Origin of the sequence: Aeromonas sp., from assembly GCF_051657805.1 — a bacterium.
GTDB lineage: Bacteria > Pseudomonadota > Gammaproteobacteria > Enterobacterales > Aeromonadaceae > Aeromonas.
This window is the reverse complement of record NZ_JBOFLJ010000019.1, coordinates 221622-334466: the sequence shown is the minus strand read 5'-3', so window position 1 is coordinate 334466 and position 112845 is coordinate 221622. Positions and strand designations below refer to the sequence as shown.

The 112845-nt window shown below is 62.2% G+C and carries 110 protein-coding genes, 4 tRNA genes, 1 other RNA gene and 1 riboswitch (2 of these 116 running past the window's edge); of the genes, 87 read left to right on the top strand and 28 right to left on the bottom strand.

The window, feature by feature from the left end; genetic code table 11:
* From petA to ACRCYW_RS07245, 5 genes are all read left to right on the top strand, one after another.
* Positions 1-351: the 3' portion of a ubiquinol-cytochrome c reductase iron-sulfur subunit gene (gene petA, locus ACRCYW_RS07265; RefSeq protein ID WP_438549443.1), read on the top strand. Its footprint begins 240 nt before the window's first position; only the last 351 of its 591 coding nucleotides appear in the window; the start codon falls outside the window, past its left edge; its stop codon occupies positions 349-351.
* Between the two features lie 2 nt (positions 352-353).
* Complete coding sequence (locus ACRCYW_RS07260; protein ID WP_438549442.1) at positions 354-1571, top strand: cytochrome b; 1218 nt, start codon at positions 354-356, stop codon at positions 1569-1571.
* Entirely contained in the window at positions 1568-2302 is a 735-nt protein-coding gene (locus ACRCYW_RS07255) for a cytochrome c1 (protein ID WP_438549441.1), read from the top strand. Before ACRCYW_RS07260 ends, ACRCYW_RS07255 begins: the two co-directional genes overlap by 4 nt.
* An 87-nt stretch (positions 2303-2389) precedes the next feature.
* On the top strand, positions 2390-3019 hold the full coding sequence (gene sspA, locus ACRCYW_RS07250; protein WP_438549440.1) for a stringent starvation protein SspA: 630 nt from the start codon (positions 2390-2392) through the stop codon (positions 3017-3019).
* Complete coding sequence (locus ACRCYW_RS07245) at positions 3016-3441, top strand: ClpXP protease specificity-enhancing factor (RefSeq protein WP_438549439.1); 426 nt, start codon at positions 3016-3018, stop codon at positions 3439-3441. The genes sspA and ACRCYW_RS07245 overlap by 4 nt, the downstream gene beginning before the upstream one ends.
* Before the next feature lie 51 nt (positions 3442-3492).
* On the opposite strand, the gene dolP is transcribed toward ACRCYW_RS07245, so the two are convergent.
* From dolP to ACRCYW_RS07225, 4 genes are read right to left on the bottom strand one after another with little or no spacing between them, the layout of a single operon-like run.
* Positions 3493-4071: a division/outer membrane stress-associated lipid-binding lipoprotein gene (dolP, locus tag ACRCYW_RS07240; protein WP_438549438.1), complete on the bottom strand. Its 579-nt coding sequence runs from the start codon at positions 4069-4071 to the stop codon at positions 3493-3495.
* A 4-nt stretch (positions 4072-4075) separates the two neighbouring features.
* Positions 4076-4666, bottom strand: coding sequence for a D-sedoheptulose-7-phosphate isomerase (locus ACRCYW_RS07235; protein ID WP_438549437.1), 591 nt, complete (start codon positions 4664-4666; stop codon positions 4076-4078).
* A 9-nt stretch (positions 4667-4675) separates the two neighbouring features.
* Complete coding sequence (locus ACRCYW_RS07230) at positions 4676-5068, bottom strand: YraN family protein (RefSeq protein WP_438549436.1); 393 nt, start codon at positions 5066-5068, stop codon at positions 4676-4678.
* Complete coding sequence (locus ACRCYW_RS07225; RefSeq protein ID WP_438549435.1) at positions 4989-6896, bottom strand: penicillin-binding protein activator; 1908 nt, start codon at positions 6894-6896, stop codon at positions 4989-4991. Before ACRCYW_RS07225 ends, ACRCYW_RS07230 begins: the two co-directional genes overlap by 80 nt.
* Before the next feature lie 79 nt (positions 6897-6975).
* Here ACRCYW_RS07225 and rsmI point away from each other — a divergent pair, with 79 nt between their 5' ends.
* From rsmI to lfiJ, 16 genes are all read left to right on the top strand, one after another.
* Positions 6976-7809: a 16S rRNA (cytidine(1402)-2'-O)-methyltransferase gene (gene rsmI, locus ACRCYW_RS07220; RefSeq protein WP_438549434.1), complete on the top strand. Its 834-nt coding sequence runs from the start codon at positions 6976-6978 to the stop codon at positions 7807-7809.
* Between the two features lie 130 nt (positions 7810-7939).
* An RNA gene (rnpB, locus tag ACRCYW_RS07215) (RNase P RNA component class A) lies at positions 7940-8325 on the top strand.
* A gap of 244 nt (positions 8326-8569) precedes the next feature.
* Positions 8570-9427: a lateral flagellar motor switch protein LfiM gene (lfiM, locus tag ACRCYW_RS07210; protein WP_438549433.1), complete on the top strand. Its 858-nt coding sequence runs from the start codon at positions 8570-8572 to the stop codon at positions 9425-9427.
* A 7-nt stretch (positions 9428-9434) separates the two neighbouring features.
* A complete protein-coding gene (lfiN, locus tag ACRCYW_RS07205) occupies positions 9435-9812 on the top strand; it encodes a lateral flagellar motor switch protein LfiN (RefSeq protein ID WP_438549432.1) in 378 nt (125 codons plus the stop codon).
* Positions 9812-10546, top strand: a complete 735-nt coding sequence (gene fliP, locus ACRCYW_RS07200) for a flagellar type III secretion system pore protein FliP (protein ID WP_438549431.1) — start codon at positions 9812-9814, stop codon at positions 10544-10546. Before lfiN ends, fliP begins: the two co-directional genes overlap by 1 nt.
* A 1-nt stretch (position 10547) precedes the next feature.
* Positions 10548-10817, top strand: a complete 270-nt coding sequence (gene fliQ / locus ACRCYW_RS07195; protein WP_438549430.1) for a flagellar biosynthesis protein FliQ — start codon at positions 10548-10550, stop codon at positions 10815-10817.
* Positions 10814-11596 (top strand): lateral flagellar biosynthetic protein LfiR, encoded by a 783-nt coding sequence (gene lfiR / locus ACRCYW_RS07190; RefSeq protein ID WP_438549429.1) that lies wholly within the window; start codon positions 10814-10816, stop codon positions 11594-11596. The genes fliQ and lfiR overlap by 4 nt, the downstream gene beginning before the upstream one ends.
* Positions 11593-12729, top strand: a complete 1137-nt coding sequence (flhB, locus tag ACRCYW_RS07185) for a flagellar biosynthesis protein FlhB (protein WP_438549428.1) — start codon at positions 11593-11595, stop codon at positions 12727-12729. The genes lfiR and flhB overlap by 4 nt, the downstream gene beginning before the upstream one ends.
* A gap of 3 nt (positions 12730-12732) precedes the next feature.
* Complete coding sequence (gene lfhA, locus ACRCYW_RS07180) at positions 12733-14808, top strand: lateral flagellar biosynthesis protein LfhA (protein ID WP_438549427.1); 2076 nt, start codon at positions 12733-12735, stop codon at positions 14806-14808.
* Positions 14809-15002: 194 nt separating this feature from the next.
* Positions 15003-15090, top strand: a riboswitch (cyclic di-GMP riboswitch).
* A gap of 253 nt (positions 15091-15343) precedes the next feature.
* A complete protein-coding gene (gene lafK, locus ACRCYW_RS07175) occupies positions 15344-16606 on the top strand; it encodes a lateral flagellar response regulator transcription factor LafK (protein WP_438549461.1) in 1263 nt (420 codons plus the stop codon).
* 11 nt (positions 16607-16617) lie between these two features.
* Positions 16618-16944 (top strand): lateral flagellar hook-basal body complex protein LfiE, encoded by a 327-nt coding sequence (gene lfiE, locus ACRCYW_RS07170; RefSeq protein ID WP_438549426.1) that lies wholly within the window; start codon positions 16618-16620, stop codon positions 16942-16944.
* A 17-nt stretch (positions 16945-16961) separates the two neighbouring features.
* Positions 16962-18701 (top strand): lateral flagellar M-ring protein FliFL, encoded by a 1740-nt coding sequence (fliFL, locus tag ACRCYW_RS07165; protein ID WP_438549460.1) that lies wholly within the window; start codon positions 16962-16964, stop codon positions 18699-18701.
* Positions 18688-19716 carry a lateral flagellar motor switch protein FliGL gene (gene fliGL / locus ACRCYW_RS07160; protein ID WP_438549425.1) on the top strand — a complete coding sequence of 343 codons (1029 nt, stop codon included), beginning with the start codon at positions 18688-18690 and terminating at the stop codon, positions 19714-19716. Before fliFL ends, fliGL begins: the two co-directional genes overlap by 14 nt.
* Positions 19717-19728: 12 nt before the next feature.
* Positions 19729-20421, top strand: coding sequence for a lateral flagellar assembly protein FliH (gene lfiH, locus ACRCYW_RS07155; RefSeq protein ID WP_438549424.1), 693 nt, complete (start codon positions 19729-19731; stop codon positions 20419-20421).
* Entirely contained in the window at positions 20414-21745 is a 1332-nt protein-coding gene (gene lfiI, locus ACRCYW_RS07150) for a lateral flagellar FliI-like assembly ATPase LfiI (RefSeq protein ID WP_438549423.1), read from the top strand. Before lfiH ends, lfiI begins: the two co-directional genes overlap by 8 nt.
* Before the next feature lie 9 nt (positions 21746-21754).
* Positions 21755-22171 carry a lateral flagellar protein LfiJ gene (gene lfiJ / locus ACRCYW_RS07145; protein WP_438549422.1) on the top strand — a complete coding sequence of 139 codons (417 nt, stop codon included), beginning with the start codon at positions 21755-21757 and terminating at the stop codon, positions 22169-22171.
* A 5-nt stretch (positions 22172-22176) separates the two neighbouring features.
* Here lfiJ and ACRCYW_RS07140 read toward each other — a convergent pair whose 3' ends face one another.
* The 3 genes from ACRCYW_RS07140 to flgA form a co-directional block, all read right to left on the bottom strand.
* Positions 22177-22620, bottom strand: a complete 444-nt coding sequence (locus tag ACRCYW_RS07140) for a flagellar protein FlgN (RefSeq protein WP_438549421.1) — start codon at positions 22618-22620, stop codon at positions 22177-22179.
* Positions 22617-22895, bottom strand: a complete 279-nt coding sequence (gene flgM, locus ACRCYW_RS07135) for a flagellar biosynthesis anti-sigma factor FlgM (protein WP_438549420.1) — start codon at positions 22893-22895, stop codon at positions 22617-22619. Before flgM ends, ACRCYW_RS07140 begins: the two co-directional genes overlap by 4 nt.
* A 76-nt stretch (positions 22896-22971) precedes the next feature.
* Complete coding sequence (flgA, locus tag ACRCYW_RS07130; protein ID WP_438549419.1) at positions 22972-23595, bottom strand: flagellar basal body P-ring formation chaperone FlgA; 624 nt, start codon at positions 23593-23595, stop codon at positions 22972-22974.
* Positions 23596-23824: 229 nt separating this feature from the next.
* On the opposite strand from flgA, the gene lfgB reads away from it, so the two are divergent.
* The 12 genes from lfgB (at position 23825) to ACRCYW_RS07070 (ending at position 33595) form a co-directional block, all read left to right on the top strand.
* Positions 23825-24214, top strand: a complete 390-nt coding sequence (gene lfgB / locus ACRCYW_RS07125; protein ID WP_438549418.1) for a lateral flagellar basal body rod protein LfgB — start codon at positions 23825-23827, stop codon at positions 24212-24214.
* 2 nt (positions 24215-24216) lie between these two features.
* Positions 24217-24642: a lateral flagellar basal body rod protein FlgCL gene (gene flgCL, locus ACRCYW_RS07120; RefSeq protein WP_438549417.1), complete on the top strand. Its 426-nt coding sequence runs from the start codon at positions 24217-24219 to the stop codon at positions 24640-24642.
* A complete protein-coding gene (locus tag ACRCYW_RS07115; RefSeq protein WP_438549416.1) occupies positions 24643-25326 on the top strand; it encodes a flagellar hook assembly protein FlgD in 684 nt (227 codons plus the stop codon). It begins immediately after the preceding gene.
* An 18-nt stretch (positions 25327-25344) separates the two neighbouring features.
* Positions 25345-26538 (top strand): lateral flagellar hook protein FlgEL, encoded by a 1194-nt coding sequence (gene flgEL / locus ACRCYW_RS07110; protein WP_438549415.1) that lies wholly within the window; start codon positions 25345-25347, stop codon positions 26536-26538.
* A gap of 10 nt (positions 26539-26548) precedes the next feature.
* Positions 26549-27283 (top strand): lateral flagellar basal-body rod protein LfgF, encoded by a 735-nt coding sequence (gene lfgF / locus ACRCYW_RS07105; RefSeq protein WP_438549414.1) that lies wholly within the window; start codon positions 26549-26551, stop codon positions 27281-27283.
* 87 nt (positions 27284-27370) lie between these two features.
* Complete coding sequence (gene lfgG, locus ACRCYW_RS07100; protein WP_438549413.1) at positions 27371-28156, top strand: lateral flagellar basal-body rod protein LfgG; 786 nt, start codon at positions 27371-27373, stop codon at positions 28154-28156.
* Positions 28157-28167: 11 nt separating this feature from the next.
* Positions 28168-28827 carry a flagellar basal body L-ring protein FlgH gene (flgH, locus tag ACRCYW_RS07095; protein WP_438549412.1) on the top strand — a complete coding sequence of 220 codons (660 nt, stop codon included), beginning with the start codon at positions 28168-28170 and terminating at the stop codon, positions 28825-28827.
* An 8-nt stretch (positions 28828-28835) separates the two neighbouring features.
* The gene (gene fgIL / locus ACRCYW_RS07090) at positions 28836-29939 is read left to right on the top strand and encodes a lateral flagellar basal body P-ring FlgIL (RefSeq protein ID WP_438549411.1); all 1104 of its coding nucleotides are present in this window, start codon (positions 28836-28838) and stop codon (positions 29937-29939) included.
* Between the two features lie 8 nt (positions 29940-29947).
* On the top strand, positions 29948-30346 hold the full coding sequence (locus ACRCYW_RS07085; protein WP_438549410.1) for a rod-binding protein: 399 nt from the start codon (positions 29948-29950) through the stop codon (positions 30344-30346).
* Positions 30346-31665, top strand: a complete 1320-nt coding sequence (gene lfgK, locus ACRCYW_RS07080) for a lateral flagellar hook-associated protein LfgK (RefSeq protein ID WP_438549409.1) — start codon at positions 30346-30348, stop codon at positions 31663-31665. The genes ACRCYW_RS07085 and lfgK overlap by 1 nt, the downstream gene beginning before the upstream one ends.
* Positions 31666-31675: 10 nt before the next feature.
* Positions 31676-32575, top strand: a complete 900-nt coding sequence (gene lfgL / locus ACRCYW_RS07075) for a lateral flagellar hook-associated protein LfgL (RefSeq protein WP_438549408.1) — start codon at positions 31676-31678, stop codon at positions 32573-32575.
* An 18-nt stretch (positions 32576-32593) separates the two neighbouring features.
* Positions 32594-33595: a hypothetical protein gene (locus tag ACRCYW_RS07070; protein ID WP_438549407.1), complete on the top strand. Its 1002-nt coding sequence runs from the start codon at positions 32594-32596 to the stop codon at positions 33593-33595.
* 57 nt (positions 33596-33652) lie between these two features.
* Here the strand turns inward: ACRCYW_RS07070 and fliB are convergent, their stop codons facing one another.
* Positions 33653-34816, bottom strand: coding sequence for a flagellin lysine-N-methylase (gene fliB, locus ACRCYW_RS07065; protein ID WP_438549406.1), 1164 nt, complete (start codon positions 34814-34816; stop codon positions 33653-33655).
* Positions 34817-35023: 207 nt separating this feature from the next.
* Here fliB and lafA (ACRCYW_RS07060) point away from each other — a divergent pair, with 207 nt between their 5' ends.
* The 11 genes from lafA (ACRCYW_RS07060) to ACRCYW_RS07010 all read left to right on the top strand — a co-directional run bounded on the left by lafA (ACRCYW_RS07060) (position 35024) and on the right by ACRCYW_RS07010 (position 43793).
* Positions 35024-35887, top strand: a complete 864-nt coding sequence (gene lafA, locus ACRCYW_RS07060; RefSeq protein WP_438549405.1) for a lateral flagellin LafA — start codon at positions 35024-35026, stop codon at positions 35885-35887.
* A 170-nt stretch (positions 35888-36057) separates the two neighbouring features.
* Positions 36058-36921 (top strand): lateral flagellin LafA, encoded by an 864-nt coding sequence (lafA, locus tag ACRCYW_RS07055; RefSeq protein ID WP_438549404.1) that lies wholly within the window; start codon positions 36058-36060, stop codon positions 36919-36921.
* 114 nt (positions 36922-37035) lie between these two features.
* Positions 37036-38319, top strand: coding sequence for a lateral flagellar capping protein LafB (lafB, locus tag ACRCYW_RS07050; protein WP_438549459.1), 1284 nt, complete (start codon positions 37036-37038; stop codon positions 38317-38319).
* Between the two features lie 39 nt (positions 38320-38358).
* Positions 38359-38751 (top strand): lateral flagellar export chaperone LafC, encoded by a 393-nt coding sequence (gene lafC, locus ACRCYW_RS07045; RefSeq protein ID WP_438549403.1) that lies wholly within the window; start codon positions 38359-38361, stop codon positions 38749-38751.
* A gap of 120 nt (positions 38752-38871) precedes the next feature.
* Positions 38872-39210 carry a LafX gene (locus ACRCYW_RS07040; protein WP_438549402.1) on the top strand — a complete coding sequence of 113 codons (339 nt, stop codon included), beginning with the start codon at positions 38872-38874 and terminating at the stop codon, positions 39208-39210.
* A complete protein-coding gene (locus tag ACRCYW_RS07035) occupies positions 39207-40280 on the top strand; it encodes a flagellar hook-length control protein FliK (protein WP_438549401.1) in 1074 nt (357 codons plus the stop codon). The genes ACRCYW_RS07040 and ACRCYW_RS07035 overlap by 4 nt, the downstream gene beginning before the upstream one ends.
* Positions 40281-40320: 40 nt before the next feature.
* Complete coding sequence (gene lafF / locus ACRCYW_RS07030; protein ID WP_438549400.1) at positions 40321-40779, top strand: lateral flagellar basal body-associated protein LafF; 459 nt, start codon at positions 40321-40323, stop codon at positions 40777-40779.
* A gap of 3 nt (positions 40780-40782) precedes the next feature.
* A complete protein-coding gene (lafS, locus tag ACRCYW_RS07025) occupies positions 40783-41493 on the top strand; it encodes a lateral flagellar system RNA polymerase sigma factor LafS (RefSeq protein WP_438549399.1) in 711 nt (236 codons plus the stop codon).
* Between the two features lie 50 nt (positions 41494-41543).
* On the top strand, positions 41544-42401 hold the full coding sequence (lafT, locus tag ACRCYW_RS07020) for a lateral flagellar motor stator protein LafT (protein WP_438549398.1): 858 nt from the start codon (positions 41544-41546) through the stop codon (positions 42399-42401).
* A complete protein-coding gene (gene lafU, locus ACRCYW_RS07015; protein WP_438549397.1) occupies positions 42401-43348 on the top strand; it encodes a lateral flagellar motor protein LafU in 948 nt (315 codons plus the stop codon). Before lafT ends, lafU begins: the two co-directional genes overlap by 1 nt.
* The gene (locus ACRCYW_RS07010) at positions 43335-43793 is read left to right on the top strand and encodes a hypothetical protein (RefSeq protein WP_438549396.1); all 459 of its coding nucleotides are present in this window, start codon (positions 43335-43337) and stop codon (positions 43791-43793) included. Before lafU ends, ACRCYW_RS07010 begins: the two co-directional genes overlap by 14 nt.
* On the opposite strand, the gene ACRCYW_RS07005 is transcribed toward ACRCYW_RS07010, so the two are convergent.
* Positions 43729-44583 (bottom strand): lytic transglycosylase domain-containing protein, encoded by an 855-nt coding sequence (locus tag ACRCYW_RS07005; RefSeq protein WP_438549458.1) that lies wholly within the window; start codon positions 44581-44583, stop codon positions 43729-43731. The two genes, ACRCYW_RS07010 and ACRCYW_RS07005, sit on opposite strands and share 65 nt — an antisense overlap.
* A gap of 357 nt (positions 44584-44940) precedes the next feature.
* Here ACRCYW_RS07005 and ACRCYW_RS07000 point away from each other — a divergent pair, with 357 nt between their 5' ends.
* From ACRCYW_RS07000 to mutT, 20 genes are all read left to right on the top strand, one after another.
* Entirely contained in the window at positions 44941-45135 is a 195-nt protein-coding gene (locus tag ACRCYW_RS07000; protein WP_438549395.1) for a hypothetical protein, read from the top strand.
* A gap of 239 nt (positions 45136-45374) precedes the next feature.
* A complete protein-coding gene (gene mraZ / locus ACRCYW_RS06995; protein WP_349920799.1) occupies positions 45375-45833 on the top strand; it encodes a division/cell wall cluster transcriptional repressor MraZ in 459 nt (152 codons plus the stop codon).
* Positions 45834-46772: a 16S rRNA (cytosine(1402)-N(4))-methyltransferase RsmH gene (gene rsmH, locus ACRCYW_RS06990; protein WP_318164269.1), complete on the top strand. Its 939-nt coding sequence runs from the start codon at positions 45834-45836 to the stop codon at positions 46770-46772. It begins immediately after the preceding gene.
* A gap of 3 nt (positions 46773-46775) precedes the next feature.
* Positions 46776-47090 carry a cell division protein FtsL gene (gene ftsL / locus ACRCYW_RS06985; RefSeq protein WP_318164268.1) on the top strand — a complete coding sequence of 105 codons (315 nt, stop codon included), beginning with the start codon at positions 46776-46778 and terminating at the stop codon, positions 47088-47090.
* Entirely contained in the window at positions 47087-48850 is a 1764-nt protein-coding gene (locus ACRCYW_RS06980; RefSeq protein ID WP_318164267.1) for a penicillin-binding transpeptidase domain-containing protein, read from the top strand. The genes ftsL and ACRCYW_RS06980 overlap by 4 nt, the downstream gene beginning before the upstream one ends.
* Entirely contained in the window at positions 48834-50315 is a 1482-nt protein-coding gene (gene murE / locus ACRCYW_RS06975; protein ID WP_438549394.1) for a UDP-N-acetylmuramoyl-L-alanyl-D-glutamate--2,6-diaminopimelate ligase, read from the top strand. Before ACRCYW_RS06980 ends, murE begins: the two co-directional genes overlap by 17 nt.
* Positions 50312-51667 (top strand): UDP-N-acetylmuramoyl-tripeptide--D-alanyl-D-alanine ligase, encoded by a 1356-nt coding sequence (locus ACRCYW_RS06970; protein WP_438549393.1) that lies wholly within the window; start codon positions 50312-50314, stop codon positions 51665-51667. The genes murE and ACRCYW_RS06970 overlap by 4 nt, the downstream gene beginning before the upstream one ends.
* Positions 51661-52743 carry a phospho-N-acetylmuramoyl-pentapeptide-transferase gene (gene mraY / locus ACRCYW_RS06965; protein WP_349920805.1) on the top strand — a complete coding sequence of 361 codons (1083 nt, stop codon included), beginning with the start codon at positions 51661-51663 and terminating at the stop codon, positions 52741-52743. The genes ACRCYW_RS06970 and mraY overlap by 7 nt, the downstream gene beginning before the upstream one ends.
* A 3-nt stretch (positions 52744-52746) precedes the next feature.
* The gene (gene murD, locus ACRCYW_RS06960) at positions 52747-54030 is read left to right on the top strand and encodes a UDP-N-acetylmuramoyl-L-alanine--D-glutamate ligase (RefSeq protein ID WP_438549392.1); all 1284 of its coding nucleotides are present in this window, start codon (positions 52747-52749) and stop codon (positions 54028-54030) included.
* On the top strand, positions 54027-55211 hold the full coding sequence (ftsW, locus tag ACRCYW_RS06955) for a cell division protein FtsW (RefSeq protein ID WP_438549391.1): 1185 nt from the start codon (positions 54027-54029) through the stop codon (positions 55209-55211). The genes murD and ftsW overlap by 4 nt, the downstream gene beginning before the upstream one ends.
* Positions 55208-56275 carry an undecaprenyldiphospho-muramoylpentapeptide beta-N-acetylglucosaminyltransferase gene (gene murG / locus ACRCYW_RS06950; protein ID WP_438549390.1) on the top strand — a complete coding sequence of 356 codons (1068 nt, stop codon included), beginning with the start codon at positions 55208-55210 and terminating at the stop codon, positions 56273-56275. The genes ftsW and murG overlap by 4 nt, the downstream gene beginning before the upstream one ends.
* Positions 56276-56375: 100 nt before the next feature.
* The gene (gene murC / locus ACRCYW_RS06945; protein WP_438549389.1) at positions 56376-57830 is read left to right on the top strand and encodes a UDP-N-acetylmuramate--L-alanine ligase; all 1455 of its coding nucleotides are present in this window, start codon (positions 56376-56378) and stop codon (positions 57828-57830) included.
* 97 nt (positions 57831-57927) lie between these two features.
* Entirely contained in the window at positions 57928-58680 is a 753-nt protein-coding gene (locus ACRCYW_RS06940; RefSeq protein ID WP_438549388.1) for a cell division protein FtsQ/DivIB, read from the top strand.
* The gene (gene ftsA, locus ACRCYW_RS06935; RefSeq protein WP_349920811.1) at positions 58661-59920 is read left to right on the top strand and encodes a cell division protein FtsA; all 1260 of its coding nucleotides are present in this window, start codon (positions 58661-58663) and stop codon (positions 59918-59920) included. The genes ACRCYW_RS06940 and ftsA overlap by 20 nt, the downstream gene beginning before the upstream one ends.
* A gap of 40 nt (positions 59921-59960) precedes the next feature.
* On the top strand, positions 59961-61112 hold the full coding sequence (gene ftsZ / locus ACRCYW_RS06930; protein ID WP_005336147.1) for a cell division protein FtsZ: 1152 nt from the start codon (positions 59961-59963) through the stop codon (positions 61110-61112).
* 101 nt (positions 61113-61213) lie between these two features.
* Positions 61214-62137, top strand: coding sequence for a UDP-3-O-acyl-N-acetylglucosamine deacetylase (lpxC, locus tag ACRCYW_RS06925; protein ID WP_438549387.1), 924 nt, complete (start codon positions 61214-61216; stop codon positions 62135-62137).
* 140 nt (positions 62138-62277) lie between these two features.
* The gene (locus tag ACRCYW_RS06920) at positions 62278-63183 is read left to right on the top strand and encodes a peptidoglycan DD-metalloendopeptidase family protein (RefSeq protein WP_438549386.1); all 906 of its coding nucleotides are present in this window, start codon (positions 62278-62280) and stop codon (positions 63181-63183) included.
* 57 nt (positions 63184-63240) lie between these two features.
* Positions 63241-65961, top strand: coding sequence for a preprotein translocase subunit SecA (gene secA, locus ACRCYW_RS06915; RefSeq protein ID WP_438549385.1), 2721 nt, complete (start codon positions 63241-63243; stop codon positions 65959-65961).
* A gap of 72 nt (positions 65962-66033) precedes the next feature.
* Complete coding sequence (locus ACRCYW_RS06910; RefSeq protein WP_438549384.1) at positions 66034-67218, top strand: tetratricopeptide repeat protein; 1185 nt, start codon at positions 66034-66036, stop codon at positions 67216-67218.
* 8 nt (positions 67219-67226) lie between these two features.
* Entirely contained in the window at positions 67227-67634 is a 408-nt protein-coding gene (mutT, locus tag ACRCYW_RS06905) for an 8-oxo-dGTP diphosphatase MutT (protein ID WP_438549383.1), read from the top strand.
* 95 nt (positions 67635-67729) lie between these two features.
* Here mutT and yacG read toward each other — a convergent pair whose 3' ends face one another.
* The 9 genes from yacG to ACRCYW_RS06860 all read right to left on the bottom strand — a co-directional run bounded on the left by yacG (position 67730) and on the right by ACRCYW_RS06860 (position 75424).
* The gene (gene yacG, locus ACRCYW_RS06900) at positions 67730-67924 is read right to left on the bottom strand and encodes a DNA gyrase inhibitor YacG (RefSeq protein WP_438549382.1); all 195 of its coding nucleotides are present in this window, start codon (positions 67922-67924) and stop codon (positions 67730-67732) included.
* 12 nt (positions 67925-67936) lie between these two features.
* Positions 67937-68659 (bottom strand): cell division protein ZapD, encoded by a 723-nt coding sequence (gene zapD, locus ACRCYW_RS06895; RefSeq protein ID WP_438549381.1) that lies wholly within the window; start codon positions 68657-68659, stop codon positions 67937-67939.
* Between the two features lie 37 nt (positions 68660-68696).
* The gene (coaE, locus tag ACRCYW_RS06890; RefSeq protein ID WP_438549380.1) at positions 68697-69311 is read right to left on the bottom strand and encodes a dephospho-CoA kinase; all 615 of its coding nucleotides are present in this window, start codon (positions 69309-69311) and stop codon (positions 68697-68699) included.
* A gap of 18 nt (positions 69312-69329) precedes the next feature.
* A complete protein-coding gene (locus ACRCYW_RS06885) occupies positions 69330-70202 on the bottom strand; it encodes a prepilin peptidase (RefSeq protein WP_438549457.1) in 873 nt (290 codons plus the stop codon).
* A 79-nt stretch (positions 70203-70281) separates the two neighbouring features.
* Positions 70282-71523: a type II secretion system F family protein gene (locus ACRCYW_RS06880; protein ID WP_438549379.1), complete on the bottom strand. Its 1242-nt coding sequence runs from the start codon at positions 71521-71523 to the stop codon at positions 70282-70284.
* 119 nt (positions 71524-71642) lie between these two features.
* Positions 71643-73349 (bottom strand): PilB family type IVa pilus assembly ATPase TapB, encoded by a 1707-nt coding sequence (gene tapB, locus ACRCYW_RS06875; protein WP_438549378.1) that lies wholly within the window; start codon positions 73347-73349, stop codon positions 71643-71645.
* A gap of 3 nt (positions 73350-73352) precedes the next feature.
* Positions 73353-73775 (bottom strand): type IVa pilus major pilin TapA, encoded by a 423-nt coding sequence (gene tapA / locus ACRCYW_RS06870; RefSeq protein ID WP_438549377.1) that lies wholly within the window; start codon positions 73773-73775, stop codon positions 73353-73355.
* A gap of 317 nt (positions 73776-74092) precedes the next feature.
* Positions 74093-74950, bottom strand: a complete 858-nt coding sequence (gene nadC, locus ACRCYW_RS06865; RefSeq protein WP_438549376.1) for a carboxylating nicotinate-nucleotide diphosphorylase — start codon at positions 74948-74950, stop codon at positions 74093-74095.
* Between the two features lie 3 nt (positions 74951-74953).
* Entirely contained in the window at positions 74954-75424 is a 471-nt protein-coding gene (locus tag ACRCYW_RS06860) for a retropepsin-like aspartic protease family protein (RefSeq protein WP_438549375.1), read from the bottom strand.
* 135 nt (positions 75425-75559) lie between these two features.
* Between ACRCYW_RS06860 and ampD the strand changes: the two genes are divergently transcribed.
* The 6 genes from ampD to ACRCYW_RS06830 all read left to right on the top strand — a co-directional run bounded on the left by ampD (position 75560) and on the right by ACRCYW_RS06830 (position 84600).
* Positions 75560-76129, top strand: coding sequence for a 1,6-anhydro-N-acetylmuramyl-L-alanine amidase AmpD (gene ampD, locus ACRCYW_RS06855; RefSeq protein ID WP_438549374.1), 570 nt, complete (start codon positions 75560-75562; stop codon positions 76127-76129).
* Positions 76130-76407: 278 nt separating this feature from the next.
* Entirely contained in the window at positions 76408-77172 is a 765-nt protein-coding gene (gene pdhR / locus ACRCYW_RS06850; RefSeq protein ID WP_438549373.1) for a pyruvate dehydrogenase complex transcriptional repressor PdhR, read from the top strand.
* A gap of 69 nt (positions 77173-77241) precedes the next feature.
* The gene (gene aceE / locus ACRCYW_RS06845) at positions 77242-79902 is read left to right on the top strand and encodes a pyruvate dehydrogenase (acetyl-transferring), homodimeric type (RefSeq protein ID WP_438549372.1); all 2661 of its coding nucleotides are present in this window, start codon (positions 77242-77244) and stop codon (positions 79900-79902) included.
* Positions 79903-80058: 156 nt separating this feature from the next.
* Positions 80059-81942 (top strand): pyruvate dehydrogenase complex dihydrolipoyllysine-residue acetyltransferase, encoded by a 1884-nt coding sequence (aceF, locus tag ACRCYW_RS06840; RefSeq protein WP_438549371.1) that lies wholly within the window; start codon positions 80059-80061, stop codon positions 81940-81942.
* Between the two features lie 148 nt (positions 81943-82090).
* On the top strand, positions 82091-83518 hold the full coding sequence (gene lpdA, locus ACRCYW_RS06835; protein ID WP_438549370.1) for a dihydrolipoyl dehydrogenase: 1428 nt from the start codon (positions 82091-82093) through the stop codon (positions 83516-83518).
* 125 nt (positions 83519-83643) lie between these two features.
* Positions 83644-84600, top strand: a complete 957-nt coding sequence (locus ACRCYW_RS06830; protein ID WP_438549369.1) for a diguanylate cyclase domain-containing protein — start codon at positions 83644-83646, stop codon at positions 84598-84600.
* Here ACRCYW_RS06830 and ACRCYW_RS06825 read toward each other — a convergent pair.
* From ACRCYW_RS06825 to ACRCYW_RS06815, 3 genes are all read right to left on the bottom strand, one after another.
* Positions 84597-84779 (bottom strand): hypothetical protein, encoded by a 183-nt coding sequence (locus tag ACRCYW_RS06825; RefSeq protein WP_100860585.1) that lies wholly within the window; start codon positions 84777-84779, stop codon positions 84597-84599. The genes ACRCYW_RS06830 and ACRCYW_RS06825 overlap by 4 nt on opposite strands.
* A gap of 132 nt (positions 84780-84911) precedes the next feature.
* The gene (locus ACRCYW_RS06820; protein WP_438549368.1) at positions 84912-86558 is read right to left on the bottom strand and encodes a methyl-accepting chemotaxis protein; all 1647 of its coding nucleotides are present in this window, start codon (positions 86556-86558) and stop codon (positions 84912-84914) included.
* A 123-nt stretch (positions 86559-86681) separates the two neighbouring features.
* Positions 86682-88592: a methyl-accepting chemotaxis protein gene (locus ACRCYW_RS06815; RefSeq protein WP_438549367.1), complete on the bottom strand. Its 1911-nt coding sequence runs from the start codon at positions 88590-88592 to the stop codon at positions 86682-86684.
* Between the two features lie 262 nt (positions 88593-88854).
* Between ACRCYW_RS06815 and ACRCYW_RS06810 the strand changes: the two genes are divergently transcribed.
* The 4 genes from ACRCYW_RS06810 (at position 88855) to ACRCYW_RS06795 (ending at position 97467) form a co-directional block, all read left to right on the top strand.
* Positions 88855-91149 (top strand): patatin-like phospholipase family protein, encoded by a 2295-nt coding sequence (locus ACRCYW_RS06810; RefSeq protein WP_438549366.1) that lies wholly within the window; start codon positions 88855-88857, stop codon positions 91147-91149.
* A 229-nt stretch (positions 91150-91378) separates the two neighbouring features.
* Positions 91379-93976, top strand: coding sequence for a bifunctional aconitate hydratase 2/2-methylisocitrate dehydratase (gene acnB, locus ACRCYW_RS06805; protein ID WP_438549365.1), 2598 nt, complete (start codon positions 91379-91381; stop codon positions 93974-93976).
* 240 nt (positions 93977-94216) lie between these two features.
* A complete protein-coding gene (locus ACRCYW_RS06800) occupies positions 94217-95767 on the top strand; it encodes an EAL domain-containing protein (RefSeq protein ID WP_438549364.1) in 1551 nt (516 codons plus the stop codon).
* A 119-nt stretch (positions 95768-95886) separates the two neighbouring features.
* Positions 95887-97467 carry an EAL domain-containing protein gene (locus ACRCYW_RS06795; RefSeq protein ID WP_438549363.1) on the top strand — a complete coding sequence of 527 codons (1581 nt, stop codon included), beginning with the start codon at positions 95887-95889 and terminating at the stop codon, positions 97465-97467.
* A gap of 26 nt (positions 97468-97493) precedes the next feature.
* Here ACRCYW_RS06795 and ACRCYW_RS06790 read toward each other — a convergent pair whose 3' ends face one another.
* On the bottom strand, positions 97494-98405 hold the full coding sequence (locus ACRCYW_RS06790; protein ID WP_438549362.1) for a LysR family transcriptional regulator: 912 nt from the start codon (positions 98403-98405) through the stop codon (positions 97494-97496).
* Positions 98406-98482: 77 nt separating this feature from the next.
* Here ACRCYW_RS06790 and ACRCYW_RS06785 point away from each other — a divergent pair, with 77 nt between their 5' ends.
* The 4 genes from ACRCYW_RS06785 to mdtD all read left to right on the top strand — a co-directional run bounded on the left by ACRCYW_RS06785 (position 98483) and on the right by mdtD (position 103308).
* Entirely contained in the window at positions 98483-99100 is a 618-nt protein-coding gene (locus ACRCYW_RS06785; RefSeq protein ID WP_438549361.1) for a LysE family transporter, read from the top strand.
* Positions 99101-99212: 112 nt separating this feature from the next.
* The gene (locus ACRCYW_RS06780; protein ID WP_438549360.1) at positions 99213-100607 is read left to right on the top strand and encodes a D-arabinono-1,4-lactone oxidase; all 1395 of its coding nucleotides are present in this window, start codon (positions 99213-99215) and stop codon (positions 100605-100607) included.
* A 71-nt stretch (positions 100608-100678) separates the two neighbouring features.
* Positions 100679-101806, top strand: coding sequence for a CobW family GTP-binding protein (locus ACRCYW_RS06775; protein WP_438549359.1), 1128 nt, complete (start codon positions 100679-100681; stop codon positions 101804-101806).
* 104 nt (positions 101807-101910) lie between these two features.
* Positions 101911-103308, top strand: coding sequence for a multidrug transporter subunit MdtD (mdtD, locus tag ACRCYW_RS06770; RefSeq protein WP_438549358.1), 1398 nt, complete (start codon positions 101911-101913; stop codon positions 103306-103308).
* Positions 103309-103386: 78 nt separating this feature from the next.
* On the opposite strand, the gene ACRCYW_RS06765 is transcribed toward mdtD, so the two are convergent.
* The 3 genes from ACRCYW_RS06765 to folB form a co-directional block, all read right to left on the bottom strand.
* The gene (locus ACRCYW_RS06765; protein WP_438549357.1) at positions 103387-103875 is read right to left on the bottom strand and encodes a YbaK/EbsC family protein; all 489 of its coding nucleotides are present in this window, start codon (positions 103873-103875) and stop codon (positions 103387-103389) included.
* Between the two features lie 120 nt (positions 103876-103995).
* The gene (folK, locus tag ACRCYW_RS06760; RefSeq protein WP_438549456.1) at positions 103996-104505 is read right to left on the bottom strand and encodes a 2-amino-4-hydroxy-6-hydroxymethyldihydropteridine diphosphokinase; all 510 of its coding nucleotides are present in this window, start codon (positions 104503-104505) and stop codon (positions 103996-103998) included.
* A 26-nt stretch (positions 104506-104531) separates the two neighbouring features.
* The gene (gene folB / locus ACRCYW_RS06755; RefSeq protein WP_438549356.1) at positions 104532-104903 is read right to left on the bottom strand and encodes a dihydroneopterin aldolase; all 372 of its coding nucleotides are present in this window, start codon (positions 104901-104903) and stop codon (positions 104532-104534) included.
* A gap of 159 nt (positions 104904-105062) precedes the next feature.
* Here folB and plsY point away from each other — a divergent pair, with 159 nt between their 5' ends.
* The 8 genes from plsY (at position 105063) to ACRCYW_RS06715 (ending at position 109553) form a co-directional block, all read left to right on the top strand.
* Positions 105063-105725 (top strand): glycerol-3-phosphate 1-O-acyltransferase PlsY, encoded by a 663-nt coding sequence (gene plsY, locus ACRCYW_RS06750; RefSeq protein ID WP_438549355.1) that lies wholly within the window; start codon positions 105063-105065, stop codon positions 105723-105725.
* Between the two features lie 47 nt (positions 105726-105772).
* Positions 105773-105848: transfer RNA gene (locus ACRCYW_RS06745), tRNA-Phe, on the top strand.
* A 52-nt stretch (positions 105849-105900) separates the two neighbouring features.
* Positions 105901-105976: transfer RNA gene (locus ACRCYW_RS06740), tRNA-Thr, on the top strand.
* 3 nt (positions 105977-105979) lie between these two features.
* Positions 105980-106055 (top strand) — tRNA-Phe (locus ACRCYW_RS06735).
* Between the two features lie 8 nt (positions 106056-106063).
* Positions 106064-106139 (top strand) — tRNA-Asn (locus tag ACRCYW_RS06730).
* Positions 106140-106259: 120 nt separating this feature from the next.
* A complete protein-coding gene (locus tag ACRCYW_RS06725; RefSeq protein WP_438549354.1) occupies positions 106260-106592 on the top strand; it encodes a YegP family protein in 333 nt (110 codons plus the stop codon).
* A gap of 276 nt (positions 106593-106868) precedes the next feature.
* Entirely contained in the window at positions 106869-107879 is a 1011-nt protein-coding gene (locus tag ACRCYW_RS06720; protein WP_438549353.1) for an OmpA family protein, read from the top strand.
* Between the two features lie 330 nt (positions 107880-108209).
* Positions 108210-109553, top strand: a complete 1344-nt coding sequence (locus ACRCYW_RS06715; RefSeq protein ID WP_438549352.1) for a potassium channel family protein — start codon at positions 108210-108212, stop codon at positions 109551-109553.
* Between the two features lie 21 nt (positions 109554-109574).
* On the opposite strand, the gene ACRCYW_RS06710 is transcribed toward ACRCYW_RS06715, so the two are convergent.
* Positions 109575-109907, bottom strand: coding sequence for a hypothetical protein (locus ACRCYW_RS06710; RefSeq protein ID WP_438549351.1), 333 nt, complete (start codon positions 109905-109907; stop codon positions 109575-109577).
* 385 nt (positions 109908-110292) lie between these two features.
* Here ACRCYW_RS06710 and ACRCYW_RS06705 point away from each other — a divergent pair, with 385 nt between their 5' ends.
* Positions 110293-110892: a Yip1 family protein gene (locus ACRCYW_RS06705; RefSeq protein WP_438549350.1), complete on the top strand. Its 600-nt coding sequence runs from the start codon at positions 110293-110295 to the stop codon at positions 110890-110892.
* A 72-nt stretch (positions 110893-110964) separates the two neighbouring features.
* On the opposite strand, the gene ACRCYW_RS06700 is transcribed toward ACRCYW_RS06705, so the two are convergent.
* On the bottom strand, positions 110965-111570 hold the full coding sequence (locus ACRCYW_RS06700; protein WP_438549455.1) for a sugar O-acetyltransferase: 606 nt from the start codon (positions 111568-111570) through the stop codon (positions 110965-110967).
* A gap of 27 nt (positions 111571-111597) precedes the next feature.
* Positions 111598-112845, bottom strand: partial view of an alpha,alpha-phosphotrehalase gene (gene treC / locus ACRCYW_RS06695; RefSeq protein WP_438549349.1) — the 3' portion only. The gene runs 414 nt beyond the window's last position; only the last 1248 of its 1662 coding nucleotides appear in the window; its start codon lies off the right edge, out of view; it ends in the stop codon at positions 111598-111600.

Here is a 112845-nt window from a genome sequence, read left to right as displayed (position 1 = left end):
ACGCTGGACGCCCTAGCGGCGCACGACGGCAAGCTGCGGGATCCTGCCTCCGATGAACCACAGCAACCGGACTACGCCCACAACGGCTACAGATCCATCAAGCCAGAGATCTTCGTCGCCGTCGGCATCTGTACCCACCTGGGGTGCTCCCCCTCTTACCTGCCGGACAGTTTCGGCGAGCAGGTGCAAGGGGTGACCTCCGGCTTCTTCTGTCCCTGTCATGGCTCCAAGTTTGACATGGCTGGTCGGGTATTCCAGGGCGTTCCCGCGCCGTTGAACCTGGTTATTCCGCCATATCAATTCCTCAGCGACACCACCATCCTGGTGGGCGCCGATGGCAAGGAGGCCTGATCATGTTGACCAAACTCATGGGCTGGATCGACGATCGTTTCCCGCTCACAGCCATGTACAACGATCACATGGCCAAGTACCCCGCGCCCAAGAACCTGAACTTCTGGTACTTCTTCGGCTCTCTCGCCATGCTAGTGCTGGTCAACCAGATCATCACGGGCATCTGGCTGACCATGAACTACAACCCTTCCGCCGAAGGTGCCTTCGCCTCGGTGGAGTACATCATGCGAGATGTGGACTACGGCTGGTTGCTGCGCTACATGCACTCCACCGGCGCGTCCGCCTTCTTCGTGGTGGTCTATCTGCACATGTTCCGCGGCATGATCTATGGCTCCTACCAGAAGCCACGCGAGCTGCTGTGGATCTTCGGCATGCTGATCTTCCTGGTGCTGATGGCGGAAGCCTTCATGGGCTACCTGCTGCCCTGGGGCCAGATGTCGTTCTGGGGGGCCCAGGTCATCATCTCGCTGTTTGGCGCCATCCCCGTCATCGGTGACGATCTGACCCTGTGGATCCGGGGGGACTACGTCATCTCGGGCGCTACCCTGAACCGCTTCTTCGCGCTGCACGTCATCGCCTTGCCGCTGGTGCTGGTGATGCTGGTGGCCATGCATATCCTGGCGTTGCACGAAGTGGGTTCCAACAACCCGGACGGCATCGACATCAAGAAACACAAGGATGAGAAAGGCTGGCCGCTGGATGCGGTGGCGTTCCACCCTTACTTCACCGTGAAGGACATGATAGGAGTGGCAGGCTTCCTGTTCCTGTTCTGCGCCATCATCTTCTTCAAGCCGGACATGTGGGGTTACTTCCTCGAGAAGCCGAACTTCGAGGTGGCGAACGGTCTGAAGACCCCGGAGCACATAGCCCCGGTATGGTACTTCACCCCCTTCTACGCCATCTTGCGGGCGGTGCCGGACAAGCTGCTGGGGGTCATCATGATGGGTCTGTCCATCGTCGTGCTGTTCCTGCTGCCCTGGCTGGACCGCTGCAAGGTGCGCTCGGTGCGCTATCGCAGCACGCTGCACAAGCTGAACATCGTCCAGTTCGTGGTCTGCTTCGTCATCCTGGGGGTGCTGGGCGTACTGCCGTCGACGCCGACCCTGACCCTGGTCGCACAGATCTGTTCACTGGGCTATTTCGGATTCTTCGTCCTGTTGTTCTTCTACAGCAAGAATGAGAGCACCAAGCCGCTGCCGGAGAGGGTGACATTCAAATGAAAAGAATAATTTTCGCGGTACTGGCCCTGTTGCCGAGTCTGGCACTGGCGGCCGGCAGCGGTTTCCCGCTCGACAAGGCCGATTACAACCTGAGTGACAAGGCGTCCCTGCAGCGTGGGGCCGCCACCTTCATGAACTACTGCGCAGGTTGTCACTCCACCCAGTACCAGCGTTACAACCGGGTGGCTGCCGACATCGGCATCCCGGAAGACCTGATGCGGGAGAACCTGGTCTTCACCGGCGCCAAGATCGGCGATCTGATGAAGAGCGCCATGTCCGAGAAGGATGCTGCGCGCTGGTTCGGGGCGCCACCGCCGGATCTGACCCTGGTGGCCCGGGTGCGCGGTGCGGACTGGATCTACACCTATCTGCGCTCCTTCTACGTGGATGAAACCCGTCCATTCGGGGTGAACAATGCGGTCTTCCCGTCCGTGGGCATGCCCCATGTGCTGGAGCCGCTGCAGGGGACACCCAGGGCCGAGTTCGGTACCCACGAGGTGGATGGCCAGCAGGTCCAGCAAGTCGTCAGCATCAAATCTGACGGCAACGGTGAAATGAATAACGAAGAATATGATCAGACGGTACTGGATCTGGTAAACTTCTTGGTCTACTCGGCTGAGCCGGTACAGCAGGAGCGCGAACGCATGGGCTTCTGGGTACTCGGTTTCATCGCTATCTTCTTCATCTTCACTGTGCTGTTGAAGAAGGAATTCTGGCGCGACGTTCACTAAGCGACCAGATCAGGGTAATATGACGCACGGCAATGGAGATAAAACACCTTCATTGCCGTTTCTGCTTTTTAATGACGGGAGGGTTCAATGGCTGTAGCTGCCAATAAGCGTTCGGTAATGACGCTGTTTTCCGGTGCCAACGATATGTTCAGCCATCAGGTGCGCATTGTCCTGGCGGAGAAGGGGGTGAGCGTGGATATCTGCCAGGTTGACCCGAGCAACCTGCCGGATGAGCTGGCCGAGCTGAACCCGTACAACAGTGTGCCGACCCTGGTGGATCGCGAGCTGGCGTTGTACACCTCGCGCATCATCATGGAATACCTGGACGAGCGCTTCCCGCACCCGCCCCTGATGCCTGTCTATCCGGTGGCTCGCGGCAACAGCCGTCTGATGATGCACCGCATCGAGCTGGACTGGTACTCCCTGGCCGACAAGATCATGGCGGGCACCGATGCCGACGCCGCCCGTGCCGAGCTGCGGGACAACCTGCTGGCCATCGCCCCGATCTTCGGCGAGATGCCCTACTTCATGAGCGAAGAGTTCGGTCTGGTGGACTGCTACATGGCTCCGCTGCTGTGGCGTCTGCCGAGCCTTGGCATCGACTTCACCGGTCGTGGTGCCAAAGAGCTGAAGGCCTACATGGTTCGCCTGTTCGAGCGTGAATCCTTCCAGGCCTCCCTGACCGAGGCAGAGCGCGAGATCCGCGCCGGCATATGAGTATGGAACCCACCATGACTCCCAGTCGCCCGTACCTGTTGCGGGCATTCTTTGACTGGCTGCTGGATAACGATCTGACCCCCCATCTGGTGGTCAATGCCAACATTCCCCATGTGATGGTGCCGATGCAGTTTGTACAGGATGGCCAGATCGTCCTGAACATAGCGCCACGGGCCGTGGGCCAATTCCACATGGATAATGATGCCGTCAGCTTCAGCGCCCGTTTCGGCGGCGTGTCGCAGCAGGTTTACATCCCCATGGCGGCCATCCTGGCCATCCATGCCCGGGAGAACGGCGTGGGTACCCTGTTCCCGCCCGAGCCGGGTTATGATCTCTGGCTGGAGCAGGCAGAGGCACCGGTGGAACCGGAGCCGGAGCCGCCACGCCCCAGTGGTCGCCCGACCCTGAAGGTCATCAAATAAAAAACGCAGCCAGTTGGCTGCGTTTTTTCATGCTCGCGTACCTGCCCGTGATCAGTTCTGGGCAAACTCGAAGGCCTTGATCACCTGCTTCACGCCGCTGACGTGACGGGCTATCTCCACCGCCTGATCCCCCTCCTGACGGGTTACCAGACCGATGAGGAAGACCTCGCTGTTTTCGGTCACCACCTTGACCTTGGTGCTGTCAAAGCCCTTGGTGCCCAGCATGTCGGCCCTCACCTTGGAGGTGATCCAGGTGTCGTTGCTGCGCACACCTATGCTCACCGGTTTGCCGAGGCGCAGCTCGTTGTAGACGTGGCGAACCCCTTCGATGCGGGCCACCACCTTGCCCGCCTCCTGCTTGTAGGCATCGGACGGAGTCTGGCCGACCAACAGCACGCGGCCATTGTTGCTGTAGACGCTGATCTTGCTGGCGGCACTCAGCTGCTTGTTGTCTGCCAGCAGGTTGGCCGCTTTCAGTTCTATGGTCTGATCGTCCCACTGGGCACCCAGGGTACGGCGATCGCCGGTGGCCTTGGTGGCTCCGGCGGCGCCCCCCACCACGACGGCGGCGCAGCCTTGCAGCAGCAGGGAGGTAGTCAGCAGGCCCAGGACCCATATCTTCTTGTTCATGGTTTCAATCTTCCTGTTGCGGGAAAAGCGTCTGGTCGATGAGATCACAGAGGCAGTGCAGGGTCAACAGGTTCACCTCCAGAATGCGGGGACGGCGGGCCGATGGCACCCGGATTTCGACGTCGTTGGGGCCGAGCAGGCCGGCGATCTCGCCGCCGTCGCCACCACCGAGCACTATGATGGTCATGTCGCGGGAGAGGGCCGCTTCCGCCGCCTTGATCAGGCTGCGGCTGTTGCCCGTGGTGGTGATGACCACCAGGATGTCCCCGGGTTGACCCAGGGCCCGGATCTGCTTGGAATAGACCTCTTCGAAGCCGTGGTCGGTGGCGATGGCGCTGATGGTCGCCATGTCCGGGGTCAGGGCCATGCCGGGCAGGGAGGGACGCTCGGTCTCGTAGCAGTTGACCAGCTCGGAGATGAACAGCTGGGCCAGGGCGGCGGAAGGACCGTTGCCGCATGCCATCACCTTGTGGCCATTGAGCAGGCAGATGGTCAGCATCTGGGCCGCGGTATGGATAGCCTCCGGCAGCGCCTCGGCGGCGGCTATCTTGGTCTGGATGCTCTCGGTGTAGTTCTCTTTGATGGGATCAGTCATGGGTTCCTCTTAAAATGCGTTCCGGATCCAGTGTGGCTGGTCGCCCTCGAACGCGATCACATCGAATCGGCAGGCCTGGCTGGCCTCGTTGATGGCATGTTGCTTGAAATAGTGGCGCGCGGCCAGCAGGATCTTGTGCTGCTTGCGCCGGGTGACCGAGCTGGCGGCACCGCCATGGCTGGCGCTCTCGCGATATCTGACTTCGACAAACACCAGGGTCTCCCCCTGGCGCATGACGAGATCGATCTCTCCCCCCCGGCAGCGATAGTTGCGGGTCACGGGTTGCAGGCCCTGGGCCTGCAACCAGCGTTCCGCTACTTGCTCAAAGTGCTGTCCCTTGCTCGTCGGTGACGGGAACAGGTTCTGCCACTGCCGGTTCACTCGTGCCAGTAGACCCTTCATGGGGGCTCCCTTCTATCTGGGGCAGGGCGCTGTCGCTCACCAGCTTGCCATTCTGGTAGATGGCCCAGTCCAGCATGCGCACTATGTTGCCCTGAGGATCCACGCTCAGCTGACCGCTCATGCCCGGCTGCTGCATGGCGTTGACCTTGCGCATCTGTGGCAGGTTGCCTGCCAGGCTGACCGCATCATAACCGAGGGCAAACAGACGCAGCAGGTCACCCTGGGTCTGGGGCCAGAGCGCGGCGATCTGCTCCCGCTCCTTCTCGTAGCCACCCAGCAGCAGCGGCATGTCGGAGATGTGCATGCCGTTGAGCTCGGAGGCTACTTCGGTCGTGCCGCTGTCATAGCCACGGGAGCTGCTGTAGATGGGCAGGCTGCCCATGGGGTTGACCGAGATGTCCACGTAGGGCTTGATCATCCGGGTCTCCAGGCTGTTGGCCACCACGTAGACGGCGTCTATGCTGCGGGGCGCGGTATCGGACAGCTGGACTATCTCGCCAGCGCGGGCGGTGGAGCGGCCGCTCAGGGCGTTCTTGACCATGCCCTGCACTTCGTTGCGCGCCCCGAAGGTGGCGACCACGGGTTTCTCCTGGCTCAGACCGGCCCAGGACTGCTCGAATGCCTTGATGCTGCTGTAACCGATCCGGCCCTGGGCCGCGATCAGCAGGGGCTTGCGATAACCCTGACCATAGAGGTACTGGGCGGCCTGGCCCGCATCGGCGGCGGCGGAGAGGGAGAAGTAGTAGGTGTTGTCATTGATGATGGGCTTGTCCAGCTCGTTCAGCGCCAGCACCGGCACGGTCGGATTGGCCTTGAGTAGCTCCTCGACTCTGTCCTTGAGCAGGGGGCCGATGATCATGTTCGCCCCTTCCTGGATCGCCTGCTTGTAGAGAGCCCCCATCGCCTTGCCTTGGGTGTCGTAGAAGTTCAGGGTGAACTGACCCTGATTCTCCTTGTAGGACATCAGCATGCCGTTGCGAATGGCGGCGCCCTGGGCTTCCAGGTTGCCGGAGAGCGGCAGGAAGACGGCGACCTGCTGCAGCGTCCCCGCATTGGTGGTGGCGAGATCGCCGAGGCCGGCGGGCATGTCGCTCTGGGCCGGGTGATCCGGGAAGCTCTGCTTCCAGCCTGCCAGTTGGCGGGAGAGCTGGCTGGGCTGGGCGCCGAACTCGTTCACCAGGGCAGCCAGTCGCAGCCAGCCTGTGGTCACGTCGGGGGCCGGCGCCTCCTCCAGGGCCTGCAGGGTGGAGGGGGTCATGCTTTTCAGCAGGGACCAGATCTGCTGGTGATTGGTGGAAAGCTCATTCTTGGCGAGATAGGGTTCCAGCAGGATCAATGACTTGGCGGCACCGAACTTGTTGTTGATGTCGAGCTGCAGCACCACTCGCTGGCGATACCAGTCCTTCTGGGTATCCGCATCCAGCGCCACCTCCGGTTTGCCCTCCAGCAGGATCAGCGCCTGGTTGGCATTGCCCTGGGCCAGGAGCAGATGGGCCTGCAACAGTTGCAACTGGGCCTTCTGCTCCTCGCTCTGGGCCTGTTTTTGCAGTTGCTGGTAGAGCGCCGAAGCGGGCTTGGCCTGGCCGAGGGCCAGGTAGCTGCGGGCCGCCATCACCTGCCAGGTGAAGGCCTCGGCCGGCTTGGCGGGATCCACCTGCTCCAGATACCACTGGGCATTCTTGGTGAGATCCGAGAAGGCCGACGGCATGCCGGGCTGGCCGGCGGATGGATTAGGCTCCGACGCACAGGCGGCGAGCAAGAGCGCCGCGAGTAGGATGCCGAAGAGTCGTGATACACTTAGCTGCTTTGTAACCCGGTTCAAGTTCATTCCCCGACCAGTGTTGAAGTTCTCCATAGTGTAAACGGGCCAATATGGCGACACAATTGTCGGGACGCTCGGAGATCCCATGAGTGACATCCCAACCCTGTATATAGTCCCCACCCCGATCGGCAATCTGGCGGATATCACCCAGCGTGCATTGGACATTCTACGCAGTGTCGATCTGGTGGCCGCCGAGGATACCCGTCACACCGGCATCCTGCTCGGTCACTACCAGATCTCGGTGCCGACCTTCGCCCTGCATGACCACAACGAGCAGCAAAAAGCCGACGTGCTCATCGGCCGCATCAAGGAGGGCAAGAGCGTGGCCTTGGTCTCCGATGCCGGCACCCCCCTCATCAGCGACCCCGGTTATCACTTGGTCACCCGCTGTCGCGAGGCCGGGGTCAAGGTGGTGCCGCTGCCGGGGCCTTGCGCCGCCATCACGGCGCTCTCTGCCGCCGGTCTGCCCACCGACCGCTTCGCCTTCGAGGGCTTCCTGCCGGCCAAGGCCAAGGGGCGAGACGACAGGCTGCAGGCGGTCATCGAAGACACCCGTTCCCTGGTGTTCTACGAGTCCCCGCGCCGGGTGCAGGAGACTGTAGAGGCCATCGCCCGCATCCTGGGGGAGCGTCAGGTGGTGGTGTGCCGCGAGTTGACCAAGACGTTCGAGTCCATCCATGGTCTGCCTGCCTCCGAGATGCTGGTCTGGCTCGGCGAGGATGAGAACCGCTGCCGCGGCGAAATCGTGCTAGTGGTGGCCGGTGCCAGCAAGCTGGATGAGGAGCTGCCTGCGGAGGCGATCCGCACCCTGGGGCTGCTGGTGGCCGAGTTGCCGCTGAAGAAGGCCGCCGCGCTCACCGCCGAGATCCACGGTGTAAAGAAGAACGCGCTCTACAAGTACGGTCTGGAACACTATTGAGCCAAGGTTGATGCTGCCACTGAATGCGCGCGGTAAATGCAGTCTCGCGCATCATTGGACCGCGTTGGATCGGCATAAAGCGCAATTGCAGGTTTACCCGGGACGATGGACAAGGCTATAATCCGCGCCCGGAGTTGGCTGGGCAATCGCTGCTTCGTCGTTGTGTCCCTCGGGACAGACGGGCGGAGGGGAGGAAAGTCCGGGCTTCATAGGGCAGGGTGCCAGGTAACGCCTGGGGGGCGTGAGCCTACGACCAGTGCAACAGAGAGCAAACCGCCGATGGCCCGCAAGGGATCAGGTAAGGGTGAAAGGGTGCGGTAAGAGCGCACCGCGCGACTGGCAACAGTTCGTGGCACGGTAAACTCCACCCGAAGCAAGACCAAATAGGCCCCTATTGGCGCGGCCCGCGTTGGGGGCGGGTAGGTTGCTTGAGCCAGCGAGCGATTGCTGGCCTAGAGGAATGATTGCTACCGGGGCAACCCGGAACAGAACCCGGCTTACAGGCCGACTCCGACCTATTCAGGTAAGCGATTACCTTAAAATCCCGGCCCTTAACAGGGGCCGGGATTTTTATTTTCAGCCTGCTGGATGGCGCATGGCGCCTTTTGGGGTTTTGTAATAAAGTTCTCGCCCATTTCGGTCGCTCTGTGTCGGCTGGACTATTTGTATCGATCACGCGGCTGGCCTGATGAGTGTCTCTATGGCAGTAGGGCGAGATGAAAATGGCTAAGGTGGTTTTGTAATGTCATCAAGCGGCGTAATGCTCACACCTTCTCGGCTGCTGTCCGCCGAGCGGGGCAGGGCCCTTCCCCATTATGATCTTCTGGGTGTCGACAGAGCCAATCAGGTTCGGCTCAAACAACTGAATGCCCAGCTGGGTGCCTTCTCGCTGCAGGCGTCGGGCTGCATGGCCCAGCTGTTCAACGCGGCGGATTGCGACCTGAATTACCAGGACTTCGCCTCCTCCCATCCCCAGGAGCAGGACGATCACCTGATCTGGGTCGAGGCCCGCACCCCCATAGACCCGCAGCGCGTTGCCTATTTCTCCATCGCCCCCTCGGTGATCTACCGCCTCGCCGTGCTCTTCTTCGGCGGATCCCTGCAACACAAGGATGCAGCCAGCAACCATGGCAAGGGGCTGACGGACACCGAGCAGCGCCTGCTGCTGCGGCTGTGCCAATACCAGGTGGACATCTGGTCGGCCTGCCAGGGTCAGGGGGATCTCGCCTGGCAGCTGGCGATCACCACCCGTGACACCCTGCCTGCCACCCGGCTCTGGGCGGCACAGGCCCGGCTGGTGGCGGGTGGCAGCACCCATGAGTGGCAAGTCTGGCTGGCGCCTCCCGAGGAGGCCGTCAGCATAGGATCCTCCCGCCAGGTGCCAGAGGGCCAGCTGGAGCAGGTGCTGACACAGGTGCCGGTTAGCCTGCGGGTCGTGATGGGACAGATGTCCATGACGCTGGCGGATCTGGAGTGCCTCAAGGTGGGGGATGTGCTCTCGCTGGATTTGCCCGAGGTGGTGCCGGCGCTGATCGGCAACCGCCCCTGTTTTAACGGACGCATCGCTGAACATAAAGGCAGCCTGGTGTACCAGGTTGCAACCGTGGTAGAGGAGTAGTCGAAGCATGAACGAGCACAATATGAATGACCCGCTGGACCTGGATGGGCTGGACCAACTGTTTGGTGACGACATCAGCATGCCGAGTGCCGCCGACTACATGGCGCCCACCAGCAGCACCAAGCAGCGCGATCTCTCCTTCTTCCATCAGATCCCGGTCAAGGTGACCCTGGAAGTGGCCAGCACCGAAGTCTCCCTCGGCGAGTTGATGCGGGTGGAGGAGGGGGCCGTCATCGAGCTGGACAAACTGGCGGGAGAACCCCTGGATGTGCGCGTCAATGGCCGCCTGCTGGCAAGGGGCGAGGTGGTGGTGGTCAACGGCAAATATGGCCTGCGCCTGGTGGATGTGGTGGATACCAAGCTGCTCGGTGGTATGAACGACTGATGCGTTTCCTGCCGGTTGCCCTGCTGCTGTGCTCTCTGCCTGGCTGGGGCGCAGACATGACGCTGTTCTCTGTCTCCCCGAGCGCGGCCGGGGGCGAGGATTACAGCATCAAGCTGCAGATCCTGTTCTTCATGACCCTGCTGGGTCTGTTGCCGACCCTGCTGCTGATGATGACCAGCTTCACCCGGATCATCATAGTGCTGGCGATTCTGCGCCAGGCCCTGGGGTTGCAGCAGAGCCCGCCGAACCGGGTGCTGATCGGCATCAGCCTGCTGCTGACCCTGGCCATCATGCGCCCGGTCTGGACCGAGATGTACCAGCATGCCTTCGTGCCCTATGACCAGAACGAGATCACCCTGACGGAGGGGTTGGCCCGCGCCGAGAAACCCCTGCGCCAGTTCATGCTGGCCCAGACCCGGGAACCGGATCTGGAGCAGATGCTGCGCATCTCGGGGGAATCCACCACGCTCGCCAAGAGCGAGGTGCCTTTCGGCGTGCTGCTGCCCGCCTTCGTGCTGAGCGAGCTGAACACCGCCTTCCAGATAGGTTTCATGCTGTTCATCCCCTTCCTGGTGATCGATCTGGTGGTGGCCAGCGTGCTGATGGCGATGGGGATGATGATGCTGTCGCCGCTGATCATCTCGCTGCCCTTCAAGCTGATGGTGTTCGTGCTGGTGGACGGCTGGTCCATGACGGTCGGCACCCTGGCCGCCAGTTTCGGCGGCGGAGGCTGACATGAGCCCGGAACAGAGCGTGGCCCTGGTCGGGGGGGCCGTGAACCTGGTGGTCATCATGGTCTCGGTGCTGATCGTGCCCGGTCTCATCGTCGGCCTGGTGGTCAGCATCTTCCAGGCCGCGACCCAGATCCAGGAGCAGACCCTCAGCTTCCTGCCCCGCTTCATCGTCACCCTGCTGACACTCATCTTCACGGGTAACTGGCTGCTGTCGCAGATCACCACCCTGTTTGCCGACCTGTTCCAGAAGATCCCCGGGCTCATCGGATGAACTCCCTGCTGTCGCTCAGCACGGCCGAGCTGACCGCCTGGCTGGGCCAGTGGTGGTGGCCCTTCGTGCGCATCGCGGCGGCCTTCTGGGTGATGCCGGTGTTTGGTGATGGCCGCATCCCGGCCCAGGTTCGCCTGCTGCTGGCCTTCGTCATCAGCCTGCTCATCGCCCCCATGCTGAAAGGCATGCCGCTGCTCGACCCTTTCAGCGTCGGGGCCCTGGTGCTGACCCTGGAGCAACTGCTGTTCGGGCTCTTGTTCGGGCTCTGCGTCCAGATGCTGTTCATGGTGATGACCATGGCCGGCCAGATCCTCTCCATGCAGATGGGCCTGGCGATGGCGGTGATGAATGACCCCTCCAACGGGGACACGGCCCCCATCGTCAGCCAGATCATGCTGATCTTCTGCTCCCTGCTGTTCCTCGGGCTCAACGGCCATCTGGTGACCCTGGATGTGCTGGTGCAGAGCATGCGCAGCTGGCCGCCGGGATCGTCCGTCTACTCCCTTGATGTGAAGGGGGTCATCGGCCTGTTCGGCTGGAGCATAGGTGCGTCCCTGATCCTGACCCTGCCCGCCGTGGTGGCCATGTTGATGGTCAACCTCACCTTCGGGGTGCTCAACCGCACGGCACCCTCACTGAATATCTTCTCCCTGGGCTTCCCCATGACGCTGTTGCTGGGGCTGTTGACCATGGCCATCTCCATCAGCGGTGTGCCGGCCCGCTATCTGGATCTGGTCGGCCATGTGCTGGCCCAGCTCAGGGCCCTGACGCCCCCATGAGCCAGAACAGCGCCCAGGACAAGACCGAAGAGGCCTCCTCCCAGAAACGGCGCAAGGCGAGGGAAGAGGGGCAGATAGCGCGCTCCAAGGAGCTGAGCTCCGCCGGTTTGCTGCTGCTCGGCGGCTTGGCCATGCAGTGGATGGTGCCGAGCTTCGGCCTGTTCTTCGCCGAGCTGATGAAGCAGCCCCAGCGTTTCAACTGGCAAGGGGCGCGGGATCCCCAGATGATGGTCCAGTGGACCGCGGACGCGCTGATCGGCATGTTGTGGGTGCTGCTGCCGCTGTTTGGCCTGCTGGCTCTGCTGCTGGTGCTGCTCAGCATAGTGCCGGGGGGCATGGTGCTGACCTGGAAGAAGCTGATGCCGAGCGGAGAGAAGATCAACCCGCTCAAGGGGCTCAAGCGAATGTTCTCCTCCCACAGCCTGATGGAGCTGCTCAAGTCCCTGCTCAAGGTGCTGCTGATAGGGGGCACGCTCGCCCTGATGCTGCAGCACCAGTGGCCCCTGCTGATGATGATGAACCGCATGCCCCCCCAGGCGGCCATGGAGCAGGCGCTGCGGATCCTCTCCCAGGCATTTATCTTGCTAGGCAGCGTGCAGATGCTGATCGCCGTGCTGGATGTGCCCTATCAACGCTGGTCATTGAACAAGCAGTTGAAGATGACCAAGCAGGAGGTCAAGGACGAGCACAAGAACAGCGAGGGTCGCCCCGAGATCAAGGCGAAGATCCGCCAGGTGCAGGGCATGCTGGCACGGGCCCGCATCGAACAGCGAGTGCCTCAGGCGGATGTGATCATCGTCAACCCGACCCATTATGCGGTGGCCATCAAGTATGATCCCGAGCGGGCCAACGCCCCCTTCGTGATCGCCAAGGGCATCGACAGCATGGCGGAGCGGATCCGCCAGGTGGCGAAGCAGCACGACAAGATGGTGATGAGCCTGCCCGAGCTGACCCGGGCCATCTATCACTCCACCCGGGTGGATCAGGAAGTGCCGGCGGGCCTGTATACCGCGGTCGCCTATGTATTGAATCACGTATTGCAGCTACGGGCCTATGAGGCAGGCAGGGGGGAGAAACCCAACCCCCTCGCTCCCCTGCATGTGCCGCCCGAGTTACGTCAACCTGAGAGGTAAGTTGTGAACTGGCGTGTATTGACCCAATCCTATACAGCTATCCCGCTGATGCTGTTGGCCATACTGGCGATGATGATCCTGCCTCTGCCGGGCTGGCTGCTGGATGCCCTGTTCACCTTCAACATAGTGCTGGCGGTGCTGGTGCTGCTGGTCTCCGTCTCGGCGCGCCGACCGCTGGACTTCTCCGTGTTCCCGACCGTGTTGCTGGTGGCGACCCTGATGCGGCTGTCCCTCAACGTCGCCTCTACCCGGGTCGTGCTGCTGCACGGCCACGAGGGGCACGAGGCCGCGGGCAAGGTGATCCAGGCCTTCGGTGAGGTGGTCATCGGCGGCAACTACGTGGTCGGTCTGGTGGTGTTCGTGATCCTGATGATCATCAACTTCGTGGTCATCACCAAGGGGGGAGAGCGGATCTCCGAGGTCTCCGCCCGCTTCACCCTGGACGCCATGCCGGGCAAGCAGATGGCCATCGATGCCGATCTCAACGCCGGCATCCTGGACCAGCATCAGGCCAAGACCCGCCGGGAGGAGATAGCCCGGGAGGCCGACTTCTACGGGGCCATGGACGGGGCTTCCAAGTTCGTGCGCGGCGACGCCATCGCCGGTCTGCTGGTGCTCATCATCAACCTGGTGGGTGGCCTGGCCATCGGTATCTTCCAGCACTCCCTGCCGGTCTCCGATGCGTTTCGCATCTATGCCCTGCTCACCATAGGTGATGGCCTGGTCGCCCAGATCCCCTCCCTGCTGATGTCCACCGCCGCGGCCATCATAGTGACCCGGGTCAGCGACGAGGGGGAGATGTCGGATCAGGTCGGCCAGCAGATCCTGGCCTCGCCCCGTGTGATCTACACGGCGGCGACCATCATGCTGATCCTGGGGCTGGTGCCGGGCATGCCCATGCTGGCCTTCCTCAGTTTCGCCGCCGTACTGGCCTGGACCGGCTGGAGCGTCAGCAAGCGCAGGGCCCAGGATCCGTCGCTGGATGCGGCCGAGGAGCTGACCCGGCAGATGGTGCAGCCCGAGCCACAGGGGCTGGACTGGCAGGATCTCGCCCCCGTGGACACGGTCGCCATCGAGCTCGGCTATCGGCTGGTGCCCCTGGCGGAGGTGGACAAGGGGGCCGAGCTGCTGGCCCGGGTGCGCGGTATTCGCAAGACCCTCTCCGAGCAATATGGCTTCCTGCTGCCCGAGATCCGGGTGCGGGACAACCTGCAATTGCAGCCGGACCAATATCGCATCAAGCTCTCCGGCATCGCCCTGGCCATGGGCAACGTGGATTGCCAGCGGCTGATGGCCATCAGCAGCGGGGAGACCTATGGCGCCCTGGATGGCGAGCTGACCCAGGATCCGGCCTACGGCATGAACGCGGTCTGGATCTCCCCGGACAACAAGGCCAAGGCGCTGAACCTGGGTTATTCAGTGGTGGATTCCGCCACCGTCATCGCCACCCATACCAGCAAGCTGCTGAGGGAGCAGCTGGATGTGCTGTTCGGCCATGACGAGGTGGGCAAGCTGGGCCAGTACCTGGCGGTCCAGTCCCCCCGGCTGGCGGAGGAGCTCAACCTGGCCCTGACCCAGATGCAGCAGTTGCGGGTGTTCCGCCAGCTGCTCAAGGAGCAGATCAGCCTCACCGACATCCGCACCATAGCCACCACTTTGCTGGATGCGAGCGAGCTGACCAAGGATCCCGTCCTGCTGGCCTCGGACGTGCGCTGCGCCCTGAGGCGGCAGATCGTCAGGCAGGCCATCGGCTCTAGGGACATCCTGGCGGCCTTCACCCTGGATGACAGGCTGGAGCAGACGCTGCTGAGCGCCATGAACCAGTCCCAACAGCAGGGCAAGATCCAGCTGGACAGCTTCCCGGTGGATCCCCAACTGCTGGCCCAGTTGCAGCAGAACATGCCGCTGGTGAAGGAGCAGTTGCAGCAGCAGGGCTATGCCCCCGTGCTGGTGGTCATGCCCCAGCTCAGACCCCTGATCGCCCGCTATGCCCGCTCCTTCTCAAAAGGTCTCAAAGTGCTCTCTTATAACGAGATCCCGGAAGACTTGCGGGTGGAGGTAATTGGCACCCTCGGCTGAAGTTGAATTGCCATGTCAACATCTTGATCAGGAAGTGGTTATTCCGCATATCTACTTGAATTGTCATATAAAGCCGTTATGATGTGACGGCTTTTGACGTGATGCACACTGGAATAAATAACAAAATACAAACAATCAGGTGTATCTCATGGCTTTAAGGATAACAAAGCCATGCCATCCTAATACGGGTCGTCGCATGATAAAGGCAAACTGAACTGAAAAGTCAGGACGCAAAGCCTCCGGTCTAACAGCATTGATGCTAACGATAGCGGGGTTACCAAGGCCATGATTCTCGCCTTGTTTTCATACCGCTATAAGGTAAACGCTCAATTAAGAAGCGTTATTCCTGTCGTGGTGCGTTTTTATTTGTCACGGTCAGTTCTGTTGATTGATTCATGTGCAATCACAGGTTCGGGTTAATATGTTTTCTGATTTATCTATCAAGGAAAATTCAATACCCGTCGGTGTTGAATCGCACGCACATTTATTATTTGTCTCCTCATCGTTATCAAATGGAAACGATATTGGGGAGATGTTGTTGAATTCCGGCTACCGGGTTTCCTGCCAGGATTCCATCTCCCGGGCCAAGCAATTCCTCTCCTGCCATTCGGTGGATCTCATCCTGCTCGACATGGCGGTCATGACCGAAGCCGGCCCTTCCAGGGTGCATGAGCTGACGGGGGCCGACTGCGTCATCCTGGTCAATGAGGATCAGGCCTACCTGGCGGCGGAAGCCATGCGGGCCGGCGCCATCGACTACATCATCAAACCCTTCAGCCAGCGCCAGATCCTCGATGTGGTGAGGGGGGCCTTGCGAGTGCGCCAGGCCATTCCCAACCTGGTCGCGACCTCTGCCCTGAGCCTGCAGGTGCTGCAACTCGCCAGGCGCGCCGCCAAGACCTCGGCCACCATCCTCATCGGGGGTGAGTCGGGGACGGGCAAGGAGCGGCTGGCCCGCTACATCCACGACATGTCCAACCGGGCGAACAAACCCTTCGTGGCCATCAACTGCGCCGCCATCCCCGAGGCCATGCTCGAGTCCATCCTGTTCGGTCACAGCAAGGGGGCCTTCACCGGCGCCACCGCCAGCCAGCAGGGCAAGTTCGAGCTGGCCCAGGGGGGCACCCTGCTGCTCGACGAGATCTCAGAGTTGCCCCTGGCGCTGCAGGCCAAGCTGCTGCGGGTATTGCAGGAGAAAGAGGTGGAGCGACTCGGCAGCCATCAGGTGATCCCGCTGGATGTGCGGATCATCGCCGCCAGCAACCGGGATCTGAGGACGCTGGTGGCACAGGGGGAATTTCGCGAAGACCTGTTCTATCGGCTCGATGTGCTGCCCATGAACTGGCCCGCCCTGCGGGAGCGGCCCGACGACATCCTGCCCCTGGCCGGCCACTTCATCGAACGCTACGCCTCCCAGCAGGGTTATCGGCTGAGCGAGGGGGCCAGCAGGCAGCTGCTCTCCTACGACTGGCCAGGCAATGTCCGTGAACTGGATAACGTCATCCAGCGGGCCTTAATTATGGCTCGCGGATTGCATATTCAGGCCGTCGATTTGATGCTGCCCCATTACGCAGCGGAGGCCGACAACCCGTTGTCGCAGGCCCTCGCGGCCCCCGAGGGGCTCAGCGAGACCAAGCGGCATGCGGAATTTCAATTCGTCCTGGAGACGTTGCGCCGTTTTCGTGGTCACCGCACCCGGACGGCGGAAGCCCTCGGGATGACGACCCGGGCACTTAGATACAAGCTGGCGGCCATGCGTGAGCAAGGCATCGATGTCGAGCAGCAGATTCAGAACTAAGGGATAACCGAGTGAAGATTGAGATGATGTCATCACAGGTGACACTCCTGCAGCAGATGCAGGAAATGCAGCGAGTCGCCAACCAAGCTCCTTCCATCGAACCAAACGAGGCATCGACTGTCTCGTTCAGCGATGCCATGAAAGATGTCGTCGGGCGGGTGAACGAACAGCAGAATATAGCGTCCAGGCTCATGACCGCAGTCGATGCGGGTCAGAGCGACGATCTGGTGGGGGCCATGGTGGCCAGCCAGAAGGCCGGTCTCAGCTTTTCCGCCCTGATGCAGGTGCGCAACAAGCTGATGACCGGCTTCGATGACATCATGCGCATGCCGCTCTGAGGTTGGTGATGACTGAATTGGTATCCTCCTCCCAGGGGGCATCTGTCTCCCTGATGGCACGGGTTCAGGAAGGGATGCGCAACTGGCGCACCCTCTCCCGGGACAACAAATCCATCCTGACCATAGCGCTGCTTGCCGCGATCGTGGCGGGCACCATAGTGGTCATACTGTGGACCTCCAGCAAGAACTACGTCCCCCTCTACGGCAAGCAGGAGCTCTACGACACCGCCAACATCATGGAGATGCTGGAAAAAGAGCAGGTGCCGTTCCGGTTGGAGAAGAGCACAGGCCAGATCCTGGTGCCCGAGAGCCAGCTCGCCCACGTCCGTATGGCCCTGGCGGCCCGCGGCGTCAGAGCCGCCATGCCGGCCGGCCTCGAGGGGCTGGACAACGTCACCGGCCTCGGCACCAGCGAATTCATGGAAGGGGCCCGCTATCGCCATGCCCTGGAAGGGGAGTTGGCCAGGACCATCATCTCCCTGGATGCGGTGCGCAGCGCCCGCGTACACCTCGCCATTCCCAAGCGAACCCTGTTTGTCGGTCGCGACGAAGAGAAACCCAGCGCCTCCGTGATGCTGGATCTGCAGCCTGGCCAGTCCATGGAACCCGGCCAGGTCGAGGCGATCGCGAACCTGGTGGCGGGCAGCATCTCCGGCATGAAGCCCGGGGCCGTGACCGTGGTGGATCAGGCCGGCCAGCTGCTGAGCGCCGAGATGGGCGACAAGGCGGGCTTTGGCAAGCAGAGCGTCCAGCAGATGGAGTATGTGCGCAAGCTGGAGCAGTACATCCGCCAGCGGGCCAACGACATGCTCTACCCCATGCTGGGCACCGGCAACTTCCGGGTGCAGATAGCCGCGGACGTGAACTTCAACGCTGTGGAGGAGACTCAGCAACAGCTGGATCCCAACGGCGTGGTGACCAAGGAATCCAACAAGTCTGACAAGACCATAGACGCGCTGGCTCTCGGCATCCCGGGGGCGCTCTCCAACCGGCCTCCCGAGACGGCACCTCAGGCCGATCAGGCCGCGCAGGAGGGGGCAGCGACCCCCGAGCCCCCCAAGAATGACACCCGCACCGAGCGCCAGGAAGTCAGCAAGCAGTATGAGAACAGCCGCACCATAGTGCACACCCGCTATCAGCAGGGTCGCCTCGAGCGGATGAACGTCTCCATTCTGCTGAACCAGCAGATAGGCCCTGAGGGGGGCTGGAGCGCCGCGCAGCTGGATCAGATCCGCCAGATGGTGGAGCGCTCGGTCGGCTTCGACAGCGCTCGCGGCGATCAGATCAGCCTGCAGGTATTCGATTTCACCGGCGCCGTGCCGGTCACGCCGCCCGAGTCCAGCTGGCTGGAGACCCCTTACTGGCAGGACTCCCTGCGCTACCTGGTGGGCGGTCTGCTGGGGCTGACCCTGGTCTTCTTCGGCATCCGCCCCCTGGTGAAGCACCTGGTGCGGACCCAGCAATACCCTGAAGCCGAGCCTGAACAGGAGCAGGATGAGGAGCTGGAACCCCAGGTCGGTCTCTCCATGCGCCGGGAAGGGGATGGGGAGCTCGAGGGATCGCCGCTTGGCAAGAGCCTGCTGCAGAACGAACACAGGGTGGATCCCCAGTTCTCCTCGCTGGATCTGGAGGCCCTGCCTGAACCCGGTTCCGAGCTGGAGGTTCAGCTCAAGCACCTGCAACTGCTGGTAGACAAAGACACGGCCCGGGTGGCGGAAGTGGTCAGACAATGGGTGAGTGGCAATGAACAACGTTAATCTGAACCAGAGTGCGGTCGACATCGATATCGACAACCTCGAGAAGGCCGCCATCCTGTTGCTGAGCATGGGCACAGAGGCGGCCGCCAAGGTGATGCAGAAACTCTCCCGGGATGAGGTGCAGCGCCTCATCTCCAAGATGGCGGGCCTCTCCGGGGTGAGCTCCATCGAGGCCAAATGGACCCTGCAGCAGTTCTTCAACCAGTACCGCGAGCAGAGCGGTATCGGCAGCGCCTCCCGGGAGTATCTGGAGCAGACCCTGGATCTGGCGTTGGGGCAGCGGCTCTCCCGCAGCCTGCTCGACAGCCTCTACGGGGATGTCATGAGCCAGGACATCCAGCGCCTGCAGTGGGTGCCCGCCGATGTACTGGCCCGCTTCTTCCGCAACGAACACCCGCAGATGCAGGCCGTGCTGCTCGCCTTCCTGCCCCCCCAGACGGCGTCGGCCGTGCTCGACGCCCTGCCGGGCTCGGTGCACGACGACCTGCTGGTGCGGGTCGCCAGCCTGAGTTCGGTCAGCGAACACGTGCTGGCGGAGCTGCGGCTGACGCTGGATCGCTGCCTCGCCTACGTGGCGGATCAGTCCGGCGCCAAGGTGAACGGGGTGCGCCAGGTCGCCGACATCCTGAACCGCTACCAGGGCAACAAGGAGCAGATGCTCTCCCTGCTGCGGGAGCATGACGGGGACATGGCCCTCGAGATCGAGAAGAACATGTTCGACTTCATGGCCCTGCGTCGTCAGAGCGACGACACCCTGCAGCGCCTGGTGCAGGAGTTGCCGGCAGATCTGCTGGCACTGGCCCTTAAAAACACCGAAGCCAGCTTCCGCAAGGTGGTGCTGGGCGCCATGCCGAAGCGGATGGCGCAGGCGCTGGAGGCCCAGATCCAGGATCAGGGCAGCGTCTCCCTGCGCAAGGTCGAGCAGGCGCGGGAAGAGGTGATGCAGATGGTGCGGGAGCTGGTGGAACAGGGCGAGCTCGAGTTCCAGCTGTTCGAAGAGCCTACCGTCAGCTAACAGGAGAGAGCCATGAGTCAGCAGGTTCGCAAACTGGCGGCAGGTGCCACCCGTCTCTACCGCTTCCCTGCCCTGGGACAGAGCGGGGAGGAGGCCCAGAGCCAGCAGGAAGAGTTCGAGTATGGCTATCAGCAGGGGCTGGAGCAGGGGCAGGCCGAAGGCTATCAGTCCGGCTACCAGCAGGGGTTGACCAGCGGTCTCATCGAAGGGGAGGCCAAGGGGCTGCAACAGGGTCAGGTCCGCGGCCTGGCCCAGGGCTTGGCCGAGGGGCGCGCCTCGTTCGATCAGGCCATGGTCCCCTTCGCCAAGTTGCAGCAGCAGTGGGAGTCCCTGACCCAGGCCCGCATGCTGGAGCAAAAGGAGCTGATCGCCCAGCTGGTCGCCCAGGTGGCCAAGCGGGTGATCCAGGCCGAATTCACCCTCAATCCCCAGCAGGTGTTGCAGCAGGTCGAGCAGGCCATGGCCACCCTGCCCAGCGAATCCGAGGATCTGGTCATCTATCTCAGCGAGGGTGATCGGCAGCGACTGGCGGAGCAGGGGGTGACCCGCTGCGAGAAGTGGCCGCTGCAGGTGGACGGGGCGCTGGGGGTCGGGGACGCCAGGATCGAGACCCGCGCGGCTGTGATCGAGATCAACACCAAGGAGCGCCTCGATCGCTGCATCGATCAGCTCAACCAGACCCTGGCCTTGCCCAAGGATGCATGAGTCCCTGCAGCGGGTCCTGAACTCGGCCCTGAGCGAGCTGGACGAGGTGCCGGCTTTTCGCCGTTATGGCCGCCTGGTGCGGGTCACCGGGCTGACCCTGGAGGTCGTGGGCTGCCAGCTGGTGATGGGGCAGCGCTGCCGGGTGGACTGTGCGACCGGGGAGCCCCTGCTGGCCGAGGTGGTCGGCTTCAACCGTGATATCTCCTATCTGATGCCGCTCCAGCCCATGAGCGGCCTCTATGCCGGTGCCCGGGTGCAGCCCATCGACGGCGAGGAGCGGATCCGGGTTGGCTCACACCTGCTCGGCCGGGTGCTCGACGGTCTGCTGCAACCCCTGGATGGCCGCCCCCTGAAGGAAGAGGGGGAAAGCGTTCCCCTGTTTGCCTCTCCCCCCAACCCCCTGCTGCGCACCCCGGTGCGGGAGCCGCTGGATGTAGGCATCCGGGCCATCAACGGCATGCTGACCGTGGGCAAGGGCCAGCGACTGGGGCTGTTCGCGGGATCCGGGGTCGGCAAGAGCATGCTGCTCGGCATGATGACCCGCAACACCAGCGCCCAGATAGTGGTGGTGGGCCTCATCGGTGAGCGGGGCCGGGAGGTGCGGGAGTTCATCGAGCACAGCCTGGGGGCCGAGGGGCTGGCCCGCTCCGTGGTCATAGCGGCGCCGGCGGATCAATCCCCCCTGATGCGGCTGCGGGCGGCCCAGCTGTGCCACCGCATCGCCGAGTATTTCCGTGAGCAGGGGCAGGACGTGCTGCTGCTGATGGACTCCCTGACCCGCTATGCCCAGGCCCAGCGCGAGATAGCGCTGGCGATCGGCGAGCCCCCCGCCACCCGTGGCTATCCCCCCTCTGTGTTCAGCATGCTGACCCAGCTGGTGGAGCGGGCGGGGAACGGCACCCGGGCCGACGGCAGTCTGAGCGCCTTCTACACGGTGCTGGCGGAGGGGGACGATCAGCAGGATCCCGTGGTGGATTCGGCCCGAGCCATCCTCGATGGTCACATAGTGCTGACACGCCGGCTGGCGGAGGAGGGGCACTACCCCGCCATCGACATCGGCGCCTCGGTGAGCCGGGTGATGCCCCAGGTGGTGCCGCCGGAATGGCAGGCCCTGGCGGTCACCCTGCGCCAGCTCTGGGGACGCTATCAGCAGGTGCGCGAACTCCTGCCCCTGGGTGGCTACCAACCCGGAGCCGATCCCCAGATGGATGAAGCGGTGCAGCGTTACCCCGCCATCGCCGGTTTCCTGCAGCAGGGCATCCATGAAGAGACCCCCATCACCCAGGTGGTGGGGGCCTTGAAACAAGTGCTCGGCAGAGCCTAAGGACGCGGCGTGCTGAAATCCTATCTCGGCCTGCAACAGGATGCGCTGGATGCTATGGGCAAGGAGCGGCAGCGACTGCGGGAGGTCGCCATGCGCGAAGAGCAGCGGGTGCTGAAGCTGCAGGAGGTGATCGCGACCCTGCAGCCGGGCTCGGCCAGCTTCCATCCCCTGCTGTGGCAGAACAAGCAGCAGATGCAGGGGCAGTTGCGCCACCTGCTGGATCATCAGTTGCAACAGTCATCCCTGGCCCGGCTGGATCTCTCCCGTCATGAGGGGCAGCTGCTCAAGCAGTTTGGCCGGGTCAAGGGGCTGGAACTGTTGTTGGACAGGCGAGCCCTGGAGGCGCGTCAGCGGCAGGAGTCAGGGGATCAGCGCCAGCTCGACGAACTCGCCAGCCTGCGCCATCGCGCCCTGCAGGGGCGCTGAAGGGATCAATCGGGGAAGCGTTCCTGCCGACCGTAGGCAGATTCCTGACCGAGCAGGCTGTTGATGGTCTCTATCTGACCGGCCAGCAGGCGGCCATTGTGTTCATTCTGGCGTCGGCACTGTTGCAGCAACAGCTCCAGCCGCTGCCACTCTCTCCCCACGCTCTGTTGCAGGGTATCGGGCAACTTGGCGATCAGCTTCGCCATCCCCTTCTCATCGGGCTTGAGCCCCAGCGCCAGCAGATGCTGACAGCGCTGCTGCGCCTCTTGCTGGATGTCGACCATCAGCCGGGTCTGCTGGTGGTTGTGGGTGGTCAGACCCTCGACGTCATGACTGGCCAGCAGACCGTGCTGGTTGAGCAGCAGTTGCTGCAACTGCGCATAGCGCCCGCAATCCTGCTGAATGCCGATGATCAACTGTTTGACCCTCAGCTTGGGTGCCATGGTCATCGGCGGTGCATGTCCAGAATGGCCTGACCCAGGGCATCCATGTCGAGTTCGAGCTTGCCCTCGCTGATGGCCTGACGGATCTGGTTGACCTTCTCCATGTCCACGTCCGGGGTCGAGGCGAGCTCGGCCCTTGCCTGATTGATGCTGTGTGCCCTGGTGCTGATCTGGGCGTCAGCCTGGGGGCTCCTGGACTGAGGCTGGGTCAGGGGGGCGGCATCCTGCTGGCGTTGCAGCTGGGCCTGGACATAGAGCGGATCGGTACGGGTGATTTTCATAACGTCAATTCCTGATGGTCTATCTATGACAGGCGACCCTTGGGCGCCCCAACTTGAATCAAACTCGCTTTCCGCCTCAAAAACGGGTTTCCACTTCCCCCTTTTCGATGACCCAGGCCTGGATCTCCTTGCCGGACTGGTTGTTGCGTACCCGGACTCCGTCGCCGATGGCCCCGCTCTCCAGCGCCCTGCCGCGGGTAGTGGCCGAGAAGTTCCCCTGACCGGCCCGGATCAGCACCCCTTCTCCCTCTCGCACGGCCCAGCTCTTCTGCAGATCCAGCTCGCTGATGAGCTGCCCCATCCTGAGGTGACGGTTGCTCTTGCTGCCCACCGGTGAATGGTTGCTGGGGATGAAGCCCCGCTGCAGCCGGCTGACATCCAGCTCCTTCTCCACCAGGTCGGCGGGCTGGATGGCCCTTCCTTTCTGAATTTCCCTGGCGGTAACCCAGACCGGCATCATCAGGCTGACCTCGACTCTGGCCCTCAGTTGCCAGGCGGGCTCGGTGCACTCTACCAGATAGGGGCGCCGCCCCCAGGGCTGACGATACTGGCCCCCCGCCTGCAGCCTGATCTCCTGCTGGCAGGGGGGGAGGTGAGCCACCGCAGGGGAGAGCCAGACCTGATATTCCGCCGGGGGGCTCGGCCAACCCTGCTGCTGCAGGTAGTCGCTGAGGGCCGCACTGGCATCAGCCTTCAACATGCTCTCCAACTGCTGCGGCAGTGGCGCGGGCTCGGCCAGGAGCTGCGGCGCCAGCAACGAGAGGCAGAGCAGACAGATCAGCTTCCATATGGGAAACGATGCTTCCCCTTTTGACCGGTTGGTCAATCGTCGGCGACTCCCTGATCGGCGGAAATAACGGATTTTCATGATTGGCATGAGTCTTGATAAAGGATGCACCGGTCTGACTGGTTCACAAGAAGGATGAAGCATGAGTATCTCATTTGACAGCGCGCTTGGGGTGCACCCCTATGCCCTCGATGTACGAGCGGATCGGGCACGTATTCTGGCAGGGAATCTGGCCAATGTGGATACCCCCGGTTATCTGGCGCGGGATGTGGACTACAAGAGCATACTCGGCCGGGTCGCCCAACAGGTCGCCGCCGGGGAGCAGGGGGCGGCCATCAACCAGGGCGCCATGAGCAACGACATGCAGCATCCCCTCTATCGCATTCCCTACCAGGTCTCCATGGATGGCAACACCGCCGAGCTCAGCGTGGAGCAGAGCAAGTTTGCCAGCAATGCCACCGACTTCCAGACCAGCCTCACCTTCCTGAATATGAAAATCACCGGGATCGCCAAGGCGATCGAGGGCCGTTAATCATGTCGTTCAACCGAATCTATGACATCGCCGGCAGCGCCATGCGGGCACAGACAGTCCGCCTGGACACCGTCGCCTCCAACCTGGCCAACGTCGACAGCGCCGCCGGCAGCGAAGCCGCTGCCTTCCGGGCCATCAAGCCCGTCTTCTCCACCCTCTATCAACGGGTGCAGGAGGCCGACGGACTGGGGGCCGCCCAGGTGCAGATCGCGGGCATAGTGCAGTCGGATCGCCAGGTCGAGAAGCGCCTGGAGCCGACCAACCCGCTGGCCGATGGCGAGGGTTTTGTCTACTACTCCAACGTCAACGCGGTGGAGGAGATGGCGGACATGATGAGCGCCTCCCGGGGGTTCGAGACCTCGGTCGAAGTGATCAACCGCATCAACAGCATGCAGCAGGGTCTGCTGCGACTGGGTCAGGGAGCGTAAATGAGCCTGCCACAAGTCAGCGGTCTGGACTCAGCCCGCAGCACCAGCCAGTACTCGGCGACTCCTGAGATCGCCAGCAACAACGCAGCCGCCGGCCAGGGCGTACAGCTGCGCAACGAATTCCTGCAGATGATGGTGGCCCAGATCCAGAACCAGGATCCGACCAATCCCCTTGACGGCGCCCAGTACGTCACCCAGCTGGCGCAGTTCAGCATGGTGGAGGGGGTCGAAGGGCTCAAGGTGCTGCAGCAGAAGTCCATCAACATGATGGATACCCAGCAGGTGCTGCAGAGCACGGACCTCATCGACAAGGAGGTGATGGTGCCGAGCCAGACCCTGAGCCAGAAAGAGGAGAAGGCGATCCGCGGCCAGGTGGAGCTGGGCGGTGCGGCCGATGCGGTCGAGCTGAAGGTCTATGACAAGAACGGCACCCTGGTGGCCAGCAAGAGCTGGGGCGAGAGCAAGGCGGGCGGGCTGGACTACGAGCTGCCGACCCTGCCGGCCGGCGAGTACAGCTTTGAGGTGAAGGCCTCCCTCGCGGGCGTCGCCACCACCACCAAGAACTATGTGGCGAGCCAGGTGGAGCGGGTCAACCTGCCCGGCACGGGCGAGATCATGTTGCAAGTGGCGGGCGTCGGGGAAGTTCCCCTGTTCAGCGCCGTCCAGTTTGGCAAGTCGGCGTAATCAAATAGGAGCGAAACTGTGTCTTTTAGTATCGGACTGAGCGGCCTGCGCGCCGTCAACCAGGAATTGAGTGTCATCAGCAACAACGTGGCCAACGCCAGCACCGCGGGCTTCAAGTCCAGCCGTGCCGAGTTCGCCGCCATCTACGGCGGTGGCCAGGCCGGCGGGGTGGAGATGAACAACGTCTCCCAGAACTTCGATCGCAACGGGGACGTGACCCGGACCGGGCGCGGCCTGGATCTGGCGATCTCCGGCAGCGGCTTCTTCGTCCTCAAGGACAGCAACGGCCAGACCTCCTACACCCGGGCCGGCATGTTCCAGCGCGATGCCAGTAACTACCTGACCACGGCGAGTGGCACCCGCTTGCAGGGCTACACCACCAACGAGGCGGGTGAACTGCAATCCGGCGTGGTGGGGGACATCCAGGTCAAGGCCGGCAGCCTGCCCGCCAAGCCGTCAGACAGCCTGGAGTTCGTGGCCAACCTCAAGGCAGATGCCAGCATCATCGATCAGACGGCGCATCCGTTCGACCCTGCGAAATCCGACAGCTTCAGCTACTCCCAGTCCAGTAAGGTCTATGACTCCCTCGGGGTCGAGCACACTGTCACCCAGTATTTCGTGAAGACGGGGGACAACACCTGGCAGGTCAACTACGCCTTCAACGGCGCCAAGACCGGCTCCCCGGTGACCATGGAGTTCAACACCAACGGCACCCTGAAGACGCCGACCACGGCCCCGGTACTGAACCTGGCTCCTCCTGGCGCCGATCCTATCACCCTCAAGGCGGATCTGGCCAAGGTCAGCCAGTATGCCTCCGACTTCAATGCCACCCGCAACCAGTCCAACGGCTATGCGGCCGGTGATCTGACCGGGGTCCGGGTCGATGCCGACGGCGGCGTCTACGCCACCTTCACCAACGGTCAGAGCCTGTTGCAGGGTCAGGTGGTGATGGCGAACTTCACCAACCCGAACGGTCTGGTACAGGCCAACAACACCACCTGGCAGCAGTCGTTCAGCTCGGGCCAGCCCGTGCTGGGGGCGCCGGGCACCGGCACCCTGGGCACCCTGACCGCGGGGGCCTATGAGGCATCCAACGTGGATCTGACCGGTGAGCTGGTCAGCCTGATGACCTCCCAGCGCAACTATCAGGCCAATGCCAAGACCATCAGCTCGGCCGACAAGATGACCCAGGTTCTCTTCAACTCCTTCTAAGGCGTGATGCGTGGAAAAGCTTATCTATACCGCCATGTCGGGGGCGCAACACAGCCTGATGGCCCAGCAGATCCGGGCGAACAACCTGGCCAACGTCAACACCGCCGGTTTTCGGGCCGATTTCGAGCGGGCGTCTGCTTATGCCCTGGCCGGTGACGGCTTCCAGAGCCGGGTCATGGCCCGGGAGGAGCAGGCGGGCACCGACTTCAAGCCGGGTGCCCTGATGCAGACCGGCCGCAAGCTGGATGTGGCGATCCGGGGTGATGGCTTCATCGCGGTACAGACCGCCGATGGCAAGGAGGCCTACACCCGCGCCGGCAACCTGGAGGTGGATGGGGAGGGTCTGCTGACCCTCAACGGCCGCCCCGTGCTGGGGGATGGCGGTGAGATGGTGTTGCCTGCCTATCGGGATCTCAGCTTCGGCAAGGATGGCTCCCTCAGCATCACCCCGCCGGGGGGCGGTGCCCGCCTGGATGTGGGTCGTCTCAAGCTGGTCAACCCGGATCCGGCGGAACTGGTGAAGGGGCAGGACGGCCTGTTCCGTCAGCGTCGGGGCGGCGATGCGGAGATCAGCGAACAGGTGGTGTTGGCGTCCGGCTTCCTCGAGGGGGCAAACGTGAACGCGGTGGACGAGCTGATCGGCAGCATGTCCCTGACCCGCAACTTCGAGTTGCAGGTCAAGCTGATGAAGACGGCGGATGAGCAGGCCAGGCAAGGGGCCAGGCTGATCTCCGGTCAGGGCTGACAGAATGACGCAGGGTCGGTGTGACCGGCCTGCAAGAGATTGATGAGGGTGCCAGGCGCCCTCCCATGAGATGGTGGAGAGACGAAGATGCACGCAGCACTTTGGGTAAGTAAAACGGGTCTGTCGGCACAGGATGCCAAGATGGCCAGCATTTCCAACAACCTGGCCAACGTCAACACGGTCGGTTTCAAGCGCGATCGGGTGGCGTTCGAGGATCTGTTCTATCAGGTCCAGCGCCAGCCGGGTGCCCAGCAGGATCAGCAGAACCTGTCCCCCATCGGCATCCAGATGGGTAATGGTGTGCGGGTGGTCGGTACCCAGAAGGTGTTCACCTCGGGCCAGTTCCAGAACACCAACCAGGAGCTGGACATCGCCGTGGTCGGTGCCGGTTTCTTCGGGGTCGAGCGCCCGGACGGTGAGACCGCCTATACCCGCAACGGCCAGTGGCATCGCAACGCCGAGGGGCTGCTGGTCAACTCCGATGGCCTGCCCATGCTGCCGCAGATCCAGATCCCCGACAACGCCACCAAGATTGCCATCGGCACAGACGGTACCGTGAGCGCGACCCTGCCGGGTCAGCAGGAGAACGTGGAGCTGGGTCGCATCACTCTGACCAACTTCTCCAACCCGGCCGGGCTGGAAGCCCTGGGGGGCAACCTCTACCGGGCGACCGGTGCCTCCGGCGAGGCCATCGAAGGGGTGCCGGGCGAAGAGGCCATGGGTGCCCTCAAGCAGTTCACCCTGGAGAGCTCCAACGTCAACGTGGTGGAGGAGATGGTGGACATGATCACCACCCAGCGTGCCTACGAGATGAACGCCAAGGTCGTCTCTTCCGCCGATCAGATGCTCAAGTTTGTCACCCAGGCGCTGTGATGATTAAGTCGATGTTGCGTTGCGTCGGATTGGCCCTGCTGCTGGGGGGCTGCTCCACCTATGAGTTGCAGGCCCCCGAGCCCGGTGACGAGAAGTGGGCTCCCTCCCGTACCCAGCTGACGAAGACGGGAATGGGGGAGGATGGCAGTCTCTACCGGAACGATTACATGATGACCCTGTTCCAGGATCGTCGTGCCTATCGTATCGGCGACATCCTCACCGTGATGCTGGAGGAGCGGACCCAGTCCAGCAAGAAAGCCAACACCAGCATGAACAAGAACAACAGCATCAATGTGCCCGCCCCCTCCATCGGTGGCGTGTCGCGCCCCGACTGGGGGGCCTCGATCAGCGCCGATCGCGACTTCGATGGCGGTGCCACCTCCAGCCAGCAGAACACCTTGGCGGGGGCCATCACGGTCACCGTGGCCGAGGTGATGCCGAACGGGGTACTGGGGATCCGCGGGGAGAAGTGGATCCGCCTCAACCAGGGGGATGAGTACATCCGTCTGGGGGGCATGGTGCGGGTCGAGGACATCGATCAGAGCAACCGCATCTCCTCCCAGCGCATCGCCGATGCCCGCATCACCTATGCAGGACGTGGCGCCCTCGCCGACAGCAACCAGATGGGCTGGCTGGCGCGCTTCTTCAGCTCCGCCTTCGCCCCCTTGTGAGGACTCCAATGAACAGATGGTGTATCGCTTTGCTCTGCTGCCTGCTGCCGGGCATTGCCGCCGCCGCGCCCGCCAAGCGGGCCCTGCTGGACATCGCCGATGTGCAGGGGATGCGAACCAACCAGCTGGTGGGTTACGGCCTGGTGGTCGGCCTCTCCGGCACCGGGGATCGCAGCCAGGTCAAGTTCACCGGCCAGTCCATGACCAACATGCTCAAGCAGTTCGGCGTGCAACTGCCCGATGACATCGACCCGAAGCTCAAGAACGTGGCCGCCGTGTCGGTGCAGGCGACCCTGCCGGCTCTGGCGGGCAAGGGGCAGCTGGTGGACGTGACCGTCACCTCCATCGGGGATGCCAAGAGCCTGCGGGGCGGCTCCTTGCTGCTGACCCCCATGCGCGGCATCGACGGCGAGGTCTATGCTGTCGCCCAGGGCAACCTGGTGGTGGCCGGTGTCAAGGCGGAGGGGCAGTCCGGTTCGTCCGTGACCATCAACGTGCCGACTGCGGGCATCATCCCGAACGGCGCCATCATAGAGCGGGAAGCCGCCAGCAGCTTCTCTGACAAACCCGAGGTCACCCTCAACCTGCATCAGCCGAACTTCAAGACGGCCCGCAATGTGGAGCGGGAGATCAATCGCCAGCTGGGACCCGTGGCCAAGGCGGTCAGCGCCGGTCGCATCCAGATTGCGGCCCCTCGCGACGAGAGTCAGCGGATCTCCTTCATGGCCCTGCTGCAGGATATCGAGATCGACATGGGCAAAGAGAGGCCCAGGGTGGTCTTCAACAGCCGCACCGGCACCGTCGTCATGGGGCAGGGGGTCAAGGTGCACAAGGCGGCCGTCAGCCACGGCAGCCTGACGGTGACGATCGGCGAGAGCCAGACGGTGAGTCAGCCCAACGCCTTCTCCAACGGCCGGACCACCACCACGCCGAACTCCCAGATCCAGGTTGACCGGGAGCGCAACAACATGTTTGTCTGGCCGGATGGCACTTCCCTCGAAGTGATCGTCAAGGCAGTGAATTCCCTGGGGGCGACCCCGGATGATGTCATGGCCATTCTGCAAGCCCTCGATGAGGCGGGAGCCCTCGAAGGCGAGCTGGTGGTCATCTAAGGAATGTTATGACCAGAATTACGTCCGAGCCTGGTTTCTATCAGGATCTCAATGAACTGCAGCAGATAAAGGGCAACCCGGATCAGCGGGCGGCCCTGGAGGCCGCCGCCGGCCAGTTCGAGGTGAGCTTCCTGCAGACTGTGCTCAAGCACATGCGTTCGGCCTCCGACGCCATGCAGGATGAGGATGACAAGCTCATCAAGGGGCAAGAGCTCTATCGCGACATGTACGACAGCCAGCTGGCCATGAGCCTGGTGAAGCGCGGCGGGCTGGGCCTCAAGGAGCAGATGGTCAATCAGCTGGCCCCCACATTAAAGAATGCCGAGCCTGTGGTCGCTTCAGAATCCCAGACCCTGGCTGCCTTCAGTCAGCCTCTGAATTCGGCAAAAATGAGGAAAGTTGACTGATGTCGCTGCTCAATATCGGTTTTAGCGGACTCAACGCGGCGCAGATCGCGCTGAACGTCACCGCCCAGAATATCGCCAACGTCAATACCGTCGGTTACAGCCGCCAGGAAGCCATGATGGGCAGCCTGTCCGGTTTTGGCCGGCTGGACAACGGCATGGGGGTGGAGGTGACCGGGGTTCGCAGGATCACCGATGACTACCTGGTGTCCCAGCACTGGCGCAGCCGCTCATCGACCGGCTCCTCCTACGCCTTTCATCAGTACATCAACACCACAGAGCAGCTGCTCGGCAGCGAGTCCATGAACATCACCAAGGGGCTGGACAGCTTCTTCGCCTCCCTGAACGCCGCCCTCGACAGCCCGGAGACCCCGGCCCAGCGCAGCCAGATCGTCAGCTCGGCGGGGGCACTGGCCAACCGCTTCAATCAGCTGAACGAGAGCCTGGTGACCCAGGAAAAGCAGATTCAGGATCAGCTGAACAGTACCGTCACTCAGGTCAACAGCTACCTGAAGCAGGTGGCGGAGCTCAACACCCAGATCGGCGAGCAGGCCTCCAAGGGGGTCAACACCTCGGCGCTGGAAGACAGCCGTGAGCAGATAGTACGTGAGCTGTCGACCTTCATGGAGGTGCGGGTCAATCGCCAGAGCGACGGCTCGTTTTCCCTGAGTTTGCCCCAGGGCCAGCCCCTGGTGCTGGCGGGCAGCAGCAGTACCCTCTCCCTCACCGGCGACACCCTGAGCCTGAGCTTCGGGCCCCAATCCTTCGAGGTGCCCAAGCTGCAGGGCGGAACCCTGGCGGGGGTGCTGGAGTATCGCACTACTGTACTGCGCCCCTTGCGCGACGAGCTGAACCAGATCGCGAAGAAGCTGGCTGATGACTTCAACGCCAAGCAGGGGGGCGGGATCGATCTGAACGGTGATCCGGGCAAACCCCTGTTCAGTTACGATCCCCTCAATCCGTCCGGCACCCTCAAGGTGGCGGACGGCTTCACCGGTGATCACCTGGCCTTCGCCAAGGCAGGGGGCGGCACCGGGGACAACCGCAACCTGCAGGAGCTACTGACCATCAAGGATGACCAGTATGACACCTACAGCACCCTGCTGGGCCGCATGGCGGTGCAGAGCGGTCAGGCCAAGGCGACCATGGAGGCAGACGCCAACATGGAGAAGCAGCTGGCCACCAAGCTGAGCAGCGTCAGCGGCGTCAACACCGACGAGGAGGGGGTCAAGATCATGGCCTACACCAAGGCCTATCAGGCCAACGCCAAGGTGATCAGCACTTCGGATCAACTCTTCAACTCCATCCTGAACATGTTCTGACGAGGCCAGCATGCGCATCAGTACCAACCAGATCCAGCTCAGCATGCTCGACAACCTGCAACATGGTTTCGGAGAGTATGCCAGGCTCGATCGCCAGATCTCGTCCAACAAGCGGATCCTGCAGCCCTCCGACGATCCCGTCGGCAGTGTGCAGCTGCTCGGCCTGAAGAAAGAGCAGGCGGCGATGGCCCAGTACCAGAAGAACATCGCCAATGCCAAGAGCCAGCTCTCCCAGGGTGAGATCCAGCTCGACACCATGACCAACATGCTGAGCCGTCTGCGGGATCTGACCCAGACCGCAGCCAACGGCTCCCTCTCCGAGGACGATCGCCGTGCCGTCTCCAGCGAGCTGGCCATCATCAAGGATGGCCTGCTGGATCTCGCCAACGCCCGCAACGAGAGTGGATCCAGTCTGTTCAGTGGCAGCCAGGTCGATAAAACCGCCATAGTGAAAGACCCAAGCGGTAATTACGTCTACCAGGGTGATAGCCTGGTGCGCGAGGTCGGTATCGCCAAGGGGGTGACGGTGGAGCTCAATCACACCGCCGACAAGCTGTTCATCCAGAACGGGGATTTCTTCAAGCAGCTCGACGACATGGTGGCCGCCTTCGACAGCGGTGCCGCGGACTCTGCCGATCAGGCCAGGGCCATGCTGGATCGTAGCCTGACCCTGCAAGATGACATCAGCCAGATGGTCAGCTCCATCGGTGCGCGGATCAACCTGCTGGATCAGGTCGACGAAGGGCACGAGGAGAAGAGCGTCTATAGCAAGGAAGTGAGCAATCAGATAGAGTCCCTCGATTATGCCAGTGCGGTGACCCAGCAGGCCCATGTGCTGATGGCGCTGCAGGTGCAGCAGCAGGCTTTCGCCAAGGTGAACGGCCTCAGCCTGTTCAACTACATGCCTTAAGCCTTTCAAGGAGCCAGGATGCAGATTCAACAAACCCGTCCGGGCGGTGTGGCCGAGACCCCGGCCCAGCCCAAACTGCACGGACGTCAGACTGCCCAGGCTACTTCTCCCCAGGTCACCCGCCACGAACGTCAGCCCAATGTCATCCGGCTCGACCGCTGGGCCCTGATCGGCACGGCACAGCAGCGCATCGCCCACGCCCAGGGCAGTGAACAGGCCCTGAGCCAGGTCTGGGGCGAGCTGAAACGCCTGGAGCAGCAGCTCGGCCAGAACCGGGCGGCGAGCGGTGATCTGGTCTCCCGTCTCAAGCTGCTGGAAGAGAAGCTGACCCAGCCCCAGGCGCCGCTGACCTCCGAACTCAAGCCTCGCCTGCTGGCATCGGCCAGCGACAGCCGGGTGCACTACAGCGCGGATCGCCTCGATCTGCTGAGCCCCAAGTCGAGTGCCGAGCGCCTCGTCTTCTCCTTCCCCCAGACCAGCAGCGCCGTCGAGGTGCTGCTGCCGGCCGGGGCCAATGAGGCGGAAGCTGCCACCAGGCTGGATCGGGCCCTGCGCAAGGAGCATATCCAGGCTCGTCTGAACGAGCTGGGCAAGCTGGAGCTGAGCGTGCCGGATCAGCACAGGCGCAAGCTGGACGAACCCGTGCTGCTGAGCGGGGAGGGGATCCGCATCCCCGCCGGCAACCCGGTCCCCGTGCAGTTCAAACCCAGGGCCGGTCAGCTGACCCAGCTAGGGGAAGGGCTCGACAAGGGGGAGCTCAGGCAGGAGCAGCAGCGCCTGAAGCGGTTGCTCGGCGAGATCGAGCAGTCGGTGCGGGAGCTGAAGCAGTTCCGCCAGAAGATGGTGAAGCAGCTCGATCGCGTGAAGGCCCGCAGCCAGAACCTGCAGCAGGAGGAGCTGGAGCAGTTGCAAGGCAAGCTCAGCCTTCAGCTCAAGGAGGGTGGCTTTATGGGGACCATGTCCGGCCTGCTGGCACAGGCCAATGTGTCGCGTCAGAACGTGGTGGCCCTGCTGACCTGAGGCCGGCAGAGAGAGTCGAACTAAAAAAACCGCCAGCACTTGCTGGCGGTTTTTGTTTCATGGCTTGAGCAGGGCGTAGAGGCTCAGATCTGATGCAAAACCAGACTCGCTCAATCCCTGTTCTATGGTCTTGATAAAGCCCGCATTGTGCTGGCGTATGGTGTGATAGCTGTAGAACAGGTTGATGACATCCTGCTCTTCCAGCTCCTTCTCCATGGCCATCAGACACAGATAGCTGCGCAGCAGGAAGTAGTCGATGACCAGCAACTGATAGGCCTGGGCCGGGGTGTTCTGCTGCTGCGGGAAGTTGTGGTGGTAGACGTAGTAGAGCAGGTAGTTGTCCATGATCTGGGGACGGGCCGCCAGGAAGGGCGAGACCTTGTCGTACCAGGCCTGCTGCAGCCGTGCGAGTTTCGCCTCATCATAGACCCCCTCCAGCAGTAGATTGATCTTGTCGAGGCAGCCTTGCATGGTCTGCCGCCCACGCCTTCCCTGCGAGTAGGCCAGCAGTTGATGGGTGATGGTTCGCAGCCCCCACCACTGCAACCGCGGCAAGACCGGCAGCTGGTCGAACATGGTGAGGAGCTCTCCCCGCTCGGCCAGCACGGCCACCTGATCCAGGAAGGCTTCGTGTGACAGCTGTGAGGGATCCCGGTGGACCAGCATGCCGATGAGCCACAGCCGTATTTCGACGGGCACCTCAGTTGCGGCCAGCACATGGATGCTCAGGCTGTGCAGGGTCGCCATGGCGGTAGAGGGGGGGGAGACGAACGGCAGGCGTTGATCCAGCTCGGTGACCTCGGTCTGCATCGCCATGGGATCGAGCAGCAACTGCCGGCTGACCTCGGGGCAGGAGAGCATCAGGGATTTCCTGACCTGGTTGCCGATGCGTGAATGGGATCTGGGGTAGGTCTTGCAGGTATGGCTCAGTGCCTCGGCCCCGGCCTTGCTGTGGATCTGGCACAGACGGTTCTCATCGAGGAAGGGGCAGGCCCCCTGCTCATCGAGCTGGATCTCTCCCCAATGCTCATTGCTCTGTTTGACCTTGCGGATATGCAATTTGCTGAGGGACTGGACTGTGGGGTCCGGGTGCTTCACATAGTTCCGGAAGGTCAGCTTGTCGATGCTGATGGTCCAGCTATGACAGCAGTTGTCCTCGCAGCGATCGCCTATGCACTGGAAATGTTTAACGAAGTGAGGGGTATAGAGAGAGGCTGCCATGTCGCTGTCCGGTGAGGGGAGGTGCCGCGATAAAAGCAATAACCATGCCGAATGCCCTGACTCTGTGGCAGTTTCATGGATTGTGATGGGCGCAGGAAGCGCAAAAAAATATGCGTCAAGCCGCCTACATTTCTGCAGGAAAGGGGTCGCCTATATCTGATGTCAACCTAACAGGCTGCAGTGCAGCGTCATATCGAGGAATACATCATGGGCTTGTCCATCCACACCAACTTCGCTTCTCTGACCACCCAGAGCCAGCTCAATACCACCAACAAGATGCTGGGCACCGCCATGCAGCGTCTGGGTACCGGTCTGCGCATCAACTCCGCCGCCGATGACGCCGCCGGTCTGCAGATGGCCACCCGTCTGCAATCCCAGTCCAGCGGCCAGAAAGTGGGCATGCGCAACTCCCAGGATGCCATCTCCATGATGCAGACCGGTGAAGGCGCCATGGACGAGATGAGCAACATCGTTCAGCGCATGAAGGATCTGGCTACCCAGTCTGCGAACGGCACCAGCACCACCGAAGACCGCAAGGCCATGGACGCCGAGTTCACCGAGCTGCGTGCCGAGCTGGACAACATCACCAACAACACCACCTTCGGTGGCCAAGAGCTGCTGAAGACCGGCAAGGGTTTCCAGGAAGATGTGACCTTCCAGATCGGCGGCACTGGTGCCGAGAAGCTGGAACTGAAAAAGACCGGCACCCTGGCCAAGGCGCTGGCAGAAGTCGTGGGTACCGGCAAGGGTACCGATGGTGCAGCCGTCAAGGCTGGTATCAGTGATCAGGCCAAGGCTACCGCCTCCATGGCCGAGCTGGATACCTTCTCCCAGAAGATCGGTGAGTCCCGTTCCGCCTTCGGTGCCAACATCAACCGTCTGGAACACACCGTCAACAACCTCTCCAACATGAAAGAGAACACCGATCTGGCGAACGGTCGCATCATGGATGCCGACTTCGCCCAGGAGAGCACCAACATGACCAAGAACCAGATGCTGATGCAGGCTGGCATGTCCGTGCTGTCCAACTCCAACCAGATGACCGGCATGGTGACTTCCCTGCTGCGTTAATCCCTGTGGCACTCATCCCCGGGATGAGTGCCCTCTTCCTCCCGTTCTTCTCCCCTCTTTCCGCTTTTCCGCATATTTTTCCGATCTCCATTCAAGTCTTGGCCGATACCTGTCGCTTCTCACTCCCATAGGGTTACCCGCTGCATCGCAGCTTTTTTGAGGAGTAAATCATGGGTTTGTCCATTCACACCAACTTCGCTTCCCTGACCACTCAGAGCCAGCTGAACACCACCAACAAGATGCTGGGCACCGCCATGCAACGCCTGGGCACCGGTCTGCGCATCAACTCCGCCGCCGATGACGCCGCCGGCCTGCAGATGGCCACCCGACTGCAATCCCAGTCCAGCGGCCAGAAAGTGGGCATGCGCAACGCCCAGGACGCCATCTCCATGATGCAGACCGGCGAAGGTGCCATGGACGAGATGAGCAACATCGTTCAGCGCATGAAGGATCTGGCTACCCAGTCTGCGAACGGCACCAGCACCGCCGACGATCGCAAGGCGATGAACGCCGAGTTCAGCGAGCTGCGCGCCGAGCTGGACAACATCACCACCAACACCACCTTCGGTGGTCAGACTCTGCTGGCCAAGGATCAAGGTTTCCAGAAGGCCGTGACCTTCCAGATCGGTGGCACCGCCGCCGAGAAGCTGGAGCTGAAAGACGATGGCGCCCTGGCCACCGCCCTCAAGGGTGTGATCGCCGATGACAAGGGCACCAAGGGTACTGCCGTCGCCGCCGGTATCGATGACCAGACCAAGGCCACCGCTGCCATGGCCGAGCTGGACACCTTCTCCAAGGGGATCGGCGAGGCGCGTTCCGCCTTCGGTGCCAACATCAACCGTCTGGAACACACCGTCAACAACCTCTCCAACATGAAAGAGAACACCGATCTGGCGAACGGCCGCATCATGGATGCCGACTTCGCCCAGGAGAGCACCAACATGACCAAGAACCAGATGCTGATGCAGGCTGGCATGTCCGTGCTGTCCAACTCCAACCAGATGACCGGCATGGTGACTTCCCTGTTGCGTTAATGAGTTGCCTGGCCACCTCGAGAGGGGTGGCCTTGTTATTGCTTGTGCGTTGGAAAGCACCGACCCGGTTTTTTCCAACGGGCATGCCACCGATAAGTTGATAAGGATGTGATGATGCAAGTAGATCCGGCCAGCATGGCGATGCAACTGGTAGCCATAGAGCGCCAGAACATGGACAAGCTGCTGAAGAAGCAGCTGGACAGCGTCAAGGGGCAACAGAGCGCCATCAGCACGCTCACCACCAAGTTGTCGACCTTCCAGACCATGCTGAAGGATTTGAACAAGGCGACCAACCTGCAGGCCCAGAAGGCCACCATGTCCCAGGACGGGGTCATGACGGTCACCAGCAACGGCAAGGCCAGCTCGGGTCAGTACAACTTCTTCGTGGAGCAGCTCGCCCAGTCCCATCAGGTGGGTCTGGAGCTCGACAGCGACACCACTCCGCTGCCGACCGATGGCGTCTTCTCCCTGACGGTGAAAGGCAAGACCATCGACATAGACCTGGCGACCCTGCCGGCCGGCGCCACCGCCAAGGACCTGGTCTCCCACATCAACAATGCCAAGGACAATCCGGGGGTAAAAGCGACCCTGGTGCGCACCGATGGCAAGGTGAGCATGGTGCTGACCAGCAAGGAGAGTGGTGTGGAGAACGCCATCACCCTGGGCTACAGCGGCGATGCCACCAATGGGCTGGGCACGGCCGTCGCCGGCAAGACGGACATCACCCAGGCACAGGATGCCAAGTTGCGCATGGGGGGGGACAACCCCCTGACCATCACCTCCTCCAGCAACAAGATAGAGAACGTGGTCGACGGCCTGACTTTCCAGCTGACCAAGGCCCAGAAGGTGGGGGATGCCCCCCTGATGGTGACCATAGATCAGGACAAGGAGGCGGTGACCGGCTCCCTCAAGAAGTTCGTCGACAGCTATAACGAGCTGATCGATGAGCTGGCTAAGATGACCTCCAGCGATCCCAAGGCGCCGGGGGCCCTCTCCTCCGACAGCGGGGTGCGCAGCCTCAAGAGTGCCCTGTCCCGCAGCGTGCGCGAGCTGCCCAATGATCTGACCCTGGGCAGCCTCGGCATCAAGACCGACAAGGCGGGCAAGCTCTCCTTCAACGAGACCGACTTCAACAAGGCGCTGGAGAAGGATCCCGAGCTGCTCGGCAAGGCGCTGATGGGGGATGATGGCCTGCTCAAGCGGATGAGCGATTCTCTCGATCCCTATACCAAACGGGATGGCGCCCTGAAGGGACGCAAGACCGGCCTGGAGGCGACCGAGAAGCGGGTGAACGAGCGGATGGAGGCACTGGATCGCCGTATGGAATCCGCGTATAAGCGCTACCTCAATCAGTTCACCACCATGAACCAGATGATGCAAACCATGGGCGCATTGTGAGTCGGTGAACACCTATTCTCCTGAATGAGTGAGTCTTTCATGTTTGAACCCCAAGATGGCTACGATGCCTATCAGTTCGCCGCCACCCAGGCCAAGGCGGCGAGTGCCGATCCGCACCAGCTGGTGCTGATGCTGATGGATGGATTGCTCGATGAAATGGCACGGGCCGAGGGCCACATCCTGGCCAAACAGTACGAGCGCAAGGGGCAGTCCATCAACAAGTGCCTGCAGATCCTGGGGGGGCTCGACAGCGCCCTCGACATGGACAAGGGCGGCGAGCTGGCCAGCAACCTGCACCGTCTCTACGACTACTGCGGGCAGCGGTTGTTCGAGATCAGCGTAGCCAACGATGTCGCCGGTTTCGCCGAGGTGCGCCGCATCCTGCTGGAGCTGAAAGAGGGCTGGGAAGCGATGGCTCGCCACCCGCGCTGAGGCGGAAGCCGTCTTTCCCCATAGTGTATAAACTGCCGTTAACTTGTTGAAATACAACAGCTACACATCTGGCCTGCTCCTTGCTAGTTGGCAGGGTCGTCTTATATCGGGGCCATCATCATGTCCATGACCGGGTCTGTGCATCCCAGCACGGAACAAGAGACGCGCCAGCGCCAGTTACTGGGGTTGGGGCGTCTGATACTACAGCAGGCCCGTGCCGGGCAGTGGGATGCGGTGCGCCTGGCGGATCAGCGCCTCGCCCAGTTCATCGGTCATCTGCGTCAACACCCCACCCTCTGGCAGGCGCTGGCACCGGCCCGCGATCAGGTTCGCGGCTGGCATCAGGAGGCCTTCTCGCTCTGCGAGCAGGAGACCAGGCTGCGCAAGCAAGAGTGGCAGTCCCTGTCCGACAAGCGGGAAGGGCTGCAAGCCTATGACGAGGCGCAAACATGGGCATGATCCCCTTTATCGCGGCCGAGCCGGTCGCGACTTCGTCATCGAGCGGCTTTACCCGTCTCTCCCGTCAGCCCGACGGGCAGGGGGAGGCTTATCAGCCACTGGATCTCCCGCTGGAGGCGAGCGCCCCCCCCGTCGTAGAGGAGATCGTCGTCAGAGAGACTGACGGCGAGACGACAGATCAGCCCCTGCCCGAGGTGGTGGAGCAACTGCACGCCTTTACCCATCTGCCCCCAGTGTTTATCCGCCATGAGGAGGCGTCGCGGCTGCTGGCCGCCCGTCAATCGGCGGATCCCGCGCCCCAAAGCGTCACCGTTCATGAGGTCGGGGACGGCTCCCCGTCCATCTCGGCGGCGCTGCGCGCCCTGTCACGTTTCGAGCGGCAGGAGGCCGAACGGACTCCGGTGGTGCTGCCTACCGAAATGAGCAAGGAGAGAGTCCCCCAGCTCACGGGAGAGGCCGCCAGGATGCTGAGCCAGTCGATGGGCCAGGACGGCAAGCCGCCACTCACCGACAAGCTGGTTGCCGGTTTGCCGCCTCTGCCGGGGGCGGAGGGGAGATCCGAACGGGATGGGTTGATCACCGACCTCAAGGCCATGGCCGGGCAGCCGATGCCCACCTCCTTGACCCGAGCGGCGGAATACCAGTGGGCGCCGGCCCGTCTGGCGGACAGCCCGGCCCAGTGGGGCCAGCAACTGGTCGAGGTGCTCAAAGACAAGGTCGAACTGCAGGTGAACCAGAGCATCAAGCAGGCTCACATCCGCCTCGACCCCCCTGAGCTGGGCCGCCTGGAGCTGACCGTCAGGATGGACGGCGATCGCCTCAACGTACAGCTCAACGTGACCAACCCGGCGGTGCGCGAGGCCCTGATCCAGTCGATGGAGCGGCTGCGCATGAGCCTGGCCCCCCATCATGCCGGTGGGGTCGAGGTGAATGTGGGCCAGGGGGGTGAGCAGGAGCGGGGAGAGCGCTGGCAGCAACAGGACGGGATCCTGGCTGGGCGGCGACAGTGGCAGGAAGAGCCCGGCTCGGCGGACGAGCTTGCCCGGGACTGGCTCAATACCTTGGTTTGATTTTTCCATTATCCAGCGATAGCGAGAGTGATTTCATAATATGCGGCGAGTCATGAAGTGGTTGATGATGGTGATAATGGCCCTGTGTCTGCTGGTGGCGCTGGCCTACGGCGCTTATCTCAAGCGGGATACCCTTGCGGTCTGGCTGGGGCTGGCGGAGGCCCAGCCCGAGCTGAGCAAGACCCCGCTGTTCAAGCCCATGGAGCGCTTCGTCATCAGCCTCGAGGGGGACAGCGAGCCCCACTATCTGGTGCTGGAGCTGGCGCTGGTCACCCATAACCCCGCCCAGCTCGAGACCCTCAATGAGCTGACCCCCCTGATCCGCAATGCCATGGTGCAGTACTTCAGCCACCGCTCCCACGATGCGGTGAAGAAGGAGCTGCAGAACATCTCGGCCCTGCAGTCGTCCTTGCTCAGCAAGCTGGTCACCACGCTGCAGGGGTATGGCTACAAGCCCTATCTGGATGAGGTGCTGGTCACCAAGGTGTTGGTGCAATAGGGCATGATGGACGCCGGCTGGGATACCCATGACGATCTCGCTGTCTCGCCCCCCCGTACCGGCGAGCAGGCGATCCTGACCCGTTACCTGTCACTGGTGAAGCGGGCCGCCAGCCACCTGCGCAGCCAGGTCTCGGCCAGCTTCGATCAGGAAGACATGGAGCAGGTCGGCATGATGGGTCTGCTGGAGGCCTGGCGTCGCTACGGCAGCGAGCCCGATGCCCAGTTCGAGAGCTATGCCTTCAAGCGGATCCGCGGAGCCATGCTGGACGAGCTGCGTCGCCTCGACTGGCGCCCCCGCCAGCTGCGTCAGCAGGTCCATGGCCACAATCAGGTGCAGCGTGAGCTGTTCAACCGCCTCGGTCGCAACCCGACCGAGCAGGAGCTGGCCGATGCGCTGGCGTGCTCCGTCGAGGAGGTGCGCCAGCTCGCCTACGCCAGCCAGGCCGAAGCCCTGCAGAGTCTGGAGGAGTGGCTGGAGAACGGCGGCAAGGCCCCGACCACGGAATCGGATGATGTGGACATGGCCATGACCCTCAGCAAGGTGCTTCGCTCCCTGGACAAGCGGGAGCAGCTGCTGCTCTCCCTCTACTACCAGCAGGAGCTGAACATGAAGGAGATCGCCCTGGTGCTCGGCCTGACCGAGTCGCGGGTGTGTCAGTTGCACAAGCAGTGCGTCCTTCAGCTCAAGCAGCGTTTGGTCGATTCCATATAAATAGCGCCTCTCCCCCGCGGTGAGGCTTGTTGAATTCTGCGGGAGCATCCATGCAAAAACAGATTGGTCTTGGTGTCATTTTCATTTGTGTGCTGGGGGGCTTCATGATGGCCGGTGGCCGCCCCATCGCCCTGTGGCAGCCAGCCGAACTCATCATCATCATAGGTGCCGCCGCCGGCTCCATGTTCCTCGGCAACTCCAAGGAGGTGATGCACGAGATGTGGCGCCAGGTAAAGCTCTGTTTCAAGTCCAACAAGGATGAGAAGGAGATCTACCGCGAGCTGCTGACCCTGATGCATCAACTGCTGGAAGAGACCCGCAGCAAGGGCATGAAGGCGCTGGACGAGCATGTGGAGAACCCGCAGCAGAGCTCCGTCTTCCTGATGTATCCCCAGGTCTCCGAGGATCCGCAGCTGCTCGGTTTCATCATCGACAACCTGCGCCTGCTCGGCATGGGCAAGATCACCCCCCACGAGCTGGATACCATACTGGAACAGGAGATCATGGCCATCGAGGAGGACATGCTCAAGCCTTCCCACGCCCTGCACAAGACAGGGGAAGCCTGCCCCGGCTTTGGCATCCTGGCCGCCGTCATGGGGATCATCATCACCATGCAGCAGCTCGATGGCCCCCTGAGCAACATAGGGGTCCATGTGGCCGCCGCCCTGGTGGGCACCTTCATCGGCATCTTCCTCTGTTACTGCCTGCTGGAGCCCATCAGCAACGCCATGGAGGAGATGGTCAAGCGTCGCATCGGCATGCTGATGTGCATCAAGTCGATCCTCATCGCCCAGCTGCGCGGCAAGACCCCGCTGCTCTCCGTCGATGCGGGCCGCAAGATGCTGGAGCCTGACGTGAAACCCAGCTTCCTCGAACTGGAAGACTGGGTGACGAACAGGGCCATGTGATGCGTAACCACGAGCAGATCATCATCAAGCGCCAGCAAAGGCGCAGCAGCGGGCCCAAGAGTGGCGGCGCATGGAAGGTCGCCTTCGCCGATTTCACCCTGGCGATGATGGCCTTCTTCATGGTGCTCTGGATCCTGGCGGTCTCCAGCCAGGAGGAGCGGGAGGTGGTGGCCAGCCGCCTGCGGGACTACAGCATCATGGACAGCGAAGCGAATCCGTTCGACATCAGAAACAGCCCCTATCCGGTGGATCTGGGGGGCAATCCGTCCGTGCTGGAGGAGCTGAGCCCCCAGTTCGTGGAGGAGGGGCAGCGCATGCCGAGGCACATGGAGCGCAATCGCAGCATCTTCAATGACGGTGCCGAGGGCGGCTACGAGAGCCTGCTGGTCGGGAAGATCGAGGGGGAGGCGCAGATGAAGCAGCTGGCAGGCTTCATCGGCTCCATGGCGGATCAGATGCAGGCAAAGAACAATCTGGAGCTGCAACTGGTGCCCCAGGGTCTGCGGATCCTCATTCGCGACGATGACGAGCGGGAAATGTACAGCCGCGGCAGTGCCCGCATCAGCCCCTTCTTCCGCCATCTGCTGATGGCGCTGGCCCCCGTCTTCCAGCGGGTGGAGAACCGGGTGATGATCTCTGGACACACCGACAGCACCCCCTTCGCCGGGGACAACTACAGCAACTGGGAGCTCTCCTCCGATCGGGCCATGATGGCAAGGCGGGTGCTGCTCGCCGGCGGTATGCCGCCGGAGCGGGTCGGCCAGGTGGTCGCCATGTCGGACACCATGCTGGAGAATACCGCCGATCCCAGGGGCAGTCAGAACCGCCGTATCGAGTTGCTGGTGATGACGACCCAGGCGGAGAAGAATCTGGAACAGCTATTCAGTACCCAAACCCAAGCCGCCACTCAGCAAGCCAAGGATGCCACTGCCCATGGGAACCCCTGATACCGAACTACCGGAATGGACCGAGTTCAACGATCCTAGACGCAAGGTTCCCCGCTGGTATCTGCACGACGGCTCCACCCCCCTGGAGTCCCAGAGCTGCGGCATCGCCGCCCGCCTCATGGTCTCCGGGCTGCTGTTCGACAAGAGTATCGGCCGGGCGGTGATCAAGGACATAGGCCCGGGCGGGGTCGGCTTCCTGACTCCCTCCCGCTTCACTCTGCCCGATGTGGTCAGCCTCTCCCTGTCACCCAAGATAGTGCTGGAGTGCCAGATCACCCACAGGCGCCCCATCGGCCAGTACCTCAGCTTCTATGGTGCACGCTGGGCCAATCCAGCATCCGTGGATCTCGCGCCCGTGCTCAGCCACTGGCGCCACTGTTTCATGGCGCCAGCAGAGGGCGGGCCTGCTTCAATCCCAGCGGATCCGGCAGCGGCGCAAGGCTGAGGCCGCCGCGCCCCATGTCCAGCCCCCTCGCCGGTTGCAGCAGCAGGGGGTCGTGCAGACTCTCGAGGGATACCGCCCTCACCAGCAGTGGCTTGTCACTCGGCCGGGTGCCGCCGGGCGCCTGACTGCGACCATAGACGATGGGGCAGTTGGTCACCCCCTGACCGTCCGGCAGTTGCCAGGCGGGGTTCCAGCGGCTGGCCTCGTTCATGGCGATCCCTTTGGCCAGCGCCCAGCCGAGCAGTGAGCAGTTGCCCGGCTGCCGCCATACCTGGATGTCACTCCCCTCCTGCCAGGATGGCAGGATGAACTGGTAGTGCGCCGCCCTGTCCAGCAACTGTGACAGGGCGATGAAGCGCGCCACATAGAGGCGCGTCTCGGTCGGCAGAGATAGTTCCCACAGATTGCGTGTTCCCGCGTTGATGACGGCCTTCAGCACCCGCCCTTCCCCTGCGTTATAGGCCGCCAGTGCCAGCAACCAGTCCTGACCGAAGAACTGATACAGCCAGCCGAGATAAGAGAGTGCGGCCTCGGTGGACAGGGGCAGGGAGTAGCGGCCGTCATAGCCAGGTGTCATGGGGACGGTGAAGCGGGCCGCGGTATCCGGCATCAGCTGCCAGGGGCCGGCGGCTCCCGCCGAGGAGACCACATCCAGCCGATAGCTGCTCTCGATCAGGGGGAGAAAGGCCAGCATGGAGGGGAGCTTGCGCGCGCTGACCTGTTGCTCCACCCAGCGGATCATGGGTTGGGACTGGGCGATCCTGCGCTGCAGATGGCCGCGTTGCTGCAACAGGTACTGGGTCTGCTGGCTGACCAGCTCTGCCCCAGTTCCTCCTATGGGGGTAGGAAAGCCGGCGCGCCAATGATAATTATCATAGGAGTAACAATGAGTGCTGATGAGCAGCGACAAGGGGGCGAGCAGTCGAAACGATAATTTAATCAGGAGAGAGACAGTCTGACGGGGTGATGATAAAAACATGATGAATCTCAACAGTTTTTGACAATTTCTGTCGACTGTTCATGTGGTATCCAGGACGTGATAAGCATGGTAACACGAGTAAAAAAGACCCCAAAGACGGGTAGGGCGATTCAGAAGTTTCTGCTTTATCTGATCCTTATTAATTTCGGTTTGATGTGGCTCTATGTCATGTATGCAGATGAGCTGACATTCGGCTCCAATCTTCTGCTGACTTTTCTGATCATCCTCTATAACCTGCTGCTCTGTCAGCTGGTGGTACTGCGCGCCCGGCGGGCGGGGGATGGCTATATCATCTATCCCGTGGTGGGGGTGAGCATCATACTCTGTGCCGTCGTGCTGTTTCGCTTCATTATTTCCCCCTGATGGCGGTTATTTGGCGCTGCTCCTTGCGGGGATGAATTAAATCCAGTCATGAATAACTCTTGAAAAATCAATTCATTTAATCGGCAGTGCCTCACTGCTGCGTCAATATGTTCCCCATGCCCGAGATCCTTGCTTGAAAAGCCCTCTGCTCGTCCTTAAACTTCATGGTGGAGAAAAGTGGATCAAAGTGGTTTTATCGGGCGATTTGCCTCCTTAAACTCACCTTCGGGGACTGCAATTTGTTGCGTGGCGCTCACGCCATCAGCCTGGACAGCAAAGGGCGATTGGCGATTCCGACCAAATATCGAGACTGGCTGCGCGACGAGTGCGACGGCCAGCTGGTCTGCACCATCGACATCGCTCACCCCTGTCTGCTGCTGTATCCCCTGAATGAATGGGAAGAGATCGAGCGCAAGCTCAAGACGCTTTCCAGCACCAACCCCGCGGAGCGCCGCCTGCAACGCCTGCTGCTTGGCAACGCCATCGAGTGCGAACTGGACGGCAATGGCCGTCTGCTGCTGAGCCAGCCGCTGCGCAATCACGCCGGGCTGGACAAGAAAATCATGCTGGTGGGCCAGCTCAACAAGTTTGAGCTGTGGGATGAAGCCCGCTGGCAGCAACAGATCAATGACGATATCCAGGGCTTGCCCGAGGACGATTGGGCAAGTTCACCACGACTACAGGATTTCTCTTTATAAATGACCCAAGCCGCTGAACACATCACAGTGCTGTTGCACGAAGCCGTCGAAGGGCTGGCCATCAAGCCGGACGGCGTCTATGTCGACGGTACCTTTGGCCGGGGTGGTCACTCTCGTCTCATTCTCGAAAAACTCGGCCCACAGGGCCGCTTGATCGCCATCGACCGGGATCCCCAGGCCATTGCCGAGGCGGCCAAGATCCAGGACCCACGCTTCGAAATCGTGCACGGCCCCTTCTCCGGCATCACCTCCTATCTAAGTGAGCGCGGCCTGCTCGGCAAGGTGGACGGTTTCCTGCTGGATCTCGGCGTTTCTTCCCCCCAGCTCGACGACGCCGAGCGCGGCTTCAGTTTCATGAAGGACGGTCCGCTGGACATGCGCATGGATCCCACCTCCGGCCAGAGCGCGGCCGAGTGGCTGGCTCGCGCCGATGTGGACGACATCGCCTGGGTGCTGAAGACCTTCGGTGAGGAGCGCTTCGCCAAGAAGATCGCCCGTGCCATCGTCCACGACCGGGTTACCGAGCCCTATGTGCGCACCCGCCAGCTGGCGGAGATGATTGCCCGGGTCAATCCGAGCAAGGAGAAGGGCAAGCACGCCGCGACCCGCAGCTTCCAGGCCATCCGCATCTACATCAACAGCGAGCTGGACGAGATCGAGACAGCGTTAAACGGTGCCCTGCAGGTGCTGGCCCCCGAGGGGCGCCTCTCCGTCATCAGTTTCCACTCCCTGGAAGACAGGCTGGTCAAGCACTTCATCCGCAAGCACGAGAAGGGACCCGAGGTGCCGCACGGCATCCCGCTGACCGAGGCTCAGCTGGCGGGTGGTCGCAAGTTGAAGTCGGTCGGCAAGGCGCTCAAGCCCTCCGATCATGAAGTCACCGAAAACACGCGCGCACGCAGCTCGGTGCTGCGGGTGGCCCAGCGTCTGGCGGATTGAGTCATGAGCGAGGTGCGCGTTCATCTGGCCAAGGAGATCATCGGGGATCTCTGGCGTCACAAGCTGCAGGTGGTGCTGGCCATCGCCGTGCTGGTCACCGCCTTCGCGGTGATCCTGGTGACCAACATGACCCGGGGCCTGACCGCCAAGCAGAATGATCTGATGGCGGAAGAGGACAGGCTCAACATCGAGTGGCGGCACCTGCTGCTGGAGCAGGGCACCCTGGCCGAGCACTCCAGAGTGGCGAGCCTTGCCATGGATAAATTGCAGATGGCTCGCCCCCTGGTGACCACCGAGAAGGTAATAACTCAACCATGAAACGCAAGGCCGCCACCAGGGCACCGGCAAAAGAAAAAGCCAAGGCCAAAGCACCGTCACTCTACCCGTGGCGCTTTCGCACGCTGGTATTTTTCATCGGCATCGCCTTTGCGGGTCTGATCCTGCGTCTGGCCTGGATCCAGGTGATCGATCCCGACCGCCTGCGTCAGGAAGGGGACATGCGTTCACTGCGTACCACCTCCACCCAGGCGGTGCGCGGCATGATCACCGATCGCAACGGTGAGCAGCTGGCGGTCTCCGTACCCGTCGAGGCGGTCTGGGCGGATCCCAAGACGGTGCACGAGACCGGCGCCATCCATAACGAGCGCGCCTGGCTGGCGCTCTCCGCCGTGCTCAAGCTCGACATCAATACCCTCAAGCACCGCATCTCCAACCCCAGCAAGCGGTTTGTCTACCTGCAGCGGCAGGTGACGCCGGCGGTGGCGGAATACATCAAGGGCCTCAAGCTCGGCGGCATCTACCTGCGTCCCGAGTCCCGCCGCTTCTATCCGACCGGCGAGATCAGCTCCCACCTGGTGGGGGTGACCAACATAGATGGCAGCGGGATCGAAGGGATAGAGCGCAGCTACAACGAGTGGCTGACCGCGACCCCGGGGGAGATGCGGGTGCGCAAGGACCGTCAGGGTCGCGTCATCGAGCGCCTCGGCCTGGTCAAGGAGGGCAAGAACGCCAACGATCTGCAGCTCAGCATCGATCAGCGGGTGCAGGCCCTGGCCTACCGGGCCCTCAAGCGTGCCACCGACGAGAACAAGGCGACCTCAGGCTCCATGGTGATGCTGGACGTGAAGACCGGCGAGGTGCTCGCCATGGTCAACACCCCCTCCTACAACCCGAACAACCGGGGCCAGTACCAGAGCTTCCGGGTGCGCAACCGGGTGGTGACCGATACCTATGAGCCGGGTTCCACCGTCAAGCCCCTGATCCTGCTGAGTGCCCTCCAGGCGGGCGTGACCAGCTGGAAGGACACCATTCAGGGCGGCCCCCTGTTTATCGGGGCCAAGCAGATCCGTGACGTGAGTATCCACAAGGCGACCAACCTGTACGACATACTGCGTTACTCCTCCAACATCGGCATGTCGCGCATCGCCCTGCGCATGCCGGCCCAGGAGATGATCAATACCCTCAGCATGGTCGGCTTCGGTATGGATACCGGCAGCGGTCTGATGGGGGAGAGCAGCGGCATGTTGCCCCAGCGTCGACGCTGGTCCGATATCGAGCGGGCGACCCTCTCCTTTGGCTATGGTCTGCGGGTCACCCCGCTGCAGCTGGCTTCTGCCTATGCCACTCTTGCCAACAAGGGCAAGCGGGTGCCGCTCTCCATCATCAAGGTGACCACACCGCCCAAGGGTGAACAGGTCATCGATCACAACAACGCCACCGCCATGCTGCAGGCGCTGGAGTACGTGGTGGACAATGCCATACCCAAGGCCAAGATCCCCGGCTACCGGGTCGGCGGCAAGAGTGGTACCGCCAAGGTCGCCGTCGCCGGCGGCTATGGCAAGGACTACATGGCCTGGTTCGCCGGCTTCGCTCCCGCCAGCAACCCCCGCTTCGTCATGGTGGTGGTGATCAACGAGCCCAAGGGCAACGCCTACTACGGCGGCGCAGTCGCGACTCCGCCCTTCGCCGAGGCCATGGGTGGCGTGTTGCAACTCTTCAATATTCGTCCCGACGCGGTCCCCACCGAGGTACCCGCCAAACTTGCCCGTACGGAGGCCTCTCTTGCACCGCGCACTTGATGATCTGCTGCGCCCCTTCGGCATTCATGCCCCGGCGCTCCCCCTCACCGACCTCCAGCTGGACAGTCGGCGGGTTGGGCCCGGTTCTCTGTTCGTGGCCGTGCGCGGCCACCAGGTGGATGGCAGAGGCTTTATCGAACAGGCGGTGGCTCGGGGAGCCGCCGCCGTGCTGTTTGAGGAGGACGGTGAATTCGTCCCCCCCGCGCTCTCTGTGCCCTGCTTCGGAGTCCCTGATCTGCCCGCCAGGCTCTCCGAGCTGGCCGGCCATTTCTACCGGCAACCCAGCGACAGGCTGCAACTGGTCGGCATCACGGGCACCAATGGCAAGAGCACCACGGCGCTACTGGTCGCAAACTGGCGCACCCTGCTGGGGGGCAAGGCCGGGGTGATGGGTACCATAGGCAACGGCCTGTTCGGCGAGCTGGTGGAGGCGCCGAACACCACGGGCAGCGCGGTGGAGGTGCAGGCCACCCTGGATGCCTTACGGCAAGAGGGGGCTAGCCTGGTGGCGATGGAGGTCTCCAGCCACGGTCTGGTGCAGCACAGGGTGGCTGCCCTGCACTTTGCGGCGGCGGCCTTCACGAACCTGAGCCGGGATCATCTGGATTATCACGGCACCATGGAGGCCTATGGCGCGGCCAAGGAAGAGCTGATCAAGCTGGTAGACGAGCCCTGCGCCGTCATCAATGCGGATGATGAGCTGGGCAGGCGCTGGTTGTCCCGCTACCCCGCTGCGGTAGCCTTCGGGGTGAATGGTCCCATCGCCAACCATAGCGGGCGACAGTTGACGGCGCAGGATCCCCAATTTCACCAACAAGGTTTTCACACGCAGATTAACTCCAGCTGGGGGAATGGTGTATTATCCGCCCCCTTGCTCGGCCGCTTCAACGTCAGCAATGTGCTGGCGGCCATGGGCGTGATGCTGGTGCTCGGCTACGACTTCGACGCCCTACTGGCGAGCGCCCCCAGGCTGCAACCCGTGACCGGTCGCATGGAGTGCTTCGGCGGTGGCGATGCGCCGCTGGCCGTGGTCGATTATGCCCATACCCCGGACGCGCTGGAGAAGGCACTGCAGGCCCTGCGGGTGCACTGTGAAGGCGAGCTCTGGTGCCTGGTGGGCTGCGGTGGCGACCGGGATCGCGGCAAGCGTCCCATGATGGCGGCCATGGCGGAGCAGTATGCGGATCGCGTGATCCTGACCGACGACAATCCCCGTACCGAGGAGCCGGCCCAGATCATGGCGGACATGGTGGCGGGTCTTCGCGATCCCGGCGCCGTGCAGATCGAGCACGACAGGGTCAAGGCGATCGCTCTGGCACTGTCTCAGGCGAGCAAACAGGACATCATCCTGGTGGCCGGTAAGGGCCACGAGGATTATCAGATCATTGGAACCGACAAGCGGCACTACAGCGACCGGGAAACCGTCGCCGCCGCCTTGCACACATTATTGGAGTCATTCAGATGATGACCCTCAGGCTTGCCGAGCTGGCGCAGGCGCTCGATGCCCGTCTGGTCGGCGATGACGCCGAGATCACCGCGGTCAGCACAGATACCCGCACCCTGGGCAACGGCGCCCTCTTCGTCGCCCTGCGCGGCGAGCGTTTCGACGCCCACGACTTCTGTGCTCAGGCGGTCGCGGCCGGCGCCTCCGCGCTGCTGGTGGAGCGTGAACTGCCGTTGGCTGTGCCTCAGCTGATCGTGGACGACAGCCTCAAGGGGTTGGGGCGTCTGGGCAGGCTGGTACGCGAGCGTATCGCCCCCAAGGTGCTGGCCATCACCGGCAGTTGTGGCAAGACCACGGTTAAGGAGATGGCGACCGCCATCCTGCGCCACGAGGGGGAGGTGCTGGCCACCGCCGGCAACTTCAACAACGAGGTGGGCGTCCCGCTCACCTTGCTGCGCCTAGAGCCGCAGCACCAGTTCGCCGTGATGGAGCTGGGGGCCAATCACCCCGGCGAGATCGCCTGGACGACGTCGCTGGCCAAGCCCGATGCCGCCATCATCAACAACGTGGCTGCTGCTCACCTGGAGGGCTTCGGCTCCCTGGAAGGGGTGTTCCACGCCAAGAGCGAGATCTTCGAAGGCCTGGGTGAAGGCGGTAGCGCCATCGTCAACGCCGACAACGAGTTCTGGCCTAAGTGGCAGGCGAAGGGCATCCATTGCGCCTTCTCCGTCGAGGATCAGAGCCAGCCGTTCCATGCCCGCGACATCAGCTTCAACACCGAGGGCTGTGCCCAGTGCACCCTGGTGACTCCGAACGGTGAAATAAGCCTGACTCTGGCCATTCCCGGTCGTCACAACGTGGCGAACGCCCTGGCGGCGACCGCCGGCTGTCTCGCGCTCGGCGCGTCGCTGGCCTCGGTCAAGGCGGGGCTGGAGCAGATGGCACCGGTCAAGGGCCGCTTCTGCGTGCAGCGCTGGGGTGGTCTCACCCTGGTGGACGACACCTACAACGCCAGCGTGGAATCCGTGCTGGCGGGCATCGACGCCCTGACCGCCATGGCAGGCTACAAGGTGCTGGTGTTCGGTGACATGAAAGAGTTGGGTGAGGAGTCCGCCGCGCAGCACGCCCGGGTCGGACGCCATGCCAGCGAGTGCGGCCTCGATGCCGTGCTGACCGTAGGGGAACAGAGTCGCCACACCGCAGATGCCGCGGCTGGCCGACATTTCGATAACAAGGCGTCGTTGTTTGAAGTGCTTGCGCAAATGATAAATACACACCCGGAAATCTCAATCTTGGTCAAGGGCGCCCGTGGCTCCCGCATGGAAGATATCGTCGAGATGGTCAAAGACCGTCAGGAGTCAGCCACATGCTAGTCTGGCTGGCGGAACTGCTGACCCCGCACTTCACCTTCTTCAACGTCTTCTCCTACCTGACGTTTCGCGCTATCCTGTCGATCATCACCGGCCTGGTGGTGGCGCTCTGGATGGGGCCGCGCCTCATCCGCCGTCTGCAGATCATGAAATTCGGCCAGGTGATCCGCAACGACGGCCCCGAGTCCCACCTCAGCAAGAAGGGCACCCCGACCATGGGGGGCCTGATGATCATCGCGGCCATCTTCACCTCTGTGCTGCTCTGGTGCCGCCTCGACAACCCCTATGTCTGGCTGGTGCTGTTCGTGCTCGGTGCCTACGGCGCCATCGGCTTCGCCGATGACTACCTCAAGGTGGTGCGCAAGAATACCGACGGCCTGATCGCCCGCTGGAAGTACTTCTGGCAGTCGGCGGTGGCGCTGGCGGTGGCCGTCTTCCTCTACGCCACGGCGACCCACGACGGTCAGACCCAGCTGGTAGTCCCCTTCCTCAAGGATGTGATGCCCCAGCTCGGCCTGATGTTCATCGTGCTGACCTACTTCGTCATCGTCGGCACCTCCAACGCGGTCAACCTGACCGACGGCCTGGATGGCCTCGCCATCATGCCGACCGTGATGGTGGCGGGGGGCTTCGCGCTGATCGCCTGGGCGACCGGCAACGTCAACTTCGCGAACTACCTGCACATCCCCTATGTGCCCTACACCTCTGAGCTGGTGATCGTCTGTACCGCCATCGTCGGGGCGGGTCTGGGTTTCCTCTGGTTCAACACCTACCCGGCTCAGGTCTTCATGGGCGATGTGGGTTCCCTGGCCCTCGGTGGGGCACTCGGCACCATCGCCGTGCTGGTACGCCAGGAGTTCCTGCTGGTGATCATGGGGGGCGTCTTCGTGATGGAGACCGTCTCGGTGATCCTGCAGGTGGGCTCCTACAAGCTGCGCGGCGTGCGCATCTTCCGCATGGCGCCCATTCATCACCACTATGAGAAGAAGGGCTGGCCGGAGCCGCGCGTCATCGTGCGTTTCTGGATCATCACCCTCATGCTGGTGCTGCTCGGCCTCGCCACCCTGAAGGTGAGGTAAGCCATGGTCATCATCATCGGACTCGGTAAAACCGGACTCTCCTGCGTCGACTACTTCCTCGGCCGAGGCATCACGCCGCTGGTGATGGACACCCGTGCCAATCCTCCGGGCAAGGATCAACTGCCCGCCGGGGTGGAGCTGGTTCAGGGGCTGGATGGGGAGCGCCTCAAGCAGGCCCACATGATAGTGGCAAGCCCGGGCATAGCGCTGTCGACCCCCGAGCTGAAGGCCGCGGCCGAGTTCGGGGTGCGCATCGTCGGCGACATCGAGCTGTTCGTGCGCGAGACCCAGGTGCCCGTCATCGCCATCACGGGCTCCAATGGCAAGAGCACGGTCACCACACTCGTGGGGGAGATGATCGCCGAGGCCGGCCTCAAGGTCGGTGTGGGTGGCAACATCGGCACCCCAGCGCTGGATCTGCTCAAGCAGCCGATGGATCTCTGCGTGCTGGAGCTCTCCAGCTTCCAGCTGGAGACCACCCACAGCCTGCGCGCCGCCGCCTCCGTGGTGTTGAACCTCAGTGAAGATCATATGGATCGCTACGCCGGCATGGCCGACTATCGCGCCGCCAAGCAGGAGATCCATCAGCACTCCCAACACATCCTGGTCAACCGGGACGATCCCCAGACCCTGCCCGACGTGGGCCAGGTGTGGCAGAGCTTCGGGCTGGACTGCAACGGCTATGGTCGTTGCGAGCTGGATGGACGCTTCTGGCTGACCCTGCACGGCGAGCCGCTGCTGGCGGTGGACGAGATGAAGATAGTCGGCGCCCACAATCAGGCCAACGCCCTGGCGGCCATGGCCCTGTGCGATGCGGTGGGGATCCCCCGCGAGCCACAGCTGCGGGTGCTGCGCCGCTTCGAAGGCCTGCCTCACCGCGCCCGCTTCGTGCGGGAGGTGAACGGGGTGCGCTGGATCAACGACTCCAAGGCCACCAACGTGGGGGCGACCCTGGCCGCCGTGGCCGGGGTGCGCGAGTCGGTCAAGGGTCGTCTGCTGCTGCTGGCCGGTGGCCAGGGCAAGGGCCAGGACTTCGGGCCGGTCCAGGCGCTGCTCGGCACGCAGATCGATCACATGTATTGCTTCGGCCAGGATGCGGACATACTGCTCGCCCTGGGTGAGCAGACCGAGCGAGTGGCCGATCTCGATGCCGCCATCGCCAAGGCCGCCGCCGACGCTCGCCCCGGCGACTGGGTGCTGCTGGCGCCGGCCTGCGCCAGCCTGGATCAGTTCAAGTCCTTCGAAGCGCGCGGTGATCGCTTCACCGAGCAGGTACACAAGTTATGAACGCCCTTCGCGTCATAGCAGGTTTCCTGCAACGCCTGTTGTTACCGGCGCGCCCCGCCGGTCTCTTCGATCGGCAGTTGGTGGTGCTGGCGCTGGCGTTGATGTCCGTGGGCCTGGTGATAGTGGCCTCCGCCTCCATTCCGGAGGGGATCGCCATCAACAACGATCCCTTCATGTTCGTCAAACGCCACGGCCTCTTCCTGGTGATGGCGCTCGGTATATCCTGGTTCGTGCTGCAGGTGCCCATGGCCCGCTGGCAGCAATACAACGGCCCCATGCTGCTGCTCGCCATCGTCATGCTGGTGCTGGTGCTGCTGGTGGGGCGCAGCGTCAACGGTTCTGTGCGCTGGCTGCCACTCGGTCCCTTCAACCTGCAGCCGGCTGAATTTGGCAAGCTGGCGCTCTTCGTTTATCTGGCGGGCTATCTGGTGCGCCGCCAGAGCGAGGTGCGCGAGCGCTTCATCGGCTTCATGAAGCCCATGGCGGTGCTGTTCGTGGTGGCCATCCTGCTGCTAGCCCAGCCCGATCTCGGCTCAGTGGTGGTGATGTTCGTGACCTCGCTCGGCATGCTGTTCCTGGCGGGGGCGCGGCTGGTGCAGTTCATCGGCCTCATCCTGGTGGGGGTGAGCGCAGTGGTGACCCTGATCATCGCCGAGCCGTACCGGATGCGGCGGGTGACCTCCTTCCTCGACCCCTGGGCCGATCCCTTCGGCAGCGGCTATCAGCTGACCCAGTCCCTGATGGCATTCGGCCGTGGCAGCTGGTTTGGCGAGGGGCTCGGCAACTCCATCCAGAAGATGGAGTACCTGCCGGAGGCGCACACCGACTTCGTGTTCGCCATCCTGGGGGAGGAGCTCGGCTACGTGGGGGTGCTGGGGGCGCTCTTCCTCATCTTCGCGCTGGCGATCAAGGCGCTCAAGCTGGGTCACCAGGCCTTGGTGGCCGAGCGACTGTATGAAGGCTATCTGGCCATCGGCATCGGCATCTGGTTCAGCTTCCAGACTTTCGTCAACGTGGGTGCGGCCAGCGGCATGATGCCCACCAAGGGGCTGACACTGCCCCTGGTCAGCTATGGTGGCTCCAGTCTCATCATCATGATGGTGGCGGTGAGCATGTTGATTCGTATCGATTTCGAGTTGCGCCAGGCCAGCGCCCAGGCGCGCGTGCGGGAGGTTTCGTGAGCAAGACGTTGCTGGTGATGGCGGGCGGTACCGGGGGCCATGTGTTCCCCGGCCTGGCCGTGGCCGATCGCCTCAAGACCCAGGGTTGGACCGTTCACTGGCTCGGCACCGCCGACCGGATGGAGGCCGAGCTGGTGCCCGCCCACGGTTACTCCATCTCCTTCATCGACATCCAGGGGGTGCGTGGCAACGGCATCAAGCGTCTGCTGGCGGCGCCCTATCGCATCGTGAAATCCGTGCTGCAGGCCCGTCAGGTGCTCAAGACCATCAAGCCCGATGTGGTGCTCGGCATGGGGGGCTTCGCCTCGGGTCCGGGCGGCGTCGCCGCCTGGCTCTCCGGCATCCCGCTGCTGCTGCATGAACAGAATGCGGCGGCCGGCATGACCAACAAGTTGCTGGCCCGCATCGCCAAGCGGGTGCTGATGGCCTTCCCCGGGGCCTTCGCTCCCAATGCCCGTACCGCCGTGGTCGGCAATCCGGTGCGCCCCGAAGTGGTGGCCCTGCCGGATCCCGTGCTTCGCAGCGCAGCCGAGCCATTGCGCCTGCTGATCGTCGGCGGCAGCCTGGGGGCCAAGGTGCTCAACGAGCAGGTGCCGCCCGCGGTCGCCGCAGCCGGTGTACCCATCCTGGTGCGCCATCAGACCGGCAAGGGCAACAGAGACGCTGTGGCTGCGGCCTACGCCCAGCACGGGGTCGATGCCGAGGTGAGCGACTTTATCAAGGACATGGCCGACGCCTATGCTTGGGCCGATCTGGTGGTGTGCCGCGCGGGGGCCCTGACGGTCTCCGAGGTGGCCGCCGCCGGTGTCGCCGCCATCTTCGTGCCGCTGCCCCACGCGGTGGACGATCACCAGACCCGCAACGCCCTGACTCTGGTCGACGGCGGTGCGGCCGAATTCCTGCCCCAATCCGAGCTGACGCCGGCCTCCCTGGCTGCCCGTCTCTCCTGGCTCGCCGGGCGCAGAGAAACCCTGTTGAACATGGCCCAGGCCGCCCGTCGCGTCGCCATTACCGATGCCGCCGAGCGGGTTGCCGATGAGTGCAAGCGGCTTGCGGCCCACTAAGAGAATGATGATCGAGACTGCACCGGCCGCGCCGTGCAGTCTGGTTCCCAAGATTGTTGATGTCGCCGAGCGGTTTGCGGTGGACTAAAGAGAGAAGACTATGACCAAGGTTGAACTGGCAAAACTGCGTACCGTGATCCCCGAAATGCGCCGCGTGCGTCGCATCCACTTTATCGGCATAGGTGGCGCCGGTATGGGCGGGATCGCCGAAGTGCTTGCCAACGAGGGGTATCAGATCTCCGGCTCCGATCTGGCGCGCAATGCCGTGACCGAGCGTCTGGCCTCCCTCGGTGCCCACATCTTCGTGGGCCACAGCGCCGAACACGTGAACGAGGCGAGCGTGGTCGTGGTCTCCACCGCCATCAAGCAGGACAACCCCGAGCTGCTGGCCGCCCGTGAGCTGCGCATCCCTGTGGTGCGCCGCGCCGAGATGCTGGCGGAGCTGATGCGCTTCCGCCACGGCATCGCCATCGCCGGCACCCACGGCAAGACCACCACCACCAGCCTAGTGGCGAGCATCTATGCCGAGGCGGACCGGGATCCGACCTTCGTCATCGGCGGCCTGCTCAACAGTGCTGGCACCAATGCCCGTCTGGGGAGCAGCCGTTACCTCATCGCCGAGGCGGACGAGAGCGACGCCTCCTTCCTGCATCTGCAACCCATGGTGTCCATCGTGACCAACATCGAAGCGGATCACATGGACACCTATGGCGGTGACTTCTCCAGGTTGAAGGCGACCTTCATCGACTTCCTGCACAACCTGCCCTTCTATGGCCTGGCGGTGGTCTGCGTGGATGACCCCGTGATCCGTGGCCTGCTGCCGGAGATCGCCCGTCCGACCCTGACCTATGGCCTTTCTGACGACGCGGATGTGCAGGTGCTGGACTTCGCCCAGACCAGCAACCGCAGCCGCTTCCGGGTGCGCCGCAAGGATGCCGGTGAGCTGCTGGTGACCCTGAACCTGCCCGGGGTGCACAACGCTCTCAACGCCGCCGCCGCCATCGCGGTCGCGACCGAAGACGGCATCGGCGATGACGCCATCATCCAGGCCCTGGCCAAGTTCGAGGGGGTGGGGCGCCGCTTCCAGCAATACGGCGAGTTCGAGACTGGTCGCGGCAAGGCCATGCTGGTGGATGACTACGGTCACCACCCGAGCGAGGTCAAGGTGACCATCAACGCCGCCCGCGCCGGCTGGCCTGAGAAGCGCCTGGTCATGGTGTTCCAGCCCCACCGCTACAGCCGTACCCGGGATCTCTACGAAGATTTCGCCGACGTGCTCTCCAAGGTGGATGTGCTGGTGATGCTGGAGGTCTATGCCGCCGGCGAGGAGCCCATCCCGGGTGCCGATGGCCGCGCTCTGTGCCGTACCATCCGCTCCCGTGGCTCGATGGAGCCCATCTTTGTCGCAACACCGGACGATGTCCCGGCGGTGCTGGCGGATCTCATTGGCGAGGGGGATCTGGTGCTGACCCAGGGGGCAGGGAACGTCGGGGCGCTGGCCCGTCGTCTCGGCGAGATGAAATTGAGCGTGGATAGCATGAAATCCGGTGCCTGAGGGCCCAATGAGTATTTTGACCGCCAAGCCGGCGCCTATATAATGGCGGACCGGTCTGCAAGTGGCCGACATGGCGCGTTAAACGGGGATCGATCGGGTGGAGGCAAGGGCACAAGGGCGCACCAAGGGGGGCTTCATCGCCGGGGTGGCATTTTTCATCCTGGTCATGTGGGGGCTCTACCAGACTGCGCTGGATGTTAAAGGCTGGCTGACGGATGCCAGTCGGTTGCCCATGAGCGAGCTGTTGCTGCAGGGGCAGCACGAATATTTGCAAGCCGATGAGCTGCGTGACGCCGTGCTGGATGGCGCCGAGCTGCGCAACTTCTTCGAGCTGGATGTGAACGAATTGCAGGCGCGCTTGAACGCGCTGCCCTGGGTGGCCCAGGTGTCGGTCCGCAAGAAGTGGCCGAACAAGATCAAGGTCTACCTCACCGAGCAGGATGTGGCGGCCCGCTGGAACGGCAACCGCTTCGTCAACACCAAGGGTGAGGTGTTCAGTGCCCCGGACAGGGTGAAGAAGCCCCTGATGCAGTTGTCCGGGCCCGATGATCAGGCCGCCAAGGTGCTGGAAGCCAGCCATCAGTACGAGACCTTGCTGGCTGCCAAGGGATACAAGTTGATTGGGGTGAATCTGACCCCCCGCCATGCCTGGGAACTGACCCTGGATGGCAACATTCAGCTGTTTGTGGGGCGCTCGGATATCGCGCTTCGTCTGCAGCGGTTTATCGATGCCTTCCCGGTCATCGAACCCCGTGAGCGGGTTGCTTACGTGGACCTTCGATACGACACCGGAATGGCAGTTGGCTGGAAGAAAAGCGAAGAGAAAGTGAATGACCAACACCGCAGATAGAAATTTGATTGTCGGACTGGATATCGGCACGACCAAGGTGGCGGTACTGGTTGGCGAAGTGCTGCCGGATGGCGAGCTCAATGTCATCGGCATGGGTAGCCATGCCTCACGCGGGATGGAGAAGGGCGGGGTCAACGATCTCGACTCCGTGGTCAAGTCCCTGCGCCGTGCGGTGGAAGAGGCAGAAATGATGGCCGACTGCCAGATCAGCTCCGTCTATCTGGGCCTGTCAGGCAAGCACATCGATTGTCGCAACGAGACCGGCATGGTGCCCATCTCCGACGAGGAGGTGACCCAGGAAGACGTGGACAACGTCATCCACACCGCCAAGTCGGTGCGCCTGTCCGATGAGCTGCGGGTGCTGCACGTGCTGCCCCAGGAGTTTGCCATCGACTATCAGGAAGGGATCAAGAACCCGGTCGGCCTGTCCGGCGTGCGGATGGCGGCCAAGGTTCACCTGATCACCTGCCACAACGACATGGCTCGCAACATCGAGAAGTGTGTCGAGAAGGTGGGTCTGCGGGTGGATCAGCTGATCTTCTCCGCCCTGGCGTCCAGCTATGCGGTGCTGACGGAAGACGAAAAGGAGCTGGGTGTCTGCGTGGTGGACATAGGTGGTGGCACCATGGACATGTCGCTGTTTACCGGCGGTGCCCTGCGTCACACCAAGGTGATCCCCTACGCCGGCAGCACGGTCACCAGCGACATCGCCTACGCCTTCGGCACGCCGCCGTTGGATGCGGAGGCGATCAAGGTGCGTTATGGTTGCGCCCTCGGCCGTCTGGTCAGCAAGGAAGACAATATTGAAGTCCCTAGTGTCGGCGGCCGTCCGGCGCGCAGCCTGCAGCGGCAGACACTGGCTGAAGTGATTGAACCCCGTTACACCGAGTTGCTCTCCATGGTGAATGATGAGCTGGTGCGGGTGCAGAGTGAGTTGAAGGCACAAGGGGTCAAGCATCAGCTGGCAGCCGGTGTGGTACTGACCGGTGGCGCAGCCCAGATCGAAGGCATTGTGGAGTGTGCGGAGCAGATCTTCCAGAGCCAGGTCCGGGTGGGTGAGCCCATGAACATACGTGGATTGAGCGATTACGTGCAGGCACCGGTGTACTCGACTGCGGTCGGGTTGCTGCAGTACGGCCGAACCAATCAATCCACCGGCAATAACAAGGAATATGCCGCCAAGGCAAGCGTAGGTGGGCTGGTCAAACGGGTCAGCAACTGGTTGCGTGGCGAGTTCTAAGAGATTTTGCGTCAGTCAGCAAATAAAGCGGAGAGACAACATGTTTGAATTTATGGATAGCCACACTGACGAAGCCGTCATCAAGGTGATAGGTGTGGGTGGCGGCGGCGGCAACGCAGTCGAACACATGGTTCGTCAAAACATCGAGGGTGTTGAGTTCATTACCGTCAACACCGACGCCCAGGCCCTGCGCAACTCCAGTGCCAACACCACGCTGCAGATCGGTGGTGGCATCACCAAGGGTTTGGGCGCTGGCGCCAACCCGGAAGTGGGTCGCGACGCCGCCATGGAAGACAGGGAAGCACTGCGCGAGCTGCTGACCGGTTCCGACATGGTGTTCATCGCCGCCGGCATGGGTGGTGGTACAGGGACGGGCGCTGCCCCCATCGTGGCCGAAGTGGCCCGCGAGATGGGTATCCTGACAGTTGCTGTCGTGACCAAGCCGTTCTCCTTCGAAGGGAAGAAACGGATGGGCTTCGCCGCCCACGGCATCGAAGAGCTGTCCAAGAACGTCGACTCCCTGATCACCATCCCCAACGACAAGTTGCTGAAGGTGCTGGGTCGCGGCATCTCCCTGCTGGACGCCTTCAAGGCGGCCAACGATGTGCTGCTGGGCGCGGTACAGGGCATCGCCGAGCTGATCACCCGTCCGGGCCTGATCAACGTCGACTTCGCGGACGTCCGTACCGTGATGCGCGAGATGGGTACCGCCATGATGGGTACCGGCTCCGCCTCCGGTGACGACCGTGCCGAAGAAGCGGCCGAGAAGGCCATCTCCAGCCCGCTGCTGGAAGACGTGGATCTGGCCGGTGCCCGTGGCATCCTGGTCAACATCACCGCCGGCATGGACATGACCATCGAAGAGTTCGAGACCGTGGGTAACGCGGTCAAGGCCTTCGCCTCCGAGAACGCGACCGTGGTCGTGGGTACCGTAATTGACCCGGAAATGCACGACGAACTGCGCGTGACCGTGGTGGCGACCGGTATCGGCGCCGAGCGCAAGCCGGACATCACCCTAGTCAAGAGCAGCCAGGTGCAAGAGCGTCCGGTGCGTCAGCCGCTGGTGAGCGACATGATGCAGGGCCGCGTGATGGACGAAGCCCCGGCCAAGGTGGTGAACGCCGAGCCGCAGGCTCGCCGTGAACCGGATTATCTCGACATTCCTGCGTTCCTGCGCAAGCAAGCCGACTAAGTCTCTGATGGCTCTGGTTTGTTTGTTGCTTAAGGATTGTGCTAAGATGGCCCGGCAACGACCATCTGGTCAGGAATTTGAGCTGTTAAGCGGATACGCCCATGATTAGACAAAGAACCTTGAAAACGAGTGTCCAGGCCACCGGTGTGGGCCTGCATTCGGGCCGGAAAGTCACAATGACGTTCCGTCCGGCGCCTGTTAACACAGGGATCGTTTACTTGCGTACCGATCTGAATCCTGTGGTAGAGCTGCCAGCCAACGCCGATCAGGTACGTGATACCGTGCTTTGTACCGCTCTGGTAAACGAAGCCGGTGTCCGTGTGTCGACCATCGAACATCTGTCTGCCGCCCTGGCCGGGATGGGGATCGACAACCTCTACGTCGAGGTTGACGCCCCCGAGATCCCGGTGATGGATGGCAGTGCGCACCCGTTCATCTACCTGCTGCAAGAAGTGGGTATTCGTGAACAGAATGCACCCAAGCAGTTCGTGCGGATCAAGCAGAGCGTCCGGGTTGAAGACGGCGACAAGTGGGCGGAATTCCACCCCTATCGCAACGGCTTCAAGATGGATCTCGAGATCGATTTCCAGCATCCGGTGTTTGAAGGCCGCAACCAGCGTTGCGTGCTGGACTTCTCCGGCAGCTCCTTCGTGAAAGAGATCAGCCGTGCCCGTACCTTCGGCTTCATGCGTGACATCGAGTACCTGCGTTCCCAGAACCTGGCGCTGGGCGGAAGCCTGGAAAACGCCGTGGTGCTGGATGACTACCGGGTACTGAACGAAGATGGTCTGCGCTACGAAGACGAATTCGTGAAGCACAAGATGCTGGATGCGATCGGTGACCTCTATATGTGTAACCGCAGCATCATCGGTGAATTCCGTGCCTACAAGACGGGCCATGCCCTGAACAACAAACTGCTGCGTGCCTTGCTGGCCAAGCAGGAGGCTTGGGAACTGGTGACCTTCGAGGCGGAGGGCGAGAAAGCGCCCATCGCTTACTACGATAACGGTCTGGTTCTGGCCTGATAGCTGTGCAACAGGACGTCGGTCACCTCTCCGCACCGACGTCCTGTCATTTGTTTATTCCATCCTGTAATACCGATTATCTCCCGGTTTTATTACCCGTGCAGGCTCCTGGCCTCACCTGACCGAGCAGACAAATTTCTATGAGCATTACCCTGATCCTCCACGGTAAGCAGCGCCGCAAGTTGCACTTACCCAAACAACGTCTGGCCTGGGTCGGCGGTATTCTCTTCTCCCTGTTGGCATTGGGCGGTGGCTGGCTCTGGCAGAGCTGGCACCAGAAGATGGAAGCGCTGGAAGTCGCGCTGACCATGGCCGAGCAACAGAAATCGACGCAAGGGGCCGATGAAGCCCGTGAACAGCTTGCCATGCTGGCCGCCCAGGTGGGCACCATGCAGGGGCAGCTGGGTCGTCTCAATGCCCTCGGCGAGCGGCTGACCGAAAAGGCAGACCTGGATCCCGAGGAGTTCAACTTCAAGGAGCTGCCTCCCATGGGCGGCCCCTCCTATGATGCGGATCTGGAAGTCAGCCTCAACGAGCTGCAGGACTCCATGGTGCACCTCAACCGTCAGCTCAGCAGCCGCGAAGAACAGCTGTCGGTACTTGAATCTTTCATCATGAATCACCATATCACCGATGCCGGTTTTATTTCCGGCTCGCCGGTCAAGCAGGAGCGGGTCTGGATCTCCTCCGGCTTCGGTGGCCGGGTCGATCCGTTCAACGGCCGTGCCAAGATGCACAAGGGCGTGGACTTCCGGGGCAAGCCCGGCACTCCCATTCTGGCGACCGGCAAGGGGATCGTCAGCTGGGCGGGACGTCACCCGGAATTTGGCAACATGGTGGAGATAGACCATGGCAATGGTCTGGTGACCCGTTACGCCCACAACTCCAAGTTGCTGGTGGACGTGGGCACCCTGGTCGATGAAGGCCAGAAGATAGCCCTGATGGGGCGCACCGGTCGCGCGACCGGGGTTCATTTGCATTACGAAGTGTTGAAAGATGGTCGTCAGGTCAACCCCGCACGCTTTCTGAACGCCAGACGGGGTTAGGTTTTTTCTTCAGGTTCCAGTGACGGAACGCTTATATAACCAAAATAGTTGGTACCCATGATTAGCACACTGCTCACCAAGATTATCGGCAGCCGGAACGACAGAACGCTCAAGGCTTTGCGCAAAATAGTAAAACAGATCAATGCGATGGAGCCTCAGTTCGAGGCACTGTCCGATCAGGAGCTGCAGGCCAAGACCGCTGAGTATCGCCAGCGCCTGGAGCAGGGTGAGACTCTTGAGCAGCTGCTGCCGGAAGCCTTCGCCACCGTGCGCGAAGCCTCCCGCCGGGTGTTCGGCATGCGCCACTTCGACGTCCAGCTGATCGGTGGCATGGTGCTGAACTCCAACCGCATCGCCGAAATGAAAACCGGTGAAGGCAAGACCCTCACCGCGACCCTGCCCGCCTACCTGAATGCCCTCTCCGGCCGCGGCGTGCACGTGGTGACGGTGAACGACTACCTGGCCAAGCGTGATGCCGAGGCGAACCGCCCGCTGTTCACCTTCCTCGGCATGACGGTGGACTGCAACGTGCCCGGCATGGATGCGTCCCAGAAGCGCGACGCCTACGCCGCCGACATCACCTATGGTACCAACAACGAATTTGGCTTCGATTACCTGCGCGACAACATGGCGTTCTCGCCTGAGCAGCGCGTGCAGCGTCCGCTCAACTACGCGCTGGTGGATGAGGTGGATTCCGTGCTCATCGACGAGGCCCGTACCCCGCTCATCATCTCCGGCCCGGCGGAAGACAGCTCGGCCATGTACATCCAGGTCAATAAGCTGATCCCCCTGCTGGTCAAGCAGGACAAGGAAGACTCCGAGGAGTACACCGGTGACGGCCACTACACGGTGGACGAGAAGAACCGTCAGGCCCTGCTGACCGAGAACGGCCAGATCTTCGTGGAAGAGCTGCTCAAGAAAGAGGGACTGCTGGCGGAAGAGGACTCCCTGTTCTCCGCCACCAACATCAGCCTGCTGCACCACGTCAACGCCGGCCTGCGTGCCCACACCTTGTTCGAGCGCAACGTGGACTACATAGTCCAGAAGGACGAGATCGTCATCGTCGACGAGCACACCGGCCGTACCATGCCGGGTCGTCGCTGGTCCGATGGCCTGCACCAGGCGGTCGAGGCGAAGGAAGGGGTCAAGATCCAGAACGAGAACCAGACCCTGGCCTCCATCACCTTCCAGAACTACTTCCGTCTGTACGACAAGCTGGCGGGCATGACCGGTACCGCCGATACCGAAGCCTTTGAATTCCAGCAGATCTATGGCCTGGATACCGTCGTCATCCCGACCAACAAGCCGATGGTGCGCAAAGACATGGGCGATCTGGTCTACCTGACCGCCAATGAGAAGTATGCCGCCATCATCGAAGACATCCGCGGCTGTGTCGAGCGCGGCCAGCCGGTGCTGGTGGGTACCGTCTCCATCGAGAACTCTGAACTGTTGTCCGGCATCCTGACCAAGGAAAACATCCCCCACAAGGTGTTGAACGCCAAGTTCCACGCCATGGAGGCGGAGATCGTCGCCCAGGCGGGTCAGACCGGCGCCGTCACCATAGCCACCAACATGGCCGGTCGTGGTACCGACATAGTGCTCGGCGGCAACTGGCAAGCGGAGATCGCCGCCCTGGAGAATCCGACCGATGAACAGATCCGCGAGATCAAGGCCGCCTGGCAGGTGCGTCACGACGCCGTGCTGGCCGCCGGCGGTCTGCACATCATAGGCACCGAGCGCCACGAGTCCCGTCGTATCGACAACCAGCTGCGCGGCCGTTCCGGTCGTCAGGGTGACCCGGGCTCCTCCCGTTTCTACCTCTCCATGGAAGATACCCTGATGCGGATCTTCGCCTCCGACCGTGTGACCGGCATGATGAAGAAGCTGGGCATGGAAGAAGGCGAGGCCATCGAGCACCCCTGGGTGACCAAGGCCATCGAGAATGCTCAGCGCAAGGTGGAAGGTCGCAACTTCGACATCCGTAAGAACCTGCTCGAGTTCGATGACGTAGCGAATGATCAACGTAAAGTTGTCTATGAACAGCGTAATGAACTGCTGGATACCAACGACATCTCCGACACCATCCACGTCATCCGTGACGACGTCTATGGCGCCATCATCGACGAGTACATCCCGCCCCAGTCCCTGGAAGAGATGTGGGACGTGCCGGGTCTGGAAGCGCGTCTGAAGTCCGACTTCGCGCTGGATCTGCCGCTGCAGCAGTGGCTGGCGGAAGATGACAAGCTGTATGAAGAGAAGCTGCGCGAGCGCATCCTGGAAGAAGCCACCAAGCTCTACGCCCACAAGGAAGAGCTGGTCGGCAAGGAAGTGCTGCGCAACTTCGAGAAGGCGGTGATGCTGCAGACCCTGGATGGCCTGTGGAAGGAGCATCTGGCGGCCATGGATCACCTGCGCCAGGGCATCCATCTGCGCGGCTACGCCCAGAAGAACCCCAAGCAGGAGTACAAGCGCGAGTCCTTCGATCTGTTCACCCAGATGCTGGAAACCCTCAAACGCGACGTGGTCAGCATCCTGAGCCGGGTACAGGTCCAGGAGCGCGATGTGGAAGCGATGGAAGAGCACCAGCGCCAGCAGGCGGAAACTGCCCCCCGCACCTACACCCATGCCGCCGCCGAGAACCAGCTGGCGGATGAGGAGACTCAGGGCGAAGCGGCGCCGGTCACCTTCGTGCGGGACGAGCAGAAGGTGGGGCGCAACGACCCTTGCCCCTGCGGCTCCGGCAAGAAGTACAAGCATTGCCACGGTCAGTTGACCTAAGCCTTTGCCATGATTGATGCACCGCCTTCGGGCGGTGCATTCATTTCAGGGACCAGCATAAGGAGAGTGAAGATGAGCAAGGTGCCGACGGGCTGGTGCAGGGAGGCCCACACCAGCTGGTTGCAAGGGGATCGCCAGCAGGCGGTGCAGCAGGTGCTGGCGCGATTGAATGCGCAGCAGAGCAAGCCCGTGCCCCTGCAGCTGCAGTTTGCCTACTACCTCTTCCTGTGCGGCGATCCTGGCTCTGCCTCCCAGGTGCTGGAACAGGCGCACGGGGTCGCCCCCGATGACATCGAGGTGCTGCGCAATCTCTGTGTCTGCCTCTCCCGAGCGAACCAGCATGAGCGGGCTCTGGTGCATCTGGAGGAGCTGGCAAGGCGAGAGCCGGACGATTTTCTGGCCCAGGATGGGCTCTGTACCTGTCTCGCCAAACTCGGTCGCCACGGCGAGGCTGCGCAGGCGGGCACCCGGGCGCTGATGCTGAAAGATGAAGCGAGCGGCTCCTCGCCCGCAGGCTGGTCTCTTCCCGCGATGAGCCCGGATGCCTGGCTGGCGACCCAGGGGGAGCGGCGGAACGTCATCGCCTTTTCCCTGTGGGGCCGGGAGCCCCGCTACCTGAGGGGGGCGCTCGACAACGTGCTGGCGGCCGCCTATCTCTACCCGGGCTGGCGGGTGCGTTTCTACGTGGACGAGAGCGTGCCGGCGGAGCTGCTGGCCTGCCTGCGGGAACACGGCGCCGAGGTGATGATGCAGTCCGCCGGCCAGTCTCTGCGGGAGCGACTCTGCTGGCGCTTCCTGGTGGCCAGCGATCCCGGGGTCGGGCGCTTTCTCATCCGCGATGCGGACTCGGTGCTGAGTGCGAGGGAGCGGGTGGCCGTCGATGCCTGGCTTGCATCGGGACGCTGGTTCCATATCATGCGTGACTGGTGGAGCCATACCGATCTAGTGCTGGCCGGCATGTGGGGCGGGGTAGCCGGCGTCCTGCCCCCCCTGGCACCGTGGGTGACGGCTTATCGGTCAGGCAATATGGAGACGCCGAACATCGATCAGTGGTTCCTGCGCGATTGCCTGTGGCCTTATCTGCGTCAGAGCAGCCTGATCCACGATCGCTGCTTCACCCCGCCAGGGTCGACGACCTGGCCCCTGCCTTCCCCGTCGGGGAGCGAGCACGTGGGGCAGAATATCTTCATGGCCCAGGGGGCATTGCAGGCCGGTCGCCTGACTCCCTGGATGGCCAGATTGTCATCTTTACGTTGAGGACGAAAATGGAAGCGAAGAAACGGATCTGGGTGGCGGTCGGCGTCATCGAGAATGAGAAGGGGGAGATCTTCCTCGCCAAACGCTCCTCGGATCGCCACCAGGGCGATCGCTGGGAGTTCCCGGGGGGCAAGGTGGAGTCGGGGGAAGATCTGCTCACAGCCCTGGACAGGGAGCTGTGGGAGGAGATCGGGATCCGGGTGCAGGATTGCAGTCCCTTCATGGAGCTGCACCACGACTACCCGGACAAGCAGGTGCTGCTGGACATCTGGAAGGTGACCCGCTTTGATGGCGAGCCGTTTGGCAAGGAGGGGCAGGAGTGCCGCTGGGTGCCGCTGGCTGCCCTGCACGAATACCAGTTCCCGGATGCCAACGGCCCCATCGTGACCCGGTTGCAGCAACAGCTCGTACCCTGAGGGTTGAAGGGGGCACACCAGACCCGGATCAGGGGTCGTGCTCCGTCACCAGCACCATGAAAAAAGGGCCCATCGGGCCCTTTTTGCTGCGTGGCTTATTGCCACTGCTCCCCTTCTTCGGGGTAGGGCAGCAGCTCGGGATCGATCTCGCCGGGAATGCGCTTCTCCTCGTCGGCCCATTCACCGAGGTCGATCAGCTGGCAACGCTTGCTGCAGAAGGGGCGAAACGGGCTCTTGGGAGTCCATTCAACCTCGCTCTGGCAGGTGGGGCATTTTACCTTGGTGACCATGTCGTTCTCTCCTTAGCAGCAGGCGAGCTGGAAGGGCACGTCGCCGATCTGCTGCTCGGCGGTGGGCAGGAAGCGCAGGGCGAAGCGGTTCTTGTGGCCGCTCAGGGTCGGGTAGCAGGACTGGCCGCCGGGCAGGCGGATGCGGATGAGCTCGGCACCCTCTGCGGTATCCTGGAAGAAGCCATTGGTGGCGACCTGATCGCTGAAGTTGCCGGACTCGCGCCACAGGCGCAGCAAGAGGGTGATGGCGTTCATCAGCAGATTGATGTCGCTGAGCCACTGCTGCATCTGCTGGTGGCGGGTGATGGCCGGGGTCACCAGCCAGTGGTGCAGCTGGGGCACGTCGAAGGCACAGAGGCCGCCGGGAATGGAGAAACGCTGGCGGATGGAGCCGAGCAGGCGATCCTCTTTCAGGCGAGCACCGGGGCGAGGGGAGTGCAGCAGGCTGCGGGAGAGCTGGGTGCTCTCCTGCTGCATCCGCTGGATCTGCTCGAGGTCGACGTCAGGCAGGCTGGCCCAGTGGCTCAGGCGCTGGCCGAGGCGCTCCAGATCCTTGATCAGATCGGCGCGCAGGTCACCGCGCTCAAGCAACTCCTGCAGATCGAACAACCCCTTGAAGAAGGCGATGTGTGCCCAAGGCTGGTCACTCTCCAGATTGTCGCGGATCTGGGAAAACAGGGACTCCAGACGAAGATAGGTCCGGCTTTTTTCATTGAGGGGGAAGTCGTAAATCATGCCTAATCCTGGCCAGCCATAAACCGGCCTAGTGTACTCAGTGTTGGGGGGCTTGTTGAGAGGCAAACACCAGATATGTTCGGTGCAGCGCTAAAATCCGCGTAGAAATGGTCTCACTCGACCCATTCTGGTTGTCCAGCACGTCATCCGCGGCCGCGAGGCGCTCTGCCCGGCTTGCCTGAGCCGCCAGTATGGCCTCTGCCTGGGCGCGGCTGACACCGTCGCGCCGACAGGTGCGCTCGATCTGGGTCTCTTCGTCCACGTCGATGACCAGTATCCGATCGGCGAGGCCGGTGAGCCCGTTTTCGACCAGCAGAGGGACGACCAGCAGGCAGTAGGGGGAACTGGCTGCGGCGCACTGGCGCAGCATCTCGCTGCGGATCTGCGGGTGAAGCAGGGCATTCAACCACAGCTTCTCCTCCGGGTGGTTGAAGATGCGTTCGCGCAGGGCCCGTCTGTCCAGGGTCCCATCTTCCCCCAGCATGTCGGCACCAAAATGGTCGGCGATGGCCGCCAGTGCCGGGGTGCCGGGCTCCACGACTTCACGGGCAATCACATCGGCATCGATCACGTCGATGCCGAGCGCCGCAAACTGGTTGGCGACCGTGGTCTTGCCACTGCCAATGCCGCCGGTAATCGCTACCACATACATCCTTTAAACCTCGCTTCGTCAGAGCACCCAATCCAGATACCAGCGGGTGATGCTATCGCCCCACAGCAGCGCGATCCAGCCCGCGATGGCGAGATAGGGACCAAAGGGAATGGGGTTGCCTTGGTGATGCTTGCGAAGCACGATGAGCCCGATCCCGAAGACGGCGCCGACCAGGGAGGAGAGCAGCAGCACTATGGGCAGGGCTTGCCAGCCGAGCCAGGCGCCGAGGGCGGCCAGCAGCTTGAAGTCCCCATACCCCATGCCCTCCTTGCCGGTGAGCAGCTTGAAGGCCCAATAGAGGGTCCAGAGCACCAGGTAGCCCGCCATGGCACCGATGACCGCATCCCCCAGCGAGACAAAGCCCCCCAGCAGGTTGAACAGCAAGCCTCCCCACAGCAGGGGCAGGGTGAGTTGATCCGGCAGCAGCATCTTGTCCAGATCGATGAAGGTGAGCGCGACCAGGGTCCAGGTCAGGGCCAGGGCGGCGAGGGCTCCCCAGCCCGGGGATAGAGTGGCCGCAACGGCGACCGACAGCAAGGCGGTCAGCAGCTCGACCAGGGGGTAGCGTATCGAGATGGGGGCCTGGCATTCACGGCAGCGTCCCTTTAGCCATAGCCAGCTTAGCAAAGGGATATTCTCGATGGCCGTGATGGGATGTCCGCAGTGAGGGCAGGCGGAGCGTGGCACCATCAAGTTGTAAGGGGCAGTTGGAGTGGCTTCGGGCTCGCTATCGAAGTAGCCGTGGTATTCGGCCTGCCAGTCGCGCTCGAGCATGATGGGTAGGCGATGGATGACCACGTTGAGGAAGCTGCCGATCATCAGGGAGACGAGAAAGATCAGGGAGAAGTAGAGCCAGGGCAGGGCCTGAGCCAGTTCGATGAGAGAGGCCATAGTCAACCGAGTTTGTTGGAAAGGGGCTGCGAGTGCACCGGATCTGGCTGATCGTGGCCGGCCACTCGCGCGCAGGGGGCTAGTGTATCACAGAGCCCAGCTTGAAGATGGGCAGGTACATGGCGACCACCATGCCGCCGACCAGCACCCCGAGGACGACCATGATGACGGGTTCCAGCAGGCTGGTGAGGCCATCGACCATGTCGTCCACCTCCTGTTCGAAGATGGTCGCGACCTTGGAGAGCATGTCGTCGATGGCGCCGGACTCCTCACCTATCATCACCATCTGGATCACCATGTCGGGGAAGAGATCGACGGTGCGCATGGCGACGTTGATCTGCATGCCCGCCACCACCTCGTTGCGGATGGCCATGATGGCGGTGCGATAGACATAGTTGCCGGAGGCACCGGCGGACGAGACCAGCGCATCCACCAGGGGGATACCGGCGGAGAAGGTGGTGGAGAGGGTACGGGCGAAGCGGGCCATGGCCGCCTTGTGCAGTATCGCTCCGATGATGGGGATGCTGAGCAGAAACTTGTCCGTGTTGTCGCGTACCTTCTGGGAGCTGCGCCAGGCCCGCACGTAGAGGAAGATGGCGAGGCCTATGCCGCCGAAGATCACATACCACCAATTTTGCATGAAGCGGGATATGCCGATGACAAACTGGGTGAAGATGGGGAGCTCTGCACCGAAACTCTTGAAGATCTCCTCGAATTGCGGAATGACGAACAGCAGCAGTATGGAGGTGACTATGATGGCCACCAGGATGACCATGGCCGGGTAGAACAGCGCCTTCTTGATCTTGGACTTGAGCGCTTCGCTCTTCTCCCGGTAAGTGGCAATCCTGTCGTAGATGGTCTCCAGCGCCCCGGAATGCTCCCCCGCCTCCACCAGATCGCAGTAGAGGGCATCGAAGTGGCGAGGGTGGCGGCGCAGCGCCTCGGACATGGGGGTGCCTGTCTCCACATCGGCGGCAATCTGCCCAATCAGTTCACGCACTGCCGCCTTTTCATGGCCGCGGGCGATGATCTGCAGGCTCTGCACCAGAGGGACGCCGGCAGAGAGCATTGTGGTGATCTGACGGGAGATGACGGCGATGTCCATGGGCTTTATCTTGGCGCCGCCCTTTGAAAACAGACCCTGGCCCTGCTTGCTGACCTTGGTGACGTTGACTCCCTGCTTGCGAAGTTCAGCTTTGACGGTGTTGATGCTGTCAGCCTGCAGCTCACCGGAGATCTTCTGTCCCTTCCGATTTACTCCGTGCCAGCGGAAGGAGAAGACTTTTTTCTGGGCATTCTGTTTGTGCGCTAATGTTGCCATCACTGCATCCTGCAATTGGGCGACGGTGGCCGGGTGATATAGTTTCCAGTCCGGTTCATCTTGGCTTGAAGAGCGTCATCGGAGCCGATGTGATCTAAACCCGATGACCCTGAAAAGCTTCAGTTGGTGGTGATCCTATTTATTTCGGCCAGGCTGGTGATCCCCAATCGGGCCTTCTCGAGGCCAGAGGTTCGCAAGCTTCGCATGCCTTCCTTTTGGGCGATGGCGGCAATCTGCAAGGAGTTGGCTCCCTGCATGATGAGCTTGGCGATATTGTCGGACATCAGCATGATCTCGTAGATGCCGACCCGTCCCCTGTATCCCCCCGAGCACTCCTTGCATCCCACGGGTTTGAATAACCGTAATCCTGAGACTAGCTGTTGTTGGCTGAAACCTAACTCCTGCAGCTCGGCATCGGGCACAACCTCGGGGACCTTGCAGTGTTCACAGAGTTTGCGGGCTAGGCGCTGGGCCATGATGAGGGTGACTGAGGAAGCGATGTTGAAGGCGGGCACCCCCATGTTCATCATCCGGGTCAGAGTCTCTGCCGCCGAGTTGGTATGCAGGGTGGAGAGCACCAGGTGGCCGGTCTGGGAGGCCTTGATGGCGATCTCTGCGGTCTCCAGATCCCGGATCTCCCCCACCATGACGATGTCCGGATCCTGGCGCAGGAAGGAGCGCAGGGCACTGGCGAAGGTGAGACCGGCCTTGGGGTTGATCTGCACCTGATTGACCCCTGGCAAGTTGATCTCCACCGGATCTTCGGCGGTGGAGATGTTGACCTCGTGGGTGTTGAGAATGTTGAGGCCGGTATAGAGGGAAACCGTCTTGCCAGAGCCGGTGGGGCCGGTGACCAGGATCATGCCCTGGGGCTTGGAGAGGGCGTTCAGGTATTGGGCTTTCTGCCTCTCATCGAAGCCAAGCTGATCGAGATTGAGGCGAGTCGCCGAGGAGTCCAGCAAGCGGATAACGATTTTCTCCCCCCACATGGTGGGCAGGGTGTTGACCCGCATGTCCATTGACTTGCTTCGGGACAGTTTCAGCTTGATCCTGCCATCCTGGGGCAGGCGCCGCTCGGCAATATCGAGCTTGGCCATCACCTTGAGGCGTGCCGCGAAGCGGTTGGACAGGTTGACCGGTGGGGTGGCAATCTCGTGCAATATGCCGTCGATGCGAAAGCGGATCCTGTACTTGGCCTCGTAGGGTTCGAAATGCAGATCCGAGGCCCCACGCTTGATGGCGTCGATCATGATCTTGTGGATGTATTTGACGATGGGGGCATCGTCATCCGCGGTATTGACTCCCTCATCGAGGCGTGAGTCTTCGTTGGAAACTTCTAGTTCAGAGATCTCGGCTTCATCGATATGCGCCACCCCGAGGACATCCTGCTCACTCTCCATCAACTTGGCGATCGCAGTGGTCAGCTTGATCTCTTCGACCAGCAAGGCCTCGGTGTGCAGCCCGAAGCTGAAGCCGAAATCCTCCAATGCCGACACATTGGTGGGATCCGACATGGCGATATAGAGGGTGTGTCCCTGGGTGTAGATGGGCAGTACGTGGTGCTTTTCAATCAACTTCTGGTTGAGGTATTTCTGCGGGATCTCGGCGAGATCGAAGGCAGACAGATCCAGCAGAGGTACCCCATACTCCAGCTCGCAAAAGTCGGCGAGCGCCTTGCTGTCGAGAATATCGTTTTCGATCAGGAAGGTCACAAAAGGCTTGCGCTGCGCCTTTGCCTGGCTCAGATAGCGTAGTGAGTCTGGCTCACTCAGGAGGGAAGAAGCGGCCAGGCTGGTAGCCAGGCCGCTATTGGGGCTAGAGGTCATGCGTTAGCAGATACCAGCCGCTATACAAGTTGCAGCTGAACTTGCTGCCCAGTTCACTTTCCCACTAGTAATAGTTGGCACGAGAATATAATTTTCACCAGCAAGCCCATTTGAGTTGACAGCTGTAGCCGTTATTGCGTTGGTCGTATCATCTATTGTGACTGACGCAACGTTACCATTTGCGGCGGAGACGTTTGCGGGGACGCCATTCATACCAGCATCACAGCTACCCATTGCTGTTGCGCCAGTCGTTTGCGCACAGACTTCAATCGCAGTTTTAAAGCCGCCAGTAGCTGCAACGACCTCCGAAAACTTCGCCTTCTTGGTATAGGTTTGGTAGGCAGGCAGGGCGATAGCGGCCAAGATGGCGACGATCGCGACCACTATCATCAATTCAATAAGGGTAAAACCCGACTGTTTCTTCATGTCAAATATCCTTTTTTCCATGGTTCCTGAGAAGTGCCGGTGGAATTCTATCCACACGCCAGTATCTTATCCGAGCGTTTCGGGTTGGCAACAGAGGTTGCCCCCTTGTTAAGCACTTTTCTGCCGTTTCGTGAAAAACATAAGAAAATCAAAGATTAAAAAGCCTCTAATGACTCTTTTTATCGAGGGGAGGGCCCATTTCACACTCCTTATGTCGTGGGATCCTGCATAAAGAAAAGGCGCCTGTGGCGCCTTTTGCAAGTTTCGAGTCCTGTAATATCTGGCAGGACCGCCAAATGGCGTTGTACCCGCCGCCATCAGATAAAGCGCATCGACAGATCCAGTGCCCGCACATGCTTGGTCAGGGCACCCACCGAGATAAAGTCGACGCCGGTGGCGGCATAGCTGGCCAGGGTATCCAGCATCACATTGCCGGAAACCTCCAGCTTGGCGCGCCCCTGATTCAGGGCGACCGCCTCTTCCATCATGGGCACATCGAAGTTATCCAGCATCACGATGTCAGCCTGGGCTGCCAGGGCCTGTTCCAGCTCCGCCAGAGATTCGACCTCCACTTCCACCGGCTTGCCCGGGTTGAGGCGCCGTGCTTCGTTGATCGCCTCCTTGATGCCGCCGCAGGCGAGGATGTGGTTCTCCTTGATGAGATAGGCGTCGTAGAGACCGATGCGATGGTTCTTGCCACCGCCGCAGGTGACGGCATATTTCTGTGCACTGCGCAGACCAGGCAGCGTCTTGCGGGTGTCGAGCAGGCGACAGTCAGTGCCTTCCAGCTCGGCCACGTAGCGGGCGGTGAGGGTGGCCACGCCGCTGAGGGTCTGCACGAAGTTCAATGCGTTGCGCTCACCGGTCAGCAACGCCCGGGCCGGACCGTGGAGGCGGAACAGCTCCTGATTGGGGGAGAGTTTCTCGCCATCTTGCACCAACCACTCCACCCTGACCTCGCCGCCGAGCTGGGCAAACACCTCGTCGACCCAGGGCTGGCCGCAGAAGACACCGGCTTCGCGGGTGATGACTCGGGCGGTGGAGACGCGATCGGCCGGGATCAGCTGGGCCGTGATGTCGGCGCTGGCATCCGGTTGATCCAGCGCGGTGAGGGCATCGCCCAAGTCTTCGAGTAGTGCGGCGCGTACGGCGCGGCTGATGTCCTGTTGTAGCATGCCTTATTCCTGCAAGGGTCTGAGAAGCAGTTGCCTCTCCTTTTGGCGTAATTCCAGCCGGCCGAGGGCATTCATGCCCACCAGGATCTCTTCCCCGTCGGTGGCCGGATTGATAAAGACGGTCAGATCGTACAAGGTCAGCGGGCCCATCGCCAGGCTTTCGATCCGGCTGGTCTGCACCTGGATCTCCCCGGCGGCCGTCTTGACCCGGCTAAGGCCGGTGGGGGTGAGGCCGAGGCGCTCCGCCACCTGGCTCGGTATGGTCACCAGGGTCGCGCCTGTGTCCAGCAGCAGTTGCACCGGCTGACCGTTGATGGCACCCTCCAGACGATAATGGCCGCTGGCATCGGCCTTGAGCAGCAGGTCCCCGCTGGCGGTCACCGTGGGCTTGGCGCTGGAGTAGAAGTAGAGGGTCAGCAGTCCCAACAGGGAGAGCCAGGCCAGCAGCCAGAGCCGGCGTGCCATCGGGTGCATATAGGATCCGGTATCGCGGGATGGGATGCCTCAGCCTAACACAATTTTACCCATGGATTCAGAGGCTTGTTACCGGGTTTTGACGGGATGAGCGAGCCGCCCTGAGTGCCAGTTTCTATCTGGATAGAGTCGACGATGACGCAGCCCATAGCCCTTTTCTCCATAGATGCAGACGGTTGGTGCGAGCAGGCCCGCCGGGTGCCTTCTCCCCATCACAACGAGCGGGTCAGTCCGGACGACGTTTCCCTGCTGGTGGTGCACGGCATCAGCCTGCCCCCCGGCCAGTTTGGGGGCCCCTGGATAGACGACCTCTTTCTGGGCAGGCTGGATCCCGCCGCTCACCCCTATTTTGCCGATATTCATCAGCTAAGGGTCTCGGCCCACTGCCTGATCCGCCGGGACGGCGAGCTGGTGCAGTACGTGCCGTTTGGTGCCCGCGCCTGGCATGCGGGGGTGTCGAGCTGGGAGGGGAGGGAGGCCTGTAACGACTTTTCCATCGGCATCGAGCTGGAAGGCACGGACGAGCTGCCCTATTGCGATGCCCAGTACGAGGTGCTGGCAGGGCTCAGTCGGGCCATTTCTCGGCACTATCCGTCAATTACCGCTGAACGAATCGTGGGTCACTGCGACATAGCGCCAGGGCGCAAGACGGACCCCGGAATGAGTTTCGAATGGATTCGATATAAAGGAATGCTCAACTTCTAGCAGCAATCTACAACATTAGTTTGTGTTTTTAAAATCAATGGCTTGCCTCAGGGGTGAGCCATTTTTCATGCTGTTGGCCAAATGTTACCTGCAAAACGCCCCGAAAATATTGGTCTGACCATTTTCTATGAGCTAGGTCATAAATCCCCTTTTTTACCCCTAAAGCAGTAGCTTTAGATCTTGATGCAGATCATATTTCGGGTGGACTTTTCCCATGCCCTCTGCTAATTTTCGCCCCATTCATAGAATTGGTAATACCAATTTAACAAAGTAGCCCCATGCCCTATATCAAGATTACTCAGCCCAAACTGGCCGACGCCATCGTCGCCGAGCTGGAAAGCATGATTCTGGAAGGCAGCTTGCAGCCGGGGCAGAAATTGCCCCCCGAGCGTGAGCTCGCCATCCAGTTTCAGGTTTCGCGCCCATCCCTGCGTGAAGCCATCCAGCGTTTGGAGGCGAGAGGGCTCTTGTACCGGCGCCAGGGGGGCGGCACCTATGTGCAGAACGCCTTGAGCAAGGGGATCGCGGATCCCCTGTTCGAGTTGCTCAGCACTCACCCGGAAGCCCAGTACGACCTGCTGGAGTTTCGGCACGCGCTGGAAGGCATCTGTGCCTACTATGCCGCGCTGCGGGGAACGGATGCCGATTTCGAGCGTATTCGGCTGGCGCAATCCGCCATTGAAGAGGCTGGCCAGCAAGGGTCGCTGGTGGCCGAATCGGCCGCCGTCACCCAGTTCTATCTGGCGGTGGCCGAGGCCTCCCACAACGTGGTGCTGCTGCACCTGTTGCGGGCCATGGGACCCATGCTCGAACAGAACATTTTACGAAATAACGAGATTTTGAATCGCCGTCCGGGAGTGGTAGCCAAGATCCGTCGCCATCGCGCGTCACTGATCGAGGCTATCCTGTCGGGGGCTCCGGAGCGGGCCAGGGCTGCTTGTCATGAGCACCTGGCCTTTATCGAGGACACCTTGTTGGATATGCAGAGGGAAGACAGCCGGATCCAGCGATCCATGCGTCGGATCCGTCAGCAGGAAAACTAATCCTAACAAGGCTTTATTGTCGAATTTTTGCGCATCTTAACCGCCGTGCAATAACAATAGGAACCAGCCATGTCTGATATCCTGAAGAACGATGTGGACCCGATAGAAACGCTGGAGTGGCTTGCCTCTCTGGAATCCCTGCTGCGTGAAGAGGGTCCGCAACGCGCTCAGTTCATCCTTGAACAACTGGCCGAGAAAGCCCGCATCAGCGGTGTGGACGTGGCTGAAAAGGCAAATCGCGACTACATCAACACCATCCCTGCCAGCGACGAACCGGCTTACCCGGGCGACCTGGAGATGGAACGTCGCATCCGCGCCATCATCCGCTGGAATGCCATGATGATAGTGCTGCGTGCCTCCAAGAAAGACCTGGACCTCGGCGGTCACATGTCTTCCTTCGCCTCTTCCGCGACCATCTATGAAGTCTGCTACAACCACTTCTTCCGCGCTCGCAGCGAGAAGGACGGTGGCGATCTGGTCTACTTCCAGGGTCACATCTCCCCGGGCATCTACGCCCGTGCATTTGCCGAAGGTCGCCTGACCGAAGAGCAGCTGGACAACTTCCGTCAGGAAGTGGACGGCAAGGGTATCCCTTCCTATCCGCACCCGAAACTGATGCCGGACTTCTGGCAGTTCCCGACCGTTTCCATGGGTCTGGGTCCCATCGCCGCCATCTATCAGGCTCGCTTCCTGAAGTACCTGACCGACCGTGGCATCAAGGATTGCTCCGAGCAGACCGTCTACGCCTTCCTGGGTGACGGCGAGATGGACGAACCGGAAGCCAAGGGTGCCCTGACCGTTGCCGTGCGCGAAAAGCTCGACAACCTGGTCTTCGTGGTCAACTGCAACCTGCAGCGTCTGGACGGCCCCGTTGTCGGTAACGGCAAGGTCATCAACGAGCTGGAAGGCCTGTTCTCCGGCGCCGGTTGGGATGTCACCAAGGTCATCTGGGGTCGCAAGTGGGATGAGCTGCTGAAGAAAGACACGTCCGGCAAGCTGATCCAGCTGATGAACGAGACCGTGGACGGCGACTATCAGACCATGAAGTCCCGTGACGGCGCTTACGTTCGTGAGCACTTCTTCAACCGTTATCCGGAAACCGCCGCGCTGGTCAAAGACATGACCGACGAGGAGATCTTCGCCCTGAACCGCGGTGGTCACGACCCCCGTAAACTGTTCGCCGCCTTCTCCAAGGCCGCAGCGACCAAGGGCAAGCCGACCGTCATCCTGGCCAAGACCATCAAGGGTTATGGCATGGGCGAAGCGGCCGAAGGCAAGAACATCGCTCACCAGGTCAAGAAGATGGATCTGGGCTCGGTGCGTCACCTGCGCGATCGCTTCAACCTGCCGGTCACCGACGAGCAACTGGAAGAGCTGCCGTACCTGAAGATCGAAGAAGGTACCGAAGAGCACAAGTACCTGCACGCCCGTCGTGCCGCGCTGAAGGGCTATGTACCGACCCGTCTGCGCGAGACCACCACCAAGCTGGAAATCCCGGCTCTGGATGCCTTCGGCCCGCTGCTGGGTGAACAGGCGCGCGAGATCTCCACCACCATGGCGTTCGTGCGTTCCCTGAACGTGATGCTGAAAGACAAGTCCATCGGCAAGCGTATCGTTCCGATCCTGGCTGACGAAGCCCGTACCTTCGGTATGGAAGGTCTGTTCCGTCAGATCGGCATCTACAGCCCGCATGGTCAGCAGTACACCCCGCAAGACCGGGACATCGTCTCCTACTACAAGGAAGACAAGCAGGGTCAGGTTCTGCAAGACGGTATCAACGAGCTGGGTGCCATGTCCTCTTGGCTGGCTGCTGCGACCTCTTACAGCACCAACGACTGCCCGATGATCCCGTTCTACATCTACTACTCCATGTTCGGCTTCCAGCGGATCGGCGACATGGCGTGGGCAGCCGGTGACCAGCAAGCCCGTGGCTTCCTGCTGGGCGCGACCTCCGGTCGTACCACGCTCAACGGAGAAGGTTTGCAGCACGAAGATGGTCATAGCCACATCCTGGCCGGCACCATCCCGAACTGCATCTCCTACGATCCGTCCTACGCCTATGAAGTAGCGGTGATCGTACAGGACGGTCTGCGTCGCATGTACGGTGAGAAGCCGGAGAACGTCTTCTACTACATCACTACCCTGAACGAGAACTATGCCATGCCGGCCATGCCGGAAGGCGCCGAGGAAGGTATTCGCAAGGGTATCTACAAGCTGGAATCCGTGGCCGGTAACAAGGCCAAGGTACAGCTGCTGGGTTGTGGCTCCATCTTGGGTCACGTGCGCACCGCCGCCCAGATCCTGGCCACCGAGTACGGCGTGGGTTCCGACGTGTTCAGCGTGACCTCCTTCAACGAACTGGCCCGTGACGGTCAGGACGCGGATCGCTGGAACATGCTGCACCCGACCGCCGAGGCTCGTGTACCGTACATCGCCACCGTGCTGGGCGCCGAAGCGACCATCGCCGCGACCGACTACATGAAGTCCTTCGCCGATCAGGTGCGTGCCTTCGTACCGACCGAGAACTACCGTGTACTGGGTACCGATGGTTACGGCCGTTCCGACAGCCGTGCCAACCTGCGTCGTCACTTCGAAGTGAACGAGTTCTACGTAGTGGTAGCTGCCCTGACCGAACTGGCCAAGCGTGGCGAGATCGACAAGCAGGTAGTGGCCGACGCCATCGCCAAATACGGCATCGATGCCGACAAGGTTAACCCGCTGCACGCATAAGAGAACGGAGGAGCCGTCCGGCATTGCGCCGGGCGGCTCCTTGCCCGATTCGGTGACAGTAGAAGCAATGGCCGTTATCCGTTTTGGCAGTGGTTCATATGCCAAACGGGCCCTTGCAAAGGTTAACGCGACAGACGCGTAAGAGGATAAAGCACAATGTCCAAACAGATTATGGTGCCGGATATCGGTGCCGATGAAGTGGAAGTGACCGAGATCATGGTCGCCGTGGGTGACAAGGTCGAACTGGACCAGTCCCTGATCGCCGTGGAAGGTGACAAAGCCTCCATGGAAGTACCGGCCCCTGCCGCTGGTATCGTCAAAGAGATCCTGATCAAGGTGGGCGACAAGGTTGCCACCGGTTCCCAGATCATGATCTTCGAAGCCGAAGGTGCGGCCGCTGCCGCGCCGGCTCCGGCTGCTGCCCCGGTTGCCGCCGCTGCACCGGCTGCCCCCGCTGCTGCCGCCCGCAAAGACGTGCACGTGCCGGACATCGGTGACGACGAAGTCGAAGTGACCGAGCTGATGGTTGCCGTGGGCGACATGGTCGAAGCCGACCAGTCCATCCTGGCCGTGGAAGGTGACAAGGCCTCCATGGAAGTACCGGCACCGTTCGCGGGCCGCGTGGTCGAGATCAAGGTCGCCGCCGGCGCCAAGGTGTCCACCGGTTCCCTGGTGATGGTATTCGAAGTGGCTGGCGCCGCGCCTGCCGCCGTCGCTGCACCGGTTCAGGCCGCCGCTCCCGTGGCTGCAGCCCCTGCCGTTGCCGCCGCCAAAGACGTCAACGTGCCGGACATCGGCGGTGACGAAGTGGAAGTGACCGAGATCATGGTTGCCGTGGGTGACAAGGTCGAAGCCGACCAGTCCCTGATCGCCGTAGAAGGTGACAAGGCTTCCATGGAAGTGCCTGCGCCGTTCGCCGGTGTGGTCAAAGAGATCAAGGTGAAGGCGGGTGACAAGGTCTCCACCGGTTCCCTGATCATGGTATTCGAAGTGGCTGGCGCCGCCCCTGCCGCCGCCCCGGTTGCTCAGGCTGCTGCTCCCGTTGCCGCCGCTGCGCCGGTTGCTCAGGCCGCCGCTCCTGCTGCCGCCTCTTCCGACTTCGTTGCCAACGACGCCTACGTCCACGCCTCCCCGGCCGTGCGTCGTCTGGCCCGTGAGTTCGGCGTCAACCTGGCCAAGGTGAAAGCCTCCGGTCGCAAGGGTCGCATCGTCAAAGAAGACGTGCAGGCTTATGTGAAGGATGCGGTCAAGCGCGCCGAGTCCGCACCGGCTGCAGGTCAAGGCACTGGCAACGGCATGAGCGTACTGCCGTGGCCGAAGGTGGACTTCAGCAAGTTCGGTCCGGTCGAAGAGCTGGAACTGACCCGGATCCAGAAGATCTCCGGTCCTGCCCTGCACCGCAACTGGGCCATGATCCCGCACGTCACCCAGTTCGACGAAGCCGATACCACAGAGCTGGAAGCGTTCCGCAAAGAGCAGAACATCCTGGCCGAGAAGCAGAAGCTGGACGTGAAGATCACCCCGCTGGTGTTCATTCTGAAGGCGGCCGCCAAGGCCCTGGAAGCGCACCCGCGCTTCTGTAGCGCCCTGTCCGAAGACGGCACCAAGCTGATCATGAAGAAGTACATCCACATCGGTGTGGCGGTAGACACTCCGGGGGGCCTGGTGGTACCGGTGGTTCGCGACGTCAACAAGAAGGGTATCTTCGAGCTGTCCCGCGATCTGGCCGAGATCTCCAAGAAGGCTCGCGCCGGCAAGCTGACCGCTGCCGACATGCAGGGTGGTTGCTTCACCATCTCCAGCCTTGGCGGCATCGGTGGCACCAGCTTCACCCCGATCGTCAATGCGCCGGAAGTGGCCATCCTGGGCGTCTCCAAGTCCGACTTCAAACCGAAGTGGAACGGCAAGGAGTTCGAACCGCGCCTGATGCTGCCGCTGGCCCTGAGCTATGACCACCGCGTCATCGACGGCGCCGACGGTGCTCGCTTCATCACCACCCTGAGTGGTGTGTTGTCCGACATTCGTCGACTGGTCCTGTAAGTGAGAGGGTGGGCCCAAAGCCCACCCTTTCTACTTCTCATTTCATTAACAGGATTGTAAACTTGCCCCGTTTTTTTCACGGCTGCAGCCGCCTTGTCTGGCATAAGACTGTGCTGTCCGGGGATATAAGAACGACAAAGAGGTCATGATGAGTAAAGAAATCAAAACCCAGGTCGTAGTACTGGGTGCTGGCCCTGCCGGTTATTCCGCTGCCTTCCGCGCCGCTGATTTGGGTCTGGATACCATTATCGTCGAGCGTTACTCCACCCTGGGTGGCGTCTGCCTGAACGTGGGCTGCATCCCGTCCAAGGCGCTGCTGCACGTTGCCAAAGTGATCGAAGAAGCCAAGGCGCTGGCCGAGCACGGCATCGTCTTCGGTGCCCCCCAGACCGACATCGACAAGGTGCGTCTGTGGAAAGAGAAGGTCATCAACCAGCTGACCGGCGGTCTGGCCGGCATGGCCAAGATGCGTAAAGTCCAGGTCGTGAACGGCTTCGGCAAGTTCACCGGCCCGAACACGCTGGAAGTGGAAGGTGCCGACGGCAAGACCACTGTCACCTTCGACAACGCCATCATCGCCGCGGGTTCCCGCCCGGTGAAGCTGCCTTTCATCCCCCATGAAGATCCGCGCGTATGGGACTCTACCGATGCGCTGGAACTGACTACCGTACCGGGCAAGCTGCTGGTCATCGGTGGCGGCATCATCGGCCTGGAGATGGGTACCGTGTACTCCTCCCTGGGTTCCGAGATCGACGTGGTGGAATTTGCCGACCAGCTGGTACCGGCTGCCGACAAAGACATCGTCAAGATCTACACCAAGCGCGTTGCCAAGAAATTCAACATCATGCTGGAGACCAAGGTCACCGCAGTTGAAGCCCGTGCAGACGGCCTGTACGTCTCCTACGAAGGCAAGCACGCCCCGGCCGAGCCGGTACGCTACGACAACGTGTTGGTTGCCGTCGGCCGTGTGCCGAACGGCAAGATGCTGGATGCCGAGAAGGCCGGCGTCACCGTGACCGAGCGCGGTTTCATCGAGGTGGACAAGCAGCTGCGTACCAACGTGGCTCACATCCACGCCATCGGTGACATCGTCGGCCAGCCGATGCTGGCTCACAAGGGTGTGCACGAAGGCCACGTGGCGGCCGAAGTCATCGCCGGCAAGAAGCACTACTTCGACCCGAAAGTGATCCCGTCCATCGCCTACACAGAGCCAGAGATGGCCTGGGTCGGTCTGACCGAGAAGGAAGCCAAGCAACAGGGCCTGAACTTCGAAGTCGCCACCTTCCCGTGGGCAGCCTCCGGTCGTGCCATCGCCTCCGACTGTGCCGACGGCATGACCAAACTGATCTTCGACAAGGAGAGCGGCCGCGTCATCGGTGGTGCCATCGTGGGTACCAACGGTGGTGAACTGCTGGGTGAGATCGGTCTGGCCATCGAGATGGGTGCGGACGCCGAAGACATCGCGCTGACCATCCACGCTCACCCGACTCTGCACGAGTCCGTGGGTCTGGCCGCCGAAGTGTTCGAAGGCTCCATCACCGACCTGCCGAACGCCAAGGCCAAGAAGAAGAAATAAACCCCTTCTTCCTGCCGATAAAAAGCCGCTCCCTGGAGCGGCTTTTTTGTTTTATGAGGGCAAAAGAGATTTGTTCGAGGCTGTTTGCTATGCTGAGACCTGTCATCCCAACTGCCGATACGCCCATGCAGATCCCCCTCATACCCGAATACGAACAGCAGCGCCTCGATGGCCTGCGTCGCCTCGCCATCCTGGATACCACGGCGGAGGAGCGCTTCGATCGCATCACCCGGATGGCGCGCAACATGTTCGAGGTGCCCATCTCCCTCATCTCACTGGTGGATGAGGAGCGGCAGTGGTTCAAGTCCCGCTGCGGCCTGGATGCGCAGGAGACGCCCCGTGACATCTCCTTCTGTGGTCACGCCATCCTCGGCGAGGGGATCTTCGTGGTGGAGGACGCGACCCGGGATCTGCGCTTCGCCGACAATCCCCTGGTGCTGGGGGCTCCCCACATCCGTTTCTATGCCGGCTGCCCCCTGCAGATCGCCGGCGGCCACAAGGTGGGGACCCTCTGCCTCATCGATCGCAAGCCGCGCCATCTGGATGAGCGCCAGCAGTCCCTGCTGACGGATCTGGCGGGCATGGTGGAGCACGAGCTGGCCGCCATCCAGCTGGCGATCCTGGATGAGCTGACCGGCATCACCAATCGCCGCGGCTTCGTCATGCTGGGGCAGAAGTGCCTGCTGCTCTCCCATCGGCAGGGGAGGGAGGCGAGCCTGCTGTTCCTCGACCTCAACCGCTTCAAGGAGATCAACGATACCCTGGGACACGAGGTGGGGGACGATGCCTTGCGCCAGATGGCACTCTTGCTCTCCCGGGTGTTTCGCAACGCGGACATCTTCGCCCGGCTCGGGGGGGACGAGTTCGTGGTGCTGTTGCCAGGGATGGGCCCCGAGCAGGTGTCCAGCGTGCTGGCCCGCTTCGAGGAGGCGCTGGTGATTTTCAATCGGGAGGAGGGCAAGCCTTACCAGCTGCTCTGTTCCACCGGTGTCGCCCACTATGATCCACTGCTGCCGCCGGATCTGGAGCTGCTGTTGCAGCAGGCGGACAAGCAGATGTACGACCGTAAAAAAAGGCGCTAACAGCGCCCTTTTTTCGCCTGCCCCGGTGGGCAGAAGGTTCCATAACCCCCACGGTCACCGTCGCTGACCCGGATCCTGGTATCATCCACACTGACGTCGGCGCCGTGTACCCGCACCGGTCCGCTGCTGCAGGCGCTGAGCAGCCCCCCCAGCAATATCATCACCATCAACTTGCCCATAAAACCTCCTCTTATTTTCATGATTATGAGGCATTTTCATGGACGAATGGAGGTGCTTTCGGCCCGGTGCGTCACGGCTTGCCGTGGATGTGAAAGAGGGCGCCGTGGCGCCCTCTCGATGGGTGAGCGGCCTCATAGCCGGAAGTTGCCGACCAGCTTGTCGAGCTCGCCGGAGAGCTGCTGCAGGCTGCGGCTGGATTCGGTCAGCTGGTGGGCGATGTCGGCGGTCTCCATGGTCAGCTGGTTGATGTCCTCCACGTTGCGGTTGAGCTCGCCGACCACGCTGGACTGCTCCTCGGTTGCGGTGGCGACCTGGATGTTCATGTCGCTGATCTGGGTGATGTGACCGGTGATCTGACCGAGGGCCGCATTGGCCTCGTCGGCCTGGCCGACCACGGCCTGGCTCTGGTTGCTCCCCTGAGCCATGGCGCTGACGGCGCGGGCGCTCTGCTCCTGCAGGCTGTTGATCATGGTCTGGATCTCGGCGGTGGAGGCGGCGGAGCGGCTGGCGAGGTTGCGTACCTCGTCGGCCACCACGGCGAAGCCACGGCCCTGCTCGCCGGCGCGGGCGGCCTCGATGGCTGCGTTCAGCGCCAGCAGGTTGGTCTGCTCCGAAATGCTGCGGATGGTGTCGAGTATGCTGCCGATGGAGTCGGTCTGGTTGGCCAGGGACTCGATGACGCCGGCAACCTGCTCGATTTCCGTGGAGAGGCCGACGACGCCGTGGCGGGCCTGGGCCACCACCAGGGCCCCCGCATCGGCCTGCTCGTTGGCCTGCTTGGCCACATCGGCGGCGAGGGACGCATTGCCGGCGATCTCGGTCACCGTCGCCCCCATCTCGTGGATGGCGGTGGCCACCTGTACGGTGCGATCCCGCTGGGCGGTGCAGTTGTGCTGGGTCAGCTGGGCCTTGGTTGCGAGGTCATTGGCGGTGGCGGCCACCTGACGGGAGTTGCTGGCCACCTGTTCGATGGCGCCGTGAATGCGGGCCACGAACTGGTTGAAGCTGCGGCCTATCTCGGCCAGCTCATCCTTGCCGCTGAGGCTGGCGCTGCTGTCGAGCGCCAGGTGGCGGGCCACGTCCCCGATGTGCTGCTGCAGGAAGGAGACCCGGCTACGCAACCCGATCAGGATCAGGGTCGACACGAGCAATGAGATGGCGAGGGCGACGACTATGATGGCGATCATCTGGCTGCGGCCGCCGCCATAGCTGCGCTCGCTCAGCTCGTTGCGCTGCTGCGCCTGCTGGATCAGCCCGTCGAGCAGGGCGTTGGCTCCCTTGCGCATGGTCCCATAACTCTGGCTGTAGCGATCCCGATAGAAGGCGCGAGCCTCATCCATCCGGTTGTCCGACAGTGCCTGCAACATGGGGGTCAGCTCGTCGCGCTCCATGGCGGTGAACTGATCGAGCAGGGCCTGTGCCTCGGCGCGGGCGGCGGGGTCGACCTGGGCTCTGACCGCCTGCTCCATGGCCTGGCGCATCTCGGGAATATCCTCCTCGCGGGTCTCCTTGACCCGGGTCAGCACTCCCTTCTCATCTCTCAGGGAGGTCTCCTGCAGCAGCATCATGTCGATGCCGACCCGCATACGCGGAATGCGGGAGGCCACTTCCGCCATGGCCCGCATGGGGGTCGCGGTATTCTGGAACAGCTCGTCGGCCTGCTGCTTGATGTGTCCCATGCTGCGCAGGCCGGCCGCGCCCACCAGCAGCAGGGCGAGGCAGGGTACGGTGACCGCCAGGATGAGTTGGTTTTTGATGGTGAGCTTGCCAGCCAGCATGTTGACTCCTTGGTTTGTTGTTGTGTCGCTAATCTAGCGGTTTGTCATGACAGTCGTTGTCATGGCCGGAGCGGCGTTCCATGCCGCCCCGATAAAACAAGAGCGCCGAGGCGCTCCTGATGATCACAACCTGAAGTTGCCGACCAGCTTGTCGAGCTCGCCGGAGAGCTGTTGCAGGCTGCGGCTGGACGCCGTCAGCTGGTGGGCGATGTCGGCGGTCTCCATGGTCAGCTGGTTGATGTCCTCCACGTTGCGGTTGATCTCGCCGACCACGCTGGACTGCTCCTCGGTGGCGGTGGCGACCTGGATGTTCATGTCGCTAATCTGGGTGATGTGACCGGTGATCTGAGCGAGGGCCGCGTTGGCCTCGTCGGCTTGGCCGACCACCGCCTGGCTCTGGTTGCGACCTTGGGCCATGGCGCTGACGGCGCGGGCGCTCTGCTCCTGCAGGCTGTTGATCATGGTCTGGATCTCGGCGGTGGAGGCGGCGGAGCGGCTGGCGAGGTTGCGTACCTCGTCGGCCACCACGGCGAAGCCGCGGCCCTGCTCGCCGGCACGGGCGGCCTCGATGGCGGCGTTCAGCGCCAGCAGGTTGGTCTGTTCCGAGATGCTGCGGATGGTGTCGAGTATGCTGCCGATGGAGTCGGTCTGGCTGGCCAGGGACTCGATGACACCGGCGACCTGCTCTATCTCGTCCGACAGCCCGATGATGCCGTGACGGGCCTGGGCTACCACCAGGGCGCCCGCATCGGCCTGCTCGTTGGCCTGCTTGGCCACATCGGCGGCGAGAGACGCATTGCCGGCGATCTCGCCGACCGTGGCGCCCATCTCGTGGATGGCGGTGGCTACCTGCACGGTACGATCCCGCTGGGCGGTACAGTTGTGCTGGGTCAGCTGGGCCTTGGCGGCCACCTCGTTGGCGGTGGCGGCCAGCTGGCGGGAGTTGCTCGCCACCTGCTCGATGGAGCCATGGATCTTGGCGACGAAGTTGTTGAAGCCGGTGGCAACCTGGCTGAGTTCATCGCGGCCTTCCACCCTGAGACGCTGGGTCAGATCCCCGTCACCGCTGCCGAGTTCCCGGAACAGCCGCGCCAGTTCGTTGAGGGGGCGGCTGACGGAACCTGCGAGTACGACCCCGAGCAGCCCCATGCCGACGGCGATGGCGAGGCTCACCAGCAGTATATGAAGCCTGGCGTTATTGAGTTCGGCATAGATCTCGGCCTCCGGCACCTGGGCTACCAGATACCAGTCGAGCAGCGGGATATAGCTGGTGGCCAGCACCACGGCCTGGCCGTCCACCTCTGCGTGGGTGGCGGCGAAGGGCTGCTTGGTCAGCAGGCTGCCAGCCCCCGGGCCTGCCAGCTGGGTCAGGCTGTCGCGATCGATGCGGGCCGCATCCGGGTGCAGCTTCACCTTGCCGCTGCCGTCGGTCATGAAGACGAAGCCGCTGTCACCGATGCGGAAGTTGGCGAGCATGCTGACCATGCTGTCGAGGGACTTGGCGAGCCCCGCCAGGCCGCGACCATTCAGCTGCTGGAAGTTGACGAACAGCTTCACCTCGCCGTTGGTCTCGCGGAAGATGCTGAGCATCAGGTCCTGCTGGCTCTTGGTGTAGTCGTAGAACCAGTTGTCCTGCTCATGATTGAGGACGCGCAGGAAGCCGTCCTGGTTGTAGTAGGCGGCGCTCTGGCGGTCGGCGAAGGAGGCGGTGACCAGGCCGTACTGGGCCGTCATGTCCTTCAGCTGCTCGATGAGGATGGGTTCCTGCTCCTTGGGCATGCCACGGGCGACCCAGTCCAGCACGAAGCGATCGTTCGCCAGCTGCTTGGCGGCGCCGGCGACCGAGGTGAGATCCCGCTCTATCTCCTTGCCGATGCGCTGGGTCAGGTTCGGCAGCTCCTGCTCGAACATGCGCGCCTCGATCAGCTGCTGGGCGGAGCGCTGACTGAAGTAGCCCACCAGGAGGCAGGAGAGCGCCACGGCCAGGATGACGGTGGCCAGAATTTTCTGTTTGAGTGTCAGGCTTGCAAACATAGGGTGACTCGGGGATGTGGGCCTAGGGATGAGTTCATATTAACGGCTGACCAAGCCTCCCCTTGAGTCATGGTTGGCGTTTATTGCCGATTAACGTTTGCGCTCACAGCCGACCAGGACTGATTTGGCGCCAACTATCCCCTGGCGTCGCCAGCCGCTGTCAGATGAAATCTCGCCAGCACAGTCAGTTACGGTTACAGTTCCTCATCTGAGGGTGAGCATCGCGGCTCACTCGGCTCGCACTGGAACCATGGACACTCATATGCGCATCTTTCCTCTGGGATGGACCCAACTGCTAATGCTCTTGCTGACCGCCCCCCCTCTCATGGTGGCGGCCCAGAGCCCGGATCCCGCCAAGCCGAATGGCGGTGCCAGGGGAGAGAGACCCAAGGTCGCGCTGGTATTGAGCGGCGGCGGCGCCAAGGGGGCGGCCCACATCGGGGTGCTCAAGGTGCTGGAGGAGAAGCGGATCCCGGTGGACATCGTCGTGGGGACCAGCATGGGGGCCTATGTGGCGGGCATGTATGCCATGGGGCTCAGCGCCGAGGAGGTGGAACGCACCACCCTCGCCATCGACTGGAACAAGGGCTATCAGGACAAGGTCGGCCGCAACGAGCTCTCCCTGCGCAAGAAGCAGCAGAGCGAGAAATACCAGCTGCGCACCGATATCGGCATCAACGGGGATCAGACCCAGCTGCCCGATGGCTTCTTCCAGGGCCAGTCCATGGCCAGCCTGCTGCGCCACGCCACCTCCAACCTGCCGGTACAGAAGAGCTTCGACAACCTGCCTATCCCCTACCGCGCCATGGCCACCGACATGGAGACGGTGACCCCCTTCGTGCTGGATCACGGCAGCCTGGCCAAGGCGATGCAGGCCTCCATGTCCATCCCCGGTGCCCTCAAGCCGGTGGATTGGGAGGGGCGCATCCTGGCCGACGGCGGCACCGTCAACAACATGCCGGTGGACGTGGCCAAGGCCATGGGGGCCGACGTGGTGATCGCGGTGGACATAGGGGCCAAGCTGCGCACCCGCGAGTCCCTCAAGTCCGGGCTGGCCATGATAGACCAGCTCACCACCTACATGACCCAGGTCGGCACCGAGAAACAGAAGGCTCTGCTTGGGCCCAAGGATGTGTTGCTGAGTCCGGAGTTTGGTGACATAGGCATCGCCGATTTTGCCCGCATGCCGGACGGGATCAAGATAGGGGAGGAGGTGGCCCTGCGCGCCTCCAGCCAGCTGGATGGGCTCTCCCTCTCTCCCGACGCCTATGCGGACTACCGCAACCAGAAGCTGAGCCGTCGCGCCGAGCGCAGTGGCCAGCCGGCCTATTACATCGACAAGGTGGAGATCATCAACAAGTCGCGCCTGTCGGACGAGACGGTGCGCGCCATGTTGAAGGTGCGCCCGGACAAGGTGCAGACCTATGACAGCCTGGAGGCCGGGATCCGCCGCCTCTACGCGCTGGAGTCCTTCGATCGCATCACCTATGAGGTGGAGGAGCGGGACGGCGAGAACGTGCTGGTGGTCAACGCCAGCGAGAAGAACTGGGGGCCGGGTTATCTCAACTTCCAGCTCGGCTTCTCCGACGACTTCGAGAGCAACTCCAACTACAACGTCGGCATGTCCTACACCCTCACCAACGTCAATGACTGGGGCGGGGAGTGGCTGACGGAAGCCTCCCTTGGCACCGCCAAACACCTCAAGACCGACTTCTACACGCCGCTGGAACCGTCCCAGACCTACTATGGCGAGGCGAGTCTGGCCTACGACAAGACGCCACGTCGGATCTTCTTCCCGGAAGAGGACGAGCAGACGCTGGGGGTCAGCTACCTGGACTCGGAGTACAGCTTCACCAGCATGGATCTGGCCCTCGGCTGGAACCGCCAACCCTGGAGTCGGCTATCGTTTGGCCTTGAGGGCAAGGTGGGGAACATCGATATCCAGAATATCAGCAACGCGGATATGGATGCCTCCGCCTGGGGCCCCTATGTGCGCTTCGAACACGATACCCTCGACAGCCGCTACTTCCCCTATGAGGGGATCTACTGGGACATCAAGGGGGGCTACACCCATGTCAGGCTGGATTCCAATGACGGGTCGACCGAGAACAGCGAGGGGCTCAATTATCATCTGGCGATGATCAAGCCCTGGTCCTGGGGACGGCACAGCATTAACCTGATGCTGGAAGGGGGCGGTTCCAGCTCGGAGGAGGAGGTGCCCCTGTATGTGCAGGATCTGGGGGGCCTGTTCCGCTTGTCCGGCTTCCAGCATTACCAGTTGAGCGGGCGCTACAGCCTGTTCGGTGGGCTGCGTTACATCTACCGGGTGGCGGACAATGACTTCGGTGCCTTCAAGGCACCGCTGTTCCTCGGTGGTTCCCTCGAGCAAGGTAACGTCTGGGATAGTGGCGAGGAGATCAGCCTGGAGAACTCCTACACCGCCGGCTCCGTCTACGTGGGGGTGGAGAGCTTCCTCGGTCCCATCTTCCTCGGTTACGGTATGGCGGAAGGGGGGCATGAGATGTTCTATCTGCAGCTCGGCACCACCTTTGAATAGGGGTGAAATGCTGACGTTTTGTTAACAATCGCCAAGCGCATTTTTTGTGTGCTTAAAAAAACCTAGTAACCTTAGATGGTTATGTTGTTTCGGTGAATAACTGCACAGGCTTTGGATTTTAATTAGTCGTTAAAACTTATATAGTGGGGGGCACCCTACGGGTGTCCCGCAAGGACGATCGCCGCGAGCTTGGGCGAACCCAAAAAAAAAGACCAAAGAGGAATTAGTCGTGCTTGAAACATACCGTAAACACGTCGAAGAACGTGCCGCCGAGGGCGTGGTTGCCAAACCTCTGGATGCAGAGCAAGTCGCCGCCCTGGTTGAGCTTCTCAAGAACCCGCCCGCCGGTGAACAAGATTTCCTGAAAGAGCTGTTGTCCTCCCGTATTCCCCCGGGTGTGGATGAGGCGGCCTATGTGAAGGCCGGCTTCCTCACCGCCGTCGCCAAGGGCGAGGCCCACTCCCCGATCCTGACCGCCGCCGAAGCGGTCGAGCTGCTCGGCACCATGCAGGGTGGCTACAATATCCAGCCGCTGATCGATCTGCTGGACGATGCCAAGCTGGCCCCTCTTGCTGCCAAGGGCCTCTCCCACACCCTGCTGATGTTTGACTCCTTCCACGATGTGGAAGAGAAGGCCAAGGCCGGCAACGTCCACGCCCAGCAGGTGCTGCAATCCTGGGCCGATGCCGAGTGGTTCCTCTCCCGCCCCGAGCTGGCCGAGAAGATCACCGTCACCGTCTTCAAGGTGACCGGCGAGACCAACACCGACGACCTGTCGCCGGCACCGGACGCCTGGTCCCGCCCGGACATCCCGCTGCACGCCCTGGCCATGCTGAAGAACGCCCGTCCCGGCATCACCCCGGATCAGGATGGCGTGATCGGCCCCATCAAGGCCATCGAAGAGCTCAAGCAGAGCGGCTTCCCCCTGGCTTATGTCGGTGACGTGGTCGGTACCGGCTCTTCCCGCAAGTCCGCCACCAACTCGGTGCTCTGGTTCATGGGTGACGACATTCCCCATGTGCCGAACAAGCGCGCCGGCGGCGTCTGCCTCGGCGGCAAGATCGCCCCAATCTTCTTCAACACCATGGAAGATGCCGGCGCCCTGCCCATCGAGGTGGATGTCTCCAAGCTGAACATGGGCGACGTGATCGACATCTTCCCCTACGAGGGCAAGATCAAGCGTCACGGCACCGACGAGGTGCTGGCCCAGTTCGAGCTCAAGACCGAAGTGCTGATCGATGAGGTACGTGCCGGTGGCCGTATTCCGCTGATCATCGGCCGCGGTCTGACCGACAAGGCCCGCGAGGCCCTGGGTCTGCCGTTCTCCACCGTGTTCCGTCGCCCGCAGCCCGTGGCCGATACCGGCAAGGGCTACACCCTGGCCCAGAAGATGGTGGGCAAGGCGTGCGGCGTGAAGGGCATTCGCCCGGGCACCTATTGCGAACCCAAGATGACCACGGTCGGCTCCCAGGACACCACGGGCCCCATGACCCGCGATGAGCTGAAAGACCTGGCCTGCCTCGGCTTCTCCGCCGACCTGACCATGCAGTCCTTCTGCCACACTGCGGCTTACCCCAAGCCCATCGACGTGCAGACCCACCACACCCTGCCGGACTTCATCATGAACCGCGGCGGTGTCTCCCTGCGTCCGGGTGATGGCGTCATCCACTCCTGGCTGAACCGCATGCTGCTGCCGGATACCGTGGGCACAGGTGGTGACTCCCACACCCGTTTCCCCATCGGGATCTCCTTCCCGGCGGGCTCCGGCCTGGTGGCCTTCGCCGCCGCCACCGGCGTGATGCCGCTGGACATGCCGGAATCCGTGCTGGTGCGCTTCAAGGGCGAGCTGCAGCCGGGTATCACTCTGCGCGATCTGGTCCACGCCATCCCCTACGCCGCCATCCAGCGCGGTCTGCTGACCGTGGAGAAGGCAGGCAAGAAGAACATCTTCTCCGGCCGCATCCTCGAGATCGAAGGCTTGCCGACCCTGAAGGTGGAGCAGGCATTCGAACTGGCGGACGCCAGTGCCGAGCGTTCCGCCGCCGGTTGCACCATCAAGCTGGATAAAGAGCCGATCATCGAGTATCTGAAGTCCAACATCGTTATGCTGAAGTGGATGCTGTCCGAAGGCTACGGCGACGTGCGCACCATCACCCGCCGCATCAAGGGGATGGAAGAGTGGCTGGCGAATCCCGTGCTGATGGAAGCGGACAAGGACGCCGAGTACGCCGAAATCATCGAGATCGATCTGGCCACCATCAAGGAGCCCATCCTGTGTGCGCCGAACGATCCGGACGATGCCCGTCTGCTGAGCACTGTGGCAGGGGACAAGATCGACGAGGTGTTCATCGGTTCCTGCATGACCAACATCGGCCACTTCCGCGCCGCCGGCAAGCTGCTCGAGAAGTACCAGGGCGAGCTGCCGACCCGCATGTGGATAGCCCCGCCCACCAAGATGGACAAGGATCAGCTGACCGAAGAGGGCTACTACGGCATCTTCGGCCGGGTCGGTGCCCGCATCGAGATCCCGGGCTGCTCCCTCTGCATGGGCAACCAGGCGCGGGTCGCGGAAGGAGCCTCCGTGGTCTCCACCTCCACCCGCAACTTCCCGAACCGCCTGGGCAAGGGGGCCAACGTCTACCTGGCCTCCGCCGAGCTGGCCGCGGTTGCCGCCATCACCGGCAAGATCCCGACCGTGGCGGAGTACCTGCAGTACGCCAAGTCCCTGGACGCCACCGCGGCGGATACCTATCGCTACCTGAACTTCAACGAGATCGCCTCCTACACCAAGAAGGCGGACGAAGTGATCCTGCAGCAAGCGGTATAAACGCCAGACTGACAGAGCCATCTGATGACAAGCCCCCGGCCATGCCGGGGCTTTTCTTTTGGCACCAAGGGGAAAGGGGCTCGTTCACTGCGCCATTTTTCACCTCTTTGATCAAAAACTGATCTCGCACCAGAGAAAATGCGAGGGGCCACTATATGATGCAGCGCCTTTATCACACCCCCTGAGGGGGCCTCTTCGGGGCAAGGCATTCCTCCTCTCTGCCTATGGATCTGGTTACCTATGCTGCTATTCGGATTTGACGCCTCCCGGCCCTGCTGGCGCCTGCTCTGCGCCGCCCTGATCTTCGTCCTGCCCGTCTCGCTCGGGCTCTGGGAACTACACACCAACTATTTGAATACCCTGAGTAAACAGTCCGAGTCCGCGGCCAGCCGGGCGCTGACCCTGATGGAGCTAATGCTGGATCACGCGGAGGAGAACAATCGCAACATGTTCCCCCTGCTCAACCATCCCTGCGAGACGGCGCTCTTCACCATGCGCAGGCGGGTGGTGCTGGCCCCCTTCGTGCGTACCAGCAATCTCATCGCCGACAACGGGGTCTACTGCAACTCCCTGCTGGGGAAGGTGAACTGGCTGGATGACAACGTCGGTTACAGCGACGGCCTGCTGCGGCTGCTGCCTGGCAACTTTGTGTTGCCACGCCACCCCGTGCTGGCGGTGCGCAGCAGCGCCGGCCATGGTGCCGTGCTCAGCACCATAGACAGGGAATACATCAAGCTGATGCTGACCCTGAGTGCCCCCGCCAAGGGAGAGGTGCTGCTCAATGTGGGCAACAGCTGGCTGAATCATCAGGGGGAGCTGATGGTGCGAGACCCCAAGCTGCCGACCCTGGCGACCCATGATCTCAAGTCGAGCCGCTACCCCCTCTCCATCTACGCCGGCATGGACTTGCCCTCGGTGTGGCGGGCGCTGTGGCAGGTCAGGCATCTGACCATCATGCTGCTGCTGGGCTTCTCATTGTCGATCGCCCTGCTGGTGTGGTGGCTGCTGGGCCGCCCCGGCTCCATGGAGGGGGAGCTGAAGCGGGCGCTGCGCGCCAAAGAGTTTCTGCCCTACCTGCAACCCCTGGTGAGCAGCGGCGATGGTCGGGTCGTGGGGGCCGAGGTGCTGATGCGCTGGCAGCATCCGACCACGGGTCTGATCCGGCCGGATCTCTTCATCCCCCAGGCGGAGGAGTGCGGCATCATAGTGCCCATGACCCGGTCATTGATGCAGACGGTGGCCGAGCAGCTGAGTCAGTGGCAGCAACTGCTGCCGGCCGGTTTTCATATCGGCTTCAACATCAGCGCCGTTCACTGTAGGGATCTCTCCCTGTTGGCTGAGTGTCGCGCCTTTCTGGATCACTTCGCCCCCGGGGGGATCACGCTGGTGCTGGAGCTGACCGAGCGGGAGCTGCTGGTGGCGGACAGCCACACCCTGGGGCTGTTCAAGGGGCTGGATGAGATGGGGGTCAAGCTTGCCATCGATGACTTCGGCACGGGCCACTCCAGCCTGCGCTATCTGCAGCAGTTTCACGTGGACTATCTCAAGATCGATCAATCCTTTATCGGCCGGATCGGCACCGAATCCCTGTCCGAGCATATCGTCGACAACGTCATCGATCTCGGTACCCGACTGGGATTGACCCTGGTGGCCGAAGGGGTGGAGACCCGGGTGCAGGCCGATTACCTGCGCGGCAAGGGGGTCGATTATCTGCAGGGCTACCTGTTTGGCAGGCCGGCGCCGTTGCCGCAGTTCTGTGAGGGTCTGCTCTCCCGGCATCGCGCGGCCTAGACGGGGCATAGCCCTGACCAGAAGAGGGCAGGGCGTCTGATTTGGTTGTTTTTTGTTCTATTAGGGTTGAGTTCAGTGTCGGGCGCTAAACTGGTCGCCCTTTTTTCACTGGATCCGTCATGCCTTATTACCCCAGGTTCGATACGGCCCACCCCTGGTTGCGCCTGCTCCTCACCCTGCTGGTATTCGTTGTGCCCATGCTGCTCGGCAGCTGGGGCATGTATGTCCATTACCAGCGCAATCTGCAGCTGGAGTCGAAGGCGGCAGCGACACATACCATAGTGCTGCTGGAAACCATGCTGAGTCACGCGGACGAGGCCAATCGCAAGGTGTTGCCCCTGCTGGATCAGCCCTGTGAGCCCGCCCTGCCCACACTGCGCGAGCAGGTGGCCGAGGTGCCCTTCGTGCGCTCGGTCAACCTGGCCCGTCAGGGCAGCATCTACTGCACCTCCTTCTTCGGCACATACCGGATGCCCTATTCGGTGGCCAGCTTCGCCAAGGGGATGCTGCAACTGGGTAACGTCAGCCCCATGCGGCCGGATCACCCCTTCCTGGTGGTGCGTGCCGTCGAGGGGAGACGGTCGGCCCTCAGCGTCATTGACGGTGACTACCTCTGCTTCATGCTGAGCCTCAACGATCCCTCCCTCGAGATCATGCTGAAGGTCGGCGATCGCTGGCTCGACAAGCGGGGCAACTTCTTCCAGCATCCCCCCGCATCGTCCCGCCAGGCCGAGGTCATGCTGGGCTCGCAGGAGTATCCTTTCTCCATCTTCACGGGGCACAGGATTGCCTCGCACTGGCAAGGCCTGCTGCAGAGCCACAAGTTTGGGCTCTGGTTGCTGACCGGGTTCAGCGCCGGCTTCGCCCTGCTCATCTGGTGGTTGCTGGGTCGCCCCCGCTCCCCGAACAGCGAGCTGGCCCGCGCCCTGAAGGCCAGGGAATTCGTCCCCTTCCTGCAGCCGCTGGTGGACTGCGACGGTGAGAGCATAGTGGGGGCCGAGGTGCTGATGCGCTGGCAGCATCCCGACGCGGGCCTGATCCGCCCGGATCTCTTCATTCCCCAGGCGGAGGTGAGCGGCCTGATCGTGCCCATGACGACGCAGATCATGGAGGAGGTCGCCAGGGTGCTGGGGACTGAGCGGACGCGGGTTCCCCAGGGTTTCCATATCAGCCTCAACATCAGCGCGGCCCACTGCCGGGACATGGCGCTGCTGGATGATTGTCGCCGCTTCCTCGCGCACTTCGCCCCCGATCAGGTGGTGCTGGTGCTTGAACTGACCGAGCGGGAACTGCTGGTGGCGGATAGCCACACCCTGTCGCTGTTTGGGCAGCTCAACGAGCTGGGGGTCAGGCTGGCCATCGATGACTTCGGCACCGGCCACTCCAGCCTGCTCTATCTGCAGCAGTTCAATGTGGACTACCTCAAGATCGATCAGTCGTTCATCGGCAGGATAGGCACCGAATCCCTGTCCGAGCATATAGTCGACAACGTGATCGATCTGGGCACCCGGCTCGGCCTCTCCCTGGTGGCCGAGGGGGTCGAGACCCGCCAGCAGGCGGACTATCTCAAGGGCAAGGTGACCTATCTGCAGGGCTACCTGTTCGGTCGCCCGATCCCGGTGCGCCAGTTCAACGAGGAGCTAAGGGATCGGATGGTTGCTGTCGTCTCCGATCAAGCAGGGCCCTCTCCCACCGAGTAGGGGAGAGCCAGGGGCAGCCCCCATGACTAAGACTCAAGAGAAGTAAGCCAGTTGGCCAGAATCTCATGGGGGCTGCCCGGCTCGGGCTTTTGGGGGGCGAGCAGGTGATAGTGGCTGCCATCTCGGCAAAAGCCGAGGGGGGCGGCCAGCAGACCCGCAGCGATGTCATCGCTGACCTGGCGGTAGGGGCCGATGGCGACCCCAAGGCCGGCGACCGCCGCCTGCAGGCTGAAGTAGAAGTGGTCGAAGCTTTGGCCGGGAGCCTCCTCATCCCAGGCTTGTCCAGCCTTCGCAAGCCACTCCTGCCAGGCATGGGGGCGGGTACGGGTGTGCAATCGGGGGGTTAAAGATCGCAGGCGCAGCCCGTCTGTCCCCGGTTCGAAGAAGTGTTCCACCTTGCCCGGCTGGCAAACGGGGCCGGTCAGTTCCTCGAATAGTGGTTGACTGTGAAGATCCTCCGGCCATTGGAAGTCGTTGCGCCGGATGGCGAGATCGATGCCACTGTCGAAGCTGAGGGGGCCGCCCTCCGCCATCAGATGCACATCCAGCTCGGGATGGAGGACCTGAAAGGCGGGCCAGCGCGGGATCAACCAGCGCATCAGCAGGGTCGGTTCACAAGAGATGACTAGGGACTGGGGGCGGGCGCTCTGGCGCAGCGCCTGGGCCGTCTGCCGGATCCCGCCCAGCCCCTCCTTGACCGACCGATAGAGACGCTGACCCGCTCTGGTGAGAAAGACCCGGCGCTGGCGTCGCTCGAACAGCGGGATCCCCAGATCTTCTTCCAGCAGGCGTACCGCTCGGCTGATGGCTCCGTGGGTGAGGTGTAGCTCATCGGCGGCGCGGCTGAAGTTCTCGGTACGGGCCGCCACCTCGAAGCAGCGCAAGGCCGTCAGAGAGGGGAGGGATAGGCTTTTATGTGAGTTATTCTCACCATTCATGTCAGAAGTTATCGTTCGTTATTGACGTGGATGCCCAATAAAATAGCCGATATCACTTCTTCCCAGGATTATTTTTCATGACCGAACTGTTAGCCGTCATGGCCATCACCTTGCTTGCCGTCATCAGCCCGGGCCCCGATTTTGCCATGGTGTCTCGCAACAGCCTGCTGAGCTCCCGCCGTACCGGCGTGTTGACGGCGATAGGCATCGCCGCCGGGGTCTGTGTGCATGTGACCTATACCCTGTTGGGGGTCGGCCTGTTGATCCAGCAATCCCTCTGGTTGTTCAACCTCATCAAGCTGTCGGGGGCCGCCTACCTCATCTTCCTCGGTATCAAGATGCTGCGGGCCAAGCCCGTGCTGGATGGGGAGGTGGCGAGCCAACCCCACTTGTCTAGCCTGGGGGCACTGCGCAGCGGTTTTCTAACCAATGCCCTCAATCCCAAAACCACCATCTTCATCGTCAGCCTATTCATGCAGGTGGTGCAGCCGGGCACCTCCCTTGGAGTTCAGCTCGGTTACGGGGCCTTCATCGTGCTGGCCCATGGAGCCTGGTTCGGTGCCGTGGCGCTCTTTCTCTCCACCCCGGCGGTACGGGCCCGGCTGCTGGCGGTGCGTCACTGGATAGACAGAGTCTTCGGCGCCCTGCTGGTGGGATTCGGCGCCCTGCTGGCCTTCAGCCAGGCGTCGCGCTGAGCCACCTGGGCCCGCACATTCTCATCCACGACTGTAGGGGCTTGTTTTCCATGCCTTGGCGGGCGCTTTTCGGTAGAATTGATGCTCACTTCGAAGTCAGATGAGGCGCGGTATGACGGTCAGGTTCCAGGCATTTCACAGCATCAAGGCGATTGGCAATCGGGAGGTGCTGTTCAACTGGTCCAGGACCAACCCCCTCGGCGCCCTGGATCAGGTGTGGCGCCCGGCGAGCCGTGACGAGCTGCAAGCACTGCTGCGGGAACACCCGGAGCGCAAGCTGCGCCTGATCGGCTCCGGCCTGTCGTTTGAGCCCATCCACAGCGTCTATGCCGAGGGCAAGCAGGCGCTGCTGGTGGATCTGCACCATCTGCGGGGCAAGCTCGCCAGCACGGCCGATACCGTCACCTACCAGGCGGGCACGCCCCTCGACACCGTCTACGCCGATCTTGTCGCCATGGAGCGGATGCTGCCGGCCTCCCCGGGGGTCATCGGTATCCAGACTCTGGGTGGTGCGCTCAGCACCGGCACCCACGGCCAGGGACTGCACCAGTCCGCCCTGTGCGATGCGGTGGCGGCCCTGACCGTGATGCTGGCGAGCGGCGACATCATCCGGGTGGATCGCACCGATCCGCGCTTCGGCGCCTTCGTGATGGGCATGGGGATGCTCGGCGTGCTGCTAGATGTGACCCTCAACACAGTGCCGAACCGCATCATGCGCTGCACCAAGTTCACCACCGACTACCCCTTCCTGCTGGCGCACAACGAGCGTCTCAACCGCGAGCACAGCTTCGTGAAGAGCTGGTGGTTCGCCTGGACCGGCGAGAGCCATATCTGGCTGGTGGATCCCGCCTCCGAGGAGGAGGTGGCCCGCTATCGCGCCGGGGGCAGCGATCCCCTGCTGCTGGAGGGGAACGTGGACGGGCGCATGAACGCCACCATAGACGCTACCCTGCAGAAGATGGCCAAGGACACCAAGGACGAGGCCAGGGCCGGGGAGCACTTCGAGACGGTGCGCCGCTTCAAAGATGCCTCCGATCTCGTGGGCAACGTCTACCAGATCCTCTGCAAGGGGATACCGGCGCCCCAGATCAACTGTGAGGTGGCGGTGCCCCTCGAGCGAATGGGGGAGGCACTGGAGATCCTGCAGGCCTGGCAGGAGGCCAATCCCGGCGTGCTGCACTATCCCTTTATTTTGCGCTGCACCGGTCCCTCCGAGGCCTGGCTCAGCGCCGCCTATGGCAAGTCGGTGTGCTGGATTGGGTTCCTGGTCTATCTGGCGGCGGACGGCACTTTTGTCGGGGGGTCCATGGAGCAGATGCGCGAGCTGCAACAGCTGCTGGTGCCGCTGGGCGGCACCCCCCATTTCGGCAAGCATCTGGCGATGGATCTCTACGATTTCCCGGCCCTGCTGCCACGTTGGCACGACTTCCTGGCCCTCAAGGCCGAGCTGGACCCCCACGGCCGCTTCGAGAACCGCTGGCTCAGCGATCTGTTTGCCAACCGGTGAGAAATTGACATGATCGATATGCAAGACACCCGCGCGCTCATCGCCCTGCCGATCAAAGGTGAGTAACTGATATGACCGATATGCAAGATACCCGCATTCCCGTGACCCTGCTGACCGGCTTTCTCGGCAGCGGCAAGACCACCCTGCTGAACCACTGGGTGAAGCAACCCGAGCTCGGCGAGTGCGCCGTGCTGATCAACGAGTTCGGCTCAGTGGGGCTGGATCACCACCTGGTGCAGCAGGTGGACGAGCAGGTGGTGCTGCTCGATTCCGGCTGCATCTGCTGCTCGGTGCAAGGCTCCCTGGTGGAGGCGCTGCAGGGGCTCTTCATGAAGGCGATCCAGCGGAAAATTAAGCCTTTCAAGCGGCTCATCATCGAGACCACGGGGCTGGCCGATCCGGCCCCCGTGCTCTTTACGCTGAGGGAGGAGGGCTTTATCGCCCAGCGGTACCGCTTCGATGGCACCGTCACTGTGGTGGATGCCGGCCATATCGAGCAGCAACTGGCGGCTCAGTACGAGGCGGTCAAACAGGTGGCGCTGGCGGACTTGCTGGTGGTGAGCAAGGGGGATCTGGTGGATGCCGATACTCTGGATAGGGTGGAGGCCCAGCTGGGGGCCCTCAACCCCGCGGCTCCCATAGAGCGGGTCAACAACGGCGTGCTCTCGCCCCTGGTGCTGGAGAAGCTCGGCGCCTACAACGAGGCGGCGGGGCGCGACGTGCGCCAACTGTTGGCCTGGCTGCGCACCGAGTCCCCGAAACAGGGGCTGGCCTCCCCCATGCAGCCCAAGATGAAGCCCTTCGCCGCCAAGGTGGGCACGGCCGCGCCCACCCATTTCGACCACGGCGACATAGAGAGCTTCTCTTTGCGCATCGGCGAGCCCCTCAAACCATCCCGCCTGCTGGCGGCCATCGATGCGGTGCAGGCGCAATATGGGGATGCCCTGCTGCGGCTCAAGGGGATCTTGCTGCTGGAGGGGGAGAGCCAGCCCGTGGTGATCCACGGCGTGCACGGCCAGCTCTATCCGCTGCAGACCCTGGGGGAGTGGCCGGAAGGGCGTGCCCAGTCCAGACTGGTCTTTATCGTCAGGAGCCGGGACAGGGGGGGGATAGAGCAGCTGTTCCTCGAGACCCTGAAGGCGCCAGAGCCCAGCCTGGAAGATCAGCTCAGAGCCATGTTGGGCCAACCCGACCAATGATTTTTTGATGTGACCCGCCCTAGTGCGGGTCTATTTTTAGGCAACGTATCTTCGGGCCCACAGATTTCAGACCGAGGATCCTCAGGCCAACAAGAGGTGGCTTCATGTCCGACAACCCGCACCTGGTGACCCCGGCCCAACGCAAGTGGCTGCCCCTGCTGACCGCGGTGGGCTTCTTCATGCAGACCCTGGATGGCACCATACTCAACACCGCCCTGCCCAGCATGGCGGCGGCACTGGGGGAGAGCCCGCTGCAGATGCAGTCCGTGGTCATCGCCTACATGCTGACGGTGGCCCTGCTGATCCCCGCCTCCGGCTGGTTGGCGGACAGATTCGGCACCCGCCGGGTCTATCTGGCGGCCATCCTGCTGTTTACCCTGGGCTCCCTGGCCTGCGCCGCCGCCAACACCCTGCCTATCCTGGTGGCGGCACGGGTGCTGCAAGGGGTGGGTGGGGCCCTGCTGATGCCCATAGGTCGGCTCGCCGTGCTGCGGGTCTACAGCAAGCACGAGTTGCTGCGGGTGATGTCCTTCGTGACCATACCGGGTCTGCTCGGGCCCCTCATCGGTCCGGCGCTGGGGGGTTGGCTGGTGGAGGTGGCGAGCTGGCACTGGGTGTTCCTCATCAACCTGCCGGTGGGCATCATAGGCTTCATCGCCAGCTGGAGCTTCATGCCTGAGCTGAAACAGCAGACCGCCAGGTTCGATTGGCAGGGTTTTGTGCTGTTCAGTATCGGTATGGTGCTGGTATCCGTCGGTTTGCAGGGGCTGGGGGAGCACAGCATATCGACAGGCTGGGCCCTGTTCGCCGTCCTGTTCGGTCTCGCCGCCATGGCGAGCTACTGGCTCTATGCCGCCAATGCCGAGCAACCCCTGTTCAGTCTGGCGCTGTTCAAGACCTCCACCTTCGCCATCGGCATCTGGGGCAACCTGTTCGCCCGCCTCGGCAGCGGCGCCATGCCCTTCCTCACCCCGTTGTTCCTGCAACTTGGGCTGGGGTTCTCCCCGAGCAAGGCGGGCATGACTATGATCCCGACCGTGGTCGGCGCCATCCTGACCAAGACCCTGGTCAACAAGCTGATCCCCCTGGTGGGCTATCGCCGCATCCTGATCGGCAACACCCTGGCGCTGGGGGTCATGATCGCCAGCTTCTATTTCATCGACAATCAGGTGCCCCACTCCGTGCTGCTGATCTGGCTGGCGGTGTTCGGCGCCATCAACTCGTTGCAGTTCTCCGCCATGAACACCCTCACCCTGCAGGACTTGAGCCCTGAGCATGCCAGCAGCGGCAACGGCCTGCTGTCCGTGGTGATGCAGCTCTCCATGAGCCTGGGGGTGGCCATCGCCGCCAGCCTGCTCGGCCTCTTCTCCGCCGGCAAGCCGGCGGGGGACAGCGAGTTCTGGCTTGGTGGCTTCCACCTCACCTATCTGTGCATCGGCCTGATGTCCATGCTGGCGGCGCTGATCTTCGCCCAGCTGGCCAGGCAGGAGAAAAAAGGGTGAGTTGACGCCCTTCTCCCCGGGATGTGGGGAGAGGGGCTGCGCGGCTGTTAAGCATCGCCAAACGCCGGGAGGCGGGGATCAGGCCTCCTGGGTGGAGAGGTAGCTGACCGGGCAGGGCAGCTGGGCCAGCACCTCGGCCAGGTGCTCGGTGGCCAGCAGGAAGGTCTGCTCCGGGTGGCCCGGGGTCCAGGTGAAGGCCTCGTGGGTCAGCAGGAGGGGGTCTACCAGCAGGGGGATGTCGGTGCGGGGCAGGAAGGGGCAGACCGCCCCCGGCAGGCAGCCGATCTCCGCCTGCATCTCCTCGGCCGTGCAGATGGAGGGCTTGGCGCCGAGGCTCGCCTTCACCGCCTTGTTGTCGAGCCGCCCGTCCCTGTGGGTCAGCAGCAGGGCGAAGCGGCCATCCTTGAACTTGAGAAACAACGTCTTGCTGCATTCGGCCTGCCAGCCGAGGCGGGCCTTGACCCTCTCATCGGTGGCGTAATCCAGGATGGGTTCGTGCTGGTAGCGCTGGTGGGGGAGGTCCGCCAGCAGCTGGCAGTTGAAGTCGTGAATGGTGTCGAGTGGCATGGTCGTCTCCTGTATGGGCTCATACTGCCAGCCGGTCGGGCCCGAGCCCAATCACCCTTTCTTATGACGGATAAGGGAGGGCAGACAAACAACGAGGGCACCCCGGGGTGCCCTCGTCGATCACTGCGGCTGCAACTCGCGCGCTTCCCACTGGAAGGGGATGGGGCAGAGCTGCTGGGAGGCCTTGTCGTAGCACTCCCACAGCTCGCCCAGGGGTCGGCCATCGACGGGATGGCGAAGCCCGGGGGCCAGCTCCGCCAGCGGCCAGAGCACGAAGGCGTTGGTGAGGATCTCGCCGCGGGGCAGGGAGACCGGCGCCTCGCACACCAGATCCCCGTAGAGCAGCAGATCCAGATCCAGGGTGCGGGGGGCGAACTTCTTGGCGTCCGGTTCGCGGCCGTGGGCAAACTCCATGGCCCGCAGCCGCTGGCACAGGACTGGCAGCGGCAGCGTCGTATCGGCGCCCACCACCAGGTTGTAGAAGGGGCGGCCATTGAAGCCCACCGCCGCGCTCTCGAACACCCTGGAGACCCGGAGTGCACCGAACTCGGCATGCAGGGCATCGAGTCCGGCCCGGATGTGGCGCTCCCGCTCTATGTTGGAACCCAGACTGATGTAGATGCGGGTCATGCGCTCATCCTCCCGGCAGAGGGCGCTCACTGCGCGCTCGCGGCCGGGGTGCGGTGACGCAGGATCTCGACACCGACCCCAGCGGCATTGGGCACGGCGGTCGGCTTGGTCAGGGTGACTCTGACCCAGTGCACGCGCTCGTCGGCCAGCACCAGGCCGGCGACCTGCTCGGCCATGGTCTCGACCAGTTCGACGACAGTGTTGGCGGCATGATCACAGATCTTGCGAGAGAGGGTGGCGTAGTCCAGCGCCAGATTGATATCGTCGGTTGCGGCGGCGGGTCTGTTATCGAAGCCCATCTCGAGGTCGAAGCTGAGCTTCTGGCGAATGCCCTTCTCCCACTCATATACCCCAATGGTGGTCAAAACCTCGAGTCCGCGAATAAACACCTTGTCCATGACAGTACTTCTTCTTTACTCTTGATGGGCTGTGAAAACAGCGCAGGGATGCTGGCCTGGCAAGCAGATTGCCGCTGACGGTCGGTTTGGGCGACGCGCCCAGGCCAGAGAATGTGGCCCGCATCATACCCCATTCATATCGTGGTAAAAACGACCAAGATGACGGCCCTGACGATTTTAATGATTATTCTGGCCTACCTGGGTGGTTCACTGTCCAGTGCCGTGCTGGTTTCCCGCTTCACCGGGCTGCCTGATCCGCGGGATCACGGCTCCCACAATCCGGGGGCGACGAATGTGCTGCGCCTCGGCGGCCGGCTGGCGGCGCTGATCGTCCTGCTGCTGGATGTGCTCAAGGGCATGGCCCCCGTCTATCTCGCCTGGTATCTGGAGATAAAGCCCGTCTACCTCGGCTTCATCGGAGTGGCGGCCTGCCTCGGCCACATGTATCCCCTCTTCTTCCATTTCCGTGGCGGCAAGGGCGTCGCCACGGCGCTCGGCACCATGCTGCCCATCGGCTTCGCCATGGGGGGCGCGGCCATCGCGACCTGGCTGCTGGTGCTGCTGGTGAGCGGCTATTCCTCCCTGGCCTCCATCGTCACCGTGCTGCTGACCCCGCTCTTCACCTATCTGCTCAAACCGGAGTACACCCTGCCGGTCTCCCTGCTCTCCTGCCTCATTCTCATCCGTCATCATGAGAACATCACCCGCCTGCTGAGAGGGGAGGAGTCTCGTCTCTGGGGGCGCCGCGGGGTGTCTTCTGCCACGGAAGTGACAGAAATGGATGATGCTGCGCAAAAAAGAGACGAACGAGACAAAAAGTGAAATTTCCCGTTGACCACCTGCCGTAAAATCCGTTTAATAGCGCCCACGCCCAGATAGCTCAGTCGGTAGAGCAGGGGATTGAAAATCCCCGTGTCGGCGGTTCGATTCCGTCTCTGGGCACCAATTTTGGTGCCATGAAATAAAAAATTTGTTCATGCACAATGGTTTAAAGTGTGCCGGCTTAGCTCAGTAGGTAGAGCAACTGACTTGTAATCAGTAGGTCACCAGTTCGATTCCGGTAGCCGGCACCATTTGCCCAGATAGCTCAGTCGGTAGAGCAGGGGATTGAAAATCCCCGTGTCGGCGGTTCGATTCCGTCTCTGGGCACCACTTACAATTCCTCCTTAGTTCAGTCGGTAGAACGGCGGACTGTTAATCCGTATGTCACTGGTTCAAGTCCAGTAGGAGGAGCCAATTCAAGAGACCCTTGTCGCAAGACAAGGGTCTTTTTTTATGTTTTTCGTTCTCCGTCGTCGTGCCGATGAAAAGCAGGCTAGCCTGATAGGCGCACCCACTGATGGCGAGGAGAAGACGATGGGAAGCTATGAACTGAAGCTGGCCAAAAACGACCAGTTCTATTTTGTGCTCAAGGCAGGCAATGATCAGGTGATCCTCAATAGCGAGATGTACACCAGCAAGGCGGCGGCCCAGAACGGCATCGCCTCGGTCCAGACCAACTCCCCGGAGGCGGGGCACTATGATCTGAAAGAGGCGGCCAATGGTCAGTATCACTTCACGCTGAAAGCCAGGAATCATCAGGTCATCGGCTCCAGTCAGATGTATGCCAGCAAGGCATCGGCACAAAATGGCATTCAGTCGGTACAGACCAATGGCCCGACCCAGACCATCAAGGATCTGACCCTCTGATCCGCTGTTTGCCGATATGGATCAAGAGCGCCGCGGCGCTCTTTTTCGTTTGGATCGGCCCATGGCGCCCACGCCCGATCCAGCCCGTTTATCCCGGGTTGCCCGGTACAACTGGGCTCATGCCTCAGGCTGAAGAGAAAGATGCATAAAAAAACAGACAGTCGATCTATTGCAAAGCATTCAGGTACTTAAGCTCCTGTACAAGGTTCAACCGGTACAATGGTGCTCATTCAGAACAAGGGCGACAAGCCTGCAACTAGCATCGACGAGGCTGTAATGAACGTAAGACTGAAACCTGTATGGATTGCACTGGCATTGGCGACTACGGCTGCACACGCAAGCGACGACATCTACTTCGGTGCCGGTGTGGGGGCGACCCACTTCAATGGCCTGAACAAGATCAACGGCGTCAACACGGGTGAAGAAGATGCGGCGGCAGCCAACATCTTTGCAGGGTACAACTTCAACGAATACTTTGGTTCCGAGCTGGGCTACCAGTACACAGGTCGTGGCAACACGGATGGTAACCGTTACGAAAGCCAGGGTGCCACCCTGTCCGGCATCGCCCGTCTGCCCCTCGGCGAGAACTTCTCCCTGTTCGGTGAAGCGGGCGCTTACTGGGGCCATACCGACGGTCTGGGCACCAGCGACAGCAAGGTCTCCCCGTTGGCCGGTGCCGGTCTGACCTACAAGGTCAACGATGCGCTGGATCTGCAGGCGCGTTATCGCTACATGTGGGATGTGGCGGATCTGACCACCCATTCCGGCGAGCAGTACAAGGCCAACCAGAGCGTGACCACCCTGGAAGCCGTCTACCATCCGTTCCGTACCTCCTATGTCGCACCGGTGGCGGCCCCCGTGGTGGAAGAGGCGCCGGCCCCCGTGGTCGTCGAGAAGAACTTCACCCTGAGCTCTGACGTCCTGTTTGCCTTTGGCAAGGCGGACCTGAAGCCGGAAGGAGTGGATGCCCTGAACGGTCTGTACCAGCAGATCACCGAATCCCAGCCCAAGGATGGCAGTGCGATCGTCGTGGGTTACTCGGATCGAATCGGCTCCGAGTCGTATAACCAGAAGCTGTCCGAAGAGCGTGCCCGCAGCGTGGCCGACTTCCTGGTGAGCAAGGGGCTGCCAGCCAGCAAGATCTCCGTCGAAGGGCGCGGCGAAGCCGATCCCGTGACTGGCAACCAGTGTGACGGCGTCAAGGGCAAGAACGAGCAGATCGCCTGTCTCTCCCCGGATCGCCGCGTGGAAGTGCGCGTCTCTGGTGTGCAGGAAGTCCAGCAGTAAGCTGGCCCTGTCCGGATGATATGAAGAGGGGATGCCACGGCATCCCCTCTTGCTTGTCTGCGATGCAGCGGGCGGCTGGCGCCGTATGGATGACGGCTCTGGCAGCCACTCTCCGTGCTCACCCCTTGTCCAGGCGGGCAGCAAGCTGTCGCAGCCTGCCCTTTCTTTATTCCCTATCAGTGACTTACCTCTCTATCCTCGCCTAGTATGGTGGCGTAACGGACGTTGACCACGCCGATCCCCTGCCGGCCACACAGGCCAAGGCTTTCAGTACCTGACCTTCTCTCTCGGACTATGCCTGGCAGGACCTATTTGCTATCGAGGTAATGTATGAATGCAACCGAGCTTTGGCAGCTCTCCCCAGAACAGTTCAACGAATGGCGCCGGGAGAACGACTATCCCCTGATCTGGGAACTGCTGACGGCCTCGCTGCCCTATTTCGGCGACTGGATGACGGAGCAGAAGGTCGACAAGGCGGTCATCTTCCAGATCGGCATTGCCCGCTTTATCAGCTCCCGCTGCGTACTCAGCCTCTGCGTCTACATGAGTGACGACAAGATCCGCCTGTACGAGACCGACTCAGGCGCACTGGAGTCCCTGCGCAAGAGCGGGCTCATCCGCTCCGAGTCCCGTTTCGAGCCCTATCTCATGTGGCTGGCCGGCAAGCATGGCAAGGATCAGGCGAAGAGGGTGCAGAGCCTGTTGTCGGTCTCCGAGAACAACAAGGGGGAGGCGCAGGTGCTCGGCAAACATCGCCTGCTCAATATCGGTGGTGTCGCCCTGCAGAGCCCCATCATCTCAGGGCGCCTGCTCGACTTCACCTGCCTCGACGAGCTCTCCCTGGATGGCGCCGTCAACAACTCCAAGGTCTATCTGTGGCACTGCTCGGCCAAGGGGGTCAGGGTCAACGGCGGCGTCATCGGGCTGGATCTGTTCGATTCCCTGTTGTGGGACCACAGGGCCTGGGCCAAGAAACGGGAACTGGCGCTGGAGGACGGGGTGTTTCAGGACTTCACCATAGAGTGCGAGGAGATCCGCTTCCACTCGTCCCGGGCCGTGTTGAAGAACTTCAACGTCAGCGCCAAGAACTTCGATGCCACCATGGAGCACACCAACCTGGACAAGGTGCAGGTCAGCTACAACGAGAATGGCCGGATCGACCACAGCGAGGCGAGCAAGCTGTACCGCAATGCGAAGCGGCTCTTCTCCAGCGTGGGGGACACGGTCGATGCCGGGGAGTGTTACTACCAGGAGAAGCTGCACGAGATGAAGTCCCTGGCGAGCCCCAGAGAGCTGTATAAAGACAGCTGGCTGCGCAGCGGTCCTCTGAAGAAGGGGATCCTCTCCCTGCTCTGTTACCTGAAATGTGCCTCCAAGTTCATCAGCTTCATCACCTGGGGCTTTGGCGAGCGACCCATCCGCAGTCTGCTGATGTCCATGGTGGTGATCCTGCTGGCGACCCTGACCTACTTCCTGGCGCCGGAATCCGTCACCCACGGCCACCTCGGCCGTTCACTCTACTTCAGCATCGTCACCTTCGTGACCCTGGGTTACGGGGACATCTCCCAGACCTCGTCACCGCTCCAGCTGTTGTCGGCCATAGAGGCGTTCAGCGGCATGTTCCTGACCGGTCTCTTCCTCGCGGGTTTCGCCTCCAAGACCAAACAGTATTGACGGCCTGGCGGGGCATCCCGGTCAGGTCGCCGGTACGATGCCCTGCATCTTCAGCCAGAATGCTTCCTGGCAGGGGTTGTGAAACAGCTTGTGGGAGGGGCTGATGGGGTGGGGGCTGGCGATGACCCTGTAGCTTATCCAGCACTCGGCGCAGAGCTGCTGGGACGGGACATCGTCTTGCTCCCGCTGATGGCAGATGACGACCCCGTCGGCAAACCAGTAGTGGGTCTGCCGATGGTGGATCAGGGTACCATCCTGGTCCTGCTCGAGATGGGACTCGCTCTGCTGGCGGATGATGGTCGCCGGCCCGGATTGCCGATGGATGGCCTTGAGATAGGTGCTGAGCTGATGCATCGCCGTCCTTGTGTGAATGGGGTAGGCGTCGAGGCTGGGAGTCTAGCGCGCGGCGTCGATGGCGACAACGGGTATGACGGCTATCGGGGGAGGGCCGATTCCCGTACCCGGATCCCGGCAGCCAGGCGCTTGCGGAACCTCGTCAACCACGCCTTTCTGACTGGCGAAGAGGCTACTCGTCAGTGCGAAGCCTGGCCATGGCGCCGGGCTTCGCTGTTTCCGGGTTCCCGCCCGCGGCTTGACGCCTTGGGCCATGAGCGACTTTATTTAAAGCGCGTGGCCGGGCCCTCGGCCTTGGCCGAACAAGGGATGCAAGGAACAACAAGAGAGAGGAACGATAGAGGTACCGATCGGTCAACCATCACAGCAGATAAGGAATAACGCTATGATATTGAATCATTTATGGGGACTGTATGCCCATCCTCACACCGAATGGCATACCATAGACGAGCGACACGACAGCTTCAGGAACAGCCTGACCCACATCCTGATCGTGGCCCTTATCCCGTCAGTCTGCGCCTACTACTCCGCCGTGCACATCGGCTGGAGCATAGGGGTCGGTGATCCCATCAGATTGACCGCGGACAGCGCCTTCGTGCTGTCGGTGGCCATGTATCTGGCCCTCATCGTCGGCGTGTTCGCGCTCTCATACCTGGTGCATTGGATGGGTCATACCTTCGGGGCCGACCCCAGCTACACCACCTCCCTCGAACTCGCGGCCTATACCTCGACGCCCCTGTTCATGGTCGGCTTCTCCGCCTTCTTCCCACACCTCTGGTTCGTGATGATCATCGGTCTCATCGGGCTCAGCTACTCCGTCTATCTGCTCTACATTGGAGTGCCCATACTGATGCACATCACCAAGGAGCAAGGCTTCATCTACGCGAGCTCCGTGGTCACCGTGGGTCTGGTGCTGCTGGTCTGCGTGCTGGCGAGCACCGCCATCCTCTGGGGCTCCGGCTTCGGGCCCGTGTTTATGCATTAGCCAGGGAATACATGGGAATAAAAGGCGCCATCAGGCGCCTTTTTCATTGTGTACAGGGCGAGCAGGTTCCGACTAGGCGCCCGCCAACTCCTCAGCCGTCATGGGGCGCAACACCTTGCAGGGATTGCCTACCGCGACCACCCCGGCCGGTATGTCTTTGGTGACCACGGATCCCGCACCGATCACGCTGTTGTCCCCTATGGTGACGCCGGGGCAGATGACGGTGCTGCCGCCTATCCAGACGTTGTTGCCGATGCGCACCGGCTTGCCGAACTCGACCCCGGCCACCCGAGGAACGACGGCCACCGGGTGGGCGGCCGTGTAGATCTGCACCCCGGGCGCCAGGAGCACGTTGTCGCCGATATGCACCTCGCACACATCCAGGATGGTGCAGTTGACGTTGGCGTAGAAGTTCTCGCCCACATGGATGTTGGCGCCATAGTCGCAGAAGAAGGGCGGGTTGATGGCGCACGCCTCGCCCAGGCTGCCAAGCAGTTCACTCAGCAGGGCATCCCGTTCCGGCTTCTCCTGCCACTGGGTGTTGAAGTTGTGATAGAGGGCGCGGCAGCGCTCCCGCGCCGTCTTGAGTTCGGGGTCGGCGGCATCATAGGGCTCGCCGGCCACCATCTTTTGCCACTCCGGGCCCCTTCCGCTCAGCGTTTTATGTGGGTCAACCATCATTTCTGTATTCATCTGTGTCATCGACTATTCCATCAACCAGATAACTGACTCGTAGGGGCGCAGGGTACAGGATTGCGGCTGCTCCGGGCTGTCCGGGTAGTTGCCAAGGAGCAGTCGTCCATTGCCGGTCGGCAGGCCGCTGGGGAGGGCAAACTCGGCCGGCTCCCCATAGAAGTTGCTCACCACCAGCAGCGCCTTGCCTTGCCAATGGCGGGCGTAGGCCCAGAGGCGCGGGTGGTCCGGCAGCAGTTCCTGATAATCCCCCTGGGTGAAGATGGGGTGCGCCTTGCGAAGGGCGATCAGATCCCGATAGTGCCAGAACACGGAGTCGGTGTCCGCCAGCGCGGCTTCTGCGTTGATCCTGGGGTAGTTGGCGGCGGGTTTGAGCCAGGGAGTGCCTTGGGTGAAACCTGCGTTGGGGGAATCGTTCCACTGCATGGGAGTGCGGGAGTTGTCCCGGGACTTGGCTCCCAGGATGGCGAGGATCTCGGCCTCGCTCATGCCTTCCGCCTGCTTGATGGCGAAGATGTTGCGGCTCTCCACGTCCTGATAGTCATGGATGCTGCCATAACCCGGATTGGTCATGCCGATCTCTTCCCCCTGATAGATGTAGGGGGTGCCCTGCAGGCCGTGCAATGTGCTGGCCAGCATCTTGGCGGCCACCACGCGATGCTCTCCCTCGTCGCCGAAGCGGGAGACGATGCGCGGCTGATCGTGGTTGCACCAGAACAGGGCCGACCAGGCCTTACCGTGCATGCCGCTCTGCCAGTGGTTGAAGATGCGCTTGAGCTCGAGGAAATCGAACGGCGCCTTGGTCCACTTGTCCCCATTCGGGTAGTCGACTTTCAGGTGATGAAAGTTGAACACCATGGAGAGCTCGGAGCCATCGAGGGCGCCGTAGCGCTGGCAGTGCTCCAGGGAAGTGGAGGACATCTCGCCGACCGTCATGGCGCCCACCGGGGCAAATACCTCGCGGCTTACATCCTGCAGGAACTCGTGGATGCGGGGCCCGTCCGTGTAGAAGCGGCGGCCATCGCCGCTGTCATCGTTCGGGAAGCGCTGATCCTTGGAGATGAGGTTGATGACGTCGAGACGGAAGCCATCTATGCCCTTGTCGGCCCAGAAGTGGATGATCTTCTTCACTTCTGCCCGCACCGCCGGGTTTTCCCAGTTCAGGTCCGCCTGCTCGCGCGCAAACAGGTGCAGGTAGTACTGGCCGGTGGCGCTATCCAGCTCCCAGGCGCTGCCACCAAATTTGGAGATCCAGTTGTT

Bases quoted from the DNA above. Each gene is read 5' to 3' on its own strand.
- murD (WP_438549392.1), top strand. From the start codon at position 52,747: ATGGTCATCATCATCGGACTCGGTAAAACCGGACTCTCCTGCGTCGAC.
- lfiH (WP_438549424.1), top strand. From the start codon at position 19,729: ATGAGTCAGCAGGTTCGCAAACTGGCGGCAGGTGCCACCCGTCTCTAC.
- dolP (WP_438549438.1), bottom strand. From the start codon at position 4,071: ATGAACAAGAAGATATGGGTCCTGGGCCTGCTGACTACCTCCCTGCTG.
- ACRCYW_RS06980 (WP_318164267.1), top strand. From the start codon at position 47,087: ATGAAACGCAAGGCCGCCACCAGGGCACCGGCAAAAGAAAAAGCCAAG.
- ACRCYW_RS07245 (WP_438549439.1), top strand. From the start codon at position 3,016: ATGAGTATGGAACCCACCATGACTCCCAGTCGCCCGTACCTGTTGCGG.
- folK (WP_438549456.1), bottom strand. From the start codon at position 104,505: ATGACCCGCATCTACATCAGTCTGGGTTCCAACATAGAGCGGGAGCGC.
- ACRCYW_RS07140 (WP_438549421.1), bottom strand. From the start codon at position 22,620: ATGACCATGGCACCCAAGCTGAGGGTCAAACAGTTGATCATCGGCATT.
- ACRCYW_RS07260 (WP_438549442.1), top strand. From the start codon at position 354: ATGTTGACCAAACTCATGGGCTGGATCGACGATCGTTTCCCGCTCACA.
- ACRCYW_RS07010 (WP_438549396.1), top strand. From the start codon at position 43,335: ATGGGAACCCCTGATACCGAACTACCGGAATGGACCGAGTTCAACGAT.
- folB (WP_438549356.1), bottom strand. From the start codon at position 104,903: ATGGACAAGGTGTTTATTCGCGGACTCGAGGTTTTGACCACCATTGGG.
- ACRCYW_RS07000 (WP_438549395.1), top strand. From the start codon at position 44,941: ATGTATGCAGATGAGCTGACATTCGGCTCCAATCTTCTGCTGACTTTT.
- zapD (WP_438549381.1), bottom strand. From the start codon at position 68,659: ATGATTTACGACTTCCCCCTCAATGAAAAAAGCCGGACCTATCTTCGT.
- aceF (WP_438549371.1), top strand. From the start codon at position 80,059: ATGTCCAAACAGATTATGGTGCCGGATATCGGTGCCGATGAAGTGGAA.
- lafC (WP_438549403.1), top strand. From the start codon at position 38,359: ATGTTTGAACCCCAAGATGGCTACGATGCCTATCAGTTCGCCGCCACC.
- plsY (WP_438549355.1), top strand. From the start codon at position 105,063: ATGACGGCCCTGACGATTTTAATGATTATTCTGGCCTACCTGGGTGGT.
- lafU (WP_438549397.1), top strand. From the start codon at position 42,401: ATGCGTAACCACGAGCAGATCATCATCAAGCGCCAGCAAAGGCGCAGC.
- ACRCYW_RS07035 (WP_438549401.1), top strand. From the start codon at position 39,207: ATGATCCCCTTTATCGCGGCCGAGCCGGTCGCGACTTCGTCATCGAGC.
- lfgL (WP_438549408.1), top strand. From the start codon at position 31,676: ATGCGCATCAGTACCAACCAGATCCAGCTCAGCATGCTCGACAACCTG.
- ACRCYW_RS06880 (WP_438549379.1), bottom strand. From the start codon at position 71,523: ATGGCAACATTAGCGCACAAACAGAATGCCCAGAAAAAAGTCTTCTCC.
- fliP (WP_438549431.1), top strand. From the start codon at position 9,812: ATGCGTTTCCTGCCGGTTGCCCTGCTGCTGTGCTCTCTGCCTGGCTGG.
- flgA (WP_438549419.1), bottom strand. From the start codon at position 23,595: ATGTTGAAGGCTGATGCCAGTGCGGCCCTCAGCGACTACCTGCAGCAG.
- ACRCYW_RS07235 (WP_438549437.1), bottom strand. From the start codon at position 4,666: ATGACTGATCCCATCAAAGAGAACTACACCGAGAGCATCCAGACCAAG.
- lfgB (WP_438549418.1), top strand. From the start codon at position 23,825: ATGAGTATCTCATTTGACAGCGCGCTTGGGGTGCACCCCTATGCCCTC.
- yacG (WP_438549382.1), bottom strand. From the start codon at position 67,924: ATGGTCACCAAGGTAAAATGCCCCACCTGCCAGAGCGAGGTTGAATGG.
- ACRCYW_RS06725 (WP_438549354.1), top strand. From the start codon at position 106,260: ATGGGAAGCTATGAACTGAAGCTGGCCAAAAACGACCAGTTCTATTTT.
- ACRCYW_RS07070 (WP_438549407.1), top strand. From the start codon at position 32,594: ATGCAGATTCAACAAACCCGTCCGGGCGGTGTGGCCGAGACCCCGGCC.
- flhB (WP_438549428.1), top strand. From the start codon at position 11,593: ATGAGCCAGAACAGCGCCCAGGACAAGACCGAAGAGGCCTCCTCCCAG.
- ACRCYW_RS06825 (WP_100860585.1), bottom strand. From the start codon at position 84,779: ATGGGCAAGTTGATGGTGATGATATTGCTGGGGGGGCTGCTCAGCGCC.
- lafA (WP_438549404.1), top strand. From the start codon at position 36,058: ATGGGTTTGTCCATTCACACCAACTTCGCTTCCCTGACCACTCAGAGC.
- lfiR (WP_438549429.1), top strand. From the start codon at position 10,814: ATGAACTCCCTGCTGTCGCTCAGCACGGCCGAGCTGACCGCCTGGCTG.
- lafS (WP_438549399.1), top strand. From the start codon at position 40,783: ATGATGGACGCCGGCTGGGATACCCATGACGATCTCGCTGTCTCGCCC.
- ACRCYW_RS06780 (WP_438549360.1), top strand. From the start codon at position 99,213: ATGACGGTCAGGTTCCAGGCATTTCACAGCATCAAGGCGATTGGCAAT.
- ftsA (WP_349920811.1), top strand. From the start codon at position 58,661: ATGACCAACACCGCAGATAGAAATTTGATTGTCGGACTGGATATCGGC.
- ACRCYW_RS06970 (WP_438549393.1), top strand. From the start codon at position 50,312: ATGATGACCCTCAGGCTTGCCGAGCTGGCGCAGGCGCTCGATGCCCGT.
- murC (WP_438549389.1), top strand. From the start codon at position 56,376: ATGACCAAGGTTGAACTGGCAAAACTGCGTACCGTGATCCCCGAAATG.
- ampD (WP_438549374.1), top strand. From the start codon at position 75,560: ATGACGCAGCCCATAGCCCTTTTCTCCATAGATGCAGACGGTTGGTGC.
- rsmH (WP_318164269.1), top strand. From the start codon at position 45,834: ATGACCCAAGCCGCTGAACACATCACAGTGCTGTTGCACGAAGCCGTC.
- lafT (WP_438549398.1), top strand. From the start codon at position 41,544: ATGCAAAAACAGATTGGTCTTGGTGTCATTTTCATTTGTGTGCTGGGG.
- fgIL (WP_438549411.1), top strand. From the start codon at position 28,836: ATGAACAGATGGTGTATCGCTTTGCTCTGCTGCCTGCTGCCGGGCATT.
- ACRCYW_RS06815 (WP_438549367.1), bottom strand. From the start codon at position 88,592: ATGTTTGCAAGCCTGACACTCAAACAGAAAATTCTGGCCACCGTCATC.
- rsmI (WP_438549434.1), top strand. From the start codon at position 6,976: ATGAGTGACATCCCAACCCTGTATATAGTCCCCACCCCGATCGGCAAT.
- lfgK (WP_438549409.1), top strand. From the start codon at position 30,346: ATGTCGCTGCTCAATATCGGTTTTAGCGGACTCAACGCGGCGCAGATC.
- fliQ (WP_438549430.1), top strand. From the start codon at position 10,548: ATGAGCCCGGAACAGAGCGTGGCCCTGGTCGGGGGGGCCGTGAACCTG.
- ACRCYW_RS06775 (WP_438549359.1), top strand. From the start codon at position 100,679: ATGACCGATATGCAAGATACCCGCATTCCCGTGACCCTGCTGACCGGC.
- nadC (WP_438549376.1), bottom strand. From the start codon at position 74,950: ATGCTACAACAGGACATCAGCCGCGCCGTACGCGCCGCACTACTCGAA.
- lfiN (WP_438549432.1), top strand. From the start codon at position 9,435: ATGAACGAGCACAATATGAATGACCCGCTGGACCTGGATGGGCTGGAC.
- fliB (WP_438549406.1), bottom strand. From the start codon at position 34,816: ATGGCAGCCTCTCTCTATACCCCTCACTTCGTTAAACATTTCCAGTGC.
- ftsZ (WP_005336147.1), top strand. From the start codon at position 59,961: ATGTTTGAATTTATGGATAGCCACACTGACGAAGCCGTCATCAAGGTG.
- ACRCYW_RS06785 (WP_438549361.1), top strand. From the start codon at position 98,483: ATGACCGAACTGTTAGCCGTCATGGCCATCACCTTGCTTGCCGTCATC.
- ACRCYW_RS06765 (WP_438549357.1), bottom strand. From the start codon at position 103,875: ATGCCACTCGACACCATTCACGACTTCAACTGCCAGCTGCTGGCGGAC.
- ACRCYW_RS06810 (WP_438549366.1), top strand. From the start codon at position 88,855: ATGCGCATCTTTCCTCTGGGATGGACCCAACTGCTAATGCTCTTGCTG.
- ACRCYW_RS07115 (WP_438549416.1), top strand. From the start codon at position 24,643: ATGAGCCTGCCACAAGTCAGCGGTCTGGACTCAGCCCGCAGCACCAGC.
- flgCL (WP_438549417.1), top strand. From the start codon at position 24,217: ATGTCGTTCAACCGAATCTATGACATCGCCGGCAGCGCCATGCGGGCA.
- pdhR (WP_438549373.1), top strand. From the start codon at position 76,408: ATGCCCTATATCAAGATTACTCAGCCCAAACTGGCCGACGCCATCGTC.
- lafA (WP_438549405.1), top strand. From the start codon at position 35,024: ATGGGCTTGTCCATCCACACCAACTTCGCTTCTCTGACCACCCAGAGC.
- ACRCYW_RS06795 (WP_438549363.1), top strand. From the start codon at position 95,887: ATGCCTTATTACCCCAGGTTCGATACGGCCCACCCCTGGTTGCGCCTG.
- aceE (WP_438549372.1), top strand. From the start codon at position 77,242: ATGTCTGATATCCTGAAGAACGATGTGGACCCGATAGAAACGCTGGAG.
- mraY (WP_349920805.1), top strand. From the start codon at position 51,661: ATGCTAGTCTGGCTGGCGGAACTGCTGACCCCGCACTTCACCTTCTTC.
- ACRCYW_RS06705 (WP_438549350.1), top strand. From the start codon at position 110,293: ATGATATTGAATCATTTATGGGGACTGTATGCCCATCCTCACACCGAA.
- ACRCYW_RS06920 (WP_438549386.1), top strand. From the start codon at position 62,278: ATGAGCATTACCCTGATCCTCCACGGTAAGCAGCGCCGCAAGTTGCAC.
- ACRCYW_RS06700 (WP_438549455.1), bottom strand. From the start codon at position 111,570: ATGGTTGACCCACATAAAACGCTGAGCGGAAGGGGCCCGGAGTGGCAA.
- ACRCYW_RS07040 (WP_438549402.1), top strand. From the start codon at position 38,872: ATGTCCATGACCGGGTCTGTGCATCCCAGCACGGAACAAGAGACGCGC.
- ACRCYW_RS06710 (WP_438549351.1), bottom strand. From the start codon at position 109,907: ATGCATCAGCTCAGCACCTATCTCAAGGCCATCCATCGGCAATCCGGG.
- lafB (WP_438549459.1), top strand. From the start codon at position 37,036: ATGCAAGTAGATCCGGCCAGCATGGCGATGCAACTGGTAGCCATAGAG.
- flgM (WP_438549420.1), bottom strand. From the start codon at position 22,895: ATGAAAATCACCCGTACCGATCCGCTCTATGTCCAGGCCCAGCTGCAA.
- lpxC (WP_438549387.1), top strand. From the start codon at position 61,214: ATGATTAGACAAAGAACCTTGAAAACGAGTGTCCAGGCCACCGGTGTG.
- lpdA (WP_438549370.1), top strand. From the start codon at position 82,091: ATGAGTAAAGAAATCAAAACCCAGGTCGTAGTACTGGGTGCTGGCCCT.
- ACRCYW_RS06860 (WP_438549375.1), bottom strand. From the start codon at position 75,424: ATGCACCCGATGGCACGCCGGCTCTGGCTGCTGGCCTGGCTCTCCCTG.
- lfiI (WP_438549423.1), top strand. From the start codon at position 20,414: ATGCATGAGTCCCTGCAGCGGGTCCTGAACTCGGCCCTGAGCGAGCTG.
- ACRCYW_RS06790 (WP_438549362.1), bottom strand. From the start codon at position 98,405: ATGAATGGTGAGAATAACTCACATAAAAGCCTATCCCTCCCCTCTCTG.
- ftsW (WP_438549391.1), top strand. From the start codon at position 54,027: ATGAACGCCCTTCGCGTCATAGCAGGTTTCCTGCAACGCCTGTTGTTA.
- ftsL (WP_318164268.1), top strand. From the start codon at position 46,776: ATGAGCGAGGTGCGCGTTCATCTGGCCAAGGAGATCATCGGGGATCTC.
- tapA (WP_438549377.1), bottom strand. From the start codon at position 73,775: ATGAAGAAACAGTCGGGTTTTACCCTTATTGAATTGATGATAGTGGTC.
- ACRCYW_RS07225 (WP_438549435.1), bottom strand. From the start codon at position 6,896: ATGAACTTGAACCGGGTTACAAAGCAGCTAAGTGTATCACGACTCTTC.
- lfiM (WP_438549433.1), top strand. From the start codon at position 8,570: ATGCTCACACCTTCTCGGCTGCTGTCCGCCGAGCGGGGCAGGGCCCTT.
- ACRCYW_RS06885 (WP_438549457.1), bottom strand. From the start codon at position 70,202: ATGGCCTCTCTCATCGAACTGGCTCAGGCCCTGCCCTGGCTCTACTTC.
- lafF (WP_438549400.1), top strand. From the start codon at position 40,321: ATGCGGCGAGTCATGAAGTGGTTGATGATGGTGATAATGGCCCTGTGT.
- coaE (WP_438549380.1), bottom strand. From the start codon at position 69,311: ATGTATGTGGTAGCGATTACCGGCGGCATTGGCAGTGGCAAGACCACG.
- ACRCYW_RS06910 (WP_438549384.1), top strand. From the start codon at position 66,034: ATGAGCAAGGTGCCGACGGGCTGGTGCAGGGAGGCCCACACCAGCTGG.
- ACRCYW_RS06720 (WP_438549353.1), top strand. From the start codon at position 106,869: ATGAACGTAAGACTGAAACCTGTATGGATTGCACTGGCATTGGCGACT.
- secA (WP_438549385.1), top strand. From the start codon at position 63,241: ATGATTAGCACACTGCTCACCAAGATTATCGGCAGCCGGAACGACAGA.
- lfgG (WP_438549413.1), top strand. From the start codon at position 27,371: ATGCACGCAGCACTTTGGGTAAGTAAAACGGGTCTGTCGGCACAGGAT.
- ACRCYW_RS06800 (WP_438549364.1), top strand. From the start codon at position 94,217: ATGCTGCTATTCGGATTTGACGCCTCCCGGCCCTGCTGGCGCCTGCTC.
- ACRCYW_RS07255 (WP_438549441.1), top strand. From the start codon at position 1,568: ATGAAAAGAATAATTTTCGCGGTACTGGCCCTGTTGCCGAGTCTGGCA.
- ACRCYW_RS07230 (WP_438549436.1), bottom strand. From the start codon at position 5,068: ATGAAGGGTCTACTGGCACGAGTGAACCGGCAGTGGCAGAACCTGTTC.
- flgH (WP_438549412.1), top strand. From the start codon at position 28,168: ATGTTGCGTTGCGTCGGATTGGCCCTGCTGCTGGGGGGCTGCTCCACC.
- ACRCYW_RS07085 (WP_438549410.1), top strand. From the start codon at position 29,948: ATGACCAGAATTACGTCCGAGCCTGGTTTCTATCAGGATCTCAATGAA.
- mdtD (WP_438549358.1), top strand. From the start codon at position 101,911: ATGTCCGACAACCCGCACCTGGTGACCCCGGCCCAACGCAAGTGGCTG.
- fliGL (WP_438549425.1), top strand. From the start codon at position 18,688: ATGAACAACGTTAATCTGAACCAGAGTGCGGTCGACATCGATATCGAC.
- ACRCYW_RS06820 (WP_438549368.1), bottom strand. From the start codon at position 86,558: ATGCTGGCTGGCAAGCTCACCATCAAAAACCAACTCATCCTGGCGGTC.
- sspA (WP_438549440.1), top strand. From the start codon at position 2,390: ATGGCTGTAGCTGCCAATAAGCGTTCGGTAATGACGCTGTTTTCCGGT.
- mutT (WP_438549383.1), top strand. From the start codon at position 67,227: ATGGAAGCGAAGAAACGGATCTGGGTGGCGGTCGGCGTCATCGAGAAT.
- ACRCYW_RS06830 (WP_438549369.1), top strand. From the start codon at position 83,644: ATGCAGATCCCCCTCATACCCGAATACGAACAGCAGCGCCTCGATGGC.
- ACRCYW_RS06715 (WP_438549352.1), top strand. From the start codon at position 108,210: ATGAATGCAACCGAGCTTTGGCAGCTCTCCCCAGAACAGTTCAACGAA.
- tapB (WP_438549378.1), bottom strand. From the start codon at position 73,349: ATGACCTCTAGCCCCAATAGCGGCCTGGCTACCAGCCTGGCCGCTTCT.